This window comes from Butyrivibrio sp. NC2002, from assembly GCF_000702265.1.
Taxonomy (GTDB): Bacteria; Bacillota; Clostridia; order Lachnospirales; family Lachnospiraceae; genus Butyrivibrio.
In genome coordinates this window covers 115343-230685 of sequence record NZ_KL370880.1, presented here as the reverse complement: position 1 = coordinate 230685, position 115343 = coordinate 115343, and the positions used below count along the sequence as shown (strand labels likewise).

The window sequence follows — 115343 nt, the reverse complement described above, 5'->3', positions numbered from 1 at the left end:
ATCCACAGCAAATGTCTTCTGAAGGTCATATTGGCTCGTTGCTTCGCCTATTACCAGTATCTGTCCGTCATAGTATCTGTTTGCAATTTTGTGCATCTCATCAAGGAATCCAAAGGTTTCCTCGCCTTCCTGCGGAAGATTTAAATACACAAGCATTCTGCTATAATTTTCTCCCTGCAGCTGATTCTTGGCGATCGACATCTGCTCATAAGCATCATCAAGTGTTTCTTTCATATCACCTTCAAGTGTAACGTATCCTTCTTCTACCTCATCATGTAAAAACATGATCATATCTATAAGAGGAACGCCATAGGAAGATAGCCCGTTTATCAGCTTTGCATAGTTTTCATCATTTACCGCATAGGCCATATAAAGAAGCTGCGCCACTTCGTAGTCCAGTTCAAGTAGCTCTGAAAACTCTCTCGCAGTCAGCTTATCCGCAAGACAATAACCATCCATGGCCTCTATATTTGCAAGGCCCTGAACGCTTTTTACTTCGGAACATGACTCGTAGGTCTTTATCAGTTTTTTCTCAGTATCATATTGTCCCGAGGGAACTATGACAGCTACAAAATTGGAGTCGCCAAAGCTCTCCGTTATCATTTCATTTGCAATCTGATTTTCGTTTTGGATAGGAGTTTCTATTTTGGAATAACCATAAACAAAGGGGCACTTGTTCTGGATTATGAACGCAATTACAATGACTGCTACAAATACAGGCGGCACAATAAATCTTGAGTGATAATCGAGTTTGCCGACCCACGGAATCTTGGGAACGAAGCTCTTATGCTTTGTTTTATCCATAAGAGGTCCAAAGAGCATAAGAAGTCCGGGCATAAGAAGAAATACAGCAATAAGGCTAAGGAAAATAGCCTTTATCAGACATATCGCCATATCACGACCTATTCCGAACTGCATGAACATCATGGCTATAAGACCGCCTATTGTGGTAAGTGAACTTGAAGAAATCTCAGGGATTGCCTTACTAAGCGCAATTATATCTGCTTCCCTTATGTTTAGATGTTCATGCTCTTCCTTATATCTGTTACAAAAGATAACTGCATAGTCAATTGACAGCGCAAGCTGAAGAACTATGGTTACGGAATCAGATACAAAAGAAATTGTTCCGAGAATAAAATTAGTACCTGCAGACATGATAGCTGCAGCGCCAAACGTTATTAAAAGTACGGGAATTTCCGCATAAGTCTGGGAAGTAAGAAACAAAACAATAAGAACGATCACCACTACAAGAGCGCTGACAACCTTCATCTCGGATTCTATGGTTTCTGCAGATGCATTACCCATAGAAGTGGATACATAGATGTCATAGTCAGAGAGCATCTCCTCTATCTCGGAAAGCCCTGCAAGTGCCCTCTCATCGGTCTCTTCGTATTTGAAGGTAATATCAAACAGCGCAGAAAAATTATTGTAGTGATCCGATGTTTCATCGAATGAAAGCATTGCTACATCATCGCGTTTTCTTATATCCTCAGCAATTTTATCTGCGGCATCATAGACAATATTTGAGACCATGACTTTTGCTGATCCGTAGGTGGTGAATTCCTTCTCCATCAGATCCAGACCAACACTGGTTTCAAAAGAATCCGGAAGGTAAGCAGGAAGTGAATCCTCGACTTTGACCAGTCCGGAAGCAATAGCGCTGAAAATTGCCGCGATCGCAAACAACAGGAAAAACAGGTTCCTCTTGTCTACTATAAAAGTAGCCACTTTAAGCATGAAACCATTCTCATTTTCCTGCACATCAGTAACAGCCTTGTTTTCATGTACAGACATTATTCAGTTTCCCCCTCAAAAACAACATTAAAAATATAAACAAATTATATCACAAAAAAGCGTGTGGTTTTTTCTTCTTTAGCATATATTATTATTGAGGATTCTTGAATGGAAAATATAGCCATCACATCTATAATATGTGGTGGCTATATTGTTATTGGTATATTATAGTGATTTTTTTCATTGCTGCTTCTGCGCGCTCAGCTGCCTGTTTTGCATCTCTTCCTGTGGCGATGATATGTCCTATTCTGTCCCCGCTATTAGTAAGATGGCAGGCCTTATCACCCGGCTTTTTATATATGGAAACCTCTTCTACTCCGGGCATTTCGGCAGCTTGTTCCTGCCCTGAAATCGATTTAATAATACGGCTATTTTCTGAATCCTCCGAATCAAAAATGAATCGTATGGCAGATCCTTGATCAAGAGTCTTATCGACTGTGACATTATGACCTAAAGACAGTTCCATACACAGGTCTGTCAGGTCAACTCCTGTGGAAAGCGGAACAAGCCTGGATGTAATAAAGTCTCCCCCAAGTCTTGCCGCAATTTCGACAAGTTTTGCTCCACTTTTTGTTATTTTAATTTCTGTATGCGAAGGTCCGTTTTTTATACCGATAGCTTTTATAGCTTTGGTTGCGACATTCCTTATATCATCCTGCACGTCTTTAGGAAGGGATGATGGCTCTGTGTGTCCGGTTTCAACGAAAAACGGAACTTCTGTCACCATCTTATCCGTTATTGTAATAATATGCGTTTCTCCGTTTACTGTAATTGACTCAACGCTGACTTCAGATCCTGTCATGAACTCTTCTATAAGAACAGCGCCGCCTCTTGAATACTCTTTACTGTACTCGTAGATTTTCCCAAAGAATTCTTCGTCTGTCATATCAAGGTCTTTGCCGAAATCTCCGATTCCTTCCAGAACTTCCTTCTTATTTTCCGTATCCACCAGTACTACGCCTCTGCTTGCGGCGTTATCCGCAGGCTTACTGACGAACACTTTTCCCATTCCTTTGGCAATTTCTATGTACTGCTTTTTATCTTCAATTATATGAAACTCAGGAATCGGTACTCCGCACTCTTTCATGCGCATCCTCATGGATGCCTTATCTGTTGCACAGATTGCGTTTTCATAGGATATATCACAGTCTCTATGAAGCTGTTCGTTAACCCATGCGACCGTGCGAACCGGCATGTCACTTGTGGAAGTAATGATGTAATCAGGCTTGTATTTTTTGGCAGCCTCAAGTACTGCCTCTTTATCTATCGTACTTATGCACAGGAATTCATCCGCATATTGTATTCCTTCTGCATGCTCGTCATAGTCAAGAGCATACACGTAAAGGCCTTTTTCTTTTGCTTTTTTTATCGCAGGAATCTGGAGCATACTTGCTCCAAGTATGAATATACTTTTCACGTTACTACCTCTAAAAAAATTTTTATGTAATGCTTATGCATGTGCTTACATTTCTGTTAAAGCCGCAGCTATCCTCTCAGCACCCCTGCCATCTATTTCATTTTTCAGTTTTCCGGAGTGCTCAAGAATATCAGCAGAATCCATTTTGGCAAATTCCTTTAATGTGTTTAGGATGTTCTGGATGACCTGTCTGTCGTCTTCTCTGAAATCTCCTGCATAAGGAGCCAGTTTCTCCCGGTTAAAATACTCTGCATCGGGTTCCTGATTTTCCACAAAGACAAAGCTTATGCAAGGTATGCCAAGGCTGCACAGTTCAAAAAGCGTTGTTCCCGCAGGGGTTATTCCAACGTCGCACATTTCCATGATGTCAGCTACGTTATCCACATTCTGATGAAGGATTACATTCCCATCCTCTATATACTGCTGGATTCTCTCGTTTACTCTGAAAAATCTGCCTGCCAGAAGGTGTATCTTTTTTCCGCTTTCTCTAAATTTAAGCTCCGGATCTCTGAGTATGGCAGTTGCGATCAGATCTGATAATCCCATGCTGTCTGCTCCGCCTGTTGTCAGGAATATATTCTTTATCCCGTTTTTTTCATAGCCGAAGGTTCTGTGGGCGCCTTCTGAACAATTTATATTTTCCATTGCTATGATATCTATATTTTTGAGAGCCTCTCCATCAGTTCCAATTGCATTTACAAAACTTGTATCTGCTTTTTTTGAATTTCCTCTTCTTGTAAACTGTGCCCTTAAAGGTATGTATTTTGTGCCAAGCAAAAATCTTACATTCTCGCCCTCGTACATTTTCTCGTAATCAAGATACGGTGCTCCGGGACTGTAATTTAGTATTACGTCTGCAGGATATATTTCCTTTTGCATATCATCGATATACATGACCTTGATGCCGTTTTCTTTTAGTTTTTTGATATAATCCGCAGTCGCATAATAGGTATCAAGGAGGAGCCTGTCTACCCCGCTCTCGTGAAGAAGATCAATCAAAACGTTTACTTCCGCATCAAGCTCTCTCCAGTCTGATTCAAGTATCCTGTAGTTATAATTCTCTCCAATGTATGGAATTATATTATCATCAGCAGACACAAAAACGACAGAGCCTCCCATTTGCTCAAGACTATCAGCGATAGTCCTGCAGCGCATGACATGCCCCGTCGCTACTATTTCATTTGCATCCACACGAATAGCTATCTTATTCAATCATACTCCAATCCAGCGGAGTTCCTCTCTTGTAATCCGCCTTTGCAGTTTTTCCCATAACTTCTTCGTAGTGCTTTGGCTTCATTCCCTGTATGTTATATGAGCGTATACTGCGCACATTTTTATCATCAAACTTATCGCCCTTCTTCATGTCCTCTACAACAAACAATGAGCGTCTGTTTGTGTATTCGCCTGCCTCAGCTTCTGTGGGGCCGTAGAATATTTTTCCAAGGGCAAGTTCTGCATCATGGACACCCTTTACCATGTCGGCAAATTCAGCAGGTTCCATGGAGAATGCTGAGTCAGCGGAAGGTATCTGTCTGTCCAGGCAAAAATGCTTTTCTATAACAACCGCGCCAAGAGCTGCTGCCGCAATTGCTGCAGTTCCTCCCATGGAATGATCGGATAATCCGACAGGCACTTTGAATTTATCCCTCATATCAGGGATAGTCCTGAGGTTCAGGTCGGCAGAAACTGTCGGATATACGCTGCAGCACTTAAGAATGATTATGTTGTCATTCCCCTCTGATCGTATAGCATCTATTGCTTCTCTTATTTCCTCTTCGCTTCCCATACCGGTAGACATGATGATGGGCTTGCCTGTTCTTGCGATATATTTGATAAGCGGGATATCAACCAGTTCAAAAGATGCTATCTTATAGAATTCCTCGCCTATATTCTCCAGATAATCAACAGATGTTGTATCAAAAGGCGTGGACAAAAAATCTATTCCACACTCTTCACATTTTTTCTTGATAGTCTCCATCCATTCCCAGGGAGTGTATGCTTCTTTATACAGATCGTGGAGATTGTATCCGTCCCAAAGTCCTCCGTGGATCTTAAATGCCTCGGCATCGCAGTCTATTGTTATTGTATCTGCTGTATAGGTCTGTGTCTTAAGACAGTCAGCACCGGCTTTTGCAGCCGCCTCTACTATCTTAAGGGCATTCTCAAGCGATCCGCCGTGGTTGGCACTCATCTCGGCAATTATATATGCTCTGTTTTTTTCTAAACACTCATTTAAATGCATTAATTATCTATACTCCTGTCTGTTACAGAATTTCATCAAGCCTTTTTTCTATGGCCCGTCTTAATTCATCATGACTCTTTTCCATGCTAAGAAAACTATACTTCATCTCAGCAAATCTCCAGTCGGATTCGGTATCAATGTCCTGTGACTCCATCGGGTCGATTATGTACGGAATTGATCTTTCCATGGTTGTGTCCTTCTGGATCTTGAATGCATCATTTCTGAAAATATAGAACTGGCCACACTCATGGTACTGTTTCTGAAGATCCTGGCTTCTGGTAGTTGCATATTCAGGATGAAGCATCTTAACAAGCCCTTCTTCGTCTATAAACAGACCTCTCTGCGGAGGATAGGAGAACTCTTGCATCGGAACAATTGACTCCGCCCCGCTTTTTACAAGCTTATCCATCGCATCCTTTAGCTTTTCTGCTGTAATAAATGGCGCTGTAGGATAGATGCAGCATCCGTACTCATAAGTTTTCCCGCGCTTTTCATACTCATCGAGTACTTCCAGCAAAACGTCCGCTGTTGTGGCTGTATCGCTTGATGTCTCTTCAGATCTGAAAAAAGGGACATTGGCTCCGGCTTTTCTTGCTATCTGAGCTATCTCTTCGTCATCGGTTGATACCATGACTTCATCAAATATTCCGGACTCAAGTGCAGCCTCTATAGAGTAATTTATTATCGGCTTCCCGCAAAACTCTCTGATATTTTTTCTGGGGATCCTCTTGCTGCCTCCCCTTGCTGTAATTATTGCTATTGCACTCATATCATTTCCTAAACTGTCTTATTTTTTCTTATCATCATTTACGCAGAGCTCTGCATCATTATTTTCTGTAATATTCAACAATGCGCGTAACCGCTTCTATTACGTCATCTGCGTCGCTGTCACTCATTCCCGAATAGAGCGGGATAGTTATCATCTCATCATAAAGCTTTTCAGCATTTGGACATAATCCTTTTTTATATCCCATTTCCTGATAATAAGGGAAATAGTAAGTAGGAATATAGTGAACATTACATACGATGTTCTCTGCTCCGAGAGCTTCAAAGAATTCCTTCCTTCCAATCCTTAGCTTTTCAGGAACTATTCTTAAAATATAAAGGTGCCTTGTGGATTCGCAGCCTTTAGTCTCTTTTTGAACAAACAGCTCAGGCATTTTTGAAAAGGCTTCGTTGTACTTATCTCTTATCTTAGTTCTTCTCTCTGAAAACTCGGAGAGTCTGTCAAGCTGACTGCTGATAAGTGCTGCCTGCATATCGGTAATCCTGTAATTTGTTGAAAGAGCAACCTGCTCATAGTACCATGGTCCGTCAGGTGTGTTTTTCATCTTAGAAACATCCCTTGTTATTCCATGAGCTCTGTACAAAAGCAATTTGTCATATAACTCTTTGCTGTCAGTTACGATTGCTCCGCCTTCTCCTCCGGTAATGGTCTTTACCGCATGGAAACTGAAGGTAGTCATATCGGCAATTCTTCCGATATGCTCTCCGTTATATTTTGTTCCGATAGAATGCGCTGCATCTTCGATCATCACAAGACCGTGTCTGTCACAGATTTCTCTGATCCTTGCCAGATCTGGTGTCTGGCCTGTGTAATCGACAGGGATAACAGCCTTTGTTCTATCGGTTATTTTCTTTTCAATCTCATCCGGATCTATCTGATAGGTCTCGGGGTCTATATCTGCAAAAACAGGTCTTCCGCCACAATAAAGTGAGCAGTTCGCACTTGCAGCAAAGGTTATGGGAGTTGTAATTATCTCATCTCCTTTGCCAACACCTGCTGCCATACATGCAACGTGAAGAGCCGCAGTATCATTGCTTATAGCAACGGCATACTTTGCACCTGTAAGCTCGCAAAGCTTTCTCTCCATCTCAGTAATTGCAGGACCTGTTGTAAGGTAATCACTTTTAAGGACATCTACTACTGCCTGAATGTCCTTTTCATTTATACTTTGATGTGAATAATATAATTTTTTGCTTCTAACAGGAGAACCCCCGCAAATTGCAGGGATTCTCTTGTTGTCTTTGTTTAAATCGCTCATTTTCTCTCCAAAAATATCCGGCCAAAATCAATGATCTACAGCTTCATGAAGTCTGTTTCTGATGTCCTCAACACTCATCCATTCTGTGTTGTTGCCTGAGCTGTATGAGAATCCTTCAGGTACTTTCTTGCCCTTAGGATCCGGTACCTGACGATCGTTGAATGTAACCTGAGGATATACGATAAAATGCTTGTCAAATTCGTATGTAAAAGGTGCATCCTCTACTGTTACCATGATCTCATCAAGTTTTTCACCGGGACGGATACCTATTTCGCGTGTAGCAATTCCGGGACACATAGCCTCTGCAAGATCTGTTACCTTGAATGAAGGGATCTTACTTATGAAGGTTTCACCGCCCTTAGCCTCATTAAGAGCCTTAAGAACAAGCTCGACTCCCTCAGGAAGGCTTATCCAGAAGCGCGTCATTCTGTAATCGGTGATCGGAAGCTCCTTCTCACCTTTTTCAATAAGGTGCTTGAACAGCGGAATGATCGATCCGCGGCTTCCGGCAACATTACCGTATCTTACTATTGAGAAATTAATATCCTTATTGCCGGCATAAGCATTGGCTGCAATAAAGAGTTTGTCTGAAACCATCTTGGTAGCACCATAAAGATTTACAGGATTAACAGCCTTATCGGTAGAAAGGGCAACTACACGCTTTACCCCTGTGTTAAGTGCTGCATTTATTACATTCTGTGCACCGTTTACATTAGTCTTAATGGCTTCATCAGGGTTATACTCACAAGCCGGAACCTGCTTAAGTGCTGCAGCATGGATAACGTAATCAACGCCTTCCATGGCACGCTCCATACGTGCGCCGTCTCTTACATCACCGATGAAAAATCTCATCTGATCTGCATGTTCCTTGTATACCTTCTCATTAGCCATGGTGTACTGCTTATATTCATCACGAGAATATACGATGATCTTCTTTGGATTGTAATGCTCAAGAAGATACTCTGTGAAGCAGTGTCCGAATGAACCGGTTCCTCCCGTTACAAGTATGGTTTTATCATCTAATTTCATTTTTTACCTCTTTTCAAAGCATAATTCTAATAGATTATACTATATATAAGCATTTTCGACCAATTTTTTTGCAAACTAGTCCTTTTAAGCCTTTTTATCTAATATCATATACGCTTCTGAGTCTGAGTTTAGAAGGATCTCCCTCCAAAACTTCTACCGTAACTTCTCCGGCATTCATATCAAAATAGTTGTCGGAAAGGATGAGGTCTTCATTTTCATTTAAGATTTCAACGCCTCTTGCGTATGCATCAGCGCAGATAGTGATCTTGTTGCCGTTTACTTTGGCAGTAAGACTTGGATTTTCATACTTAAAGTATTTGGGTCTTGTAAATATCACCGTACCGGATGATACTACTTTTCCGTCAACCTCTGCACTAAAGCTTACATAATTGCTGAATCTGTCAGCATCATCAAATGTCACCTTATCTGTCCAAGCTGCTGACAGCGCAGGTACATCGAGTACTTCTTCGCCGCTCCTTATAACTTCTGCGTTAGCTTTTCTAAGCTCCCACTTAACTGTAGCTTTGATGTCTTTTAATGTTTCATTTGAGACATTGAACACAGCTTCCTGTTTGATCTCTCTGGGAAGCCAGTTGAGCTGCCTGTCACTTGTCATCTCTCCTTCTTCCTGGCAGGAAACCATGATCGGAGCAAAAAATCTCTTTTCAGCATAGTGAAGTGCCTTAAGTCTTCCGCAATAGTCTATACTTGACCATGATGCAACAGGCCAGCAGTCATTTAGCTGCCATACAACAGCACCCATGCATCTTCCCCTGTTTCTTCTGAAGTGTTCAACACCATATCTGATGGCATCTGCCTGCAGCATCTGTGAAGCATAGATAACAGTTGAAAAATCTGTGGGATAGAGATATGTCTGCTGCATGTAGTTAAGTATCTTACCGTTTGCAGCGCCGTTTCTCTGATGCTTTTCCATAATATATGAAAAGATATTCTTATCTGCAGGGTCATCTGTTATGGCGTCTATTGTCTTTTCAGCAGGGAAAGACTGGAAGCCAAACTCTGAGAGGAATCTGAAATAGTATTTTCTATACTCAGAAAAAGGCTTGTTCTCATGCCATACTTCCCAGTAATGAACATCACCTCTGTTTTCATCGTTTGGATTGTCAAAACATCCGCCTGATGAGGGTGAAGCCGGCCAGTAGGTAACATAAGGCGCGTATTCTTTCATCATATTAGGAAGTATGTACTCGTACATGATGGTGTAATCTCTTACCTCTGAAGGCTTGGACACCCATACTCTGTAGTTGACGAACATCTCCATTTCGTTGTTTCCGCACATAAGTCCAAGGGATGCATGGTGTCTTAATCTTATGATGTTGTCTACGAATTCAGCCTTGATATTTTTCTCAAACTCAGGTGTAAGGTCATAAACACCGCAGGCAAACATGAAGTCCTGCCATACAAGTATTCCGTATTCATCACAAATATCAAAGAACCAGTCGTCCGGGTAGTAACCACCTCCCCATACGCGGATCGAATTATGATTGGCAAAAACAGCCTTCTTTATAAGTTTTCTTGTTACATCGGGATTAACTCTTCCAAGGAGATGATCCTCCGGAATGTAGTCCGCGCCCATTGAAAAGATCTTTTTACCATTTATGACAAAGCAGAATTCATTGCCCCACTCGTCTTTTTCAGTACTAAGTTCGCATGTGCGAAGACCGATTTTTCTCTCCCATGTATCAAGAAGATCGCCATTTTCATCTTTAAGAGAAACCTTCACTGTATATAAAGGCTGGCTGCCGTATCCATTAGGCCACCAAAGCTTGGGATCCTCTATTTTTATCTGCGAATAATCCTTGGCAAGTTCTATATCTCTTTTGGTTTCAAAGAATCTGTTTCCACTGTAAATATCCATATTTTCAGTGCCGATTTCGGAAACGAGTGCCGTTTTTCCATCGGGAGCTATGATCTCGACATCTGCTGTAAGAGCACCTGCATTTGCTGCATCTGTTACAGAGGGCTTGATCTCCAGAAAAACTTCGGAGTTTTTCTCGTGCCTTTGGCGAACATCTACTGTTTCAAGTCTTGCTTTATCAAAGCAGATAAGAGATACAGGTCTGAAAATACCTGCATCAGGAAGATGAGCGCCCCAATCCCATCCAAACATGCAATGTGCCTTTCTAAGGTGAACAAATCCCGGCATTGCATCATCGGTTCCTTTTGTCGGAGCTTCTTCATAAGCCTTTTCTATGAATTTAGTGGGGGAATGGAAAAGAACCTTGAGTTCATTTTTCTCTTCAAGAAGTTTCTTCACATCAAACTCCCAGGTTCTGTGCATGTTATTAACTGAACCAAGCAGTGTTCCGTTCAATGTAACATCCGCAAGGGTATCAAGTCCGTCAAAATGAAGAAAAGCGTACTCATGACTCTTAGCTTCGCTTGGCATATCAAAGCTGCAAAGGTACTCATAGTCATAGTCCATGAGCTTTAATGCCTTGTCCTCATTGTCCTTAAAAAACGGATCCTCCATCTCCCCTTCTCTTAAGAGATCGGTGTATACCGTTCCGGGCACAACTGCATTAATGATCTTAGAACCTGATACTCTGTGCATCCTCCAGTTTTCATTTAGTTCTTTGTTATACATGGATATCTCCTTTACCTTAAACTAATTAATTTAACTTAATTTAAATGTGCATAATTGCCTTAATCACTTAAAATATATTGCATTGTTTAACGCAGTTCAAGTACTATTTTTGATTAATCATTATTTTTTTATTTCAGATAATTTGGGGTGATATTTTTAAGCGAAATATTTACGAAAGCGGTATCCAGAACGCCTCCTTATAGGTTAAAATATAGATAACTAATAATCGAAAAATTACAAAAAAGGAGGTACTTCAAGAGATGAAAAAAGTAGTTGTTGCAGGTGGTGGTGTCCTTGGAACACAGATTGGTCTTATGTGCGCATATACCGGTCACGACGTTACATTCTGGTTAAGAAGTGAATCTTCAATAGGAAGAACCACTCCAAAACTGGACCATTATAAAAAGGCTATGTTAAATGACCTTGAAGCAGCTAAAAATCTTATCGGCAATCCGGTTGGAAAGCTCATGTATCCTCGCGGTCTTATCAAATCATGGGATGGGATCACAGCTGAAGCAATAGATGATCTGATAAAAGCCGGTGAAAAGAGCATGACTGACAATATCCATATCGAGCTGGATATGAAAAAAGCGGTTGAAGGTGCAGATATTGTCATTGAATCCATGGCTGAGAATCCGGATGCAAAGATAGATGTCTATGAGAAAATGAGGAATCTTTTGGATGAGGATACAATCCTTGTTACCAACTCATCCACTCTTCTTCCCAGCACATTTGCAGAGCACACAGGAAGACCTGCGAAGTATCTTTCTCTTCACTTTGCAAACACTATTTGGAAGAATAACACAGCGGAGGTCATGGGACATCCCGGAACAGATCCTGAAATATATAAGAAGGTTGTGGCTTTTGCTTCTGAGATCAATATGGTTCCGCTTGAACTTCACAAGGAGCAGCCCGGTTATATTCTTAACTCTATGCTGGTGCCTTTCCTTTCGGCAGCGCAGGCTCTTTGGGCAAATGAAGTTGCTGATCCCAAAACAATAGACCTTACATGGCGCCTTGCAACCGGTGCCCCCAAGGGGCCCTTTGAAATTCTTGATATCGTGGGTCTTGAAACAGCCTATAATATCAATCAGATGAAGCCCGATGCACACGATGAGGGCTCCTTGAACAACAGGATTGGTAAGCTGTTAAAAGAAAAAATAGACAAGGGCGAAACCGGCATAAATACCGGCAAAGGATTCTACGATTATAAGTAAACGAATTCAGAGACTTCTCAAATGCGAGGAGTCTCTGTTTTTTATAAACGGATATTTACTTAAAATAAAGTAATTTAAGCTTATTTTCCCAAAGCCTTTAATGTCATCTCAACCACTTCTTCAAGGTTGTGGTTTTTTTCATCTATGGTAATGTCAGCATACCTTTCATAGAGAGTACTTCTCTCATTATAAAGTGATAAAAGAGTCTGACCCTCTCTCATTACCACTCCGCGCTGTTTCACATCAAAAAGGCGCTTGGTAAGTTCCTCCATTCCCACTTTAAGATAAACAATTGTGCCGATATTTTTGTAATGCTCCATCGCCTCTTTTCCGTAAACAACACTTCCTCCGGTAGCGATCACGCACCTTTCTTCTTCAATCTCAGAATTAATTCTGTTCTCGATTTCAATGAAATTTTCTATTCCCTGCTCTTCTATAATCTCAGAAAGCTTTCTTCCTTCACGTTTTTGAATAACAAGGTCTGCATCTAAAAAGCTATATCCGAGTATCTTTGCAAGAACTACACCCATCGTACTTTTTCCTGAAGCGGGCATTCCGATCAAAATAATATTATCTTTTTTCATATATTCCTCTGATTCCCTTTATTTTTCTAATTATCAAGTCCCTTCTGCCCCTTTCAATTTTATTGGGCGTTCAGCGACAATCTACTGTTTAGAATATCCAATCCTATTATCATTTTCACATCAAAGGTGCCACTAGTCTTAACATCATTTGTCCAAATCTAAGGAACCTGCCTCTTCCTGATCTATAGTATTCAGTGACTTCATTGGATACGGCAAACATTTCCTCAAAGTCGTGTTTTATTTCATCAACCACATGACTACCCGCAATAAAACAGCCATTCTCAAAATGATGATACAGGCTTCTATAATCGAGATTTATAGTCCCACAGGTTGCCACGACATCATCGCATACAGACATCTTGGCATGACAAAATCCCGGTGTATACTCAAAGATTCTGACTCCGTTTGATACAAGAACATTGTAATACGATCTGGTCACACTATATACAATCTTTTTATCCGGAATACCCGGTGTGATGATCCTTACGTCCACTCCTCTTCTGGCTGCAAGCGTGAGGGCACTTATCATTTCATCCGTGATAATTAGATATGGCGTTACATACCAGACATAGTCCCGTGCAGAATTGGCTATACTCATATATACGTCTTCTCCAACGTGAATCCTGTCCATTGGGCTATCGGCATAAGGAGCAACAAATCCACTTTCTGATGTCTTATAGTCATAAGGCTTTAAATATCTTTCAAAGCTTGTATCATCGATATCTTTTGCCTTAACGGCATTCCACATCTCCATAAAGGTTATTGTAAGGCTCTTTACAGCATCGCCCTCAATCTTAATCCCGGTATCTTTCCAAAAGCCAAAAGGCTCAGTTAAATGAAAATATTCATTAGCAAGGTTATATCCACCGGTAAATCCCACTTTGCCATCAATTACCGTTATCTTTCTATGATCCCTGTTATTTAAGAATAGATTTAGTCCCGGTGCAAATGGGTTGAAAACCCTGGCATTGATACCAACATTTTTAAGGCGCTTGACAAAGTCTGTATTAACAAAGCCGATACTGCCCATATCGTCATAGAAAACCCTTACCTCTACTCCTTCTTTTACCTTTTCTTCAAGGATTTCCTGTATGCCTTGCCAGCTTTCTGCATCTTCTATGGCATGATACTCCATAAAAATATAGTCTTTGGCTTTTCTTAACTCTTCCTTCTGAGCCTCAAGGCCCTTCATTCCGTCATCATAATACGTTATGTCAGAATTTTCATATACAGGATAGCCAGAATATGCCTTGATATAATGTGCTATATTAGCAGCGTATGGAAAAGTTCCCTTTAACTTTTGCTGCTCTTTTTCATTATCAGGCAAAAGTGGTAAAAGCTTTTTATCTATCTCTTCATACCTTTTTCTCATCTTCTTTGTGCCTTTGTTTTGTCCTACAAGAAGATAGAATGTGAGTCCTGCTACCGGAACAAGGAGTATTAAGAGTATCCAGGGCATTTTTATGGAGGCAGATTCTTTTTTTCCATACAAAGCAAGCACAATAGCAAGAGCAAGCAATGAAAAAGCTACAGAAAACCAAACCATATGCCTGTACATTCTGATTATTATAAGAATGATCAAAAATACTTCTATAGCTATCGACAACACGGCAAATATCATTCTGATAACACCGTTTTTAACATTTGCCATCGTTTCCTTAGTTTTTCCTGAACTCATCCACTTTCCCTCAAATTCTTAGCTCTAATAATCCTACTCAACTTATTATATCATTTCTATTCCAAGCCATAACCTCTATATAGTCTATTAAATAATAAAAACACCCAAATTATGCAAGCATAATTTGGGTGTTATAAATTTACATATTTAGTTCAAACAAGCGTTCAAATTATTCTACGATTGTAGCAACACGGCCTGAACCAACTGTTCTACCACCTTCACGGATAGCGAACTTAAGACCCTGCTCCATAGCGATGGGGTGGATAAGCTCGATGCTCATTGTTACGTGGTCACCAGGCATGCACATTTCTGTACCTTCAGGAAGGTTGCAAACACCTGTAACGTCAGTTGTTCTGAAGTAGAACTGAGGTCTGTAGTTGTTGAAGAAAGGAGTATGACGTCCACCTTCATCCTTTGTAAGAACGTAAACCTCAGCAGTGAACTTCTTGTGGCAAGTTACTGTGCCGGGCTTTGTGATACACTGACCTCTCTGGATACCATCACGGTCTACACCACGAAGAAGAAGACCTACGTTGTCACCAGCTTCGCAGTAATCCATTGTCTTACGAAACATCTCGATACCAGTACATACAGACTTAGCTGTCTCTTCCTTGATACCAACGATTTCGATTTCGTCGTTAAGGTTGAGGTGACCTCTCTCTACACGACCTGTAGCAACTGTTCCACGACCTGTGATTGTGAATACGTCCTCAACAGGCATAAGGAAAGGCTTATCTGTCTCACGAGTAGGTTCAGGGATGTATGAATCAACAGTATCCATAAGTTCCATAACCTTGTCGCCCCACTCAGACTTAGGATCTTCAAGAGCCTTAAGAGCTGAACCACGGATGATCGGAATATCATCTCCAGGGAACTCATACTCAGTAAGAAGGTCTCTGATCTCCATCTCAACGAGATCAAGAAGTTCAGGATCATCAACCATATCGCACTTGTTCATGAATACGATGATGTAAGGAACACCTACCTGACGAGCAAGAAGAACGTGCTCTCTTGTCTGAGCCATAACACCATCAGTAGCAGCAACAACGAGGATTGAACCATCCATCTGAGCTGCACCAGTGATCATGTTCTTTACATAGTCAGCGTGGCCAGGGCAGTCAACGTGTGCGTAGTGTCTTGAAGCTGTCTCATACTCGATGTGAGCAGAGTTGATTGTGATACCACGCTCTTTCTCTTCGGGTGCTTTATCGATCTGATCGAAAGCAACAGCAGGGCTGAAACCTCTGTCAGCAAGAACAGTTGTAATAGCTGCTGTAAGAGTTGTCTTACCATGGTCAACGTGTCCGATTGTACCAATGTTTACATGCGGTTTGCTTCTGTCAAACTTAGCTTTTGCCATTTTTAAATATCCTCCTTAAATAAAAATGTCACTCTAACATTTTTTTTCATAATAACCGACTATATCGATTATATTAGAATCCAGGCTTTAAATCAAGCCTTAAATAGTATAAACAGGGGCTTGTTGTCTTAATTATAATAAATACAGCATCAAGCCCCATTTATATTACATAATTTAATTATGCATTCTTGTTTGAAAGTACCTTCTCCTGAATGTTCTTCGGTACGGGCTCGTACTTTTCAAAGAACATTGAGTAGTTACCACGTCCCTGTGTTCTGGAACGAAGGTCTGTAGCATATCCAAACATCTCAGCAAGCGGAACGTATGCTCTAACGATCTTACCGCCACCAAGGTCATCCATACCTTCAACACGACCACGACGTGAGTTAATGTCACCGATAACATCACCCATGTACTCTTCAGGCATAGTTACTTCAACCTTCATGATAGGCTCAAGAAGTACAGGAGCACCCTTCTGCATAGCTTCTTTGAATGCCATTGATCCGGCAATGTGGAATGCCATTTCTGAAGAATCGACTTCATGATATGATCCGTCGTAAACTGTAGCATGTACACCTACAACAGGGAATCCACCAAGAGTACCGGCCTTCATAGCCTCTTCGATACCTTCACTTACAGGCTGAATGTATTCCTTAGGAATAGCACCACCTACAACTTCGTTATCAAACTGGTAAAGGTTCTCACCGTTTGCATCCATGGGCTCGAAGCGAACTTTACAGTGACCATACTGACCACGTCCACCGGACTGCTTAGCATACTTACTATCTACATCACAAGCCTTTGTAAGAGCTTCACGATATGCAACCTGAGGTGCACCAACGTTAGCTTCTACTTTATACTCTCTGAGCAATCTATCAACGATGATATCAAGGTGAAGCTCACCCATACCAGCGATGATTGTCTGACCAGTTTCTGTATTAGTATGTGCACGGAATGTAGGATCTTCTTCAGCAAGCTTCATAAGAGCTTCATCAAGCTTCTGCTGACCAGCCTTAGTCTTAGGCTCGATAGCAAGCTCGATAACAGGATCCGGGAATTCCATTGACTCGAGGATTACAGGGTTCTTCTCATCACAGAGAGTATCACCTGTAGTTGTATTCTTAAGACCTACTGCTGCAGCGATATCACCTGAATAAACCTTATCAAGGTCAGAACGCTTATCAGCATGCATCTGAAGGATACGTCCAAGTCTTTCCTTATTATCTTTTGTACTGTTAAGTACATATGAACCTGCATTTGCTGTTCCACGATATACACGGAAGAATGCAAGCTTTCCTACGAAAGGATCACTGATGATCTTGAATGCAAGTGCTGCGAACGGGCCATCATCTGTTGACTCGATCTCAACTTCGTTACCATCCATATCAGTTCCGTTTGCAGCAGGGATATCAAGGGGTGAAGGCATGAAGTCTACGATAGCGTCGATAAGCTTCTGGATACCTCTGTTTCTATGTGCAGAACCACAAAGAACAGGGAAAGCCTTACACTCACATGTTGCCTTACGAAGAGCTGCTCTAAGAGCATCCTCTGAAGGCTCGTTACCATCAAGGTATTCCATCATAAGCTCATCATCAAGATCACAGATCTTCTCAACAAGCTCACTATGGTAAAGTTCAGCATCATCCTTAAGATCATCCGGGATATCTGTAACATTGATATCTTCACCCTTATCATCATTGTAGATGTATGCTTTCATCTCAAACAAATCGATTACGCCCTGGAAGTTATCTTCTGCACCGATCGGGATCTCGATCATGATTGCATTCTTCTTAAGACGATTTCTAATCTGCTCAACAGCATTGAAATAATCAGCACCGATGATATCCATCTTGTTGATGAATGCCATACGAGGTACATTAAATCCATCAGCCTGACGCCATACGTTCTCAGACTGAGGCTCAACACCTTCCTTCGCTGAGAAGACACCAACTGCGCCATCAAGTACACGAAGAGATCTCTCTACCTCTACGGTAAAGTCAACGTGTCCAGGAGTGTCGATAATGTTGATACGATGCTCCTGAGCGCCAGCCTTAGTCTTAGCGAACTTCTGAGGTGTCCAATGGCATGTTGTTGCTGCAGATGTGATAGTGATACCACGCTCCTGCTCCTGAGCCATGTAGTCCATGGTAGCAGTACCTTCGTAGGTCTCACCAATCTTGTAGTTAACACCGGTATAGAAAAGTATACGCTCTGTCAATGTGGTCTTACCAGCATCGATGTGAGCCATGATACCAATGTTTCTGGTTCTCTCCAATGGGTATTGTCTTTCAGCCAAAGGTTTATCCTCCTAATAATAATAGATCAGTCTTCCACAAAATTCCGAAATTAGAATCTGTAATGTGAAAATGCCTTGTTTGCTTCTGCCATCTTGTGCATATCTTCTTTTCTCTTTACAGATGCACCTGTGTTGTTGTATGCATCCATAATCTCTGATGCAAGTCTGTCAACCATGGTCTTCTCGCCTCTGCTACGAGAAAATGTTACAAGCCAGCGAAGAGCAAGAGCTTGACGTCTATCCGGACGAACCTCGATCGGTACCTGATATGTAGCACCACCGATACGTCTAGCCTTTACTTCGAGAGCAGGCATGATGTTGTTCATAGCACCCTCGAATACTTCAAGAGCAGGCTTACCTGCTTTCTCTTCTACCTGTGCGAATGCACCATACACGATTTTCTGTGCAACACCCTTCTTACCATCAAGCATTACTGTGTTGATAAGCTTTGTTACAACCTTATTATCGTATAAAGGATCCGCTAATACGTCACGTTTTACAATATGTCCTTTACGCGGCACGGTTCTTCCCTCCTTTAGAATCACAGATGAGTGTCAGTCTTCATCCGTTTACTATAGATCATAGGTACTCACTAATTTTAGTGTACGTGCGGTTTTCTTACTAAATTATCTATATTAGTCTGAATACTGTTTTATTCCGACTATCGTATATATAAGAAATACCAACACTTCTTAAAAATTAGATCTTATTAATAGTTACTTGAATTATTTTGCAGCCTTAGGTCTCTTAGCACCATACTTGGAGCGAGCCTGCTTACGGTCTGCAACACCTGCTGTATCAAGTGTACCACGGATAATGTGATATCTTGTACCAGGCAGGTCCTTAACTCTTCCGCCACGGATAAGAACAACGCTGTGCTCCTGAAGGTTGTGGCCTTCACCGGGAATATAGCTTGTTACTTCGATACCGTTTGAAAGACGTACTCTGGCGATTTTTCTCAGAGCAGAGTTAGGCTTTTTAGGTGTAGCTGTCTTAACAGCTGTGCACACGCCTCTCTTCTGCGGTGATGCAGTATCAATTGCCTTCTTATGAAGAGAATTGAATCCTTTCTGAAGAGCCGGAGCTGTAGACTTCTTCTCAGAAGTCTGACGACCTTTACGAACTAACTGGTTAAATGTTGGCATTCCTTATTCCTCCTATTTTGATATAAAAACATGCATCAAGCGAAAGGGGCTGACATCCCCTCTCGCTTGTCACACACAGTTTAAAAGTATAAATATTAAATTTTCGGTTGTCAAGCATATTTTAGTCTATCACAAGCTTATTTATTAACTTTTAATAAATAGACTAATTATTCTTCATCATCAGCAACTACAAGCTCATCTGCTGTATCATCTGCATCGATGAATTCATCGTCATCATCATATGCTCTCTTCTTAAGGATGAGTTTCTCAGGATCCTTGAAGTTAGCATCTGTATTAAGAGCGGTGTTACGATATCTCTTCATACCTGTACCTGCAGGAATGAGCTTACCGATAATAACATTTTCCTTAAGACCGATAAGAGGATCAACCTTACCCTTAATAGCTGCATCTGTAAGAACCTTTGTTGTTTCCTGGAAGGAAGCAGCTGAAAGGAATGAGTTAGTAGCAAGTGCTGCCTTGGTGATACCAAGGATTACCTGTTTACCTTCAGCAGGTTTCTTACCTTCATTTATAAGTCTTTCATTATCATCCTCAAAATCAAGAACATCTACAAGAGTTCCGGGAAGGAATGATGTGTCACCACTCTCTTCAATACGAACCTTCTTGAGCATCTGACGAACAATAACTTCAATATGCTTATCACAAATATCAACACCCTGAAGTCTGTAAACTCTCTGTACTTCACGGAGAAGGTAATCCTGAACCGCTTTGATACCCTTGATCTTTAACAGATCGTGAGGATTTACACTACCTTCTGTAAGCTCATCACCGGCCTCAATTGTCTCATTATCCTGAACCTTGATTCTTGATCCATAAGGAATAAGGTATGCCTTTGATTCACCTGTCTCATCGTTTGTGACAATAACTTCACGCTTTTTCTTTGTATCTCTGATCTCAACTGTTCCGTCAAGCTCTGAAATGATTGCAAGTCCCTTAGGTTTTCTTGCCTCAAAAAGCTCCTCGACACGGGGAAGACCCTGTGTGATATCGCCACCGGCAACACCACCTGTGTGGAATGTTCTCATTGTAAGCTGTGTACCGGGCTCACCGATAGACTGAGCAGCGATAATACCAACTGTTTCACCTACCTGAACAGGCTCACCTGTTGCCATGTTAGCACCGTAACACTTAGCACAGATACCGATATGTGAACGGCAAGTAAGGATTGTACGAATCTTAACTGCTGTTATAGGCTCGCCCTTACTGTTAATTCCGTCGCTGAGGATTCTCTTTGCACGGCTGGGTGTAATGATATGATTTCTCTTAACGATTACATTTCCATCCTTATCCTTGATATCCTCACATGTATATCTTCCTGTGATACGATCCTCAAGAGGCTCGATCATAGCTTTACCATCTTTGAATTCCTTAACTGTAATTCCGGGAATTGTTGCCTTGCCTTCACTACAGTCAATCTCTCTGATGATAAGTTCCTGCGAAACGTCAACCATTCGACGTGTAAGGTAACCTGAGTCAGCAGTACGAAGAGCAGTATCTGACAGACCCTTACGAGCACCATGAGCTGACATGAAATACTCTAGTACGTCAAGACCTTCACGGAAGTTTGACTTGATAGGAAGTTCGATTGTACGACCTGTTGTATCAGCCATAAGTCCACGCATACCTGCCAGCTGTTTGATCTGCTGGTTACTACCACGGGCACCGGAATCAGCCATCATGTGGATATTATTGTATTTATCAAGACCCTTCAACAGTACATCAGTAAGCTGTTTATCTGTCTCCATCCAAGTTTCAACAACTGAACGATAACGCTCTTCGTCAGTCATAAGACCACGTCTGTAGTTTGCTGCGATCTTATCAACAATAGCCTGAGCTTCATCAAGCATCTGCTGCTTCTGCGGAGGCACTGTCATATCAGCGATAGATACTGTCATCGCTGCTCTGGTTGAATAATGATAACCTGTTGCTTTAATCTTATCCAATACTTCAGCAGCTGCAAATGTACCATGTGTGTTGATCATGTTTGTAACTATCTTCTTAAGCTGTTTCTTACCAACCATAAAGTCGATCTCAAGAAGAAGCTTATTCTCAGGTACAGAACGATCAACAAAACCAAGGTCCTGAGGAATAAACTCATTGAACAGGAATCTACCAAGTGTAGATTCAACTATTCCGGTTATGTCCTCACCATTCTCGTCCTTACGTGTAATACGTATCTTTATACGTGACTGAAGTGTAATGTAATCATTCTCATAAGCAAGGATAGCTTCATCAATGCTCTTAAAGAACTTACCTTCACCCTTAGCACCTTCACGCTCCTGAGTAAGATAGTAAATACCAAGTACCATATCCTGTGTAGGAACGTTTACAGGGCCACCATCTGAAGGCTTAAGCAGGTTGTTAGGAGCAAGCATAAGGAATCTGCTCTCTGCCTGTGCTTCAACTGACAGAGGAAGGTGTACAGCCATCTGGTCACCATCGAAGTCAGCATTGAAAGGTGTACATACAAGCGGGTGAAGCTTGATTGCCTTACCTTCAACAAGGATAGGCTCAAATGCCTGAATACCAAGTCTGTGAAGTGTGGGAGCACGGTTAAGCATTACAGGATGCTCTTTGATTACATCCTCAAGTACGTCCCATACCTGCTCATCAAGTCTCTCAACAAGCTTTTTGGCATTCTTTATATTCTGTGAAATTCCTCTGGAAACGAGCTCTTTCATAACGAAAGGTTTGAAAAGCTCTATAGCCATTTCCTTAGGAAGTCCACACTGATAAATCTTAAGCTCAGGACCAACTACGATAACTGAACGTCCTGAATAGTCAACACGCTTACCAAGAAGATTCTGACGGAAACGACCGCCCTTACCTTTAAGCATGTCTGAAAGTGATTTAAGTGCACGGTTTCCGGGACCTGTAACAGGTCTTCCACGTCTGCCGTTATCAATAAGAGCATCTACTGCTTCCTGGAGCATACGCTTTTCGTTACGAACAATAATGTCCGGAGCGCCAAGATCAAGCAGTCTCTTAAGACGGTTGTTTCTGTTGATGATACGACGGTAGAGATCATTAAGATCTGATGTAGCGAAACGTCCACCGTCAAGCTGTACCATAGGACGAAGATCCGGAGGTATTACCGGTATGCAATCAAGTATCATCCATGAAGGATCATTTCCTGACTCACGGAAAGACTCAACCACTTCTAGTCTCTTGATTATACGCTGCTTCTTCTGTCCACTTGAAGTATCAAGACCTTCCTTAAGTTCCTGATATTCTTCTTCAAGATTAATGCTCATAAGAAGCTCTTTAATAGCTTCTGCACCAATTCCGGCGCGGAATCTTCCGCCCCACTCTTCACGAGCATCCTGGTACTCTTTCTCAGATAAAACCTGCTTGTACTCAAGGTTTGTTTCACCGGGATCAAGTACTATATATGATGCAAAGTAAAGGACCTTCTCCAAAACTCTGGGAGAAAGATCAAGGATAAGACCCATTCTGCTGGGAATTCCTTTGAAATACCAAATGTGTGATACAGGTGCTGCAAGCTCTATGTGACCCATACGTTCACGACGAACACTTGACTTTGTAACTTCAACACCGCATCTGTCACAAATAACGCCTCTGTAACGAATCTTCTTATATTTTCCGCAATGACACTCCCAGTCCTTTGTAGGTCCGAAAATCTTTTCGCAGAAAAGACCATCTCTCTCGGGCTTAAGAGTACGATAATTTATAGTCTCAGGCTTTAATACCTCTCCGTGTGACCATTCTCTGATCTTTTCAGGAGAAGCAAGTCCGATCTTAATAGCATCAAATGTCATCGGCTGATATGCCGGTGCAGCAGTTGTTCTTCCATTGGAAGCATCGTTAATTGCTTTGTTCATTGTAGAATCAGACATTCATAACCTCTTTTCTGTTGTTTACATGGTTTCAGTAGCTATAATCAGTTCTCATCCAAACCATCAGCAGCATCGAATTCTTCTTCGTCAAATACTGCATCTTCATCTTCTGTTACAAGCTCTCCATCCTCATCGAATGACTGAGTCTGATAACCATTCTCTGCAAATGATTCTCTGTCATAATCACGATTTACTTCGCCTTCAAGCTCATAACCATAATCGGAATCACTATATTCAACTGACTCCATGATCTCAACTTCGGTATTATCTTCACGAAGTACTCTTACATCGAGTCCAAGTGACTGAAGCTCTTTCAAAAGAACCTTGAATGATTCAGGCACTCCGGGATCAGGTATGTTATCACCCTTAATAATTGCTTCGTAAGTCTTAACACGTCCAACTACGTCATCGGACTTAACTGTAAGGATTTCCTGCAGTGTATATGCAGCACCATACGCCTCGAGGGCCCAAACTTCCATTTCTCCAAAACGCTGTCCACCGAACTGTGCCTTACCACCTAAAGGCTGCTGTGTAACTAGTGAGTAAGGACCTGTTGAACGAGCGTGGATCTTATCGTCAACAAGGTGGTGCAGCTTAAGGTAATGCATGTGTCCGATAGTTGTCGGTGAATCAAACGGTATACCTGTTCTACCATCTCTAAGCTGAACTTTACCGTCTGTTTGGATCGGAACGCCCTTCCAAAGCTCTCTGTGATCTCTGTTATCATACAGATATTTCATGATTTCAGGATCAACTGCATCTTTATATTTCTCTTCAAACTCTTCCCATGTGCTATTTACATAGTCATTAGCCATAGAAAGTGTAGCCTGGATATCTTTCTCGTTAGCACCGTCGAAAATAGGTGTTGCAATGTTAAATCCAAGAGCCTTTGCAGCAAGTGAAAGGTGGATTTCAAGGACCTGTCCTATATTCATACGAGAAGGCACGCCCAAAGGATTAAGTACAATATCCAGCGGACGACCGTTAGGAAGATAAGGCATATCTTCTATAGGAAGTACACGGGAAACGACACCCTTGTTACCATGACGTCCGGCCATCTTATCACCAACAGAAATCTTACGCTTCTGTGCAATGTAAATTCTAACAGCCTGATTTACGCCGGGGCTAAGTTCATCACCATTTTCTCTTGTAAATACCTTTGCATCTACAACGATACCATATTCTCCGTGAGGTACCTTAAGTGAAGTATCACGAACCTCACGAGCCTTCTCACCGAAGATTGCTCTAAGAAGTCTCTCTTCAGCTGTAAGCTCTGTTTCTCCCTTAGGTGTAACCTTACCAACAAGGATATCACCTGCACGTACCTCAGCACCGATACGGATAATTCCGCGATCATCAAGATCCTTAAGTGCTTCGTCGCCGACACCGGGAACATCTCTTGTTATTTCCTCAGGTCCGAGCTTTGTTTCACGTGCCTCTGCTTCATATTCTTCGATATGAATAGAAGTAAATACATCATCACGAACAAGTCTTTCACTAAGAAGAACAGCATCCTCGTAGTTATAACCTTCCCATGTCATGAATCCGATAAGAGGGTTCTTACCAAGACCAAGTTCGCCCATATATGTTGAAGGGCCATCGGCAATAACATCACCGGCTTTTACATGGTCACCCTTAAATACGATAGGTCTCTGATTGTAGCAGTTACTCTGGTTACTTCTCTGGAACTTAATGAGGTGATATTCTTCCTTCTCACCGTCATCATAAGTCATCTGAATGAGCTTACTGTCTACAAAATCAATCACACCATCTTTCTTAGCAACAACGCAGACACCTGAGTCAACAGCAGCCTTGCGTTCCATGCCTGTTCCAACAGCAGGAGCGTCTGTAGTAAGAAGCGGCACTGCCTGACGCTGCATGTTTGATCCCATCAGCGCACGGTTAGCATCGTCGTTCTCAAGGAAAGGAATAAGTGCTGTAGCAACTGAGAATACCATTCTGGGAGATACGTCCATATACTCGAACATAGTCTTGGGGTATTCTGATGTCTCCTCTCTGTAACGACCAGAAGCATTGTTCTTCTTAAAGTAGCCGTTCTCATCAAGAGGTGTGTTAGCCTGAGCTACATGGTAATTATCTTCTTCATCAGCTGTAAGGTACTCAACCTCATCTGTAACTCTGGGGTTCTGAGGATCAGTACGATCAACCTTACGATAAGGAGCCTCAATAAAGCCGTACTGGTTTACTCTTGCATAGCTTGCAAGTGAGTTAATAAGACCGATGTTAGGACCTTCGGGTGTCTCAATAGGACACATACGACCATAGTGAGTATAGTGTACGTCTCGAACCTCGAATCCGGCTCTGTCTCGAGAAAGACCACCAGGACCAAGTGCTGAAAGACGACGCTTATGTGTAAGCTCACCAAGAGGGTTATTCTGATCCATGAACTGTGACAGCTGTGATGAACCAAAGAATTCCTTAACTGCAGCCTGTACAGGTTTAATATTGATCAAACTCTGAGCTGAAATCTCATCAGCATCATGAGTTGTCATTCTCTCACGAACTACACGCTCAAGTCTTGAAAGACCGATACGATACTGGTTCTGTAAAAGTTCTCCCACACAACGGATACGACGGTTTCCGAGGTGGTCGATATCATCATCATTACCGATTCCTGCTTCAAGATGCATATTGTAGTTAATAGATGCAAGAATATCTTCCTTAGTTATGTGCTTAGGGATAAGCTCATTAACATTCTTGCGGATTGTATCAGCAAGACTCTCAGGATCATTCTTCTCAGCAAACTCAGCAAGGATGTCTCTAAGTGCAGGATAGTATACGTTCTCAGTAATTCCAAGTTCCTCAGGGTTGCAGTCAATAAAGCTTGTAATATCTACCATCATATTAGAAAGAACTTTAATATTACGTTCTTCACCCTGAATGATAACGTAAGGGATAGCAGCGTTCTGAATCTCTGTAGCAAGTTCACGATCTACCTTTGTACCTGCTGCAGCTATCATTTCGCCGGTATTTTCATCAATTACGTCCTCTGCAAGAACATGTCCTGTAATTCTGTTCTTGAGATGAAGCTTCTTATTAAACTTATAACGTCCAACTTTAGCAAGGTCATAACGTCTTGCATCAAAGAACATAGCATTAATAAGACTCTCAGCGCTCTCTACACTAAGAGGTTCACCAGGACGGATCTTTTTATATAATTCAAGAAGACCACTCTGGTAATCAGTTGAAGGATCCTTTGTAAAGCTGGCTTGGATCTTAGGCTCATCACCAAACAGGTCAATAATTTCTTCGTTTGAACCGATTCCGAGTGCACGAATAAGAACAGTAACGGGTACCTTTCTCGTTCTGTCTACTCTTACATAAAACACATCATATGAATCGGTTTCATACTCAAGCCATGCACCACGGTTAGGAATTACGGTACATGCGATAAGCTTCTTACCTATCTTATCTCGAGTTATATCATAGTAAATGCCGGGGGAACGTACTAACTGACTGACGATTACTCGCTCTGCGCCATTAATTACAAACGTTCCGGTTGCTGTCATGAGGGGAAGATCACCCATGAATATTTCATGCTCTGCGATTTCTCCACTCTCTTTATTATTCAGGCGAACCATAACCTTAAGTGGTGCAGCGAAAGTTGCATCTCTCTCTTTACATTTCTCAATTGTATTCTTGTTTTTGTCTATTTCATCCTCACAGAGTTTGAAATCAACAAACTCAAGACTCAGCTTACCGCTGTAATCCTCAATAGGAGAGATATCATCAAAGACCTCTTTAAGGCCCTCGTCAAGAAACCATTGATATGAGTTCTTCTGAACTTCAATAAGGTTCGGCATCTCCAGGACTTCCTTTTGGCGCTGGAAACTCATACGTACATTTTTTCCATTACCACTAGGATGCAATCTGTATTTTTCCATTGACATTCACCCCGTTCTTATTTTTATTTTAGTAGTTTTCATTTCGTACACGAAAAAAGTGCGCAAAATGCCCACCACTCCACAATAGTGCATCATCCATTCTACAACAAGCTAATTTTTTAGTCAAGTATTATTTCCAAAAAAGAATTTCGACCAGAAATAGCCTGACACAACTATAAATGTAATGCAAAAGAGCCGTGCACTTTTGTGCACGGCTCATAATTAGCAACATCGTTCAGATTATTCTTATTTAAGAGTAACCTTAGCGCCTTCAGCCTCAACCTTAGCCTTGATGTCATCAGCCTCTTCCTTAGAAGCGCCTTCCTTGATCATCTTAGGAGCATTGTCTACGAGATCCTTTGCTTCCTTAAGACCAAGACCTGTGATCTCACGAACAACCTTGATAACCTTAACCTTGTTAGGGCCAACTTCTGTAAGCTCTACGTTGAACTCACTCTTCTCTTCCTCAGCGCCTGCTGCTGCGCCGCCTGCTGCTGCAACAACAACACCAGCTGCTGCTGATACACCGAACTCCTCTTCGCAAGCCTTTACAAGATCGTTCAACTCAAGAACGGATAACTCTTTGATAGCATCAATAATCTCTGCTGTAGATAACTTTGCCATTATTATTTACCTCCATAAATATGTTTTGTTTGTTTTCAAATTTAATAAATTACTCTGCTGCAGGTGCTGCGGCCTCTTCAGCCGGTGCCTCTACAGGTGCTTCTGCAGTCTCAGCTGCAGGTGCTGCTTCTCCACCTTCAGCCTTCTTCTCAGCGATCTGTTTGATAACACGAGCGAAGTTAGTAATAGGTGACTGCATAGAACCAAGCAACTTGGAAAGCAACTGATCCTTGGGAAGGATGTTAGCAATCTCTTTAAGTGCTTCTGCATCATAAAGCTTGCCTTCGATAACACCACCCTTGATTTCAAGTGCCTTAGCCTTCTTGGCGAAATCGCAAAGAACACGAGCAGGAGCTGCAGGATCTGTCTCAGAAATAGCAAGTGCGCTAGGTCCGTTAAGAAGATCTGAAAGCTGCTCAAAGTCTGTTCCCTTGAAAGCGAAGTTCATCATGGTGTTCTTGTAAACCTTGTAGCTGACATTCTCCTCACGAAGCTTTTTTCTGAGTTCTGTATCCTCAGCAACAGTCAAACCGCGGTGATCTACAAGTACGAGTGCCTGTGCGTCCTTGATCTTTTCAGAAATCTCATTTACTACAGGCTGCTTTAATTCAACCTTTGCCATTTTTTTACCTCCTTATAGAATTTACCGCCGAAAAAAACCTCCCAAAGACGGGAGGCATAAAAGTCTAATCTAACTTTTCCTCGGTAGGCGATACGCTTACGTCCTCTCGGACACCTACTGTCTTCGGCTGGTCGTAACGACCTTGAATAAGATATCACAATTAGTGATCAATGTCAACACATTTTTTGATATATACAGATGTGCTGATATATCATAATATGTTTTCTGTCATAAAGCTGCATTTATTTAATAGTTACTTCGATGTTATAGTGCCATCATCTCCTATATTTACTGATTGCGATATAGCTCTCATATGGCCTATTATCGCAAGCCTATCCTCGCCCGTCGCTTCGTTAACAGTGCATCCGCTCTGAAGAGCAGGAACAAATTTCAGACTTACACTTTTATCAGCATAGATGTTTGCACAAATAAGCCCGGTTTCAAGTGTTTTGGAATTAAACAAATAATTGCCCAAACTATATACAACAGGAACACCGTTTATGTAATCTATTTTTTGAAGAATATGCGGATGACCTCCAATTATCAGATCTGCTCCGGCATTTACTATTTCAGGTCCCTGCTTTTCCTGCCACCAGTCAATATTTTCTTCATTCTCTGTGCCCCAGTGTATGCAGACTATTACGAAGTATCCTTCTGCTTTTGCTTTTTCTATTTCCTGAAGAAGCCGCGATATATCAAGGCATCTGAAAACACCCGTTGCGGTATCAGTGGCACCTTTAGTATCTGGATTGTCCAGCCTCTCGATCTGGGTTGTCGATATTATCGCGATTTTTATACCGGACTGAGATGTATAAAAAATTGGATGAGACGCCTCTTCAATATTATTGCCTGCACCAATATGTGCTACACCTACATTATCAAGGGTAGTTAGTGTATCTACGAGTGCATCCGCGCCATAATCATAGGCATGATTATTCGCGAGGGTGGCTACATCAACTCCCATATCATTCAAAAGTGCCGCAGATGAGGGATCAGCCCTAAAAGTGAATGTCTTTCCTTCAGTCGGAATTCCCCTTGTTGAATATGGAAATTCATTATTGACCACCATAATATCAGCATTATTCATTACAGAAAGAAGGCTCTGACCTATAACGCCGCTTATCGCACCGCCATTCTGTCTTATCCTGTTCATGATTGCATAGCCCGGATCGAATAATATGTCTCCCGCAAAAGCCAGACTTACACAGTCTTCACTTGCCGCGTTTATCGTTCGATGCCAGTAATCCTCTGATAAAGGTGCTTCATTTACATCTTCAGTATCTATAGCAGATCCATCCGTATCTTCTGTTATCTCTTCGCTATTATTTTCAAGTGTCTCATCGCCCGGAACTGAATCAGATCTGGGAATATCAGCATAATTTACTTCTCCCTCCGGAAGCTTGGTGAACAATGATTTTTCTATTGTAGATTCTTCGTATGCTGCATCGCTGTTATGAGAGCGCACAGCAAAGAGAGCTATAAAGCCTACTGTAAGAGTAATGAGTAATGTAGTTGTAAAAGCAATAATAACAGGAAAATATTTATTTTTAACCTTTTTCGGTCTTTCAATTATCCTATTAAAATCCTGTTTTTTTCGTTTAAAATCTTTTTTCATACATATAAAACACTCTATTTTTGCTACCTTCATAAATAATAGCACATAAAAGAGCAATTACAAATTTAACTTAAAAAGGAGCGAAGACTAAATGTCTTCGCTCCATAAGTATCACATAAATTAATACTTGTTTGATACAACCTTTACGCCAGGTCCCATTGTTGTTGCAAGAGTGATGCTCTTGAGGTACTGACCCTTAACTGTTGCAGGCTTAGCCTTTGCAATAGCATCCATAAGTGCTGTAAAGTTCTGCTCAAGCTGCTCTTCTGTGAAAGAAGCCTTTCCAACAGGGCAGTGAATGATATTAGCCTTGTCAAGACGATACTCAATCTTACCAGCTTTGATATCATTGATAGCCTTTGTAACATCCATTGTTACTGTGCCAGCCTTCGGGTTAGGCATAAGTCCCTTAGGTCCGAGAACCTTACCAAGACGTCCTACAACACCCATCATGTCAGGTGTAGCAACTACAACGTCGAAATCAAGCCATCCTTCGTTCTGGATCTTAGGAATAAGCTCCTCGCCACCAACGAAGTCAGCGCCAGCTGCCTGTGCTTCATCAAGCTTTGTACCCTTAGCGAATACAAGAACCTTAACAGTCTTACCTGTTCCGTGAGGAAGTACTACAGCGCCACGGATCTGCTGATCAGCATGACGTCCGTCACAACCTGTACGAATGTGTACTTCAACTGTCTCATCAAATTTTGCAGTAGCAGACTTCTTTACTAAAGAGATTGCTTCTGCAGTTTCATACTGCTGTGCTCTGTTGATAAGCTTAGCAGCCTCTACATACTTCTTACCGTGTTTCATCTCTTAGCCCTCCGTCAGTCTTCTACTACGATACCCATACTACGTGCAGTACCAGCGATCATGCTCATAGCACCTTCGATATCAACTGCATTTAAGTCAGGCATCTTTGTCTCAGCGATTTCTCTGATCTTATCTTTAGAAATTGTTGCAACCTTGTTCTTGTTCGGAACACCAGAAGCCTTCTGAAGATTGCAAGCCTTCTTAAGAAGAACTGCTGCAGGCGGAGTCTTTGTGATGAATGTGAAACTTCTGTCTGCGTAAACTGTGATTACAACGGGGATGATAACATCACCCTTGTCAGCTGTCTTAGCATTGAACTGCTTTGTGAACTCAACGATGTTAACACCGTGCTGACCAAGAGCCGGACCTACCGGCGGTGCTGGTGTTGCTTTACCAGCCTGGATCTGTAACTTAATGTATCCTTCGACTTTCTTTGCCATAATGGCACCTCCTAGAAATAATGTGGTCAGGCGCATCCAAAGAATGCTCCCACTCCAGTTCCATTGAATTGGAATATCCTAATTCCAACTCAGTTATCGGAAAAAACATCCGACCTAAAGCTCAAAGAGCTTACAATATATAAAGTGACAAAGTCACTGTATATCAAATCTATCAGCTATCAACTCTGCGTACTTCTGCAAAACTAATTTCTACAGGAGTCTCACGACCAAACAGGTCGACATTGATTGTAGCACTCTGCTTGCCAAAATCCATACGCTGAACTATTCCGACTGTTCCGTTCCAAACTCCGGCAACAACTGCTATCTCGTCGCCAACGCCGAAATCAACAGACATATTCTCTGTCTTGATTCCCAAAGGCTTGATCTCAGCATCTGAAAGCGGAACCGGCTTACTTCCCGGTCCGACAAATCCTGTAACACCCCTGGTATTACGAACAACGTACCATGTATCATCGTTCATATCCATGTTAACAAGAACATATCCCGGAAACATCTTACGGCTAACAGTTTTGCGTGTACCATTCTTCATTTCAACTACGTCCTGAAGCGGTACTCTGACTTCAAATATCTGATTCTCAAGATGTCTATTCTCTATAGTCTTCTCGAGATTAGCTTTAACCTTCATCTCATAGCCCGAATAAGTATGAACAACATACCAATGAGCATTGGCATGTGCTGAAGTTCCTTCGCTTTCGAGATTCTCTGAAGCCTCAGCGCCTTCACCAACAACCTCAGCCACTTCCTGGTTCTCAGGATCAGCAGCCTGTGTCAGATCAAGTTCTCTTTCATTCTGCATCTCTTCTGCCATAACACTCCTTTATCAAATACTGGTGACAAGGTTAATAAGATACCCAAATGCATAATCAAAAACAGCAATCAATGCTCCGACTATTACGGAAATAACTACTACTGCTGTTGTCTGCTTGATAATATCATCCTTGGTAGGCCACATAATCTTGCCAAACTCAGCCTTTACACCAGCAAAAAATGCGGATAATCCATTTTTACCTGAATTACTTACAGCTTTATTTTCGCTCATAATAGGTTTACTCCTTTTTTCAACCTGAAACAAATCCTAAAGATTATTTTGTTTCCTTGTGTGGTGTATGCTTCTTGCAGAAAGGACAATACTTCTTGATCTCCATTCTGTCAGGATGTGTCTTCTTATCCTTAGTTGTGTCATAGTTACGATTTTTGCACTCTGTGCAAGCAAGTGTGATTCTTGTACGCATTGTTCATTCCTCCGTGCGTTAATTTCTATACTAGCTTCTATGCCTATTTTTTGGCATAAAAAAAAGACCTAAATTTTCTGTCGCTTGTATAATATATCATAGCCTTTCTTCTACGTCAATCTATTTTTGAAAATTGTTCTAACTGCGGGTTTTACACATTTTCTTCGATCTCTTCTATTTTGTTTCTTCTATATTATATTATCATTTTTACATGGTCTTATTTCAAAAATGAAAAAATATATTATTAACAAGAAGTTTATACTTATTTTATTGACGAACTTGACTAGTAAATGGTAATGTTAGTGTAATAAAACATGTCTTTGTATGCCCTCGTGCAGGATGCCAAAGGATTGGCAGGAGTTATCGCACAACATCAAGGAAGAAAGGAGGGGCATCATGGCTCGTATTAGTATTAATGAAGCTTATAATCATTTCGCCACTACTTATGTCGCAAAAGAAAACGCTAATGTTGACAAGCATAAGAAGAGCGAACTTCAAAATGTCTATAAATCGATTGCGAAGATCAATAAAAATTCCCCTCTTCATGTTTTACAGCAGGATGACAATGCCCAGGCTGAGGCTGTGGGTATCAAAGAGCATGCCCGCTTCCTGAAAAGTCAGCTTGAATCGCTGGGAAGTTCCGAAAGCGCAGGACTCGATAAAAGATCTGCAGTTTCTTCAGATCCCGAAAAAGTATCTGTTGAATATGTAGGTTCCGGTCAAAGTGCATCTCCCGAATTTACACTTTCAGTAGATCGCCTTGCTACAAACCAGATAAACGCAGGACATTTTCTTGCCGATGAAGAAGTAAGTCTTACACCCGGCGCTTATTCTTTTAATATTGCAGTCGGTAAACACGATTACGAATTCCAGTATAGCATAAAAGACGGAGACACCAATAAAGATATCCAGTCAAAACTCTCACGTCTTATAAATAAAGCCGGAATAGGACTTGTAGCAGGTCTTCAGGAAGATTCCGAAGGAAGGTCTACTTTAATAATAGGTTCAACTGATACAGGTCTTAAGCCCGGTTCCACTCTTAGATTTGAAATTACAGAATCTTCCGGAGCAAGTACCGGCAGTGTTGCTTATTTTGGACTTAACCTGATAGCACAGGAGCCTTCAAATGCTCACTTTTATATTAACGGAAACGAACATTACTCGTCATCAAACAGATTTACTGTAGGAAACGCATATGATATCACCTTAAAAGCCGGAACAGCTCCCGATGCACCTGTAACAATAGGTGTCAAAAACAAGAGTGATACCTTAGTCGAAAATGTTACGACCCTGGTTGACGGTTACAACAATTTTATCGACAGTTTGAACGATGTTCAGAGCGCAGGGTACAAGAGTCATAAGCTTACAGGCGAAACAATCGCGATAGCAAGAAGCAACCTGAAAGCTACCTCTGAATTCGGCATTTCCCTGACAGAGGATGGACATATAAGTTACGACTCGCAGCTCATGAAAGATAAATTTCTTTCCGGAACAGGACAGGAAGTGCTCGATCCGCTGATGCACCTTGCAAAAGACCTGATAGCAAAGGCTGACGAAATATCTATAGACCCCATGAAGTATGTTGAGCGACCCGTTTTCAACTATAAGGATCCTAATGGAACAGATAATCCATCGCCCTATATTACCAGTGAGTACAGCGGAATGATGTTTAATAATTATTGCTAAAATGCCACCCGAAGAAAAATCATGTTTCTCTTCAAGTGGCATTTTATCAGTTTTCTTCTGATGCCATTTCAAGTGCAGCAGCAATAACCTGATCCATATTGTAATACTTATACTGACCAAGGCGGCCGCCAAATAATACATTTCCAAAGTCACCGGCGAGCTTTTTGTATTGTGCAAAGAGCTCGTTATTTTTGTCATCATTCATCGGGTAATAGGGCTCATCGCCTCTCTTCCAATCGGCAGGATACTCTCTGGTAACAATGGTTCCTTCTCCTGTTCCGAACTCAAAATGCTTATGCTCAATGATCCTTGTGTAAGGAATGTCACGCTCTGTATAGTTTACAACTGCATTTCCCTGATAGTTATCCACATCGGGAAGGTCTTTGGTTTCGAATCTCAACGATCTGTATTCGAGATTGCCGAGTTTGTAGCCAAAGAACTCATCTATCATTCCGGTGTAAAGAATTTTATCAAAGCTGTCTCCGTCAACTGAAGCAAACGGCTTAGCAGGCACATCACCTTCCATCTTTACAAAGTTCTTAAACTCTGTTTCTGTTTTTACAGTGATGCTTCCACTCAAATTGTTCTCAGAAGCACTTTCAGAAGTTTCAAGCAGAAGGAGCTTACTTATAACAGCTGTATAGCCGCCCATCGGAATACCCTGATAGCGATCGTTAAAGTAATTGTTATCATAGATAAACCTGAAGGGAAGTCGTCTGATGATAAATGCTGGAAGTTCCTTGCAGTCCTTGCCCCACTGTTTCTCGGTATAACCTTTTACAAGCTTCTCGAAAACGTCACGTCCCGCAAGTGAAAGTCCCTGTTCCTCAAGGTTTCTTGCAACAAACCCTGTCCTGATATCCTCTCCGGTAGCTGCAACTTCGTCGAGTCTGTTAGCTGCATCTTCCTCACCGTTTGCTGCACGCTCCTTCAAAATGCGCTTAACTTCTTTTTTGGCCTGCTCATCAATGATAGCCCTTGCTTCTGAAGGTGTGCGAACTCCCCAGAGCTTACTAAAGGTGTTCATATTAAACGGAAGGTTGTAAAGTTCATCATGATACACAGCAACAGGTGAGTTTATGTACTGATTAAACTCGCAGAATCTGTTAATGTACTCCCAGACATTCTTATCTGAAGTATGGAAAATATGTGCACCGTACATATGAACATTAATGCCCATCCTATTCTCAGTGTAAATATTTCCACCAATATGTGATCTCTTATCTATAACAAGGACGTTTTTTCCCTTTCGCGCCATTTCATGCGCAAAAACGCTTCCAAAAAGTCCCGCGCCAACAATCAAATAATCGTATTTCATTTTTTCCTCCAAATTTAACAAACTAGAGCCATTTTATCATCTGAGTTTTTCATCCACAACACTTATGTGTCTTTTGAGATCCTGCTGCCGTTCAAAACAGCCTCTACCAGATCTCCTTTCACATCATAGGATAGTTTTAATGAAAAGAAGTCCTTGCACTCATCAAGCTTCTTTAAAAAGATCCTGTCTCCTTCCCACAGGTTAAGTGAGTATATTTCGCTCTTTTTAACCCACACAAGTTCACCCTCATCACAATCAATCGGCTCATGCCCCGGAGCTTTTGCCGTAAAAAGATTCATCAGCTCGTAATCGCCGTTTTCTGTAACAAAAGTCACAACCGCTCTGTACTTAAGTTCAGTCAGAGGTATATCATAGCCGGTTTCCTCACGGATTTCCCTTTGAATGCACTCCTCGGGACTTTCGTCATTCTCAAGATGACCTCCCACGCCTATCCATTTGTCCTTATTTATATCTTTTTCCTTTTTCACCCTGTGGAGCATCAGATATGAATCTCCTCTTTCGAGGTAACACAGAGTGGTTATATTTTCTCTGATCATTATTAACCTTCTAATTCATAACCGGATATCGAACTGTCTACCTTACCATTAACCAAATTACCTGCAAGTAAGCTACTAGCAGTTGCCTGTATAAACATAGTTAAGCCTCTCTCTTGCCACATCTGCAAGGCGATATATCAGCTCTACATCCGTTGCCTCTTTGTCCATGGTCTTAAACCTTGGAAAGAATCTCGAAATGTGAAGTGGTATATCAGAACCTATACATCTTCCGTCAGCACCCTTAAGAAGAGAAACCCATTTAGAGAGCTCTCTCATCTCATCCTCGGAGTCATTTTCACCGGGAACAATGAGGGTCGTAAGTTCAACATGGCAATGCTTTACGGCTTCCGTGATAAAATCCATAACCATCTGCCTGTTTCCTTTTAAAAAGTCCGCATAATATCTGTCAGTAAAGCCCTTTAGATCAATATTCATGGCATCGATATAGGGAATTATCTCATTCAAAACTTCAAGGCTCGCCATACCATTTGAAACAAGGACATTTACCATCCCCTTCTCATGGACAAGCCTCGCACAGTCCCTCACATACTCGTATCCAATGAGCGGTTCATTATAAGTAAAAGCTAAGCCAACATTTCCCTTATCTTTATATTCAAGTGCAAGGTCCGATAACTCTTCGGGCGAAAGATACTCAGCCTCATTCTCAAATCTGTAAGCTAATTCCGACCAGGATATCTGATAGTTCTGGCAAAAAGGACAACGCAGATTACACCCATAGCTTCCAACTGAGATGACCTTACTTCCGGGCATAAATTTTGACAGCGGTTTTTTCTCAATGGGATCAAGAGCTATGCTTGTGATCCTTCCATAACTTACCGGCTCTATCCTGCCGCCTCTGTTTGTTCTTACCCCGCAAAAGCCGCGTCCATTCTCCTCTATTTCACATTTCCTATAGCAGACATTACACTTAGCCATATTTTTGCCCCAAGCATCTTTGATCAGCTTATCACTTTACGCTTCTATTACCTGCCAGTACTTCTCTATAGTCCTCAAGATTTTTCCTCAAAAGGTCAGGGATCTGCAATTCATACGGACACTTCGAAAGACATGCGCCGCACCTTACACAATCTTCTATCTTGTTCATCTCGCCCTGCCAGTACTCTGACAGCCAGCTATCACTGGGAGCGCGGCGAAGCATTAGCGACATCCTGTTGCACTGGTTTATCTGAATGCCAACCGTGCACGGCATGCAATATCCACAGCCTCTGCAAAAATCTCCCATAAGTTCTTTTCTCTCACTGTCGATAAATGCCTTTATCTCGTCATTCATCACAGGAGTCTCATCCATATATGAAAGCCACTCATCAAGCTCTGACTCCCTCTGGATACCCCAGATCGGGACAGTTCCTTCAAACTGATTCACAAAGGCCATAGCAGCTTTTGAATTGGTGATAAGTCCGCCTGCAAGCCCCTTCATGCAGATGACACCGACATTATTTTTATTGCACATACGGATAAGCTCGATTTCCTGATCTGTAGCAAGATAGCTTATCGGATACTGAACAGTTTCATAGAGCCCTGACTGTGCAAGTTCTTTTGCAACACCAATCTTATGCGCAGTTCCGCCTATGTGTCTTATCTTGCCCTGTTTTTTTGCTTCAAGCATACACTCATACATGCCGGATCCATCTCCGGGCTTCCAGCACTGTCCCATAAGATGAAACTGGTAAATATCAATATAAGATGTCTTAAGCTTTTCAAGAGATGTCTCAAGATGTTGCCAGAATTCTTCCGGCGTCTTGGCACCTGTCTTGGTTGCAATGATTATATCTTCTCTTTTTACGTAGCCATCTCCAAAAGCAGCTCCGACCTTCTCTTCGCTATCGCTGTAAGCTCTTGCAGTATCAAAAAACCTCATGCCGCCGTCATAAGCTTTGCGTAAAAGCTTTACTGCTTCTTCGAGAGATACTCTCTGAACCGGAAGTGCCCCAAAACCATTCTGCGGCACCGATATACCTGTTTTGCCCAATATTACATTTTTCATATAAAATCACCCACCTACCTAAAAGTACAGCCATTTGTTCTAAGTTCAATTATATGCTTTAGAGGATTTCTTGTCATTGTAAAAAAGCATAAGAAAAGAATGGCGCTCGCGACATTCTCGCGCCGAGCGCGGTTGCAGAATGCAACATATTCCTTTCGCGCGAGTGCGCATCCTCGCGGAGCGTTTTTATTACATAGGAAAGCAATTTCCTATGTAATAAAAACTCCCTCACCATTGTAGTGAGGGAGTCCAAAAAATCTTACTTAATATGCGCCTTCTGATTTAAACACAACAGGTATTGTTTTGAAAATTAGTTTAATGTCAGTTGCAATGCTCATATCCTGAATATACTTAAGATCAAGCTCAACCCATTCAGCCCATTTAATATTGGCTCTTCCACCGACCTGCCAGTAGCAGGTAAGACCGGGTTTTACGATAAGTCTTTGCTTTTCATAAGCATTGCATTCTTCCATCTGATTAAGAAGGATTGGTCTTGGTCCGACTATGCTCATATCGCCTTTAATGATGTTAATAAGCTGCGGCAATTCATCTATGGAATACTTGCGGATAAATTTACCGACATGAGTTATTCTGGGATCATCCTTGATCTTAAAAGCATGTCCGGTCTGCTCATTTTGTGCCTGCATTCTCTGGAACTGAGCCTCAGCATTTTTGTACATGCTCCTGAACTTGTAGATCTTAAAAGGCTTCATGTCTTTTCCGGCTCTCTGCTGTGTAAAGAATACGGGGCCTCCGTCTTCAAGCAGGATCGCAAGTGCCGTGAGCAAAAACACAGGTGACAAAACAACCAGTGCAAAGCTTGATGCCACAACATCAAACAACCTCTTAAGGCCCTTATAAATATTTGCTTTGTGATCATATACTTCCTGATATATCAGAGCTATGATTTTATTTCCGGCATCTTCGATTACTAGTTCTTCTCTTTTCGCTACTGCCATATCATTCATAGGATTTCCTCCCCTCATAATCGGTGCTTATCGCACCAAGGAAACCTTATTACCAATTTTTCATTGGTACTTTAGTCTCAGAGTCTGTAAAAACAAACCCTTTACCCGATTGCCTGTTAGTTCATCTTAATAAATGCAAGTGTTCCTGCTTTTCTGATCCTTACAACGATGTGATCTTTTCTGATCTCATCTACAGGTATCTCTTCCCATGTGCCGTTTGCACCAAGAATGTATACCCTGTAAATATCAGTTGCGTTAACGCCCGGTGTGTAGAAGTTAACCTGAGCTTCGCTGAATCTGACTCCGGGAGCCTGGCTGTTAACAACATTTTTAACTGTACCGCCAAGTGAAGCTGCAAGAACCTTGGCTGAACTTACTGATCCGCTTGTTGTCTCAAAAAGTGACAATACTGCTTTAGTTTTGCAGCCATTGATTATAAGCTTTCCGCCTTGTCCGACTGTCTGAACGCAGTCAAGTCCGGGTGCTGCAGAAACAGTATTATTTCCGTTACCCTTAACTGTTACACCACCTGAGCTGCCGCCTCCGCCTTTTATTGTAACCTTCGGCACCTTGGCACTTCCGTTACCCTTTACTGTAATTCTGATATTATAGTTATTTGTAACGCTGTTATCGGTATTGTAATTATTATACGTGTTGTACGTATAGTAATTATAGGTATTTGCCTCAGGTGAAACCGCAGCTTTTGCAGGAATCACCAGAGTAAATGTCATTGCCCCAACCATAACAAGCGAAACTATCTTTTTCATAACCTGTACCCCTTTCTGTGCCCTAAGCACATCTCATAAGAAAATTCTAATTATATTTTATCAAAAATCCGTTATAAGGATTATTAATAATTCATAAAATAAGCATTAAAATGGCATTTTCAAAAACAATTTTCCGTAAACACGCCTATCTGTCTATCGTCCCGGCCGCATCACCTATCATGCAGCCAACTACTACCCATTGTTTATCCGGATGATCCTTATCCACAGTAGTAAGAGTTACCAGGAAATTGTCGGCTGTCACTCCCTGCTCCCATCCGGATCTGAAATTAGTATTGGTAGTCCAGTCTTTTTTCATATCCTGCAAAAAGCTCTCGCAGCCATCGTTTTCTGAAAAATCATATTCCCTTATGAGTGAAGTATTGTCTCTCTGGTACGCAGTCCAAATCTCATAAGTGAGCATATTATCAGGTGTAAATATCACAAACTGGCTGTTTTCCTCGAAAAACTTTTCATCAGCAAAGTTCCAAAGTTCGGAAAACATATCGTTATCGGAGGTGGTTTTCCCGTGGATAACCGTGTTAAAATCACACATATCCATCATATTTCCGGCTTCGATATATATGCCGCCTTTATCGTTTTGTGTAAATCCATTGCATTCATGAGACTCATAATATGTATCATCACCATCTATATTCTGACAGATCGGATAATCGATATTTGTACCGGGAACATAAAGCCACCCGATCACGTCCGGATTAGTTGCCGCAATCGCATTTACATCAACCGTTCCGTCTGTCGCAGTCTCATTCATAGTGCCGCTCTCGCCGGCATTATTAGTAGTATTTTGATTCCCACATGCCATAAGAACTACTGACATGCCCATACCTAAAATAAACCCCCAACTTTTGCGCATATTCTGCGCTATCCAACTACTATTTCGGATCATTTCTCAAAAACCTTTACCCATTCACATCAACTTTTTCATAAAAAATATCAAGAACCATATCATACATAGCTTCTTCATCAGGGTAGAACTCTTCATATTTCTCACCCATCATCGTTTTTCCTTTTAGCAGATACACACTATCCTGATCAAAGGAAAAAGAAGAAACGCTTGACGCAATGTATGACAACTCATCCAAGGTCACATCCGTCGTCATCTGCTTGGATATTTCCTTGTATATCTTGGCCGCAAGTGCCGGTCCGTTATCAGCCTGCGACAAAATCTGATTGGTAAACGCAGTCAGATATATCTTTTGTCTCTCCAGCCTCTTGTCAGCAGATCCTATCTGGTTAACATCCCTGCCCTTTAAAAAATCAAAGGCTGCTTCACCATCGAGGTGTACTTCTTCGCCTTCATGAAATTCATAATTTTTGGTTGAAAAATCACTCTTTGGCACAACGGTAACTCCGCCAATAGCATCATTTATCGTTGCAATCGCACTCATATTGATTGCAGCATATCCATGTATGGGAAGCTGGTAAAACAGATTGCTGACTGCTTTTTTCTGAAGCTCACATGAACCTTCAACCCCGTCCCCAAAACCATGCTGGATCGCGATCTGAGCCTTGCTCGTTGTTATGTAATTATTGTACTCATCATAGAAATCCACATCTGTCATGGTATTTCTATTTATTCCTATTATCTTGGTTGTCTTGTCGTGAGGATTAAATACCAAAAGGAAAAGCGCATCTGCCTGCCCTCCGTTTATTTCTCCGTAAACTTCGGTCACTTCCTCGTCAAGCTTATCAATTCCCATCACAAGAAAAGTAAGTATATCCTCATTGTAGTCATATATCTGGCCATTATGTTTAACCCAGTCAGACTGCCATTCCATGGCATTTTCCTCGGCAGTAAGAACTTCTGTGCTCGTAGCCTGAGGTGCCTGTACGTTATTTTTTGCAAACAAATTAGACTTGCCGACTACTCTTACGACTTCAAACACCGCAACAACTATAAGGATCACAGTGACAATTATTGCCCATATAAGCAGGATTTTGTTAGTTTTGTTCCTCACCGCTCTTACCCTCTGTGCTTGTTTCTGTTTCTTGTCCTTCACCAGACTGTCCGTCTACCACTTCGCCTTCTTCAGATTCCATAATGAATCCTTCGGGAAGCATCATATTTTCATCAATAGCATTTTCCTGTTCATCAAAGCTGCCCAGATCAGCAGGAAAAACGCGCGACTGCTTTGTAACATTTCCTGACAGATCACTTACGGCATAATATACAACGGCAGACGAACTCTCCTCGTTGATTATGGTTTTTTCAACCACTATCCTGTCTGTAATATCGCCGTCTTTACCATCATATGCCATAACACCATTAAGCAGATCTTTCTCCTGGGTATCGGCATCATAAGTCAGATCCATCGCCACAAAACGCATTTCCGGAGCTGTTCTGTCGGATAAATTGTAGAACCATATAATGAGCACCGCCATCGCAATGCTTCCCACCGTAAAAAAGAATGCTAAAATATTACTTTTCAAATTCAAGCTCCTTAGTCTTTTCTCACAACGCCTTCTACATAGTCAAGTTCATCAAGATCAGCCGTTCCTCTTCTTGGTCCCCTGTTTTCTGCAGGTCTTCTGGGAGGTCCTACCCTCTCGGGCTCCACTGCACCCATACCGGAACTATCATTATCTCGCCCATAATATTTGCCGTAGTATTTGCCATAATACTTGCCGTAATATTTTCCGTAATGCCCGTAAACACCACCACTCATATCAACCTTGTTAAGAACAGCTCCTATAACCTTGGCTCCGGCCTTATCAAGCTGTCCCTTTACTCTTTGGGCAAATCTGTAGCTTATCGCATTATCCTCAATGACCATAATTGTTCCATCGCACTGCTTTGCTATAACAGCCGCATCAATTACACTTCCGAGAGGAGGCGTATCAACAATTATGTAATCAAAAACATTTTTCATGTTATCAAGTATCTTTTTAAAGATCTCTCCGCCAAGAAGCTCACTGGGATTTGGCGGTATCGGTCCGGAAAAGATAACGTAAAGATTAGGAATATCCGTCTCGCAAATAACGTTGGAAAGCTTTTCTCTTCCCACAAGGCAATGCGTAAGCCCAAGCCTTACAGATCCCGTCTTGTATCTACCAACCATTACTGATTTTCTCATATCAGCATCTACAAGAACCGTCTTTTTCCCGGCTTCTGCAAAAGCTCTGGCAAGCGCCATGGAAACACTGGATTTTCCTTCGCCCGGAGTACAGCTTGTAACAGAGATAGCCCTTACATCCTGACCACTGAATTCCACATTACTTCGAAGAGTCTTGTAGGACTCCTTCATCTGATAATTGTTTTCGGCTTCACTAAAATGCAATGTTGTCTGCTGCATATAACATCATCCTCTTTTGTTATCTTGATCCCGGCTTTTTCTTCTTTTTACCTGCAGGTTCATCTGAAATTGCAGGAATCATCGCAAGAGTGCTAAGTCCAAGATAGTTTTCCACATCATCACTGGTTTTTATAGTGTCATCCATCAGATAATTCAAAATAATGATCGCAGATACAGCCACTACCGCACCAATGCCTCCAATAAGTCCCCATCTTTTTACATTGGGGCTGTACTTTTCAGTAGGCATATTTGCCAGCTCTGCAATATTGATAGCATCGATATCCATAACGTTTTGAATATGTTTTGATGCAACTTCCCGTACGCAGTTAGCCTCTTTCATAGCCATCATAGGATCAGAGTCCCTGACAGTTATCGATACGATACGGGTATCATCAGGCGTACTGATCGAAACCAGATTATAGAATTCATCGTATTCCATATCCAGATGAAGTGTCTGGATCACCTCTTCAAGCACGTATCTACTCTTTATCAGCTGAGCATAGTCCTGCGTCAGCTGTGTGGATATCTGCACATCGGAATACGTTACCGTAGCGCCTTCTTCTTTATTCAAAATATATATTTTTGTTGTGGATGAATACAAAGGAGTAATGACAAATCTACTCAAAAACAGACACAAAAGGGCAAAGAATATCCCTGAACTGATTATTAGCCATGCCTTACCAATAAGCACCATGAAAATCTCGGCAAGATTAATTTCAATTACATCATCTCTTCCCATACGCCCCTCTTATCGTGCAGAATAAAGATCTTTCCTTACACTAGTTTTTTATATTATTTCGTCTCGTAATATTTTCATTGCATTATCATGAAAAATCCGGATCGCGTAGTCCTCACCGTATCTACTCTCTACAAAGTCCCTGCAGGACAAAAGATGCGGAGCACGTCCCTTATTGTCATGAGCATCCGTGGCAATAAAATGAACCATTTTTTCTTTTAAAAGCTCTCTTGTAAAATGCCTTATCCCAAGTCCGTATTTTCCCATGACACTGTTTGCATTAACCTGGATATATACACCCATATCGATTAGCTCATCCACATATTTTATGTGCTTTGCAATATCCGCATATCTCTCAACATGAGCAAGTACAGGCATGTATCCTGTTGACGCAACTGCATATAAAGCATTATGAATGCTCTTGTACATATCGGTCGGATGAAACTCTACAAGCATATACCTTGAGTCTGCAAGCGAAGAAATCCTCCCCTGCTCAATTTCTCTCACGGTATTGTCGCAATAATAAATCTCATTTCCGGGAAAAAGCTGCACCTTCATTCCTTTTTCATGCGCTCTTTCCATGAGCTCTTCCGTATATTCTATGTTGTGTTCGGGACTTACGTTATGATGCATCGGTTTATGATGCGGTGTGAGAATCATGCCTTTAGTACCTTCAGACAGGGCAGTCTTTAACATTTCAAGACTCGTCTCCATATCAGGAGAACCGTCGTCGACCCCCGGCATTATATGGCAATGAATATCAATTGATGGTATCACCTAAAAACTCCCCAACATACAACAAATTGTACTACCTCACATTCAGTATACATCATGTTGTTTTGCCTTGCAATTACTATATTTTCCGCATCTTTCAGGTCAAATAAGCCTAAAATAACGGCAAAGGGACGGCTCTTTTTGGAACCGTCCCTTTTATCATGTAAAACTGTTTTTTGAAGAATCGTACTTGTAGCCGATGCCTTCGAGTTTTTTTACTATCTCTTCAAGGTCAGAGTGACTAATATCAAGTCCTTCTGCCAAAGCATCAAGGTCTTTATAATTATCCCTTAACTGAGTATTAATATAGCTCAAAAGCATTACCGGATCCTTGGGTATCATGTATATTTCCTCCGTATCATGGCTCATTCTTCTTTGCATGTGCTACAAGGTCATTTCCTTCCACATCAAATACTATTGTATCATGTGGGCTGACCTTATCTTCAAGGATGAGCTTTGCAGAAAGTGTTTCTACATACTTCTGGATAAATCTCTTTATTGGCCTTGCGCCATAGTTTGCATCATAAGCATTGTCTGCCACATACTGCTTAGCAGCAGGTGTAAGGCTGATGCTTATCTCTCTGTCTGCAAGTCTCTTATTGAGGTCGTCAACAATAAGTTCAACAATTCCGCTTATATTGTCCTTGGTAAGAGGCTTAAACAGGATCATCTCATCAAGTCTGTTAAGAAACTCAGGTCTGAAATGAGCATGAAGCTCATTCATTGTCATCTCTTCTGCTTCTTTACTTATTGAGCCGTCCTCCTGAATTCCATCAAGAAGGTATGGTGCACCGATATTGGAAGTCATGATAAGGATAGTATTCTTAAAGTCCACTGTTCTGCCCTGAGAATCAGTAACTCTTCCGTCATCAAGAATCTGCAGCAAAACATTGAACACATCAGGATGAGCCTTCTCAACTTCATCAAAAAGAACAACAGCATAAGGTTTTCTGCGAACAGCCTCTGTAAGCTGACCACCTTCCTCATAGCCTACATATCCGGGCGGTGCTCCAATAAGCCTTGAGACGCTGTATTTCTCCATGTACTCACTCATGTCGATCCTGACAATATTATTCTCATCATCAAAAAGTGATGCTGCAAGACTCTTTGCAAGCTCTGTTTTACCTACACCTGTAGGTCCAAGGAACATAAATGAACCAATCGGCTTTCCCGGATCCTTTATTCCGGCCTTAGATCTCATAATAGCTTCAGCGACCTTAGTCACCGCCTCATCCTGGCCAACTACTCTCTTATGAAGCTCATCAGCAAGGTGCAGAGTCTTATTCCTTTCACTCTCAGTCAGTTTGGAAACTGGAATACCCGTCCATCTGGATATTATCCTTGCAATCTCCTCATCCGATACCTTTTCATGCACAAGAGAGAGTTCTTTGGAATTTGTCTTTGCCTCTTCCTGTTCGAGCTCTTTTCTCAGCTCCGGAATCTTACCATACTGGAGTTCTCCGGCCTTTTCAAAATCACCGTTTCTTTGTGCGATCTGCAGCTCAGTATTAGCTTCTTCTATGCTTTCTCTTATCTTTGCAAGCTTATCAACAGCATCTTTTTCGTTCTGCCACTGAGCCTTTCTGGTATCAAAATCAGATTTAAGCTCCGCCAGTTCTTTCTGCAGCGCGGCAAGTCGCTCCTTACTAAGTGAATCATCTTCTTTTGAAAGTGCGACCTCCTCCATCTGAAGCTGCATGATCTTCCTGTTCATGTCATCGAGCTCTGCGGGCATTGAATCCATCTCGGTCTTAATAAGTGCGCACGCCTCATCAACAAGGTCAATCGCTTTATCCGGAAGGAATCTGTCGGAAATATATCTGTTACTTAAGGTTGCAGCACTTACAAGGGCTGAATCCATTATCTTAACTTTATGATAGTTCTCATATCTTTCCTTCAAGCCTCTAAGGATACTTATCGTATCTTCAACCGTAGGTTCAGAGACCATTACAGGCTGGAATCTTCTCTCAAGAGCAGCGTCCTTTTCTATATAGAGTCTGTACTCATTGAGGGTAGTTGCGCCTATGCAATGAAGCTCTCCTCTTGCAAGCATCGGTTTCAGCATGTTGCTGGCATCCAGTGCGCCATCGGTCTTGCCTGCACCAACTATAGTATGGAGCTCATCAATAAACAATATGATCTCTCCGTCGGATTCCTTGACATCCTGAAGAACAGCTTTTAATCTCTCCTCAAATTCGCCTCTGTACTTGGCACCTGCAACAAGTGAACCCATATCAAGTGAGAAAATCTTTTTATCCTTCAGATTCTCAGGAACTTCTCCATCTGCAATTCTTTGCGCAAGAGCTTCAACTACCGCAGTTTTACCAACTCCGGGCTCACCGATAAGAACAGGATTATTCTTAGTCTTTCTTGATAAGATGCGGATTGTATTCCTTATCTCTGCATCTCTGCCTATTACAGGCTCAAGCTTCTGCTCTTTGGCACGCTCAACCAGTTCAATACCGTATTTTTCAAGGGTATCGTATGTTGCTTCCGGATTGTCGGATACAACTTTCTGATTACCTCTTACCTCTGACAGTGCCTGTAAAAACCTGTTCCTGTCTATTCCGCAGGTTTCAAACAGCCCTTTAACACCGCGATTGGGATTTCTCAAAATAGCAAGAAAGATATGCTCAACGGAAACATACTCATCTCCCAGAGCCTTCATCTCATCTTCACTCTTTAAAAGTGCCTTATTAAGGTCTGCGCCAACATAAGAATTGCCGCCTTGAACCTTAGGTCTCTTCTTTATAAGACCTTCTATCTGAGCTTTGAATACCTCTGGCTCAATGCCCATTTTTTCTATCAGTCTGGGAATAATGCTGTCTTCTATCGTCATCAAGCTGTACAGTAAGTGTTCCTGTTCTATTTCCTGATTACCGAAATCAACAGCAACCTTCTCCATGTTCTGAACCGCTTCTATTGATTTTTGTGTAAACTTCTGTATATTCATAACCCTACCTCTTTTATGAATGTATCATTTGTTCTATATCATGTATAACACACTTATTTTTCCATGTCAACCTGATAAATATACATTTAAGCAAAGTAATAGGCTACGCATCGCCTTTAATGGTGCATAGCCTATCGTATAATTTAGTGTCTGTTAAAAAAAGCGATTATAATTCCTTACTTTCAACATCAATTACTTCTTTTCCATTTTCCTTATCAACCTTATGGATCCGTGAAACAATCCACAGATTGGAGATACCATTGTAGATCAGAGCTCCGCCTATAAGCTGAACCACGTAGGAAAGTGCGATAACAGGTCTGAATAATAAGAATGCTCCAACAAGAATAGTTAAAACAGCAAGGATAAGTGCTACCCACCAGTTAGAATATTTGCTTCTACTTAAACTTATTGCCTCTCCGAGGTTCATAAGACCGCTAAAGAGAATGATAACTCCCGCGATTATCGGAATTATAGATTCAAAAAAGTGAGGATTTATAAGGATCCACAATCCTACAACAGATACAATAAGTCCCATTCCAAGTGAACTGTTTCTGGTAAGCATGTTCTGCTCTTTTTTGATTATCCCGCTCGCAACAGATGCTATTCCGGCAACCAGTATCAGTACGCCTATTGCCTTAGTCAAAATAGTAAGTGTTGTTCCCGGCAAGAATACAAGGATCAGTCCTACTACAACCAAAATTATGGCATCGATAAAAAAATTAGTTTTTAATCTGAAAAAGAAGTTCATTCTTCACCTCCACACTCTTCAAGCAGCTTATCCATAACCTCATATATTTCATCCCTTCCATCCTTGCTAAGAGAAGAATAAGGAAGGATCAGCTCCTCATCAGTCATACCAAGCGTCTCTCTTATCATATTCATGTGTTTTTCAAACTGACTTTTCTTTATCTTGTCAGATTTTGTTGCAATGATTATAGGCCTTGCACCTGATGATACTATCCAATCATACATCATCTTATCATTAGCTGACGGCTCATGTCTGATGTCTATAAGCAAAAACACCTGCTTTAACATAATGGATTTATTAAGATAATTCTCGATCATCTTTCCCCATTTTTTCTTAACAGAGTCCGGCACCTTTGCAAATCCATAGCCCGGAAGATCTACCAGATAAAATTCATTATTTACATTGTAATAATTTATTGTCTGAGTTTTTCCCGGTTCCTGGCTTACTCTTGCAAGATGTTTCCTGTTCATAAGTCCGTTTATAAGCGATGACTTACCAACATTACTCTTTCCGGCAAAAGCAAACTCCGGTTTATCATTCTGGGGCAGTTTGCTCGTAACACCAATTACCGTCTCTAGATTTACATTTTTTATAACCATCTGATTCTCCATCGTGCATAAAAAGGCAGGGACACTTAGATCTCTGCCTTTTGCATTAGTTTATTTATTCGTATATCCGCAAAATTATTTTGCAGGTTTAAGCCTCTTAGCTTCATCCTTATAAACAATCAGCGGTGAAGAATCTCCTGTAACAGATTCTTCCGTTACCACGCACTCTGTAATTGATTCATCAGAAGGAATCTCATACATTACATCCATCATAGCCTTTTCCATAATGGATCTGAGTCCACGTGCGCCGGTCTTTCTCTCATGAGCAAGAGATGCAATCTTAGCAATAGCATCATCTTCGAATGAAAGACTTACATTGTCAAATTCAAAGAGCTTCTGATACTGCTTAACAAGCGCATTTTTGGGCTCAGTAAGGATTCTGACAAGAGCTTCCTGACCAAGACCTTCAAGTGTAACGCAGATCGGAACACGGCCTACAAATTCAGGAATAAGTCCGAACTTAGTAAGATCCTGAGGTGTTACTTCCTTAAGAACCTCACCTATCTCACGCTCACTCTTATCAGCGATCTCTGCATTAAATCCGATTGAATTGCGGTCAAGACGTGCCTCAACAATCTTATCGAGTCCATCAAATGCACCACCACAGATGAACAGGATATTTGATGTATCGATCTGGATAAGTTCCTGATGAGGATGCTTACGTCCACCCTGCGGAGGAACGCTGGCAGTAGTACCTTCAATTATCTTAAGAAGTGCCTGCTGAACGCCTTCACCTGAAACATCTCTTGTTATTGAAACATTTTCACTCTTTTTAGTGATCTTATCAATTTCATCGATATAGACAATACCGTATTCTGCACGCTCTACATCATAATCTGCAGCCTGGATAAGTTTCAAAAGGATGTTCTCAACATCTTCACCGACATATCCGGCCTCAGTAAGGGTAGTTGCATCTGCAATTGCAAAAGGAACATTTATGATCTTAGCAAGTGTCTGTGCAAGATATGTCTTACCGGAACCTGTAGGTCCTACCATTATGATATTGCTCTTTTGAAGTTCTACATCATCCTCTGAACCACGTGTCTTGGGAGCCATAACTCTCTTATAATGGTTGTAGACTGCAACGGATAAAACTTTCTTAGCCTCATCCTGACCGATTACATATTCATCAAGGAAATTCTTGATCTCAACAGGCTTAAGGAGATTGATGTCAGTATCATCATGAGATACCGGCTCATCCTCAAATTCCTCTTCAATGATGTCTGCGCAGATATCAACACATTCATCACAAATATATACCCCTGCGGGTCCGGCTATTAACTTTTTAACCTGATTCTGTGTCTTGTTACAAAAAGAGCAGCGGATTTCTCCGGTGTTTTTAACTGCCATATTAGTTTCTTTCCTTTTTTAAAAAATGAAATTATTTGTCTTCTTTATCATCCTTGGGTCTGGACTCTACTATAGAATCGATAAGACCATACTCAAGAGCTTCCTGTGCTGACATCCAGTTATCTCTCTCTGTATCAGCAGCGATCTGCTCATAAGGTTTTCCTGTGTTCTCAGCAAGAAGTGTATTCAGTTTTTCTTTTGTGCGGATAATATGCTTAGCTGCAATTTCGATTTCAGTAGCCTGACCCTGAGTTCCTCCAAGAGGCTGATGGATCATTATCTCAGCATTGGGAAGAGCCATACGCTTCCCCTTAGCACCACCTGCAAGAAGGAATGCGCCCATGCTTGCAGCCATACCGATACATATTGTACTTACATCGCACTTGATGTAGTGCATTGTATCATAAATAGCCATACCGGATGTAATCTCACCACCGGGGCTGTTGATATACATATGAATATCTTTGCTGGGATCTTCTGCCTCAAGGAAAAGGAGCTGGGCAACTACTACACTTGCAGATACCGAATTAACTTCTTCACCAAGAAAAACTATACGTTCCTTTAATAATCTTGAATAAATATCATATGAGCGCTCACCACGGCTCGTTTGTTCTATGACGTAAGGTATTAAACTCATTATCGTGCTTCCTCTCTGTATTTTTTATAGTAATACTAGATTATTATAACCATTCAAATGATTTTACGCAACCTATAGCCCGAACTGCAACTACAACTAACGCCCCGAAAGAATTCAGATGCATGATCCGGATCCCTTCGGGGCGTATAATTTTATCTCATGTCAAGAAGCAGAGAATTATTCCTCTTCTGTCTTCTTAGTTGTCTTACGAGTGCGCTTAGGCTTCTCTTCGCCAGCTTCCTCTGTCTTCTTTGCAGCTGTCTTTCTTGTGCGCTTAGGCTTCTCTTCTGTAGCATCAGCCTCTGCCTTTTCTGCCTTCTTAGCAGCTGTCTTTCTTGTCTTCTTTGCAGCGCCTTCCTTAACGTTCTCTACAACGAACTTAGCTGCCTTCTGAACAGCGAGGTCATCCTTAAGAGTCTTGAGCTCACGCTCGCCCATAAGCTCCTTAACCTTATCAAGTTCCATCTTGTACTGCTCAGCCATCTTCTTGAGTTCTTCCTCAACTTCTTCCTCAGAAGCTTCAAGCTTCTCAGCTGCTGCAATTGCCTCAAGAACAAGTCTTGACTGGATGCGCTCGATAGCCTGAGGCTTAACCTGCTCCATAAGCTGCTCAACAGTGTTGCCTGTGTACTGCATGTACTGCTTCATGTTCATGCCCTGATACTGAAGTCTCTGAGCAAAATCATTTACGATCTGACGCTGCTGTGTCTCAATCATCTTCTCAGGAAGTTCCATCTCAGAATCCTCGATGATAGCCTTAACAGCTGCATCCTCTCTCTTAGCCTTAGCTTCAGCTTCCTTGCGCTCAGCAAGCTTCTTCTTTACATCTTCCTTATACTCAGCAACTGTCTCGAACTCAGAAACATCGCTTGCGAACTCATCATTGAGCTCAGGAAGTTCCTTAGCCTTGATAGCCTTAACTGTGCACTTGAATGTAGCATCCTTACCTGCAAGCTCTTCTGCCTGATATTCCTTAGGGAATGTAACATTTACATCGCCCTCTTTGCCAATCTCAAATCCGATAAGCTGCTCTTCAAATCCGGGAATGAAAGCACCTGAACCGATTGTAAGAGGATAATCTGTACCCTTACCGCCTTCAAAAGGTGTTCCGTCTACAAATCCTTCGAAATCAAGAGTTACGATATCGCCGTTCTCAACCTTACGATCTGTAACTTCGATAGTTCTTGCATTTCTGTTTCTCTCCTGATCGATCTCAGCATTAACTTCCTCGTCAGTTACGTCAAGGTCCATCTTTTCTACCTCAACGCCCTTATATTTTCCAAGCTTAACTTCAGGCTTAAGTGCAACCTCAGCTGTGAAGATAAAAGGCTTACCTGCTTCAATCTGAACTACATCGATATCAGGATTTGATACGATATCCTCGCCGCACTCTTCTGCTGCCTTGGGATATTCTGCATTGATAACTTCATTTGCAGCATCCTCAAAGAAGATTTCCTTACCGTACATACGCTCTACCATTTTGCGGGGAGCCTTACCCTTACGGAATCCGGGAATCTGGATCTTGTTCTTCTGCTTGTTATAAACTGTCTCGATAGCCTTCTCAAAAACATCTGCATCAACTTCGATTGTAAGCTTAGCCATGCCCTTCTCGAGCTTTTCTACTGATACGCTCATTGAAATTTCTTCCTCCTATACTACGTATAAAATAAATGTTTACACAACTATTTTTGTGCTGTTTATCTATATATAAAGTGACCTGTGTTAAATCATCAGGCACAGTTGCCTAAAGATTATAGCACAGGTCTTTAATAATTTCTACTCTATTTTTCTGTATTACCTGTCAGGCAAAATTTCTTTACTCATTTGAGCATTACTGTATCTGACATCCCCCGTGACATCTTCAAGAAACCATTCTGCAGGTCTGTATTTTTCGGCATAATCCTCATCAGGAAATTCAACTTCTGCAATGACCCTTCCGTCAAAAGGAGCACCAAACACATCCAGTTCGATCTTCATTTGAGATATTTTTTCCTCAAAATCAGGATGACCTTTGGCAAAATCGCTGTCATAAGCATCAGGATTAAGCGGTATGATATATCTTTTCTTTCTTATCACATTGCCGTCTGCCTTTTTGGCAAGATGCTCATAGGAATCCTTATCAAGAGGCATATTGTACTCGGTTTTCCCGATTCCTCCCTCTATATCTTCCTGCTCCTGACTTTCTATGGCATTAACCTTGCAGAACTCTTTTCCTGCCTTGTAGGTCATATAGTAGTGATCGTCCTCTCTCCTTACTCTAATAGCAGGAATCACACTCAAATACCCCTGCTCGATAACGCGTACAGGATAATCCTCCAGTTTATTTGGCATATTCTTTACTGTAAATTTTCTTTCGATTTCAAGTCCCATAATTAACCTCATAAGGGCTTTTTTGTAATCAGATCCCGATTATCAAAAAAGCCCTCTTCATATCTCATATTCCTGCTGCCATTTACTGTCTGTATACTATCTTGTTTCCAAGTTCTGTAGCAGCTTCTTTTCCGCAAAATCTCTCGACAATTGCAAGTCCGAAAGGAATCGCCGTGCCCATCCCCCTGCTTGTAAGGATGTGACCATCAACTGTCGTCTCACTCATCTGCACATCTGCGCCCTTAAGCTCACCTTCAAGTCCGGGGAATACACATGCCTTTTTCCCCTGCAGGATGCCTGCTCTTCCGAATATTCCGGGTGCTGCGCAGATTGCACTGATATATCTTCCGGCAGCATTAAAAGCTCTGACCTGTCTCATGAGATCTTCTGTTTTTTCAAGATTGATCGTTCCCGGCATTCCACCCGGCAAAACGAGCATATCCGTGTTGTCAAAATCAACGTCTTCCATGGTTTTATCAGCGCTCACAACTATACCATGAGATCCTTTTACAGTAAAATCATCGGTTACAGATACCATATCTATATTAAGACCTGCTCTTCTGCATAGATCAACTACCGTAAGTGCCTCAATCTCTTCGAACCCCTCTGCCAAAAACAATGCTATATTTGCCATTTTATGCCTCCCTGATCTCTTTAATAAAACTCTTATTTTCCGATCTTTAGTTCGCCGCTGTCGTAATATCCGGCTCTCTCATTTAATATCTCTTCCAGCCCCATACCCTTCAAAATACCATAAGAAACTTCAAATTCCCTGTCAAAATCATTCACAGGGCAGCTTATAAGATTATACATTTCTCTTACCAGGGATTGCTCTATGGCTGTCTGATATCTTGCCTCAGATTCCAGAATAACACTTGTCGACGGAAAAGTGTACTGATTGGTAAGACATACATCATACAAATTCTCAAACCAGTCATAACTTTCCCATTTGCAATTTTCAGCCCAAATCGAAACCTGGGCTCTTTTGTTTGTCATAAACGGAAACTGACCATTAACAATGCAGTAATCGTCAGGGTGTCCGGGATATCCCTCTGCATTAAGTTCATCAATAGATCTTGCAAGCGGCGCTCCGCCCTCAGTCTCTTCATACCCCGGTGCATAATTGATCTTTATTGCATTATCAGGGTCGGCAAGCCAGTTCAGATACTTCATTATGGCAGGAAGCTTTTCCTTACTCTTTGAAGGAACCATTATATACATGCCATAAAGAGGTTCTGTTACATTTATGTACTCTCCGGATTTAGTATCAAAGCAAAGTAAAGGAACGAGCTCAGCATCCTTTACATTCTTCTTCAAAGTTTCTATATAGCTAAATGGATTGAGCGCATCATCTACAAAAAATCCGACCTTGCCACTCTCTATATCATCTACAAATTTGGAGTCATCTGTATCTGCGGCAAAATCAAGAGATATGATCCCGTCATTGTATAACTTATTCATCTCTCTTATTCCGTCCATTGCCCCTTTTGCAAAAACAATGAAGCGCTCGGAATATATAAATGAATCTCTCTCAGAAAGATCATCCACATAGGAGCATACAAAGCTGTGATAAAACTTTTCAGAGTTTGTATTTCCTCCCATTCCCCACGGAATCACTCCGTCAACATTTCCGGGGTTCTTCTCTTTTACCGCATATAAATATTCAAAAAGTTCTTCCTTATTCTTGGGGACATCCATTCCAAGTGCATCACACCAGTCTTTTCTTATATAGGCAAGGTGTCTTGGCTGCCTGAAGCCTCTTCTTTTCATGACAGCAATGCGCTTGTCGTTATACTCGCCCATGTACTGGATATCGCCAATATACTCCTGTATGTTGGTGCAGTACTCATCATATTCCTTACCTATTTCCGTGACTTTCCCCTGCTTTGTCATATATCCGAAAACAGATGGCGAATAGGTAAAGAAAATATCAGGAATTGTTCCATCTTCCATCATTTTTTCGATTTCTTCGTCAGAATGATCTCTGGGAACATCCACAAAATGGACTTCTATTCCAAGTTCCTTTTTTACATTTTCTCTTATGTAAATCGCAAGACCGTTGTCATCTCCGTTTTTTCCTTCAGGAAATGTACCTCTGTCCCACACCATACATGTAATGCTGTTTGCATCATCATTTGAATTATAAGCCGTTTCAATATTCGCTTCAGCACATCCGGCCGATCCGGTAAGCATAAGAATCGCTGTACCTGCTATAATTAGTCTTTTAAATAAAAAACCTTTCATTAGCTAGTCCTCATAACGTTTAATAGTTGATTCCCCTATACTTAGTTCCCCCGGAAATATAATATGTCTGTGGCTACTTCTTGATTCTATCAGATCAAAAAGAAGCTTTACAGTTTCTCTTGAAATCTGGTCAAGCGGCTGCTTTATTGTAGTAAGCCTGGGGTTATAAAATCTGCCGATCTCCATTCCGTCAAATCCGCACACGCTGATATCTTCGGGAATCCTTAGCCCCGCATCGGCAATTGCCCTCATCGCCCCTATCGCAAGTAGATCTGTAACGCAAAAAATCGCGGTTACTTTCTTGTTTGATGACAATATTCTCTGTGTGGTACGATATCCATTTTCCGTTGAAAAATGTTCCATATTTTGATCTACATAAAATATCAGGTCTTCATCTACAGGAATATTTCTCTCTGCAAACGCATCTCTGTATCCCTCAAGTCTCAGATGTCCAACAGACCTCCTCAGCATTGCCTCTGTAATTATCGCTATGTCCTTATGCCCCAGGTTCATCAGATACTGGGTAAGATGTTTTGCTTCAAGTCTGTCATCAACAGAAACTGTTGAAAACTCTTTAACCTCTTCTTCATTTATTACAGAAGAGCTTATTGTAGAAAAGATAACAGGCACCTTCAGGTTCTTTAATTTTCCCGATGACTGCTCCGCGCCACCCCCAAGGAATATTATTCCCCTTAAGCGCTTTTCATTTTCAAGCTCCAGTGCTACATCAGCCTCATCTTCGTCAGCTCCTACATGCCTTAATACAAGTGCATATTTTTGCCTGTCTATTTCCTTTTCGATTATGTCTATCATCGGAGAAAAGAAGGGATTGGTTATTCCCTTGATAAGCACTCCGATACATTTGGCATCCGTTCTCTTAAGATTTCTTGCACTGTCATTGGGAACATATCCTGTCTCCTTGATAGCAGCCATTATACGTTCCCTGGTCTTTGCACCGACATCAGGATGTCCGTTTAAGACCCTTGATACGGTGCTGACCCCGACACCACACATATTCGCAATATCAACGATAGTTATTTTTGACATGCTTTAGCTCTTCCATAAATCTTAGCCATTTCAAGCATCTTTTCACACAGCTCTTTGGTAATGGCATCTTTTTTCATTCTCCATACCCAGTTTCCGCCAAGTGTTGAAGGAGTATTGATCCTTGCCTCGTTTCCGAGTTCAAGATAATCCTGCATGGGGATTATTGCAATATCAGAAACGCTCATAAGACAGGCTCTGATAAATTCCCATGTCACATTTTTGCTGCTCTTTATTCCAAGATATTTCTTGGCAAAATTCCTGTCACTTCTCGGAATGTCCTTATACCAGCCGCAGGTTGTCTCATTGTCGTGAGTTCCCGTATAAACGATGCTATTGGGAATATAATTGTGCGGAAGGTAGTCGCTCTCTTCCCTTGTATCAAAGGCAAACTGAAGTATCTTCATTCCGGGGAATCCGGTCTTCTTAACAAGTTTGATTACAGAAGGAGTAAGATATCCCAGATCCTCAGCAATGATCCTAAGATCACCGAGTTCCTTCTTCACCGTTGCAAACAGATCGTATCCGGGTCCCTGTTCCCATTTGCCGTTTTCCGCAGTAGGATCACCGAACGGAATTGCGTAGTATTCATCAAATCCTCTGAAGTGGTCGATCCTTATCACATCATAGAGTTTATAGCATTGTTCAATTCTCTGTATCCACCACTTAAATCCGGTCTTCTTGTGATAATCCCACTTGTAAAGAGGGTTACCCCACAGCTGACCTGTTGCACTGAATGCATCCGGAGGGCATCCTGCTACAGCAGTAGGACGATTCTTCTTATCCAGCTTAAAAAGCTCCGGATGTGACCATGTATCTGCAGAATCAAAAGCAACATATATCGGAATATCTCCGATTATATCTATGTTTTTATCATTTGCATATTTCTTTAGTGCAAACCACTGCTTCATAAACATAAACTGGATGAACTTATAAAGGCCCGCTTTGTCGGCATATTCTTTTCTGGCTTTTTCAAGAGCATCTTTTTTTCTAAGTCTTATATCTTCAGGCCACTCTATCCAACTAAGCCCGTCATATCTGTTTTTAAGAGCCATATAAAGCGCATAATCATCAAGCCACCAGGAGTTTTCTTTTGTGAAGGCATCATATTCCTTCTTAAATCCGGGCTCCGGAGCTTTTGTACTGCTAAGTGACAATCCACTGTTTACGTATGCCTTGTTCAAAACATCAAATCGTGTTTTAAAAAGCTTTGCATAATCAATTTTTTCCTCATTTGTGCCAAAGTCCACTGTTTTCAAGTCTTTTTCTGTCAGAAAACCTTTTCCGAGAAGATCGTCAAAATCGACGAAATAAGGGTTTCCGGCATAAGTGGAAAAAGACTGATACGGAGAGTCACCGTAGCTGGTAGGACCAAGCGGCAGGATCTGCCAGTAGCTCTGACCTGTTCTTTCCAGAAAGTCCACAAAATCATAGGCTTCCTTTGAAAAAGAACCTATACCATATTTCGAGGGCAAACTAAATACAGGCATAAGAATGCCGCATTTCCTCTTACTTTTTACCTTTTTTGCCATTTCTAAGCCATCCTTTTTTCATTCATATTTAATTATTTATAATTCAGTCCGACGGATCAGATCATAATCCGTCGGGACGAATTCCCCATATAAGGTTGCGCCACTGCTCCATCTGCTCAACCGTCATGAAGCCGTTGGAGGTTCCCATATATCCAATCTTATAGGATGAGAACAAAAGTGCATTCTTAATTGCATTTACTGAGTCTCCCGTTTCCTGATAGTAGTGAAGGAAACAAGCAAACAGAGCATTACCTGCTCCAACAGTATTGACAATTTCATTCGTCTTAACTGTCTTATAGTCTGCAATAAACCCTTTATGTTTGTCAAACAAAATTACACCTTTTGCTCCACGTCCCATGATGATTATGTCTGTACCATATGTCTTGCTGATACCTCTGATAAAGTCATACGGGTCTTCTTCGAGCTGGTCGTCGGAGAAATACAATATGGAAGCAGCATCAAGGAAATCTCTGTTATACTTCTCTTTTTCCCTGCAGAAATTACGGATATTGACCGCTACTTTTTTATCGTGTTCTGCCGCTGCGACTGCAAAAGGTCTGCAGAAATTAGCATTGGCAAGAACTACCATATCAGCCCAGCCTGCAAGAGGAGCAAACATAGACATATCGTAGACTTTGTCGCGAAGATCTTTGATGTCCTCAAAAATCTGCTTTTCTCTGTCCTTGTCATACAGAATAACACAGTTCGGTGTCTCTTCCATCATCTGAACAACATAATTGGTAGATAAAGTGATCTTGCTTCCCGGAGGGTTCAGATCATCCGGAGTATGATCTCGTCCGATGATCGACATGAACTCAACTTCATCGCCAAGCCATCTTAGGGCCAGTGACTCATTATACGCATCTCCGCCAAGACCTGTATAGATCGAATTTATCTGCGTAGTAAGCGGCTGATAAGTTATCGGCACCTTATCCACTCTGACAATAGTTTCTACCTGCGTAATACCTGCAACTACAAATTTTCCCATGTTTTCTCTCCTTTGCTTCAATCAAGGTTTCTGAATCATGTAAAATCAATCGTACGACAATTCGCGCATCATTTCCATATATCGTATGCTCTCTTCGTAATAAGCCTCAGGTTGAAATACCCCCTCCTGAAACATACGCTCAAGTAACCCTTTTCTTGTCATATCTATCACGTTGCCCATAAGCTCATAATTGGCACCGGGTTTAAATCTTGTTATATCGCTTCTTTCAAGCACGCCCTCCATGATTCTTTCATAGCTCTCCCTGGAAGGAAGAATAGCCGATGCTGCTTCCGGAACATCCTCAACTGCCGCGCCGTACAAAAAAAGCTGAATGTACGGATACTGCTGCATGCACAGCGAAACAGCTCTCTCTATCTGTTCTCTTAAGGTGAAAAAATCAGTGACATCCTTGGATACCCCCGTTGTCATCTCAAGAAGAATCACACGGGTACTGTAATCATAGATAAATTGGTATAATCCCAATTTAGTATCAAAATAATGAAAGATCAGTCCTTTACTAATACCTGCCATTTTGACTATATCGTCCGTACTCGCATGCATATAACCCCCAAGCGCAAAAGCCTTGAGAGATGCATTGATGATTCGATCCTGTTTTTCTTTCTTTAAGTCAAAAAACTTCTCGTTCATATGAAAAAATCATCTCCTGTAATTGACCGGACTAGTCCATTTCAATATACCATTTTAAGCGAATTAATTCAACGATTTAGCTTTAAATGCTTTTCTTATCTGACGATTTGTATTAAAATCATCTTTGTACTATGAATTTCTCTTACGAGGAGGCTAATATGGCAAAACATTTTGGAAAAATTGTTCTCTTTGCTGCAGCCGCAGGTGCTGCCGCTGCCGGAGTATACTATTATTTAACTCAGAAGGATACTGAATTAGATGATGACTTCGATGATTTCGAAGATGCTGACGATTTCGAGGATGACCTTGAAGAAACTACTTCATCTTTCAAAAGACGTTATGTAAATCTTGGTTCAGAATCAGAAGATGCTTCAGATGACGCAGAAGATACACCTGAGAAAACAGAAGAATTCTTTGATGACGAAGAAGACGAAGACATAAATGATCTTAAGAAAATGGATGGTGCTCTTTAAAAAAATGGATTGTACTCTTTAAAAAAATGACTGTAGAAAGCATTTGCTCTCTACAGTCTTATTTTTTGCTCTTTATTTGGCAGCTTTTGTCTTTTCCATTTCTTCCTTGATCTTGTCTTTTAGATCTTTAGCCTTATCCTTTAGTCTGGAATTAGCAGTCCTTGAAGTAATTATCGAACCTACCATTTTGTTGGCAACATCAAAATCACCGGTTTCAAGTCCAAGTGCTCCCATAAGATAATCAAGTGTAAGTTCATCCATTCCGGCAATCGGAGGAGTCTCGCTCTGTCTTGCGATCACAAATCCATCAAGAGCCTTTTTGAGCAGTTCTTTTTCCTGCTCATCATTGGACTTCTTCTTCTCTTCATATCCCTCTGCATTAGGATCAAGTCTTTGTGTCTCTCCTCTTAAAAGCCATGCCATCTTCAGGCAAAGATAAGCTTTTTCAGAATTCTTAGCCTTCTTTACCATGGCAGTTGCTATGGCAAGCTCATATCTCATATGGGCTTCTTCGTAGCTATAGGTTGTTCCGGAGAATTTCTGTTCCTTATAGTTCGCACTTATCTTGCTTCTTATCTCATCACACTGAAACTTTGTGAGGTTTCCGTAATATCTTGCAAGAGCAGAATATCCACACTTCGGGCAGGTTATAATGTCATACTTGATCTGATCGATCTCATCATAATCAGGTCTTAAGTCAATATCAACGCCCTTGGTTCTAACCTTGCCGGATCTGACTGTCTTTGATTCAAACTGTTTGTCGCAAATAGGACAGGTATACTTCTTATCAAACAGAAGCGTCTCCTCATTTAAAGGAACAACCTCTTTTTTTACCTCTTCCTTTTTGACCTGCGCCTTCTTGGGCTCTTCATACAAGTCCTCTTCTTCAATGTTTCCAAGACCAAATTTCTTTAAACCGTCTAAAAATCCCATAATCCCACCTCATAATATGAAAAAACTTATGCCTTCGGTAAAACAAATGAACTCTTTAGCGACACGATTCTGTTAAATACCGGCTTACCGGGTGTTGAATCCTTATAATCCACGCAGAAATAACCATTTCTGACAAACTGGAACTTCTCATAAGCCTCGCTCTTTGCAAGCTCAGGCTCAAGCTTGGCATTCTTTATCACAGTAATTGAATTAGGGTTAAGGTTAAGTGAACCGTCTTCGTTGTATACGCCCTTTTCCTCATCTATGATATTTTCATACAGACGAACCTCTGCATCAATGCACTCAGTAGCACTTACCCAGTGGATAGTTCCTTTCACCTTCCTTCCGTCAGCACTGTCTCCGCCTCTGGTTTCAGGATCATAAGTACAATGGATCTCAGTAACTACGCCGTTCTCATCCTTTACACATCCTGTACATGTTACAAAATATGCATTCATGAGTCTTACTTCATTACCGGGGAACAATCTGAAGTACTTCTTCGGAGGCTCTTCCATGAAGTCTTCTCTCTCAACATACAGTTCTCTTCCAAAAGGAATCTTTCTGCTTCCGAGCTCCGGAGCCTCTTTATTATTCTCAATATCGAGCTCTTCGATCTGTCCTTCCGGATAGTTGTCGATTATAAGCTTAACCGGATCGAGGATAGCAAGCATTCTCTTTGCCTTGGGCTTTAAGTCCTCTCTTATGCAGTACTCAAGCATTGCATAATCAGCTGTTGAATTAGCTTTACTTACTCCGCAAAGCTCTACAAACTTCTGAATAGATTCAGGAGTAAAACCTCTTCTTCTAAGAGCTGCAATCGAAACAAGTCTGGGATCATCCCAGCCGTCAACGATCTTATCCTCTACAAGCTTCTTGATATATCTCTTTCCTGTTACAACATTCTTAAGATAAAGCTTTGCAAACTCAATCTGACGCGGGGGATTCTCATAACCGCACTCTATCTTAACCCAGTCATATAAAGGTCTGTGGTCTTCGAACTCAAGTGTACAGATAGAATGTGTGATTCCTTCAACCGCATCTTCAATAGGATGTGCAAAATCATACATCGGATAAATGCACCATTTATCGCCTGTACGTGCATGTGTCATATGTGCAACTCTGTAAATGATCGGGTCACGCATATTGATGTTAGGAGATGCCATATCGATCTTTGCTCTAAGAGTCATGGCTCCATCTTCGACCTTGCCACTCTTCATCTCCTCGAATAATCTTAAGTTTTCTTCAATGCTTCTGTCTCTGTTAGGGTCATTTTTTCCGGGCTCTGTAAGAGTTCCTCTGTACTCTCTCATCTCATCGGCAGTAAGCTCTGAGACATAAGCCTTACCCTTTTTGATAAGCTTTATTGCATTCTCATACATCTCATCAAAATAATCGGATGCATGATACAATCTATCTTCGTAATCAGCGCCAAGCCACTTAACATCCTCGATTATGGCATCCATAAATTCGGACTTCTCTTTAGTGGGGTTGGTATCGTCAAATCTCATATTGAATTTGCCGTTGTATTCTTTGGCAAGACCGTAGTTTAAGAGTATGCTCTTAGCATGTCCAATATGCAAAAAGCCATTAGGCTCCGGAGGAAATCTCGTTACAACGTGGTCATAGACTCCTTCCTTTAAGTCCTTGTCGATTTCCTGCTCAATAAAGTTTCTTGATTCTTCTGACATGTTTCGTAATTCCAATCTAATTAGTTTTTCTATAATTCTACCACAAAAAACCGGCGATTTGCATCTATCGCAAAATACGGCATTATGCGGTTTATTTTATATATTTCTTTTCAAATTCCTCTGCCGGTACGGGAATGCTGTAATATGTTCCCTGAACATAAGGGACTTTAAGCTTTTTAAGGATATCAAGCTGTGATTTCTTCTCGATACCTTCTACGCATATCTTTGCGCCCAAAGCACCCGACAGATCAACAAGTGATACAATAAGAGACTTTGCATAGGTCTCTGTTTCAAGTTCTGATGTTATGCTCTTATCAACCTTGATCGAAGCAAAATTGAGCGCTCTAAGGCCATTTATCGAGCTGTATCCGGTACCAAAATCATCAAGTGAGAATCTGACTCCCATCTCTTTGATCTTATTTATGGCGCCGCCTGTTCTCTCTGTATTATTCATGGTCAGCGCTTCAGTAACATCAAGCACAAGCTGCTCGGGCTTTATCTTTGCATCATCAACAGCTTCTTTTAGCTTCACAGATAAATCCGGCTGCATAAGCTGTACAACGGACATATTAACAAATACGCTGAGCTCTTTTCCGAGCTTCTTGCTCCACTCGCCGCACTTCTTAGTCGCCTCTCTGAATACATATTCGCCTATAGGATTTATCAGTCCCAGATACTCCGCAAGCGAAATAAACTCGGCCGGGCTTATATAACCGAGCATTCTGCTGTTCCATCTTACAAATGCTTCTACAGCAACGATCTCATCCTTTTTGCCGTCTATGCTCATTACAGGCTGATAATAAACTTCAAACTCTCTGCAATCATCCTCAACTGCCTTGTGCATAGCCTTTTCCATATCAAGTCTTCTTATGGATGATGCGTCTATGCTGTCAGAGTACTGAGAAATCCTGTTTTTACCTGACTTCTTAGCTTCATACATCGCAATATCGGATTTACGGATAAGCTCCTCAACAGTATCACCGCCGGAAGGGAATTCAACCATACCCATACTCATGGTGCAGTAATAATCTCCATCCTTCAGATACCAGGGTGTTGCGAACGCTCTCTTTATCTCCTCGAGAATGCTGCCTAATTTATTATAGCTTTCAGGCGGAACAATAATTACAAATTCATCTCCGCCCATTCTGTAGCAGGAGTTCTGAACTCCGTCGATCGACTTTATCGCAGATGATATATCCTGCAAAAGGACATCACCATACTGATGTCCAAGTCCGTCATTTATCTTCTTAAAGTCATCAAGGTCAAGGTACATGAGCATGCCCTTAGTACCTGTTTTCTTGGCTTTCTCAACATATTCGACAAGGTCTCTTTCGCAGCACAATCTGTTATACAGGCCTGTTAAGAAATCTGTATAAGCCTGCTGCTCTATTCTCTTTTGGTATATCTTTTTCTCGGTTATCTCATACAAAGCACACAGTGATACCAGTCTTCCGTCAACCCACCTGATCCTTGTATAGTACAGGTCGTACCATCTGTCCTTTGCTTCGTAATATATCTCATAATTTCCGCTGTGACTTCTGGGCGGAATATTAGCTTCAAAGAGATCTTTTAATTCATTTTTCTGAAGTTCTCTTGCGAAATACTTGCGAAGACTTCTGTTTGCAAAAAGCATTTCATCAGTTTTCATGCACCTTACATATATAGAACTTCCCACATTATCAAGAACTGCTTCAAGTGAATGGAAAGAGCTTGCAATAGAGTTCCTCTGGATTCTCTTTGTAATGATGTTCTGCAGGATCTTGATTGAGTCATTTATGAACTTGATGTCATTAACAACCCACTCTCTGTTCTCTCTGGTCTCTGCAAAACATGCATAGAACGGAATCTGATCTACTATGACGATAGGTATTGAGACCACCGCATAGATTCCAAGATCCTCGAGTTGTTCCTTTTCTCCTGCATTCATTGAAGTACTTGCGGAAACAGCGGTAAGCTGTGTGCTTCCAAGGAACCAGCATCTATCAAGATCCGTATCTTCCTCAAAAACTTTGTATTGTCCGTCGAGCATCCACTCAACAACAATATCCATGAGCTTATCTTCAGTATGTATCCTGCAGATAAAAGCATTGCTTATGTTCAGATACTCACAGATTTTCCTTAGTATCTTCTGCATTACAACTTCGATCTCATCATCGCTGTCAAGCATTGATACGATCTCTGTCATGATCTCCGCTCTGCGGAATGAAAGCTTATAATCTTCAGTTTTCTTAAATGTCACAGCAGAAGTAGCTGCTGCATCATTCTGGGATTTATAGGCTCTGGCGAGTGCTAAAGATGTAACCCGCAAAAAGTCCAGTGAATTGTAGAATTTCTTTTCGGTCGTAGTAAGAGAGATATTTTCTGCAGGATCGTTCTCATAGAGTTCCTTTTCATATTCGGCATCGCTCAAAACAGCGCATGCTATCCAGACAAAGGAGATAAGTCCTTTGACCTTGATTGCAACTGCTCCCATCCTGATATTCGGAACAAGGGTTCTCTCAACAGCCTGATCTTCCAGGTCGCTTTCTGTAACCCTCTGGAAAATATTCATGATGTGAACATCGGGAACTGCTTTCTTGATCTCTGCAACATCCAGCGGATTACCTGCAAAATCGATTATCTTTTCTCCGCCAGGGCCAAGGCAGCACAAGAAAACTCCAGCCATGGCACTATAACTTTCCTGCCATCTGCGAAGTTCCTTGTCATTAATTTTCATGGAATTAAAAGGGCTTAAATTGCCTTCCTTTTCCAAAAATCCGCCTCCTGATTCCTTATAAATTATTCGTCTACGCTATAGTTAGGCGCTTCCTTTGTGATATGTATATCATGAGGATGACTCTCTTTAAGAGCAGCACTTGTCATCTTGATGAACCGGCCGTTCTCATTAAGCTTCTCAATGGTCTCGCATCCGCAATAACCCATACCTGCTCTGAGACCGCCGATAAGCTGGAATACTGTATCTTCAACTGTTCCCTTATAAGCAACACGTCCTTCAACGCCCTCGGGAACAAGCTTCTTTGCGCCTTCCTGGAAGTAGCGATCCTTAGAACCGTTCTCCATAGCAGCGATAGATCCCATTCCACGATATACCTTGTATTTTCTACCCTGGAAGAGTTCGAAGTCGCCGGGAGCTTCATCACAGCCTGCAAACATAGATCCCATCATAACAAGGCTTCCGCCTGCAGCAATAGCTTTAGTAATATCACCTGAGTACTTGATACCACCATCAGCGATGATCGGGATACCATACTCCTTAGCAACAGAGTAGCAGTTCATGATAGCTGTAACCTGAGGAACACCGATACCTGCAACTACACGGGTAGTACAGATAGAACCGGGTCCTATACCTACTTTAACGGCATCTGCGCCTGATTCGATAAGTGCCTTTGTAGCTTCTGCTGTAGCAACGTTACCTGCGATAACCTGAAGGTCCGGGAATTTCTCCTTGATCATTCTAAGGCACTTTAATACATTTTCGGAATGACCGTGTGCAGAATCAAGTACTACACAGTCAACTTTTGCATCAACAAGTGCACTTACTCTGTCGAGTACATTTGCACTGATACCAACTCCTGCGCCGCAGAGAAGTCTTCCCTGGTCATCCTTAGCAGCAAGAGGATATTTGATGGTTTTCTCAATATCTTTAATTGTAATAAGACCTACAAGATTGTAATCGTCATCAACAAGAGGAAGTTTTTCCTTCTTGGATTTAGCAAGGATCATCTTTGCTTCTTCAAGAGTGATCCCGGCCTTAGCTGTAACAAGATTCTCGGAAGTCATTACGTCTCTGATCTTCTGATCAAAATTCTTTTCGAACTTAAGATCACGGTTTGTAATAATTCCGACAAGCTTCTTGCCTTCAGTAATCGGCACACCGGAAATACGGAATTTTGCCATAAGTGCATCTGCATCAGCAAGAGTGTGCTCAGGTGAAAGTGAGAAAGGATCTGTGATAACACCATTCTCAGATCTCTTAACCTTATCAACCTCATCTGCCTGAGCTTCGATCGACATGTTCTTGTGAATGATACCGATACCGCCCTGACGAGCCATAGCGATTGCCATACGGTGCTCTGTAACAGTATCCATACCTGCACTCATCATAGGAATGTTGAGTTTCAATTTCTTGGTTAAATGTGTGCTGACATCTATCTGATTTGGTATAACCTGTGAATATGCAGGTACCAAAAGTACATCATCAAAAGTAATTCCTTCGCCAATTATCTGTCCCATTTCTTATCTCCTGTTATCTGTTAATCTGTGAAAACTTTTCGAGGTGCTACATTCTTAATTGCATCAACAAATTCTTTGTTGGGTTCGAAAATAACCTTTTCTCTACCGTCGTAGTACATTGTGTAGGTTGTGTCAGGCTGATTTTCTATTCCCGAAGAAAAATCGAGCTTTCTGTAACTGTCTTTGTTACGATACTCATCCAGATGATAGGACTTTGAAGGAGCAAATGCTTCCATACGCTCCACTTCAAAAGTGGCAACCTTTTTTCTTCTGCTTTTATTAAGAATTTTGTCCACTGTGATTTCTCGTTCGCAATACTGATATTCATACTCAATAGATGCGTTAAGAGATACAAAATACACGCCCACCGCAAATGCGATGAAAATGATGATGAAGATTATATTCCCCAAGAACCCCAAAAGAAAAGAAAATGCTGCCAGTACTATTAGCAGATACTTTAAACAAAGCATCAGCGGTGAAACTTTTCTGGCAACCAAAAGCTCCACGTAACTGTTGTCACTCATCATTTAACCTTTTTTTCCTTCCTATTCATTTTTTAAAGGATATGATATATTAACTAGATAAAACTTGCAAGAATTATTATATCACATTTAGGAGTCTAAAAAATGAATATCAATGAAGAAAAAAGAAGTCAATGGCAAGCCCTAAAGGGAATGGGCTTTAAAGCATATTGGGATTACTTCTGGGATTACTACAAAATTCACGTGATCGTGGGCGTCTGCCTGATAGTTTTCTTCAGTATGCTTATAAGAGATATCACAAACAATAAGCCTTATGCTTTAAATGCAGTATTTATCAATGCTAACACCATGAATGACATGGAAGATATGGAGAATGCCTTTGCAGAAAAAGAAGGCATAGATACAAGTGAAACTCAGGTTTTCATAGATGCGGCAACCACAATTTCTTTAACAGGAACAGATCAGTATTCAATTCCTTCAATGGAAAAAATATATGCACAGGTCGCTGCAAATGAGCTGGATGTAATGCTCGCAGACAAAGCGGTTTTCGATAATTACGCAAATAACGGAATGTATGATGACCTCGGAAAATTCTTTAGTAAAGAAGAGCTTGATGCCCTCGGTGACAGAGTTATCTACGCAACACCCGAAGGATTTGATGAAGAAATACCTGTAGGAATAGTCATGGAAGATAATTCACTTCTTGCATCCAGCGAATGTTATGCCCTTGAAACTCCCATTGCAGGAGTCGTAATAAGCAGTAACCATCAGGATACTGCGGCAGATTTTATACGATATCTTCTTGAAGGTTAAAATGAGGACTTATAAAAAATGACAGTAGCACTTTTGCCACTGTCATTTTTTATTTCCTTTTAATAATTTATGACTTCTTGCGGGCGGTTCCCGTTTTTGAAAAAAGCAGGAATTTATAACTGAGTTACTACGAAAATATCGTAGATTGCTTTTATTGCCTTCTCAAAGTCACGGTTTTCAACACCGATGATTATGTTAAGCTCCGATGAACCCTGATCGATCATTCGGCAATTTACATTGACATGAGCAAGTGCTGAGAAGATTCTTGCAGCAGTTCCTCTTTGTCTCTTCATGCCGCGGCCAACTACCGCTATAAGAGCCAGATCGGATTCGATTTCAAGAAGATCGGGCTTTGCAAGTCTGTGGATCTCTGATACAACAGCCTGCTCTTTATCGATGAATTCATCCTGTGCAACAAATACTGTCATGGTATCTATTCCTGAAGGAACATGCTCGATTGAAATATCCTGATCTTCAAATGCCTGAAGGACTTTTCTTACAAAACCAACTTCAGAGTTCATCATGTCCTTTAGAATATTCACACAGCAAAATCCCTTTTTGCCGGCAATACCTGTGATAGTATAGCTTGATTTCTTAGCTGTGGATTCTACAATCCATGTGCCGCTGTCATCAGGTCTGTTTGTATTTCTTATATTTATCGGAATACCTTCCTTGCGGACAGGGAAGATAGCATCCTCATGAAGTACGGAAGCGCCCATGTAAGCAAGCTCTCGAAGTTCTGTATATGTGATAGTCTCAATGGGCTGAGGTCTGTCGATGATCCTGGGATCTGCAACAAGGAATCCTGAAACGTCAGTCCAGTTCTCGTATACATCTGCATGTATTGCTCTTGCTACGATTGATCCTGTTATATCAGAACCGCCTCTTGAGAAGGTTTTGATCTTGCCGTTTTCATAAGCTCCGTAGAATCCGGAAATAACCGCATTCTTCATCCCTGCGAGCCTTTTGGCAACTCTTCTGTTTGTTATCTCTGCGTCAAAAGTTCCGTCATCATCAAAAAGAACAACTTCAGCAGGATCAATAAATTCAAATCCAAGGTAAGCAGACATTACAATACCGTTTAAGTATTCGCCTCTTGATGCTGCGTAGTCGCTTCCTGCCTTAGCTTTGAAATTCTTCTCGATCTTTTCAAATTCTTCCTTAAGTGAAAGCTTAAGCTTAAGACCTTTTATGATCTCATTATATCTTGCCTCAATAGCTGCGAGCTCTTTGCCAAAATCCTTTCCCTCTTCAGCAAGGGCATAAGTGGAATAGAGCATATCAGTTACTTTTGTATCAGAACCTGATCTCTTTCCCGGTGCAGATACAACCACAAAGTGCCTCTCCTCATCGGCCCTTATGATATCTCCTACCTTCTGAAACTGCTTTGCATCAGCAAGTGAACTTCCTCCGAATTTAACTACCTTACTCATTTTTTCATAATCCTCACATATCTAAAAAATTATCAAAGCATTCTGATATAACTCTTTGCACCGGTCAGTTCTTTGTACTTAGCCTCAAATTCCTTCTCTGTGATCTCAGAAGTGATAAATGCAAACTCACCTTTTACGCTATCACATGAAACCTCGCTAAGTCCCTCAAACAGCTCTTTAGCCTTATCTTTTGCTGCCTCATCAGCTCTTACAAAAAAGCTTCTTACATCATCATCCTTGGATGCTACAGTTGCTTCTACGTTCTTAAGGTTCCAGTCGATATGTTTTCCCTTATGCTTTACGATATCGATAACATCGGCAACTACTGCAGAAGCTGTAGCTTCCTTTCCTGCGCCTTTTCCGTAATACATAACATCACCGAGCATATTGCCGTGAACATCGATTGCATTAAATACTCCGTTTACGGTTGCAAGTGAGTTATCAAAAGGAATCATGAAAGGAGCAACCATCGCGAAGAACTTACCGTTTTCTCTCTTGCAGCTTCCAAGAAGCTTGATCGCCATCTTAAGGCTTCTTGCATAAGCAAAATCTTCTCCGGATATCTTTGTGATACCCTCTGTATAAATATCCTCGTACTTAACAAACTGTCCGCTCATTATGGAAGCAAGAATCGCTGTCTTTCTGCAGGCATCGTGTCCTTCGATGTCAGCCTCGGGATTTCTCTCAGCATATCCCTTTTCCTGAGCTATCTTAAGCACGCTGTCAAAATCTGCGCCTTCCTGATCCATCTTGGTCAGGATATAGTTTGTTGTTCCGTTAAGAATTCCTGTTATGGAATCTACCTTCTCATGTCTTATTGAATCATTCATTGAACGAAGAACCGGGATTCCGCCGCCAACACTTGCTTCAAAGAGGTAGCTTACATTGTTCTGTGCAGCCAGCTCAACAAGTTCAGGTCCGTGTGCTGCAACCAGCTCCTTATTTGAAGTACATACGCTCTTTCCGCTCATGAGAGCTTTTTTCTCAAAAGTAAATGCAGGCTCGATTCCTCCCATGGTCTCGCATATAACTTCAACCTCAGGATCGTTTAAAATGATATCAAAGTCATGAACCACTTTATCTTCATGCTTATCTCCGGGAAAATCACGAAGATCCAGTATGTATTTAATCTCTATCTTGTCCCCACAACTGTCTTCAATCTGGGCACCATTTTCGTCAAAGCATAAGGCAACTCCGCTCCCCACCGTGCCATAGCCAAGTACTGCAATCTTTGTCATTTCCACGTTCCTCCTGATTTAGATATTTTTTTCATAATAGCCTGTATTATAATTCAGCGCTTCGTCCAACAATCTGAACCTTGTGGACACCTGCTGCCATCTCGAGCTTCTCAAGAAGCTCTGTTATGTCGCTGGTCGTAGGCAAAACCTGAATACCTACGGACAATGCAGCAACACCGTTATATGGAATAGCCTGATGAATAGTAAGAATATTGGCGCCACATTCTGCGATAATCTTAAGTACATCAGACAAAAGTCCGAGTTCATCATCCATTTGGAGATTTAGTGTAAGTGTTGTGCCCTGAAGAGAATCGTGGAACTCATAGATGTCATCCTTGTATTTGTAGAATGAGCTTCTGCTGATCCCTATCTTTTCAGCCGCTTCATTGACCGTCTTACACTTTCCGGAGTCAATAAGCTTCTTAGCATCCAGCACCTTAAGTAGAACCTCCGGTACCGCCTGCTTCTTAAGCACATAGTAGCTTGTTTCTTCTTTCATTGCATTTCCTCTTTGGAAAAAATGGAATATGGTCCATAAGACCAATGCTGTGATACAAAAACTTTCTTTATGAGTGTTTTTGTGTCGCGGACACTTGTGCGCCCATGAATGACATTGTATCACAGCACTGCGTGAAAGTAAAGAATTTTTATATATCGCCTTCAAATACTGTTGTTGCGGGACCTGTCATAAATACTGTGTTCTGCTCTCTGTCCCACTCACAGATGATATCTCCTCCAAGTACGTGTACAGTAATCCTGTCCGCAGTATGTCCGTTAAGAACACAGGCCACAGCGGTAGCACAGCACCCTGTTCCGCAGGCAAGAGTTTCGCCTGTTCCTCTTTCCCACACACGCATGTGTACATTTTCCCTATCATCTATTGTCACAAACTCTGTATTTACGCAGTTAGGGAAAAAGGGATGGTGCTCGAATCTTGGTCCTATCTTTTCAAGATCAAGGCTACCAAGGTCTTCTCCTCTGTTTAAGAAAACCACAGCATGTGGATTACCCATAGATACGCAGGTCATCGTATACTCGCGGTCCATAACGGTGATCGGATAATTAACGACGCTCTCCCTGCTCATTGCTTTCTCATCCGGAAGCGCCACAGGAATGCTCGCAGGAGTAAGTATAGGAGCTCCCATATTTACTCTTACGCTCGTTACCATATCATCCTCAGTCTTAAGATCCAGAATGCGAACCCGTCCGCCGCTTACGATCTTGAGCTTTTTCTTATCTGTAAGTCCCTTGTCATAGACATATTTGGCAACGCATCGTATTCCGTTTCCGCACATCTCAGAATATGAGCCGTCTGCGTTATACATTTCCATCTCAAAATCAGCCAGATCACCATCCATCGTATTGATGAATATCACTCCGTCTCCGCCAATCCCGAAATGTCTGTCGCTAAGGAGCCTTATAAGCTCCGGCTTGTCTTCCTTTGAAACATGTTCTTTACTGCTGTCTATATATATATAGTCATTTCCGCAGCCATGCATTTTTGTAAAGTGCATATCGTATCTCCAATCTGTAAAAATATATTACTGATGTGCCTTCCCCTGCTCTCTTGCAAGCACGTATATCCTCTCGCTCTCATCAGATGGCTCATCATGTGTATCAGCATCAATTGCTGTTATAAACTCCATTCCGGAAGCTTTGATAAAGCTTTTCATTTCATCAAGGGTATATCCCCTTTGAAGGTGCGTCTCCATGCTACGCCTGAAAACAGATGACTCCTTACCGCCTTCCTTTATGAAAACAGTCAGATCATACTCGTTAATATGACTGTCATCATCAAAATAGTTTTCCCATATAAAGCTGCAGTCATCCCTGTTTTCAGCGATCGTAACATCACCTATAACGTCCCTGTATTTGTGGAGAGTATTAAAATCAAACACAAAGAGTCCGCCGGGATAAAGATAGTTATTTACCAGTTCAAAAGTCTTTAATATCTGCTCGTCTTCTATAAGATAATTTATGCTATCGCATACGCTGACTACGCATCCTGCGGTGCAGAACAGATCAAGCTCTGTCATATCCTGCTCAAGATACATGATATCGAGACCTGATTCCTCAAGCTTTTTCCTTGCTATTCCAAGCATATCCGAGGAATTGTCTATTCCGACCATGTCATATCCAAGCCTTGCCATCTCCTCGGTAAACCTGCCTGTGCCGCATCCAAGCTCAACTACAAGATTCCTCTCCTGGCTTAGCTTTTCATCCTCAGAGAGTTCTTCTGCATCTTTATCCTTCTTATTTTCCCCGTAAGGCAAAGAAATCCCATATCCCGATATAAGCTGCGATATATACGCAGCCCACTCGTGATATGGGGTTTCATCCATAAATTCATCATATACTTTTGCAAAATCAGTATAGGCTTCCATTCAAATCTCCTGCGAAATAGTACGGTATTGCCTATCAGCCTGCGATACCTAAGATCGCACTCACTGACAAAAAGCTTACTATTCCCATGATGGTTCCTGCCAGCGCAACTCCGCCTATTACAGCAAGAACACTCTTTTTAAAATCCATATCCAGAATACTTGCAGCCAGTGTACCTGTCCAGGCACCTGTTCCGGGAACCGGTATTCCTACAAAAAGAAGGAGTGCAAAATAAAGACCGCCTCCGGCTTTTTCCTGAAGCTTCTTACCACCCTTTTCACCCTTTTCAAGGCAGAAGGTAAAGAACTTGCCGATAAAGCGCTTATCCTTTCCCCATTCAAGAACCTTCCTTGCAAAAAAGAAAATAAAAGGCATTGGTATCATATTTCCGATAGCGATGATCACATAGCTGAGGGGAAGATTAAATCCCGTTGCAGTCTCCGCAAAACCATGTGCAAAAGGTATCGCACCTCTGAGCTCTACAAGCGGTACCATCGATAAAATAAATACAAAAATATACTGTCCGATAAGTGACTCTTTAAAAAAACTAAGCATTACTAGTCTGCCTTTCTGAAAAAATCTTATTAAAAACACTACAAGCATTGATTTTATCAGACAAAAGGCTATTACACAAGATTTTTAGTAATCTCCGAAAGAGCATCAATAAGCTTATCCATCTCCTCATCGGTTCCTATCGTAATGCGCAGATAGTCCGATATTCTATCCTTATTCCAGTGTCTTACGTATATGTGCCTCTCTTTTAGGGCATTAAATATAGCTTCCCCCGGAATACTTTTGTGCTTTGCAAAAACAAAATTGGTCATAGAATCAGGGAATACAAAATCAAGCTCAGATAGCTTTTCTTTGACCATCTCTCTGGTTCTGATTATCTTTTTGCACGTATCCTTAAAATAGTCAGTATCACGAAGAGCCGCCGCTCCAAGCTCTATTGATGGTCTGTTCATTGTATATGAGTTAAAGGAGAACTTCACATCCTTCATATACTTAATAAGCTTTTTAGAGCCAAAGGCAAATCCTATGCGCATACCCGCCATAGCCCTTGATTTGGAAAATGTCTGCACCACAAGAACATTGTCATATTTATCTGTAAGGGAAATCGCAGACTCTCCGCCAAAATCAATATAGGCTTCATCTATAATAACTACAGAATCTCTGTTGTGCTTTACAATCTCCTCTATGCGGGATACGGGCTCGTACAATCCGACAGGAGCATTGGGATTGGCTATAATAACTCCGCCGTTTGGCCTGTTTTCCGAATAATAGTCCTCTATCCTTATCCTGAAATCATCATCAAGAGGGATCTGCTCATAGGGAATCCTGTAGAGTTCTGCCCACACATCATAAAAAGAGTATGTGATATCCGGAAATAGAATGGGCTTATCCGAATTAAAAAATGTAAGATATGCCATTGCAAGGACATCATCTGAACCAACGCCTACAAATATCCTATCTGATGGCATTTTATAAAAATCAGATAACTCATCTAAAAGATCCTGCGCCTCGGGATCGGGATAAAGCCTCATATCCTCATACCTTGTTTTACTAAGGATTTCCTTTACACCGGGTGCAGGGGGATACGGACATTCATTTGTATTTAACTTGATAATGCTTCTATCCTTTGGCTGTTCTCCGGGAACATAAGGCACTACTTTTCTCACATACTCCTCATAGCTCATTTTGTGTACTCCCTTTTACTTTATCACTCTACCACGCTAAATTGCATTTAACTAGAATTATACCAAAGAATTCACAAAGGTAAATACTTTCCTTGGGCAATTCATCCTCAAATTTCCCAGAACATAAATACAACAAGAGATCCCACAAGGCATGCTGCCATGGCTGTGACAAGTAATAGTCTTATAAAGCGCCAAAAGCCCTTGTTCATTTTTCTTACTGCAATAATAAAGCCCAATGATGTAAACACAAGTCCTGCCGTCATATATCTGAAGTCACTGCTGCAGGTATATGGATATTTAAATACGAACAAGCTAAAGCTTATCAGCATAAATATGTAAGTTAAAAGAAGAAATACTGTTCTCTCAAGATGATTTACCACAGTATCTGTCTTATATACACCCTTTGCGAGCTCTTCGTCTGTAGGATGAGGAAGTGAATACTTTATTTTGCCCGCCTCTCTTATCATCCTGCTTGCATAATCATATATAAATACGACAGTTGTAATGATAGCCGCAATTATAGATGAAACGTATGCAATCTGGGCAACGGATACAAGGCTGTCACCCATTCCTGCGGGATATGCCTCTGCAAACAACCCTGTCTGGAACATGATAGCCCACGTATTGTGCATCGCCTCAGCGCTTATCGGATGGAAAGGGAACTCTATGTGGAGATCTGCGATAGATGGTATTCCTATAATTGACCACACCGAATATGTCCCTGTATACATCACGGATTCATTTGGAATAAGTGCAGGTGAAGGGATTCCGGGCTTTTCACTAAACAGCACCAGATTCCTTACTATATAGGAAAGACCTATCGGAATGCAGATAACCCCAAATACAACATACTGAAGCAGTATATTTCTTCTTAAAAGAAGATTGCCATTTTTGAAGGCACGGATAAGAGCCATCAAAAATACTACAGCTATAGAAAATGCACAGATTGCCGTATTAAGCTTGGTTATCATTCCGCATCCAAGTGAAAGCGCTATAAGGATAATATTTTTGTAGGTCTTACTCCTTATCCATACAAGAACTCTCCAGATTGTTGTAAGAAGAAGCAAAAGAGCAAGTATATCATTGTTGACTGAGCCTGCAAGCACCATCATTCTGGGATGATATGCAAAAAGGATCATTCCAAGAGGGATATACTTTTTCTCTGCCCCTGCTTCCTCTAATATCTTGAGCATTACTACCATGCAAAGTCCCGAGTAAATAAGTGTGGGAATCTGCAGATTTTCAAACGCAAGATCTTCATATACATGCAAAAATCTCTGCACACTGACCCAGATAGCTTCGATGATATGGTGAAGCGGCGGATGATAATAGCCAAAGTATTCATAAGGATCCATGCTCGGAAGATGATGGAATTTATAGATATATTCGATATATCCGATATGACCGTTATTTATGTCAGGTGTCCCGTATCCTGTATAGAAACCGCCATCATTCTGAAGTGTCTTTATATCATAAAAAAGAACATAGAAAATCCTCATGAGCATTCCGCTCCATACGATCCACAGAACACTCTTTTCCGTGTCCATCTTCTTATTCTTAATGCAAAATGCCAGATACACTATAGAAAAAAGTCCTATAAGAAAAAGTATTGTGATCTGTGGCTGCTTCGGAATTCCGGATACTACCGCGGTAAATCTGTTTCCCTGCAAAATGGCCGTAACAAGTGCCATTACAAGTATCATTATCACAGCTTTTTTCGCTGTTTTATCACTGTATCCCATGTCCTTTGTATTCATGATAAATCTCCTTGCTATATCTTTAATAAACCGGTACGACGTCCTGTATATCGCCGTTTTCATCAATCGCATATTCCCATATAGAATGCCCGGGAAGTCTGTGCTCTGTCAGGTAAAATCTGTCTTCTACCTTAAACATATTATAGGGCGTTCCCCCGCCTATAAAGTACTTCGAATAGATTTCCTCATAATTTCCATCCTTTAAGCCCTTAAGGTCAGATGTTCTTATCATTGTCGCAGTATCCTGACTTCCTGCAGAATCAGTTGAAACGGTAATGAAATAGTACCCGTTTTCATATATCATATCTGCCATCCCGGCAAGTTCATCGGGAACGGCATATCTTTCCTTGACTTCAAGCGTTTTCTTATCGCACCTGATCACACCTGAGGATGTGCCCTGCGGCGTTATTCCTGACACAAAATATATATCATCTCCATCTATATAAAAAGATCTGATATAGGTTCCCGAAAGCTCAGCTATACTCCTTATTTCCGTAAGATAAACCGTGCTCTCATCCTCATGTCTTCTGAAAACATACAGTTCTCCCGATGTTGAACTCCACACATAAAAAGCCTTGTCGTTCTCATCATAGACCGTGTAGTGAGGTCTTTGCCCTACATCTTCAAAAAGCTGCGTATTTACATATACGCCTTCCTTTTTCTCAAAAATCAGAACCCTGTTATTCTCAGTATCATCCACAAGTATAACCCTTCCATCACTTGCCATAGTATGCGGAAATGATACATCACTTGTAAGTACCTTAAACTTATCCAGTGAATCATCCAGGTTATCATTGTAAATTATCCTGTTGTGGTAGCAATCAACTATAAACCAGTTATCATCTATTTTATCTATGAATGTAGGTACGCTAAGTGAATAATCCGGGTTGATCTCAGGTTCAGTTATGTTTGCCTGTGTTTTGATCGATTCCCTTAAAAAACTACCGTTTGTTTCCCATTCGCCATTTATCTCATCGCTGCTCTTTTTAGTGCTATTACATCCCGTAATAGCAAGCCCCTGCACGCATAGTGCAATGGCGGATAAAAAAAGAGCCGCCCTTATCCGCATAATGCCGCTTTTACTCATTATCCCCACCTTTGTTCAAAAGTAAAACCAAGACATATTTTTATTGAAAGTATAACAGAAAAAAGTGTGTATTGTTTATTCTTTTTTAGTCTTTTTTCCTTTAAAGACTAGACTTTTTTAATATTTTGCTGTTTTGCCGATGATATAATTAATTGTCGGATTAACGTTTCTTCGAGGCTTTGCATATTATGTGGAAAAAGGCGCAGGAACAATTTAAGACACGTAGTCTCGTAGCAACTATTGTAATGATGGTAGTCATTGTAATAGCTTCTATTATCTATGTAATAAGCGTGCGCTCTTATATGCGGACCCAAAGCTACTCTGAGCTAAAAATTGCTTCCACCGAGGCTATAGAGGCTATAGAGGGTCAGTTCAGAACAGAGCGGAATATGCTAAGAATGATAGCAAATATCATCTCGTCCTCCAACGATTCACTTCACTCACTTGAGGTAAATACATATCTTAATATCTACGATATGAACTCGCAGATATCTGATGTTGCCATACTCAATTCCAACAACAAGGTAATACGTATAAACGGCCTGGATCTCGATTCCACAGGTGTCCTTGATTTCGAGGATGTAAAACTTAAGGGTGAGCATATATCCTCGCTCCTTGAGGATCTGGAAAAAGAAAATGTCTACGACCTTAGAAACTTTGTCCCTATAAGAAGGAATGAAGAAACCGTCGCCTTCCTGTACGGAACAACTACTCCCGAGGACATTGTACGTGCCTGGATCCCCGACATCTACGACGGGCATGCGATAGTTTCAGTTATAGAACGCGATACAGGACTTTTCCTTATAGACAGTTCAAACAGAACAGGCACAACTCTCGAAAATGCAGGAATCCGCGTGTCGGATATCAGTGTCTCCGATACTTTTGAAAACGCGATCCTTTCAGGAAGAAGCGGCTATGCAATAGGACATGACACCGTTTCGGATAAAGTCATGTACTTCTGTTTTCTTCCCATGAATATCGCAAATTGGGAAATGGTAGTCAGCGTTCCCGAGGAATATGTTTACGCAGAAGTTCAGCCCATTCAGGTAAGCCTGTTTGGTTTCCTTACATTTGGCGCGATTGCCCTTATCATTTATTTCCTTTATGTGCTGCGCATAACAACAGGTTCACTTATAGGTATAGAGAGACGTGCCAACATGGATGCCCTCACAGGTCTTCAGAATCGCAACCGCTACGAATACTTCTGCCAGCACCTGCAACAGGGAACTGACGGTCTTGCATGCATATACTTTGACGTCAATGGTCTTCACGATATAAACAACTCGCAGGGTCACCTTGCAGGTGACAATATGCTCAAAACCATTGCTACGATAATTTCCGAAGAGTATGGAGAGAGCAACACCTACAGGATTGGCGGCGATGAGTTTGTGGCATTCCGCTACGACCGCGATGAAAACACGGTAAGACATGACCTTGATACCGTCTCGGAAAAGGTCATAGCTGCCGGATATCACGTAGCAGTTGGTCTTGCCATGGCCACACCTGATAAGAAGCTTTTGACAGTCATAAAAGAAGCAGAAGCAGAAATGTATGAAGACAAACGCAAATACTACGAATCTATCGGGAAGGAGATGCGCGGATGAAGAACAAACGTAATATTTTTTTCGTTCCTTTACTCATTGTATCTCTTGCCGTTTGTGGTTGCAGCAGGCTTCCCGATCTGGAAAACCACATAATAGGGGATTATCTGAGTCCTGATGCCACAACTTTCAGAACTCTCTACTCATCAGAAGTTTCCGAGCTAAATTACCTTAAGACAATTTCAACGATCGACACCGCAATATGTTCAAACACCATAGAAGCCCTTGTCGATTACGATCAATACGGAAATATCATCCCAGGTCTGGCTGAGAGCTGGGAGTCCAACGAAGATATGACAGAATGGACATTCCACTTAAGAGACGATGCCAAGTGGGTTGACTATGAAGGCAATTTCTATGCCTACGTTACTGCTGATGATTTTGTATGTGCCAGTCAGTACGTCAATAACTATGCCAACAATTCAGACAGTCAATACATGTATTCCACCGGATCAGTAGTAAAAAACGCGCAGGAGTACTATGACTACACCACATATCTTCTATCTCCCGAATCGTTCGATGCCCCGGTTCCCGAGGTAAAGCCGGAAGACATCGGCGTAAAAGCACCTGATAAAAGAACGGTTGTATACGAGCTTGATAAACCCTGCCCATTTTTCCCAAGTGTCTTATCCTACACTTCATATCTGCCCATCTGCCGTAAATATCTGGACGAAGTAGGTACAATGTTTGCCAAGGATAATACAAACATCCTCTACAACGGAGCTTACATACTTTATTATTTTAAACCTTTGGAAAAACAGGTTCTTGTTAAAAATCCAACCTACTATGATGCAGACAATGTCCACATCGAGCGTATAGAGAACAGATATGACAAAGATGCAAACTCTGTAAGCATCGAAAGATATATGGAAGGAGCGATCGACAAAGCCACGGTAAGCCCGCAAAAACTTACAGAATACTTAAAAGATGAAACCTACGCAAATGAGATCCATCCTTCAAGGCCGGATCTGTCCTTCTCATATTTTTATGCGTTCAATTTCTATCCGCAGTTCGACGAGGAATATGAGCCCGAAAACTGGGAGAAGGCAGTTGTAAATGAGAATTTCAGAAAGGCTATAATTTCATCCATCAACAAGACAAAGATTGCATCTATCTATGAGCCATTCAATCCGGATTCACTCATAAATAATGTCTTTACTCCAAAGGGAGCTATTTCTCTTGATGGAAAGGACTATACAACTTTTGGTGCACTCGACAAATTCAATTATGAGGATTCTTACAGTACCATTACAGCACAAAAATACGCGGATACAGCACGAAAAGAGCTTGAACAGGCAGGTGTGACTTTCCCCATCAAGATTTTCATGCCATATAATCCTCTGATCGATGGATGGACAAAGGAAGCTCTCCTCCTCGAAGAAATGATAGAGAATTGTCTTGGCAAAGATTTTGTTGACGTATTCCCCGTTGTAGGTGGCGACACAGGATATCTGTTACCCGCAAGGCGAAGCGGAAAATATGCTCTTATGAAATGCAGATGGGGAGCTGATTATGAAGATCCTCACACCTGGACCGAGCCATTCATGGATGACGGCGAGTACATGTTCTGGCACCTGTGCAAGGATAGTTCTGTATTGTCCGTTCGGGATGAGTGGGCCAGTACAGTTAATATAGCTTCTAATATCACTGACGATCTGGAAAAGCGCTTTGAATGTTATGCCAACGCTGAAGCCCTGCTCCTTGAACATAGCATAATCCTTCCCATATCGATAATGCCGGGTGAAGGTTACGTCATGTCAAAGCTTAATGAATTTGAGGGCGAATATGCTTCCTATGGTATGGCTACCCAGCGTTACAAGCACTGTAAGATCCATGATGATTCCATGAACATAGAAGAATTCAAAAAAGAATATACGAAGTGGATAAACCACTAAATGAGCATTTTGATAGTTTGACACTGTTACGGTTTTTAGGTAACATAAATATGTAATATTAGCGATTAATTCACCATAAATGAGGGGTATGGCTATGGTTACAGTAAGTCTATGTATGATAGTAAAAAACGAGGAGGATAAGCTAAAAACCTGCCTTGACTGTCTCAAAGATCTGGTTGATGAGATGATCATCGTTGATACAGGCTCTACCGATAAAACTGTGGAGATAGCAAAATCCTTTGGCGCAAAGGTATTTGAGTATGAATGGACCGGCAATTTTTCTGATGCCAGGAATTTCTCATTTCAGCAGGCAACCTGCGACTTCATCTACGCAGCAGATGCTGATGAAACTATCGACGAGGAAAATCAGAAAAGGTTCAAGCAACTGAAAATTGATATCGATGAACTCGATATCGATGTTGTTCAAATGTACTACTGTAATCAGCTAAGTCACAACACAGTATACAACTACGACAGAGAGCTTCGTCCCAAGCTCTTTAGAAGAGTCCGCAGCTTTGTCTGGGAAGATCCTATACATGAAACTGTAAGGCTTGATCCAACCGTATGTAACAGTGACGTTGAGATAATCCACAATCCTACAGAGGAACATGGAGAACGTGATCTGACAGCATTCAGATGCTCTATTACACGCGGTGAATATATATCCAAGAGGCTTCATAATCTCTATGCAAGAGAATTGTACCTTGTTGGCAGTGATGAAGATTTCATGCTCGCAAAAAAATTCTTCGAGGAGTCTATAGTCGATACCGGAAGAACTCTCGATGAGATAAAGGAAGCTAGCTGCGTTCTGGCTCATATAGCCGTCATTGAGAGAAATACTGAGGCACTTCTTAAATATTCCTTAAAGGACCTCACTACTATTCCCTCAAGCGAAATGTGCTATGAGCTCGGAAATTACTACCGCAACATAGGCGATCTGGATGAAGCTATCGTCTGGTACTACAACGCAGTATATGAATCATCTCCCATCCTTAATATCCACATCGGAGGGGATGTAACCCTTATGAAACTCTCTGAATGTTACAGAGAACTCGGTAATCTCGAACAGGCCGAGGACTACGAAAAAGAAGCCCGCAACTGGCACGTTCCCTACTGATTATGCGATAATCAACCCCCGGAAGTTTCGATAGCCACTTCCGGGGGTTGATCGTTTGTCGGTTATATATTAAAAATTTAAGTTTATATCTTATTCCTCTTCGGTATCGCCTACAGGTTTTCCGCCTGTTGCGAGCCACTTAAGATATGCATTGATGAAAGGATCAAGATCACCGTCAAGAACAGCGTCAGCATTGGAGCTCTTCTCACCTGTTCTTGTGTCATTGACCATTGTGTAGGGCTGAAGGACATAAGAACGGATCTGGTTACCCCAGGCGATATCCTTAACCTCACCTCTGATACCGTCTATCTTTGCCTGCTGCTCTTCAAGCTTTAACATGTAGAGCTTTGCCTTCAGCATCTGCATCGCCTTGTCCTTATTCTGGAACTGAGATCTCTCGTTCTGACAGGTAACTACAATATTTGTAGGAAGGTGAGTAATACGGATAGCGGAGGAAGTCTTGTTGATGTGCTGTCCACCGGCACCACTTGAACGATATGTATCAATTCTGAGGTCTTCAGGATTGATCTCAACATCGAGATCCTCTTCTATATCAGGCATAACATCAAGTGAAACGAATGATGTCTGTCTCTTACCCTGAGCATTGAAAGGACTGATCCTGACAAGTCTGTGTACACCCTTCTCAGATTTGAGAAGACCGTAAGCATTTGTACCATCGATCTGGAACTGTACATACTTAAGACCTGCTTCATCACCGTCAAGGATATCGAGAACTTCGATCTTGAAGCCTTTTCTCTCAGCCCATCTGGTATACATACGATACAGCATGTTACACCAGTCGCAAGCCTCTGTTCCGCCTGCGCCTGCAGCAAGTCTGAGGATTGCATTGCAGCTGTCATATTCTCCGCTAAGAAGATTGTTGATCCTGATCTCCTCAAGAAGATTTTCAAAGCTATCAAGCTCTTCTCTGATCTCGGCAGCCATGTCGTCATCATCCACACCCTCTGCGTTCTGCAGATCAATGAGATCCATAATATCATCATACTGCTTGTGAAGACCCTCAACCTGAGCTACAAGATCCTGCATGTTCTTTAAGTTTCTGGTCTTTTTGTTAGCCTTCTCAGCATCATCCCAGAAGTTGGGTTCTTCCATCTCTCGGGACAACTCTTCAATCATCTTTTTTTTGGAATCAAGGTCAAGTGAACCAGTTACTTCGTCAAGTGTTCCACGAAGATTACTCAGTTCAACCTTCATCTGATCAAGTATTACCATTTTTCAACCTTTCTACATCTCTCAAAGAATGCAGAGCATATCTGCTCTGCATCCCCATCAATAATTACATAAACATTTTTTACTGCATTCTTCCGTGGCAGTTCTTGTACTTCTTACCACTTCCGCACGGGCAGGGATCGTTGGGATAAACCTTGGATTCCATACGCTTTACGGGTTCTTTTGCAACAGAATCATCCTTGTTGGTACCTGTTACCTTGGCAACCTGCTCACGCTCTACCTTCTCCTCGATATGAACATGGAAAAGAAGTCTTACTGTCTCTTCCTTGATGTTGCGTGTCATTTCATCGAACATCTCATATCCTGCAAGCTTGTACTCAATCTTAGGATCTCTTTGTGCAAATGCCTGAAGGCCGATACCCTGGCGGAGCTGATCCATATCATCGATATGATCCATCCACTTTCTGTCGATAACCTTAAGAAGGATAACTCGCTCTATCTCACGGATAGTCTCGGGTTCAGGGAACTCAGCTTCCTTCTCTTCATAGAGCTTAACAGCCTCTTCCTTGAGCTGCTGAACAAGTCCGTTCTTAGTAAGCTTGGTTATACGTCCGCGGTTGATCTTCTTAAGCGGAATAGTAGGAAGAAGAAGCTCATTGAGCTCATTTAAGTTCCACTCATCAGAATCAGTAACTTCACCAACAACTGTCTCAACTGATTCCTCAACAATATCTGTGATCATCTTGTATACTGTATCGCGCATGCTGTCTCCGTTAAGAACACGTCTACGCTCATCATAGATGATCTCTCTCTGCTCGTTATTAACCTGGTCATATTCAAGAAGGTTCTTACGGATACCATAGTTGTTATCCTCGATCTTCTTCTGAGCTGATTCAATAGCTTTTGATAATGCCTTATGCTCAATTTCCTGCCCTTCCGGAATACCAAGTGAATTGAACATTGAGATAAGTCTCTCTGATCCAAACAGTCTAAGAAGGTTGTCCTCAAGTGAAAGATAGAACTTGGATTCACCGGGATCTCCCTGACGACCTGCACGACCACGCAGCTGGTTATCAATACGTCTACTCTCGTGACGTTCTGTACCTATGATCTTAAGTCCGCCTGCCTGAAGAGCCTCATCATCAAGCTTGATATCGGTACCACGACCTGCCATGTTTGTAGCGATCGTAACGGCGCCGTGTTTACCTGCCTCAGCGACTATCTGTGCTTCCATCTCATGGAACTTGGCATTAAGTACGTTGTGAGGGATACCTCTCTTCTTAAGGAGCTTACTTACTTCCTCTGAAGACTCGATAGTGATAGTACCTACAAGTACAGGTTGTCCCTTCTCATGTGCCTTCTGAACTGCATCGGCAACTGCGTTTAACTTTTCCTTTTTAGTCTTGTAAACCGCATCCTGATGATCTATACGGATAACCGGTTTATTTGTAGGAATCTCTATAACGTCCATTCCGTAGATATCACGGAATTCTCTTTCCTCTGTAAGAGCAGTACCTGTCATACCGCACTTCTTCTCGAACTTGTTGAAGAAGTTCTGGAAGGTAATGGTAGCAAGGGTCTTGGATTCTCTCTTAACCTTTACATGCTCTTTTGCTTCTATAGCCTGATGAAGACCGTCTGAATAACGTCTTCCGGGCATTACACGTCCGGTAAACTCATCAACGATAAGAACTTCATCGTCTTTTACGATATAATCATGATCCTTCTGCATAAGGTTGTTTGCACGGAGTGCAAGGATGATATTATGCTGGATCTCAAGATTTTCAGGATCTGCAAGGTTATCGATACGGAAGAAGTTCTCAACCTTGGAAACACCCTGTGCTGTAAGGTTTACGATTTTGTCCTTCTCGTTTACGATAAAGTCTCCTGTTTCTTCCTGCTCAATACCCATGATGGCATCCATCTTGGTATATTCATCGAGGTCTTCACCTCTTGTCATCTGCTTTGCAAGAATGTCGCATGCTTCATAGAGCTTAGTTGACTTGTCACTCTGACCTGAAATAATAAGCGGTGTTCTTGCTTCATCAATGAGGATGGAGTCAATCTCATCGATGATGGCATAATTAAGACCACGCAGTACACACTGCTCCTTGTAGATAGCCATGTTGTCACGAAGATAGTCAAATCCGAGCTCGTTATTTGTAACATAAGTGATGTCACAAGCGTAAGCTTCTTTTCTCTCCTCGCTTGTCATACTGTTAAGTACGACACCAACGGTAAGTCCCAAAAATTCATGAACCTTACCCATCCACTCAGCATCACGCTTAGCAAGGTAATCGTTTACAGTAACGACGTGAACACCCTTGCCTGCAAGTGCATCAAGATAAGAAGGAAGGGTTGCAACAAGTGTCTTACCTTCACCGGTACGCATCTCTGCAATTCTTCCCTGGTGAAGAATAACACCACCGATCAGCTGAACTCTGAAGTGCTCCATGCCAAGTACTCTGCAAGCCGCTTCTCTTACAGTTGCATAAGCCTCAGGAAGGATATCATCGAGTGTCTCTCCACTCTCAAGTCTCTTCTTAAATTCCTCAGTCTTACCCTTTAATTCATCATCGGTAAGCTTTTTCATTTCAGGCTGAAGACTCTCAATCTTGTCTACTGTACCCTGAATTCTCTTGAGTTCGCGCTCACTGTGCGTACCAATAATCTTATCAATAATTCCCATTTGATATTACTCCATCCGTTTTTATTTCATTGCACAAACTGTGCATAAAAAAGGGAGCATTTCGCCCCCTGATACTCAATTAAAGACAAAACCACAAATGACATTTTAGCAAATTACCCGCATATTATCAACTACCCTATTTTTTCACCAGCTCTTCCATTGAAACAGGTTCGTTTATATAGTAATCTTTTCCGTCAACTATTATCTTGTCCACTTCTGAAATAGAACTATACATTTTTTCATCAACATAGTTGTACTTATCAGGTGTCTCTCCGCGCTCGAGCATCTCGATAAGTGCCTTTACCCTTGGTCCGTGAAGGGGGTTACACTCTGCAATGCAGGATATTTTCCCTTCTTTTGCATATTCGATGGACTTTTCATTTACTCCATCAAAAGAAACCACCATGATCTCGCCCTTTTGAATATTGCTTCCGACCTTGCCTCCGGAACTTTCTATTGCGTCGATCGCACCTATGGCCTCATTGTCGTTTTCGCAATACACTACATTGATATTGTTAAATCTCTTAAGAAGAGCTGCCATAACTTCTCTTCCCTTATTCTCCGTAAATTCTCCGGAAACCTCTGCCATAAGATCCCAGCCGTTTTCTCTTGCAGCATTGGCAAGTGCTCTGGTTCTTCCTATCTGGGCCGTTGACCCAAGTGTTCCCTGGATATTTACTATATGGAGATCAGCAGGATCTATGTTTTTGCTCTCAGTGTACTCCTTGATCCAGGCAGCCATCTTCCTGCCTTCCAGCTCAAAATCGGAGCCAACCCAGCTTGCAAATAAGGTCTTGTCGGAAGAGTCAACCCGCCTGTCAACCAATATGACAGGTATCCCTGCTTCCTTTACTTCACCAAGAACTGTATCCCAGCCGCTCTCCGTAACAGGAGCAAGAACAATATAATCAACTCCCTGTTGGATAAAAGTCCTTATAGCTGTGATCTGATTGGTCTGCTTCTGCTGGCCGTTCTTATAAATCAAGTTATATCCCTTTTCGGCAGTAAAAGCTTCCTGCATTGATATCGTATTGGTATTTCTCCAGTCAGATTCTGCACCAAGCTGCGAAAACCCAACATTTATGAGGTCTTCCGATACCACCTCTTCATCTTCTGTTTTTTCTTCTTTAAACCGACTGCTCCCGCAACCGGCCACAAGGACCAAGAGCAGGAGCAGTATAGTCGCCTTTTTGGCGTAATTATTCATGTTGTCACCCTGATCAGTTCTTTAATGCCTTCTTTTTCTGTGCCATGACCACGCTCTGAATAAGAAGGAAAATACAGAGCATTGCTGCAATTGTTATACCTGTCCACCAAGCCTGATCCAGACCTGCGGATGAAACAATATTCTGTATTGTGCTTAGTGAAAGCACCCCAAAGAATGTTCCTATAATATTTCCTACACCGCCTGTAAGCATTGTACCACCAATGATGGATGAAGCGATAGCATTCATTTCCATTCCCATGGCATGACTTGCAGAACCGGATCCAACATGAAGGAAATATACATATCCTCCGATGCCTGCAAGAGTACTGCAGATCATATGTGAGTAGAACTTTGTCCTCTTAACATTTATGCCAAGCATAAGAGCACTCTGTTTATTACCGCCTACTGCGTAGAAGTTTCTACCTACCTTTGTCCAGCGAAGCACAACGAACAAAAGTATAACTATAAGAAGTGCTACTATAACTCCAATCTCAACGTATGCAGGAACGTAGATACCTTTTTTGTTGGTAGTTCCCATTCCCGGCACATAGATCCTTGTAAGCTTAAGGGCATTGAACTGCTCGTTTGCCACATTAAAAGGTGCGGTATTAACGATAGTTGTCATACCTCTTGCAAAGAACATTCCGGCAAGGGATACGATAAAGGGCTGGATATCAAGATATGCTACCAAAAAGCCCTGAATTAGTCCGTAGAGGATACCAATTCCTATTGCTATAAAAACAGAACCTATTATGCTTCCGTTGTGCTTATCAAGATATACAGCGCAGCACATAGAAACCAGTGCCACAACACCGCCGACTGAAATATCGATCCCGCCGGTTATCATTACAACGCTCATTCCGCAGGCTGTAATTATCAGCGCTGCATTTGAGTTTAGTATGTTGAAAAACATCTGAGGCTTGGTAAATCCGCCTCCCTGAAAAATAACAGCTCCCAGATACATAAGGAAGAATATTACTATCGTAATTGTAAGGAGGAGATTAGTATCATTCATCTTGTCAAAGATACCTTTTTTGTCACGGCTCATTTATGCCACCTCCTTTTTTGAATTTGTAAACTTCTTGGACAGCTGTGCCATGTAATCTCTTACTGTGGGTGCAGAGAAAACAACAAGAAGTATAACTACAACTGCCTTATAAGCTGCAAGTGCATCTGATGATACATTGAATTTATAAAGAGTTGTTGTAAGGAACTGAATTACGTAAGCTCCAAGGATTGATGCCCACATGTTGAATTTACCGCCTGAAAGAGCATTTCCTCCAAGTGCAACCGCAAGGATGGCATCCATCTCAATATCTTTTGCAATGACAGAGTAGTTGATGGTAGAGAGGCGGCTTACCTTGATAAGTGCTGCAACCGCTACGCAAATACCAAGTATTACAAAAGAAAGGAACTTGATAAATGTCGGATTGATACCGTTTAGTCTTGATGAGTTTTCATTGATACCAACTGCCTGTGTGTAAAGCCCCAGGTTTGTGAACTTAAGCACAACAGCAATTACTATTACGCAGGCAATAACTATGAAAACCGTTGTGGGAATCGGGATTCCCGGTATAAAGCTTCCAAAATATGCAAACTTTGGATCAGGAACTATAGGAAGTTCGTTGTTGTTGATCCATGCTGCAATCGAACGGCCCGCTGTAAAAAGAATAAGTGTCGCGATCATGGGCTGTATCTTAAAGATTGCAACCAGCATTCCGTTAAAAGCTCCGCAAAGCATACCTACAACACATGCAACAAGGAATGCAACTATTATAGGTGCCTGGATTTCTGTAGGTCTTGAATTTCCTCCGCAGAGAACTCTCAGCATTGCAGATCCCGCAATCGCTATCGTTGCACCTACCGAAATATCCTGTCCGCCTGAAGCAGCCGTTACAAGTGTCATACCGATGGCCAGAATACCAAGCTCTGAGCCATAATCAAGTATCGTTATTAGGTATCCTGACAAAACAGGATTACCTGCATTATTTGTTCCCAGAGTTATCTTGAAAAATCCGGGATCGTTTATCAGATTTATTACCGCCAGCAAGAGAAGTGCCATGATCGGTATAAAAAGCTGATTACTGACGAGCTTTTTTACAAAACTCATTTCATTTTTATCTGTCTTACTCATGACTTACTCTCCCCTGCAATCGTACTCATTATCTTATTCTGTGTAAGATCCTCGCCTGAGAGCTCTCCTACTACCTTCCTGTCTCTCATAACGACAAGTCTTGAACATGTTCTAAGCATCTCGTCTGTCTCAGAAGATATGAAGGTTACGCTCATTCCTTCCTTGGCAAGCTCCAAAACAAGCTTCTGGATATCCACCTTGGTTCCTACGTCGATACCTCTTGTAGGCTCGTCGAGGATCAGATATTCAGGATGCATAAGAAGCCATCTGGCAAGAATTACCTTCTGCTGATTACCGCCTGATAGTGACTTTATAGGTGTGTCAGCAGATGCTGTCTTAATGTTTAGTTTCTTAATATATTCATCTGCAAAGGCATACTGCTGCGCCTTGGAGAAGGGCTTAAAGAAGCCGGTAAGAACCTGAAGCGCCATAACAATATTTTCTCTTACTGACAGATCCTGGATGATTCCATCCTTTTTTCTGTCCTCGGGAAGATATGCAATGCCGTTCTTCATAGCATCGAGAGGCTTGTTTATCTTTACGCTCTTTCCATGCATTTTAACGGTTCCGTTTATTACTCTGTCTGCTCCAAAGATTGCTCTTACGCACTCGCTTCGTCCGGAACCGAGAAGTCCTGTAAATCCATTGACTTCTCCCTTTTTGATATAGAAATCAAAGGGCTTTATTCCTGCGTTACTCTGAAGGTCTTTTGCTTCAAATATCTTTTCATCTTTGTCTTTTCCTTCATAGGTTCCGCCTTCGCCCTTGATATCTGAGAGGTCATCAAGTTCCTTACCAAGCATCTTGGCAACGAGCTGGACTCTGGGGAGGTCTTTTATCTCATACTCTCCAACAAGTCCGCCATCTCTCAAAACCGTTATCTTGTCGCAAACCTCGTATACCTGATCAAGGAAATGAGTTACGAATATTATTCCGACACCACGTTTTTTAAGGTCTCGCATTAGTCCGAAGAGCTTCTCAACTTCCTGTTCATCCAAAGAAGAAGTAGGCTCATCAAGTATCAGAACTTTACAATCCATATCAACTGCCCTGGCGATCGCAACCATCTGCTGAACTGCTATAGAGCAGTTAGAGAGCTGCTGCGTTGCCGTAGCAGGAATTTCCAATGATTTAAGAAGCTTATCAGCTGCTTCATTTATTTTTTTCCAATTTGTAAGTGCTCCCTCTGTTCTGCCTATGTACATATTTTCTGCAACAGTCAGATTAGGACAAAGGGTTATTTCCTGATACACAGTACTGATTCCCAGTTTCTGTGCATCCTGCGGAGAATGTATCTGTACTTCTCCCTTGCCTTTTAAAGTTATCGTCCCTGCATCTTTGGTGTAAACACCTGTAAGGACTTTAATAAGTGTAGATTTTCCTGCTCCGTTTTCCCCCATAAGTGCATGAATTTCTCCTTCGCAAAGAGAAAAATCAACATTACGAAGAGCACGAACATTTGGAAAAGTCTTATCTATGCCTTTCATTTCAAGCACTTTTTTCTCATCCAACGGTTATACCTCTTTCTTCCTTAAAAACTTGAAGCGCGATGCGGATTTCGCCGCACCGCGCTCCATAATAACTTATTAAAGTGTACTTGGGTTTTAGTTATGCGGATATTTCCGCCCGATCACGTTTATCAGATTCCGTAGTTGTCAACGTCTTCCTGTGTGATTGTCTCAGCATCAAAGCCCTTCTCATCCATGATGATAGTCTTCTCTGAAAGTGTGCCACCGCTCTCAAGAGTCTTGATGATCTCATCGATGTAGCTTGACTGGAAAGGATTGCACTGTCCATCATAGTTCCAGTTCTGAGCAAGGAGCTCTTCAAGTGCCCACTTGTTGCAGTCAAAGCCCATTACGATAACGTCTTTGCCAACACCGTGTGAGATACCTGCTGCGTCAAGTGCTGCTACAGCACCCTTAGCCATATCGTCGTTCTCAGCATAGATTACGTTGAAAGGTGTTCCGGCATCGATTACAGACTGTACGATCTGCTGTGCTTTCTCTGCGTTCCACTCAGCTGTCTGCTGGGTAACAATGTTCCAGTTGTCTTCTGCAGCAACCTTGTCATCAAGTGCTCCGGAACGTCCCTGCTGAGCTGCACTACCCATAACACCCTGGATATGGATCACGTTGTACTCATCAAGTCCCTGACCTGCAAGCCAATCAACTGCTGTCTGACCTTCTTTTGCCATATCAGATACGATAGAAGCTTCATAGAGGCTCTCATCTGCATCGATTGTACGGTCAAAGAGGATAACCTTTACGCCTGCTGCCTGAGCATCCTGAAGAACTGAATCCCAGCCTGCTGTATCAGCTGCTGAAAGAAGAAGGTAATCAACTTCATCCTGGATGAATGTCTGAGCTGCTGCGATCTGCTCATCATTCTTTAAGCTGTATGCAAATGAAGCATCATATCCGTTCTCTTCTGTAAACATTGCCTTTAAGTCGTTATCGTTAGCTGTACGATAGCCGGACTCGTTAGGATCGTTATTGATAATGCCAACCTTGATAAGCTCGCCTGAAGCTGCTGTATCATCTGTTGTTTCTTCTGTTGTTTCTTCTGTTGTTTCTTCTGCAGCTTCTTCTGTTGTCTCTTCTGCTGCAGGCTCTTCTGTTGTTGTTTCTTCCTCTGCTGCGGGAGTCTCTGTAGCTGTATCAGCTGCTCCGCCGCCACATGCTGCAAGGCTAAACACCATTACAGATGCCATAAGTACTGACAATACTTTCTTTCTCATAACTTTTTCCCTCCGATTGAAAAGTTGTTGTATCAGAAGACCATTCCTCTGATAATCTAAATTTTAATTTCATTAAGAGGAAAAAAACATGGAATAAAAAATTAATAAAGTTCACTTTTTTATTATTTTTTTATTTTGGTTCATTTTTTTACGATTTCGGTTAAGATTTTCGGGAGCTTTATATTTACCGCAGTATATTCACCATACATACTCTCTATGGAAAGTCCGTATTCATCACCAAATTCGAGCTTTATTCTCTCATTGACATTGTACAGACCATAGACCTGCCCATCTGTCAGGTTATCTTTTTCGAGACTGTCCCGTATCTCGGCAAGTCGCTTTTCTTCTATGCCTATACCGTTATCCTTTACGGAAATATAGATGTAATTTCCAAGGTCACGACCTGTCACCAGGATCTTGCCGCCGCCGCGCTTATTCTTTATGCCATGGTAGAGCGCATTCTCCACAATTGGCTGGATCGTTATCTTGGGGATCACATATCCAAAGATATCCTCAGCCACATCGATGTCATAGCTTAGAATATCCATATATCTTATCTGCTGGATCTCAAGGTAGCTCCTTACATGCTGAAGCTCCTCCTTTATCGTGACGATCTCTTTTCCCTTATTAAGGGATGTCCTGAAAAAGTCAGATAATGAGCCGACCATCTTTACTACCTGTTTCTGGTTTCCTGCCTCTGCCGACCACACGATAGCATCAAGGGTATTATATAAAAAGTGAGGATTTATCTGTGCCTGCAGAACTTCAAATTCCGCCTTCCTCAGCTTTTTCTGCTCCCTCTCGACCCTCTCTTCTATAGGCTTTGTGATCCACATGGGACCTACATAGGAGACAATTATGATACTTAATATTATAAGGACGAAGATAGCCGTTGATATCTCAAGTATATCCAGGAAAAAGTCCCTGTTTTCCTTAAGCGCAGTCTGAAGCTGCCTGTTTTCATAATATATGTATTCGTTGATCGTCTCCTGAACAAGCGAAGTGACTATCTGGACATCATTTTCCCAGATCTCAATATTGTCTTCATACCTGTCCTCGTATTTCAGATTATCTGCTATTCGCGAAATATAAACTTCCAGATTGGATAGATACTGCTCAGCGCTATCGAGACGCTTTTTATTCTCCCCTTCATCAGTGTAGTCCTTAAGACTCTCTACTACACTTTTTGCCTCGGTGAGCATGCTCATAAGCTTGGAATCGCCGGGGGATACGTTTCCGACTATGAGAAGATATGTCTCATAGTCGAAATCTTCTTTGAAATCAAGGCTGAACTCACTTGCGGTCACAACTGAGTTCAGCATCTCGTTATATCTTGCATTGATTGTCCACAGATTGTGGAACGCATAAGCCATGAAAATGATATTTGGTAACAAAAGAAACAGATATGTCAAACGAATCTGATTGGCAAGGTGGTTTCTGGCACCTTCTCTATTTTTCCCTATCATAAGGACGCCTCCGAAGTCTCACCATTTCTGTACTGGGTTGGTGTCATACCCTGAGTCTTCTTAAACAGATACGAAAAATAGTGCGGATCCTTGTATCCAACCATGAATCCAATCTCATTACTTTTTTTCGAGGTCGTGCTAAGAAGCTCCTTGGCCATATTCATGCGGTAATCCGTAAGATATTTGATAAACGGCTGCCCTGTCTGCTGCTTGAACACAGCACTCAAATGATTGGGCGAAAAATTAACGTGAGCTGCGAGGCTGTTCAGAGACAGATCATCTTCTGTATACCTCTCTTCGATGTATGCCTTCACCTCGTTTACCACATCGCGGTAGTGTCCTCTTGCACCTTCATTTCTTAGTGCTACAGCACTGCTGATTATCCTTACAAGGTACTCCATAGTACTGTTTTCGCTTCCAAGTATCTCCGGAGTTGGCGTCTCGACAGTAGCCTCTCTGCTCTCTCTTTCAATTCCGAGCTCGTTTTCAGCAAAATCAGCCACGCAAAAATAAATATCCATGGCGATATACTGTCTCATCATGGTCGAACGGATTGCTCCTTTTCCCATGCCGTTTAAGAATTCGTCCACGAAAAATCCCGTCTCCGATTCCTCGCCTCTTCTCAGGAATTCCTTTATCAGCTTCCTATCTATGTGTCTGGGATCGATCTCTGATAAAATAACATCCTCATTTTCAGGATTAAGACCTTCCTCAGTGCCATATAAAAATCCGTTTTCCGAAGTCAGATACATGTGCGCAAAAGCACGGCTTGCCCACTCAAAGCTCTTTGGTATCTCTGTTATCCTGTGGGCAGTCTGTCCTATGCCTCCGAAATATCTTATATGGTGATATCTATCAAAAACAGACTTCATCTCGTCTATGCATTTTTCAATTTTGGAATATAAAGATTCTTCATCGCCTAATCTAAAAAGCAGGGCAATACCTTCGACATTCAGGTCAAAATATATTGCTCCTGCTTTTTCAGCAACTTCTTTTATGCTTTTTTCAATCTCGACTACACTGTTCGAATATTCATAAGCATCATGCCTGGTGGACCAGACCTTTAAAAGAACAATATTGTATTCCATTGCCGTTATGTCGATAGAAAGCTTCCTCGCCTGATCTACAAGCTCCGAGAATCCTTTTCCTCCGGTTATAAGATCACCGAAAAACTCTCTCTTTTCAAGTTCAAGACGTTCCTCCATCTCCTGCTCGTAACGTCTTGCCTGCTCTCTTTCCTGTCTTTTCTCCTCAATCCTTAAAGCGATCCTGTCCACCTCTTTTATGAGGTTTTCACCGCTTATAGGCTTTGAGAGGTAACAGGATACTCCGATCTTGATTGCCTCTTTGGCAAATTCAAAATCCTCATATCCCGTTAGCAGGATGATCTCGATCCACGGAAACTCTGCCTTAAGCATACGGCTTAAGGTCAGACCATCCATGAACGGCATCTTAATATCGGTTATCACAATATCCGGCTTCGTTTTTTGTATCATGGAGTAAGCAATTTCCCCATCTCCTGCTTCTCCGCAAAATTCGTAGCCGTGTGACTCCCAATCAATATTATTCTTTATTCCCTCTCTGACGACGAACTCGTCCTCCACCAAAAACACTTTCATACTTTTTTCTATACCGGGCCTTATATCTGTTACCTTCTGACAGCTTTGTTTATTGTATCCTGGATAAGGCACATACTTACAATGCTAAGACCTATAAAGCTAAGAATAAGGTAAAGCACTCCTCTTCCGCCATTTGGATCATTCATGATGATATCGCATCTCGATCCCATCTTATAAAGCCAGTAGAGTGAATAAATACCGCATGTAAGAATAGAGAAAAGGATTACCAAAATACCGTTTGTTCCATCCTGTTCCCCTGATAAGGTATTTACTTCCTCATTCACCTTATAAATCCAATAAAGCGAATAAATTCCGCAGGTTACAAATGACAGAATAATGGCAAGAACTATGTTTCTCTCTGTTATAGGAGCAACATATCCTGAATAAGGAGCGCTCTGATAACCACTGTTCTGATAGGTTCCCTGATTATTCTGATATGCTCCCTGGTTATACTGATAGCCCTGATTAGCATACGGATTCGGCGCAGCATTATTCCCGGGATTAAAGCCTATAGGCTGATCCTGCGGATTAGTGTTTGCACCTGCTTCATTATTCTCAACTGCAGCCCCGCACGCAGGACAGAACCTTATTCCGGGTTCTAGCTGTGTTCCACAATTTTTACAAAACATTTTCCAAACTCCTCATTATATAGTTCTTGTTGAACCGTATTACTCGTACTTCTTAGCCTCTTCTTCGCCATTTAATACGCGAAGTGCACCCTGTGCAAGTGCAAGAAGCTCATCCTCACCGGGATATACTGTTACAGGAGCGATGAAGCCTACTCTCTCTGTGATCGCATCTGTGATAACCTTACCATGAGCAATACCACCTGTAAGGATGATGGTATCAACCTGTCCCTTAAGGACTGTTGCACATGCACCAATGTTCTTACAGATCTGATAAATGAATGCATCACGTACGAGCTGAGCCTTTTTGTCTCCCTCATCGCACATCTTGTTAACGGTTCTCATATCGTTGGTTCCAAGATAAGCGTTGAATCCACCGCCGCCAACGATCTTCTTCTTCATTTCTTCGTATGTATATTTTCCTGAGAAGCACATATCTACAAGTGCAAGTGCAGGAACACCATTTGTTCTCTCAGGTGAAAATGCTCCGTCACCGTTAAGTGCAGCAAATACATCGATCATCTTGCCGTTCTTGTGAACACCGCAGGATGTGCCGCCGCCCATGTGTACAACGATAACATTTACATCCTCATACTTCTTACCGTGCTCTTTTGCATATCTTCTTGCAACTGCCTTCTGGTTAAGAGGGTGGTCGATAGATACACGCTCGATTTCAGGAATACCTGAAATCCTTGCAACGGGCTCAAGCTCATCAACAACAACAGGGTCAACGATGAATGATCTAACACCGATCTCATCACCGATCTCTCTTGCAAGGATACCGCCCAGGTTACTTGCATGCTGTCCCTGAACACCCTTCTGAAGATCTGCAATAAGAGCATCAGTACACTCATAAGTGCCGCCCGGAATAGGCTTTAACAGTCCACCTCTTCCTACGATAACATCAAATGATTTGATGTCGATGTTTTCGTTCTTTAAAAAATCAAGGATAATATTTTTTCTGAAGTCTTTCTGATCAGTGATTGATGCATACTGACTGATTTCTTCTGTGCTATGTCTTAAAGTCTCTTCCTTTATGAGGTTTTCATCCTCAAAAATACCAAGCTTTGTAGATGTAGAACCGGGATTGATAATCAAACTCTTAATCATGACTCATTCTCCTTTTATTCTTTATTTTATTGCTTTTAAATGGCGCAAAGCGATTGCATAATTATCTTTACAGGATACCCTTTTTCTGATCCTCTGCCACTACTGCTGCAAGAGCGATTGAGTTGAGCTTAACTTCTACAGAATCTGAACGTGATGTAAGGATTACGGGTGCCTTTGTACCTGTAAGGATGTTACCGTTCTTAACTGTTGCAAGACGAACGATTGTCTTGTATGTAAGGTTTCCTGCGTGGATATCAGGGAAAAGAAGAATATCTGCATCGCCGACGATCTTACGATCCTTAGCACCTGCCTTGTGCTCTGCAGCACTGGGATCTATTGCAAGGTCCATTGAAAGAGGTCCGTCAACTATGCAGTTCTTGATCTCACCCTCTTCACAAAGTCTTGTAAGCTCTGCTGCCTCAACAGTTACAGGCATCTTGTCGTTAACAACTTCAACAGCTGCAAGAGGAGCAACCTTAGGGCACTCTACACCGCAAGCTCTTGCTACGTTAACTGTATATTCAATGATAACCTTCTTATCTTCAAGAGTCGGATAGGGCATGAAAGCAACGTCTGTAAGGAATAAAAGACGATCAATGCCGGGAATCTCAAATACGCATACATGAGAAAGCGGACGTCCTGTACGAAGACCAACCTCCTTATTAAGAACTGACTTGAGGAATGTCTTGGAATCAAGCTGTCCCTTCATATAGATATCTGCCTTGCCGTCGTGTACAAGTGAAACAGCCTTGGTTGCAGCTTCTACTGTATCCTTCTCGTCAATGATCTCGTACTGAGAAAGATCCATATTCATCTCGCCGGCGATCCTCTCGATTTCATCCTTATCACCAACAAGGATAGCATCAGCGATACCTCGCTCCTTTGCTGCCTTTACTGCTTCAAGCACAGGCTCATCCTGCGCACATGCTACAGCAAGCTTCTTAGTGCTCGCAGTCTTTAATTTTGCAAGGATTTCATCGAAACTCTTACTCATTCGTAATACCTCCTGAAAATAGATGTTATTTTTTCTAAGTTGCTTATCTTTATATATGTAAAGTTTCCTTTTTGAAAAAGGTGTTTTTTGCAAATAAAAAAAGTAAGCGCACCGCTTAAACTATATCACGAAGTGCCTTACTTTTCAATTTTAGATGAAGTTCTGAAGCCTCAAAAAGCATCAATCGAGAATCTCAAAAAATTCACGGATTACAAGAAGACTCGTTTCCGAATTCATAACATAGTCTACATCCGAATCGATCATTTCAAGGAGAACATCAGCGATAACAGGATCAAACTGCGTTCCCTTGCCCTTCTCGATCTCAGTTCTTACATATTGCTGTCCCATGACGCTTGAGTAATTTCTCTGAGAACTCATAGCATCATAGGCATCAGCAATTGCAATTATCCTTGCTTCCTCAGGGATATCCTCGCCTGCTAAAGCATCAGGATATCCCTGCCCATCATATCTTTCATGATGCCATCTTGCACCCACTGCAAGTCCCGGAAGCTCATTGATGTTCTGAAGGATCTTAGCTCCTATCATGGGGTGTCTCTTCATCATGTCATACTCTTTGTCTGCCAGATTGTCCGCTTTGCCGGTAATCGTGTCGGGAACTCCGATTTTTCCTATATCATGGAGAAGTCCCATCTGATATATCTCGTATTGTTCTGCGCGACTCTTACCAAGCCTTCTTGCAATCTCCATAGAGTAAAGCGCCACCCTCTCAGAGTGGTCCTTGGTATAATTACCACACTCGTCCGCAACCTTTGCAAGAGCATGCATCAGCTGATCAGTTAATCTTTTCTGCTTATGGTATTTTTCTTCGTAGTCATCCATAGTGCTCACTTTTTCTCGTCTTTTCCGGTTAGTAGTTTAGAGCCACAAATAACTTAAAAGCCCTCTCTTCTTCTCTGTTTCCTAAGCTCTATTCTCTTCTCAGCTCCCTGCCATTCTGCCCTCTCATTTTCAGTTCTTACATTTAATCCGTAAGGAACAACCGTAGGTCTTCCGTCCTCATCAACACATACTTCTGTAAGATATGCTCTGTTTACCACATGTCTCATACCTGTGCGCAGGTCCTCAACATAGGTATCAACCCTTACTTCCATGGATGTCCTTCCAACATGTGTGATTCTTCCGATAAGTACCACGATGTCATTTAAATTGATAGCCTGTTTGAACTGCATGTTGTCGATTGCCGCGGTGGTCACAGGTGTTCCCGCATGCCTTAGAGCAACGGTGCCCGCAACCTGGTCAATCCAGCTCATGAGCTCTCCCCCGAACAATCTGTCGTATCCATTGATATCGACATACTTTACTACCTTGGTCCACTCTGTAACAGAGTCCTCAACATTCTTAGTCGAAATCTGGTGATCAACATGAAAAACTCTATTATTCATAGCCTATCCTCCGCCACATTGTATTTACTACAATTATAGCGATTTCACTGCTTCTTTACAATTTCATTTTCGATAATGTTGCTTTTCTTATTATCTCTGTTCACTATGATCTTTTGATTAATTACGATGTTCTGCTCCTTCATAATTTTGTTTACATTAGTCTTGTTGACCTTAGATTTTTTCGGCTCGTCAATAATGATCTCGTTACCATCGTTTTCCATCAGAGGCTCAGCCTTTACATTATCAATATCGATCTTATTAATATTAATATTGATTTCCTTCTTCTTATTGTTATTATTTGCCGGCGCATCATACAGCTGCATAGGCTGAATCTCGTTATATAGAGCTGCAATCTTCACTTTGTGGTTAATGGCATCCTTAACATGCGGCGGAATATTCATCTTGTACTCAAGGTTAGTATTGTACAATGGCTTAAATGTGACCTTCTTATTCTCATCTATTACTGCGACCTTGGGCAAAACAGATGTATCACCTGTAACCGCTGCATATTCGGCAAGTCTCTCATTAACATCTTTATAGATTCCAAGCATATGAGCATACCTGTCATTACCAAAGTCGCTGCTTCTTCCGCCTTCACGCTTCTTAAGATATACTTCAAGTTTGCTCTGGTAGTTAACGAGCGCATCCTTTACAGGATACAGCTTAAGAGTCTCCAGGATTGGTTCCGGTATTTCATTATAATGTTCAGGCACATTGTAATCATGATCAATCGCAAATTGCTGTGCTCTTTTAAGTATTTCTTCCCTATATGCTTTTAGCTTATTTTTTATTTCAGTTCTCTCTCGTTCATCAGGAATAGTATTATGAAAAGCTTGAGGATATTTTCTCTCCTGAGTCTCCAGGTCTCTGAGCCTCATGGCATAAGTTACTGCATTATCCAGCTTTTCGCCAGCATCCCTTACATTAGTATATTTCTTGGTGTCGCCGCCAAAGAACCAATGTGCAAAGTACTCCTTAGACCTATCCTTATCCATAACAATGACTTTTCCGGTGATCCTGAGGCACTTATCCATAAAGCGCTGCTGTTCCGCCTTATAGAATCTTTTGTTCATTTCTTCAACTCCGGCAGGTACGAAGCCTGCAACATCATGCCGAGCAATATCCTGAGGACTTACATTAGTGCCAAAGTCCTTTGAATCAGTAAGAGCCCACTTTGCCTTCCACTTGTCAATGAGTGCTTCATTGCAAGCCTCCGGAAGATCTGCCATAGCATCAAAAATATTCTTGTTTGTTTTATCTGCAACATTGTTCTTGCCAATTGCCAGATCGTCTATATGGAGGTTCTTAAAGTCTTCTCTCTTGAGAACCCTTATCTTTCCACGTTCTGTTGTAAGGCTTGCATATAACTTACCGTCATGCACAGGATCTTTCTGAGCAAAATTATAGTTTTCAGAGTTCTTTATAACCGTAGCAAGAGTGCGGACTCTAGTTCTAAAACTTTCAAAGCTCGCCTGAGGAAGCAGATCAAACTGCTCCTTTTCTTCGGGAGTAAACTCAGGTTCATCTTTAGCCCAACGAAGAACCTTTTCCTTCATTTCCTCAGTCATTACAAGCATATCTTCAGGCTGTATAAGTCTCTTTTCCTCAAGAGGGGTCAGCATCCTGAAGGGAGCATCCTTAGTATTTGCGCCTGTTATACTTGATACCTCTAGATTGCCGCTTTCATCTGTCTTAAATCCAATCCTCAGATCATCCACACCTATTTTCTTTATTCCGGAAAGATAGTGCATAACCTGTAGATCAGCCATGTTAGCCAAATTTTCAGCGTTATCAAAAACATCTATTGAGATAAGCTTATTAGTAAACTTCTTCTGAGATCCCTCATTATTATCAGAAAGTTTCCCCATCTTATCTTTGACAAGCTGCTTTATTTCTTCTTCGGACTTACCCTGTGCCTCCGCTAAAATATCCGCAGGATTTTCCTCCATACCCATGAAGGCAACAAAGTCACTTCTTCGGAAGTCTTTTGTAGTGGTATAGAATTCTTCAGAAACTGTTTCTCCATCTTTTGGAAGCTTGGATGTAGCATTGTAATTCTTATCGACAGCTCCGACAACAATATCAACATATTGATTCTGCTTAGCCTGTCCACCACTCATAGGCATATTGGCATCACTAAGTAGACTCACTTTTGCTGTATTATTGACACCAAATACGTTTGTAGCTACCGCCTTTGCTTTTCCAAGGTTATAGCCAGTTGGTATACTAGGATCTTCTGAAAGACGTCTTCGTGCGGTAGCATTGAAGCCGGCATTAATAAGATTGGCATTTAATTCCTGAACATGATCCCTTAGCATGCTATAACCAGCATCAAGTTCTTGCTGTGAAAATGCATTCAGGAATCCGCCTTCGTCATATTTATCAAAGTTTGCGCAAATACCCTCAATAGGAGCTTGCAGTTCTTCTCCATCAAAGCCTTGGAAAGTAGATATTGAGTGATAATAATCACGTATCCTCTGCACAACATCTTTGCCAAGATAGTCCGGGAAGTTTTCAAGAGACTTGTTCAAAACCTCTTCAAATCCTGCTCTGTCATTTTTAGTAGCATACTGGACAATCTGACCTTCTTCGCCAGCCTGCAGGTTACGAATCTTATACTCTTCAAGATTTGAGAGATTCTTGGTTCCGGCTTCACTCCACGGTACCGTAAGAATAGACCTTGCGCGTTCTTCAAAGGCATCTCTGTTTTGTTTTGCAAATTGCAAAGATACAATGGCGTTTGCTCTATCTGACAACGGATCTTCAAACAAGAACTGTGGGAACATCTGTCCCTTATTCATAAGCTCACGACAAGTGCCCACATAATTAAAGAACTGGATCTGGCTATCCGGAACTTTCTTAAGAGTCTCCTTTCTGGATACAGCATCATTAAACATATCCATGTCTCTCTTAAGTTCAGTGTCGGCATTGTCAGGATTTAGCAGATACTCAAGTAAAAGATATTTCTGGGACAACTGAGCATACACAGGAGCGAGTTTTTCATAAAGTTCTCTTTCCTGAGGCTTAATTTTTTCCTCCTTAAGTTTCTTTTCCAAGTCTTTGATCACAGGAAACATTTTTAAAGAAGCATCCTGAAAATCCTTGATATTGTTAGCAATATCCTCTTTTGTAACCAGTTTAAGGACAGTTTCTTTATCCTGAACGAGCATATTAGGTATTGTCTGTGTCTTTAGCTTATTCAGAGCATTTTTCATCTCAGTAAGCTGTTCGATCTGCTCTGATACAGCCTTGTTCTTTCTCTCTTTTTCTGAAAAAGAGCTTACTAATACATCGCCCGCTGCTGTTATAGTTTCTATCTTGCTAAACAGATTATTCCCGAACTCAGGATTAGTCTGTCCATCTATTTCATACATAGAGAAGGGTCTGATAGTGTCTTTTTCTTCTTTATTTGCATTAAGTTCAATATAGCCAATTACTCTATCCACACTTGAATAAGTCTTCCTAAATGATTGATCAAGCTCATCAAGCTTGTTCCTTACAGACTCTGTATTTAGCTCATTGTTCTCTGCAAGTTTTTTATTAAAAGCCTCTACTCCATCTATGCAGTCTCTATAGATCTGGCCAAGATCAGTCAGCTCTTTATAGTTAAGATAATGTGTAGATTGTTTACCCGTCTCAGGATCTGTATCCTTCACATAATGGGCTATCGTAGTGGTTGTAGCCAGCATCATCTTTTCTTTTAAATCTACAAGGTCTTTCCTAAGATTTTCGGGAACATCGTCCTCTTTAATTCCAAGGACGTCAAGAATCTTCTGGGTATGCGGAAATCTATCAAAACGTTCCTTATCCAGATTCATCATTACCATATAGAAGAACTGATCATCTGTTGTAAGACCATGCTTCTCCATGAGTTCCTTCTTGCCAAGATACATCATAGTATCTTCTTTTATCTGTAGCTCTTTCTTATAACCTTCCCATTGTTTCCAGTCATTATATCTTTTGATCTGAATGAGCGCATTCATATCTTTGGTCACAGTATCATTAATATTTGTGATATAACGTCCGAGAGCCGCACCTAGTTCGTGATCATTTTTTTCAATCTCAGAAAGATAGGTCTGATTCTCGGTTAAGAGTCTGTTTACTGCATTTGTCAGATCCTGGAGTTTTTCCTCGCTGTCCATAGCATATCTTCTCTCTATTGAAAAGAGATTGTTCTGATAAAACTCCATGATTTCGCGTGTTGCTTCTACAAGGTTTCTCTTTATTAACATGTGCATCTCAGAATGCTTATCCAGACCTATAGTACTCATGTACTGTGCCTGAGAATGAATTACTCTCATAACAGTGTAAGGATCGTCTTCAAGCTGTTCCTCCGAATGCTTTTTATCAGCTTCTTTACCTATTTTTTCAATAGCAAGCAGGTTCTTATCAATTGCTTCATAATATGGCGCAAACTTTTTGTTTAGTTCCGCTTCTGCGTTTTGTTTCATCACATCATTTACAGCACCATGATAACCGTCGCGTAAATTTACATATGCTTCGATAGTTTCGTTCTGATCAACTAACGCACCCTTGAATGCTACACTAAATTCCGTCATGGGCGCTTCCAATTTGAGATACAGATCTTTATCAGTGGTATTGATCGTTTTTACTCGTGCATCCTTTGTTCCCATCTCTTTTTCAGCTAAAGTCAGCATCTCATAGAGCTTCCCATAAGCAGCATCCATTTCTTCTTCATCATACTTGCTTGTATTCTGATCTAAATATTTGATAAGCTCATGACTTCTCTTTATAAAGCCCATAAATGTATTTGTATAATTGTTTTCTTTTTCTTTATAGCTCTTTGCAACATTGCTGATATATGTTTCCAAAATTTTTTTGTTTGTCTTAGGCATAACTATCTCCCTTCAATAAAAAAACAAATAACCGAAAGATTCATGCTAGTAAATCACATAGCTGCAAAAAGCGTTGTTTTTATGCAAAAAACCATCTTTACTTCCTTCATGAAAAAAGCAAATTCTCACGAAGTTCCTCACCATAGGTAATTATATCAGCATGAAAACCGCGTTTGTTCAATTCCTGCGATTCTTAACAGAGAAATCAGAAGGAGTTAAGATGGTTTTTCTTAATAATATTCTTTTTTAATATTTACAATATGTATTTATTCTTTGATCATAAATCAAAGCACTATTTTATTTGTACAGTTCTTCCATTTCCGTAAGTGCCTCTCCAAATACCTCAATTGCCTCGTCTATGGGCTGTGATGTTGTAAGGTCAACTCCGGCAATCTTAAGAAGGCTTACAGGATCCTTGGTACAGCCACTCTTAAGGAAATTCTTATACTGCTCTACTGCGGGTGCACCCTCTTTGAGGATACGACTTGCGATCGCAACAGATGCTGCAAAGCTTGTTGCATACTGATAAACGTAGAAATTGTAATAGAAGTGAGGGATTCTGCACCACTCCCATCCAATCTCCTTATCAGAGATCATATCTTCTCCAAAGTATTCCTTATTGAGGTTGTAGTATACATCATACAAAGACTCAGCAGTAAGAGGGATTCCCTCCTCTGCCATAGTGTTGGTTTTTCTCTCAAACTCCTCGAACATAGTCTGGCGGTACATTGTTGACTTGAAACTTTCAAGGAAGTGATTGATGATATAAGCCTTCTCTTCCTTGGTCTTGGCGTGATTCTTGAGGTAATGGTACAAAAGAACCTCATTGGTTGTAGATGCTACTTCTGCCACGAATATCTTGTACTCAGAATCAAAAATTGACTGCTCATGATCTGAATACCAGGTGTGCATGGAATGTCCCATCTCATGGACAAGAGTAAATACATCCTCAAGTGTATTGTTGTAATTAAGGAGCATATAAGGGTGAACTCCGTATGCACCGCTTGAATATGCGCCGCTCCTTTTTCCCTCGTTCTCAACAACGTCGATCCAGCGGTTGTCATAAGCCTGTTTTACTATCTCAAGGTAGTCCTCGCCAAGAGGCGCAAGTGCCTTAAGGGATATCTCTTTTGCCTCCTCGTATGAAACCTCCATATCAAAATCTTTGATCATGGAAACATATACATCATACATATGAAGCTCATCTACTCCGAGGAGCTTTTTTCTAAGTGCAACGTAGCGGTGCATCTTATCAAAGCCCTTGTGAATAGAATCGATAAGTCTGTCGCAAACAGCAGGATCTACATTATTTTCATCAACCGCTGCCTCAAAGTTGGAGTTATATTTTCTTGCCTTGGCGTTAAAAATTCTGGCCTTAACCTCTCCGTCATAGAGTGTTGCCCATGTATTCTTAAATTCCTCATATCTGCCATAAAAAGCTTCGAAAGCTCTCTTTCTAAGCTCCCTGTCCTTGGACATCTCGGTGGGAACGAATCTGCCGTTAGAAAGAGTAACCTCTTTTCCTTCTGAGTCCTTGACACTTGGGAATTTGAGGTCTGCATTTGAAAGCATAGAAAAGCCGTTTGCTGCTGTCTGCTGCATCTCGCCTGCAGAAGCAATAAGCTGTTCCATTTCCTTTGATAAAATGTGGTCTTTTAATCTTCTGATTTCCTTTATCTTAAGTTCAAAGTGCTTAAGCTCAGGCTCCTCCTTATAGAAACTGTCAAGCTTATCATCAGATATCTGGAGGATCTCGGGCTCAACAAAAGAAGTCTTTTCACCAAATGAAACCATGGCTGATACTGACTTCTGATCCATTCCCTGATACTTGGAGTTGGAGGTATCCTCGTCGTGACGCATGTGAGCATAGCCTCTGAATCTTGACATCAAAAGAGCTGCTCTCTCATAGAGCTTTAGTGCTTCAAGAAGGGTCTTTGCACTCTCTGAGAGTTTGCCCTCAAGCTTTCTTATCTCATCTGCGATTGAAAGAGTTTCTTCGAGTTCCTTGTCGAAATCAGCCTCATTCTCATATATATCTTCAAGTCTCCAGGTAAGCTCATTTGCAACCTCAGATCTTTTCGGTAATCTATCCTGCATAACTGTCTGTCTCCTTTTCTTTTTTAGATTTTGCACAATGAATATTCTAACATACTGCGCGACTTTTTTAACAAAAAAATGCCAAATTTAGTATTTTTATAGTAAAATTAGGTGCACTCCGAATTTCACGGAGTAAACCCAAACAGTTATATGAGAAAGGACATTATATGTGGTTATTTTTTACACTGGCAACGACCTTTATCTGGGGTCTTGCTGAATTATTCTACAAAAAAGGTGCAAGACCTGATGAGAAATACGCTCATTTAAAGATTTCCGTTGCAGTCGGTTTTGTCATGGGAATACATGCCATCTTTACTCTACTTACAGGACAAATAGGATATGATTTCAAGAATCTCCTTATCTATTTTCCTGTATCACTTTGCTATATCGCATCGATGGCATTTTCATTCTTCGGAATGCGTTTCATAGAAGAGTCAATATCCGACCCTATCGAGAATACATCAGGTGCTATCTGCTCTGTCATGACAGTTATATTCCTTGGTGAGACGATCGGGCATTTATCAATATTTGCCATCGTCCTTATAGTTATCGGTATTCTGGGAATTGGATTCCTTGAAAACACAGGCTCAACAGACCGCAAGAAGATACTAGGGAAAAAGATGGCAGCTATAGCTTTTGCCATGCCATTTTGCTATGCAACAATTGATGCCCTCGGAAGCTTCCTCGACATCTACTATCTCGATGATGTAGCTACAAGCCCTCTTATAAACGTAACTGAAGAGACAATTGAGAATGTAGCTAATACATCATACGAGCTCACATTTTTTGTAATAGCGATCGTATTCCTTATCTTCATGAAGATAAAGGGTGTAAAATATGAACTTCCAAAGCAACGGGATAAGATCATTGCAGCTCTCTGCGAGACGACAGGACAATTCACCTATGTATTTGCCATGAGTGACAATGGCGCTATTGCAGCTCCTATCATCTCATCCGTATGCGTAGTTTCCCTGCTTCTGTCCAGAATATTCCTTAAAGAGAAGCTCACATGGAAACAGTACTTTTTCCTGTTCCTTGTTATCTCCGGAATTCTGATACTGGCAATTATTGAAGGCTGATGAAAGGATAAAAAATGAGAGCAGTTGTAACAAGGGTGCTGTCTGCATCCGTCACAATAGATGGAAAAGAAGTAGCAAGTATAGACAAGGGTTTTCTGGTTCTTTTGGGAGTACATACAGATGATACCAAAGAGCATGCTCTTAAAATAGCTGATAAAATATGCGGTCTTCGTATATTTGAGGATGAAGACGGCAAAATGAATGTAAATCCCGCAGATGCAGGAGCAAAGCTACTTATTGTAAGTCAGTTCACACTCTATGCGGACTGCAGATCAAGAAGACCCGGGTTTACCGATGCTGCAAGGCCCGAAATATCAGAACCTTTATACGAGCTTGTCGTTTCCGAGTGCAGAAACAAAGGCTTCGAAGTAGGAACCGGCGTATTCGGAGCTGACATGAAGGTCTCCTCCGTAAACGATGGTCCTGTCACGATCATCTTAGATACCGACGACCTGATGTCGAAGGGAAAGTAATCAATTTAAGCTTTAACAGGAATCTAGCAGATTCCTGTTTTTTTCTTCAGGAAAACGGGAATCCATGACTTCTTTTTTCGATTTTGTCACAAGAAGAATTTGTTCTGTCACCGCATCTTCGAATTCCTCAAAAGCAACAAGTACCCTTGTTTTCGTGGCTACTTGGGGCTTTTTCCACTCCGAGACGATGTGGCAAAAAGTTGAAAAGCAACAAGTATCCCTGATTTCAAGGCAACTTGTGGTTTTTTCCGCTCCGCGACGCTGTGGCAGAAAGTTGAAAAGCAACAAGTCTGTCAATTTTTCTATGTACTTGGGGCTTTTCGTCCTTCTCACAAGAGGAATTCATTCTGTCATCGCATCTCCGAATTCTCTAAAAGCAACAAGTACCCCTGATTTCATGGCAACTTGTGGCTTTTTCCGCTCCGCGACGCTGTGGCAGAAAGTTGAAAAGCAACAAGTCTATCAATTTTTCTATGTACTTGGGGCTTTTCGTCCTTCACAAGAAGAATTCGTTCTGTCATCGCTTCTCCGAATTCCTCAAAAGCAACAAGTACCCGTGTTTTCGTGGCGACTTGGGGCTTTTGTCGTCTCGTAACATTTGCGCAGAAAGCGCAAAAGCAACAAGTCTATCATTTTTTCTATGTACTTGGGGCTTTTCGTCCTTCTCACAAGAAGAATTCGTTCTGTCATCGCATCTCCGAATTCATCAAAAGCAACAAGTACCCGTGATTTCATGGCGACTTGGGGCTTTTGCCGCTCCGCGACGCTGTGGCAGAAAGTTGAAAAGCAACAAGTCTATCATTTTTTCTATGTACTTGGGGCTTTTCACTTATGCCAGAAGAAGAATTCGTTCTGGCATCGCATCTCCGAATTCCTCAAAAGCAACAAGTACCCTTGATTTCGTGGCTACTTGGGGCTTTTGCCACTCCGAGACGCTGTGGCAAAAAGCGCAAAAGCAACAAGTCTATCATTTTTTCTATGTACTTGGGGCTTTTCGCTCTTGCCGCAAGATGCATTAATTATTTTGAGCGGTGATCTGCAAAAAGCATTTCACCGCTCTATTTTTTTCATTATGATGTATCAGTACGAAAACTCTTTCCGACATAGTCGGCGGAGGTTGTTCATGTCAATCTAAGGAATAAACCAAGAAGAGCGAGATGTGCCGGATAATACCAGTAAAAGAATTTGCCAAGCCACTTTATCTTCCCGCGCTCTCCGTTGTAGAGACCAAGAAGCGGAACCACAAACCAGCTTGCAAGATGAACGATTCCGTATACCTCATTATTGAAGATAAAGAATTCCACTGCATATATCGATACTACAAACATGAGTCCCAGCATCTGCTTATAGAAATTACCTCTGCATCTTCCAACTACGAGGATGGCAAGAGGTGCCGCAAAGCTCCAATCCGAGCTAAATGTCACTACGCATCCGACCAAGGTTATAAGGATTTTTAGCCACAATCCCCATTTTTCCATATCCCAGGTTTTAAGGAATATAAGCCCCCACATTAAAGGCCAAGCAATACTTGTGGCATTAAATATCAGATTTTCAAGTGGATTGAAGCCATACTCCGCATAATAGCAAAATGCGAAATGACTAACTACCGCAAGTAGCGCCATCCTGCCCAAGTATTTTCGGAAGTTGTGGGTGTAATGGTAGCCTTCTGCCACAAAGAAAAACATGATCGGAGCTGTGAGGCGTCCTATCGAGTGCAGGAAAATCTGCGATGGCGTAACCGCCTCTGCATACGATACGAAATTCATCCATGCAATATGGTCTATTGTCATCGCAATGATCGCTATTACTTTAAGCGCATTTCCGCTTAATCCAAATTTTTTATTAGTTGTTGTGTCCATATCTATCTCCCCCTAAGATATCTTTTTTTAATATAACACAAATACGGTTTTACGTACAAAGATAGTTAACCTTTTTTTGGCTTCCATTCTTTCATGGCTGCTTTTCCTTCAGGTGTTACGGGCTTTATCCATTTGCCCCTGAACAGATGAACCTGCATGAGTACATATCTTATAGGCTCATCCACATAGCAGCATGCAAACACAAGGAGTGTAGGAAGCTTTAATATCATACCGCCTGTCCACACCAAAGGAATAAGCATTATCCACATAAATGCGATTTCAAGTATCGTTCCATAAGCCGCATCGCCTGCTGCTCTGAAGGTATCGTTCTGTGTCCAGTTGCCCATTCTGATAAAAGCAGCAACTGCATAGATGCACAGAAATCCGAATGCAATCCTGAAGCTTTCGCCGCTCATGCCCATCACAGTAAGAATAGGTGTATGGAAGATCACTAGAATAAGCACAACCATGCCGATCACGCCCTGGCAGAGATATACAAGTCTCCAGGCTCTTCTATAAGCTGTATCTATGTTGCCGGAGCCGACTTCTTTTCCAACAAGTACGGATGCAGCATTGGAAAATCCCGCAAAGAATCCTATAACAAGTCCCTCAAGTGTCCTGAAAACCGCAACTGCCGCAATAGCTTCCTCGGGCTGTCTTCCAAGCACTATGTTTATTACCATGTTTCCAAGGCCTATCAGTACTTCGTTTAAGATTATCGGCATGCACTTTTTAATATATGAACCCGCAAATTTCCTGCTTATCTTGAAATGGTCCTTTATTGCAAGAAGATATGGATGTCCGTTTTTTACTCCGAGAAATGTTATAATGGCAACGCTCACAAACTGCGCAATGACCGTTGCAATAGCAGCGCCGCGAACTCCAAGCGGCTTAAAACCAAGATGTCCAAATATCAGTACCCAGTTAAGGAAAATGTTGGTAACAACTGCTGCCACAGATCCGTAAAGCGGGATCCTAACCCTCTCGGTACACCTAAGGAGCGCAGCCATAGCCATCGACAAAACCATGAGAGGATATCCAAATCCCACGATTTTTAGATAGGAAATGCCTATCTGTCTTATAGATTCCTTATCTGTATACAGGCTCATCACAAGATTGGGGAAACATGTCGCCATCACAGCAAAAAACAGCGCAACAGCCATCATACAAGACAAAGTAAGTCCGTATGCTCTGTTAATTCCCTTATCGTCTCTTGCTCCCCAATACTGTGATATGAAGAGCATTCCTCCTCCGACAAATCCCCAATAACCGCTGAACATCAGTGATGAAAATTGCGCGCAAAGTCCAACCGCACCTACTTCAGTCTGTCCTATAGATGCGATCATCATGGTATCCACCATGGAACCTGTTGTTGTAAGAAGGTTCTGAAGTGCCACAGGCACTGCGATTATCGCCACCTTCCTTAAAAAATCTGCCCAGTCAAATCTTTTTGTTGCCATAACCCCTACCTAATTTATGAATAAGTCAGTAAATAAAGATTCCTGTTTTTCTGAGGAAAAAACAAAAAACAAAAGCCTAAACAATATCCGCTACCTGTATGCGAGCCACCTCGATAAGATCAGAAGGACTAAGCTCTATCTGGAATCCTACCTTGCCTGCACTCACATATATTTTGTCGAAATCCATTGCTGTCTCATGTATAAATGTCGGAAACTGCTTCTTCATTCCAATGGGAGAGCATCCCCCGTGAACATAGCCCGTAAGTGGAAGGAGCTCCTTTTGCTTTATCATACTAACCGCCTTTTCGCCTGCTGCCTTTGCAGCTTTCTTAAGATCAAGCTCTTCCTTAACAGGAACCACGAATACATAGTACGCACCGCTCTTAGCCTGCGTAACCAGTGTCTTAAATACCTTGTCAGGATTCTCCGAGAGCGCCTCGGCTATCTCCTCTCCGGACATAGTTGCATCCTGAGTATACGCGTGGCTCTCATAACTTATCTTTTTGCCATCAAGCACACGCATTACATTTGTCTTTTCTTCTTTTTTCATAATAAATCCTCAAATATTCTGAATTGGCAGACCAGATTCCTCGCCATGCTAGACCTGGTCCCGCACGGTTTCTTTTTTTCTTAGAAAAAGCAAAAACCTATGCTTTCTCTATCTTAGCACAAGTTTCCGAAAGTTTTGAGTATATATGAGATAGAATTTGAGGTTAGGAATTTTGAGTTTTCGGCGCCAACGTTGCGGAGCGGCAAAAGCCACAAGTTGCCACGAAATCACAGGGACTTGGGGCTTTTGAGGAATTCGCAGATGCGGTGACTGAACGAATTCTCCTAGTAGCAAGGTCGAAAAGCCACAAGTACATAGGAAAATGAACAGACTTGTTGCTTTTGCGCTTTCCGCACAAACGTCCTGGAGAGCGAAAAGCCACAAGTTGCCACTAAATCACGGGGACTTGGGGCTTTTGAGGAATTCGCAGATGCGATGACTGAACGAATTCTCCTAGTAGCAAGGTCGAAAAGCCACAAGTATATAGAAAAACAGCTATACTTGTTGCTTTTGCGCTTTCGGCGCAAACGTCCTGGAGGGCGAAAAGCCACAAGTTGCCACTAAATCACGGGGACTTGGGGCTTTTGAGAAATTCGGAGATGCGGTGACTGAACGAATTCTTCCTCTGACAAGGGTGAAAAGCCCCAAGTATATAGGAAAATGGACAGACTTGTTGCTTTTGCGCTTTCGGCACAAACGTCCTAGAGAGAGAAAAGCCACAAGTTGCCACTAAATCACGGGGACTTGGGGCTTTTGAGAAATTCGGAGATGCGATGACTGACCGAATTCTGAATTAAGGGGAGTTTAAATCATTATTCCTTCCTGATGAGCTGTCTTATCTTGTCCCAGTCAGGTGTTCTGGTATAGTTGCCGTTTGGGAACTCGGCGTTCTTATTCCAAGGGCGATCGAATACCATAACTTTAAGGTCCGGCATATGATCAAAGTACTTGAAGGCAAGGGGCGAGTCCTCTATTGCATAGTCAAACTTCATTTTGTAGTAATCTTCAAGTTCTAAGCTAAACTCGCTGTCTTTAAGGAAAAAGTCCCTGCCATACTTGTTAAGGCAGTAGAGCTGCGCTCTATCAAGGCCATGCTCATCAAGCCATTTTCGTGATGCTCCGTAAGCTACGGCAGGTCTTCCGGTTATTACGAATACTTCGTGACCTTCATCAATAAATTCATTTAAAACTCTGGATGCTCCCGGGGTTTCGTCATAGGACAAAAGCACTTCATCCGTGTGTCCTTCTGCCATGAGCTTTTGGTACTCATCATCTGTAAGCCCAAAAGACTCCTGCAAATTAAAGGAATGCATCTCCTCATAAGGAACATCCTTCTGAAAAAATCTCGCTGCTATCTTAGTAAATGCTTTCGCTGTTTCGCACAGGCAATCATCGAAATCCACATATATTTTCATACTAAAATCTGACCTCATTAATCAATTAAAAAACTGTATCTTCTCTGTGATTATAGGTCATTTTCGAAAATATTGACAGTATAAAAGGAAAAGATTTCACCATCCTCTTCATAGTACACAGTTCCATAACTGACATCTTCGCCATCAAGCTCAGGTGATTCCACTTCTTTATACGGAAGTGAGGATATTATCTGCAACAATTCTTCAGGATTTTTTACAATTCCTGTCTGCATCGTTTGATCTCCAAAGGCACTGTCAAGCCTGTATACCATCAGAAACTCATCATCTTTATTTACAAGAAAATTCACGTTTTCCGAAGCATATCCTTTGTATGCGTGATATGCTACAAAGTTGTCAATTGTCAGGCTATCCGGAAGATGATCGGACCAAGAAGTCTTCGAATCCAGTTCCTTTTTGATTTTCCATATAGGGGTAGTTTCATCTTCCATGTATTCAATATCAACTGAGCTTATATCCACTTTTATTTCCTCACTAGTATTTTTTTCTTTTGATTCTTCCAAAGAAGATTCACTGTTTTCTTCATCTGATTCCGTAAAATCTGTATCGCTTTCTTCATCTGATACTACGGAATCTGTATTGTTTTCTCCATCTGATAATCCGGCGTCATTCGCTGAAAGTTCTCCGTCTTCCGCAGATGTTACCTGCTCTGATATTTCCTGCTGCCTTCTTTGCTCCTTATCTTTAGGCAAAGATGCGCATCCTGATATAAGTGCTGCAAATATACTTAATGCAATTATTCCCTTTGTAAATTTTTTAATAATCATATTCTATTACCATATACGTTTCATTATCGTCCATTTCAGACATTTCAAGATAGTATTCCCTTCCCCATGAAGAAACTATGATCTTGCCATCATCAGTCACACCGGTAACCATCATACAATGAGCACCAATCGGACCATATTCTGAGCCATCCATATTATAAAGCATTTCTTCATCTGTGCCGTTAGGTCCATCAGGGTGCGCTCCTATCAAAACGTACTTTCCATTCCTTGTATACTTCTCAATATCTTCCGGTGTCATTTTAACATTTTGTGTCGAAGTCGCTGTTATATTCTTATCTTTTAAATAGTTATTGAGAATATCCATTCTTGATTCCGGACCAGTCCCTTGCGGATATCCATCTTTCCCTATATTTATACCATCTCTGTACGCAGTAGTATACATTTCGATGAATAATCTTTCATGATTAACGTTTCCGTTTTCATCATAGTAAGGAAAACCAAAAATCTTCTCAAACTCATCTTCTTTTCCGGCAAATTCCTGAAAGATCGAATTACACATTGCAACATATCCGCATCCTTTTTGTGTTGCATAATCAAGCATAGCTTTTGCTTCTTCTTCAGTCAATCCAGGGTATATTTTCTTGATCCATTCATAAGCTTCTTTAAATTCAGCATCGTTCCCGGCTATTTCCCTGACTCTTCCCTGATCTCCACCATACTCTCCATCCTCTCTGAATACATCTGATTCAACCATAGAGGTGTTTCTTTCCTTTAAAAGACGGCTGATCTCTTTAGCATATTTGGATTGTTTTGTTGTATTACCTGTTAAGCGCGCCTCTGTTTCAAGATATGTATTAGCTATAAGTTCGAGATCTATCCCATATCTATTTACGAGATTCGCCTCTTTATGCAAAGCTCTTGCAAGTATATCAAGCACCAACTTCACCTGAAAGATATACAGACAATTGGAGAGACTAAGATGCATGTCATT

Annotated in this window: 96 protein-coding genes and 1 other annotated feature (2 of these 97 running past the window's edge); of the genes, 10 read left to right on the top strand and 86 right to left on the bottom strand. The window is 41.5% G+C overall.

The window, feature by feature from the left end; genetic code table 11:
- The 8 genes from T543_RS08200 to T543_RS08165 all read right to left on the bottom strand — a co-directional run.
- A protein-coding gene (locus tag T543_RS08200; protein ID WP_035767530.1) for an MMPL family transporter crosses the window boundary here: on the bottom strand, window positions 1-1794 show its 5' portion. Its footprint begins 672 nt before the window's first position; 1794 of the gene's 2466 nt are visible here — the first part of the coding sequence; the start codon lies at window positions 1792-1794; its stop codon lies off the left edge, out of view.
- A gap of 154 nt (window positions 1795-1948) precedes the next feature.
- Window positions 1949-3211, bottom strand: a complete 1263-nt coding sequence (locus tag T543_RS08195) for an ATP-grasp domain-containing protein (RefSeq protein WP_051638632.1) — start codon at window positions 3209-3211, stop codon at window positions 1949-1951.
- Between the two features lie 45 nt (window positions 3212-3256).
- On the bottom strand, window positions 3257-4423 hold the full coding sequence (locus T543_RS08190; RefSeq protein ID WP_035767529.1) for a PseG/SpsG family protein: 1167 nt from the start codon (window positions 4421-4423) through the stop codon (window positions 3257-3259).
- On the bottom strand, window positions 4416-5453 hold the full coding sequence (gene pseI, locus T543_RS08185) for a pseudaminic acid synthase (RefSeq protein WP_035767528.1): 1038 nt from the start codon (window positions 5451-5453) through the stop codon (window positions 4416-4418). The genes T543_RS08190 and pseI overlap by 8 nt, the downstream gene beginning before the upstream one ends.
- Window positions 5454-5475: 22 nt before the next feature.
- Window positions 5476-6222, bottom strand: coding sequence for a pseudaminic acid cytidylyltransferase (gene pseF, locus T543_RS08180; protein ID WP_035767526.1), 747 nt, complete (start codon window positions 6220-6222; stop codon window positions 5476-5478).
- A gap of 58 nt (window positions 6223-6280) precedes the next feature.
- The gene (gene pseC / locus T543_RS08175; protein WP_035767524.1) at window positions 6281-7498 is read right to left on the bottom strand and encodes a UDP-4-amino-4,6-dideoxy-N-acetyl-beta-L-altrosamine transaminase; all 1218 of its coding nucleotides are present in this window, start codon (window positions 7496-7498) and stop codon (window positions 6281-6283) included.
- A 27-nt stretch (window positions 7499-7525) separates the two neighbouring features.
- Window positions 7526-8527 carry a UDP-N-acetylglucosamine 4,6-dehydratase (inverting) gene (gene pseB, locus T543_RS08170; RefSeq protein ID WP_035767522.1) on the bottom strand — a complete coding sequence of 334 codons (1002 nt, stop codon included), beginning with the start codon at window positions 8525-8527 and terminating at the stop codon, window positions 7526-7528.
- 94 nt (window positions 8528-8621) lie between these two features.
- Complete coding sequence (locus T543_RS08165) at window positions 8622-11135, bottom strand: beta-mannosidase (protein WP_035767520.1); 2514 nt, start codon at window positions 11133-11135, stop codon at window positions 8622-8624.
- A gap of 260 nt (window positions 11136-11395) precedes the next feature.
- Between T543_RS08165 and T543_RS08160 the strand changes: the two genes are divergently transcribed.
- Window positions 11396-12352 (top strand): 3-hydroxyacyl-CoA dehydrogenase, encoded by a 957-nt coding sequence (locus tag T543_RS08160; RefSeq protein WP_035767518.1) that lies wholly within the window; start codon window positions 11396-11398, stop codon window positions 12350-12352.
- Between the two features lie 80 nt (window positions 12353-12432).
- On the opposite strand, the gene T543_RS08155 is transcribed toward T543_RS08160, so the two are convergent.
- From T543_RS08155 to rpmG, 16 genes are all read right to left on the bottom strand, one after another.
- Window positions 12433-12936, bottom strand: a complete 504-nt coding sequence (locus tag T543_RS08155; protein WP_035767516.1) for a shikimate kinase — start codon at window positions 12934-12936, stop codon at window positions 12433-12435.
- 115 nt (window positions 12937-13051) lie between these two features.
- The gene (cls, locus tag T543_RS08150) at window positions 13052-14614 is read right to left on the bottom strand and encodes a cardiolipin synthase (RefSeq protein WP_051638631.1); all 1563 of its coding nucleotides are present in this window, start codon (window positions 14612-14614) and stop codon (window positions 13052-13054) included.
- A 169-nt stretch (window positions 14615-14783) separates the two neighbouring features.
- Window positions 14784-15974 carry an elongation factor Tu gene (gene tuf, locus T543_RS08145; RefSeq protein WP_035767514.1) on the bottom strand — a complete coding sequence of 397 codons (1191 nt, stop codon included), beginning with the start codon at window positions 15972-15974 and terminating at the stop codon, window positions 14784-14786.
- A 178-nt stretch (window positions 15975-16152) separates the two neighbouring features.
- A complete protein-coding gene (gene fusA, locus T543_RS08140) occupies window positions 16153-18270 on the bottom strand; it encodes an elongation factor G (protein WP_035767512.1) in 2118 nt (705 codons plus the stop codon).
- Window positions 18271-18320: 50 nt separating this feature from the next.
- Window positions 18321-18791 carry a 30S ribosomal protein S7 gene (rpsG, locus tag T543_RS08135; protein ID WP_035767510.1) on the bottom strand — a complete coding sequence of 157 codons (471 nt, stop codon included), beginning with the start codon at window positions 18789-18791 and terminating at the stop codon, window positions 18321-18323.
- 204 nt (window positions 18792-18995) lie between these two features.
- Entirely contained in the window at window positions 18996-19415 is a 420-nt protein-coding gene (gene rpsL / locus T543_RS08130) for a 30S ribosomal protein S12 (RefSeq protein WP_026493590.1), read from the bottom strand.
- Window positions 19416-19582: 167 nt separating this feature from the next.
- Window positions 19583-23278, bottom strand: a complete 3696-nt coding sequence (gene rpoC / locus T543_RS08125; RefSeq protein ID WP_035768245.1) for a DNA-directed RNA polymerase subunit beta' — start codon at window positions 23276-23278, stop codon at window positions 19583-19585.
- 59 nt (window positions 23279-23337) lie between these two features.
- On the bottom strand, window positions 23338-27198 hold the full coding sequence (gene rpoB / locus T543_RS08120) for a DNA-directed RNA polymerase subunit beta (protein ID WP_035767508.1): 3861 nt from the start codon (window positions 27196-27198) through the stop codon (window positions 23338-23340).
- A 246-nt stretch (window positions 27199-27444) separates the two neighbouring features.
- Window positions 27445-27822, bottom strand: a complete 378-nt coding sequence (rplL, locus tag T543_RS08115; protein ID WP_022760814.1) for a 50S ribosomal protein L7/L12 — start codon at window positions 27820-27822, stop codon at window positions 27445-27447.
- 49 nt (window positions 27823-27871) lie between these two features.
- Complete coding sequence (gene rplJ / locus T543_RS08110; protein WP_035767506.1) at window positions 27872-28444, bottom strand: 50S ribosomal protein L10; 573 nt, start codon at window positions 28442-28444, stop codon at window positions 27872-27874.
- Between the two features lie 20 nt (window positions 28445-28464).
- Window positions 28465-28589, bottom strand: a sequence feature (ribosomal protein L10 leader region).
- A 108-nt stretch (window positions 28590-28697) separates the two neighbouring features.
- On the bottom strand, window positions 28698-30059 hold the full coding sequence (locus T543_RS08105; RefSeq protein ID WP_051638630.1) for a CapA family protein: 1362 nt from the start codon (window positions 30057-30059) through the stop codon (window positions 28698-28700).
- A gap of 120 nt (window positions 30060-30179) precedes the next feature.
- Window positions 30180-30869 (bottom strand): 50S ribosomal protein L1, encoded by a 690-nt coding sequence (rplA, locus tag T543_RS08100; protein WP_035767505.1) that lies wholly within the window; start codon window positions 30867-30869, stop codon window positions 30180-30182.
- A 14-nt stretch (window positions 30870-30883) separates the two neighbouring features.
- Entirely contained in the window at window positions 30884-31309 is a 426-nt protein-coding gene (gene rplK / locus T543_RS08095) for a 50S ribosomal protein L11 (protein ID WP_026511780.1), read from the bottom strand.
- A gap of 172 nt (window positions 31310-31481) precedes the next feature.
- Window positions 31482-32069, bottom strand: a complete 588-nt coding sequence (gene nusG, locus T543_RS08090) for a transcription termination/antitermination protein NusG (RefSeq protein WP_442856092.1) — start codon at window positions 32067-32069, stop codon at window positions 31482-31484.
- Window positions 32070-32150: 81 nt separating this feature from the next.
- On the bottom strand, window positions 32151-32369 hold the full coding sequence (gene secE, locus T543_RS08085) for a preprotein translocase subunit SecE (RefSeq protein WP_035767502.1): 219 nt from the start codon (window positions 32367-32369) through the stop codon (window positions 32151-32153).
- 43 nt (window positions 32370-32412) lie between these two features.
- Complete coding sequence (gene rpmG, locus T543_RS08080) at window positions 32413-32562, bottom strand: 50S ribosomal protein L33 (RefSeq protein WP_022760828.1); 150 nt, start codon at window positions 32560-32562, stop codon at window positions 32413-32415.
- Between the two features lie 396 nt (window positions 32563-32958).
- Here rpmG and fliD point away from each other — a divergent pair, with 396 nt between their 5' ends.
- Window positions 32959-34248, top strand: coding sequence for a flagellar filament capping protein FliD (gene fliD / locus T543_RS08075; RefSeq protein WP_035767501.1), 1290 nt, complete (start codon window positions 32959-32961; stop codon window positions 34246-34248).
- 46 nt (window positions 34249-34294) lie between these two features.
- Here the strand turns inward: fliD and T543_RS08070 are convergent, their stop codons facing one another.
- From T543_RS08070 to T543_RS15200, 26 genes are all read right to left on the bottom strand, one after another.
- Window positions 34295-35566: a UDP-galactopyranose/dTDP-fucopyranose mutase family protein gene (locus T543_RS08070; protein ID WP_035767500.1), complete on the bottom strand. Its 1272-nt coding sequence runs from the start codon at window positions 35564-35566 to the stop codon at window positions 34295-34297.
- A 62-nt stretch (window positions 35567-35628) separates the two neighbouring features.
- Window positions 35629-36123, bottom strand: a complete 495-nt coding sequence (locus tag T543_RS08065; RefSeq protein WP_035767499.1) for an NUDIX hydrolase — start codon at window positions 36121-36123, stop codon at window positions 35629-35631.
- A 75-nt stretch (window positions 36124-36198) separates the two neighbouring features.
- On the bottom strand, window positions 36199-37059 hold the full coding sequence (gene amrS / locus T543_RS08060; RefSeq protein WP_035767497.1) for an AmmeMemoRadiSam system radical SAM enzyme: 861 nt from the start codon (window positions 37057-37059) through the stop codon (window positions 36199-36201).
- 31 nt (window positions 37060-37090) lie between these two features.
- The gene (locus T543_RS08055; protein WP_035767496.1) at window positions 37091-38128 is read right to left on the bottom strand and encodes an aldo/keto reductase; all 1038 of its coding nucleotides are present in this window, start codon (window positions 38126-38128) and stop codon (window positions 37091-37093) included.
- Window positions 38129-38391: 263 nt separating this feature from the next.
- The gene (locus T543_RS08050; protein ID WP_197023948.1) at window positions 38392-39096 is read right to left on the bottom strand and encodes a sugar transferase; all 705 of its coding nucleotides are present in this window, start codon (window positions 39094-39096) and stop codon (window positions 38392-38394) included.
- A gap of 116 nt (window positions 39097-39212) precedes the next feature.
- On the bottom strand, window positions 39213-39863 hold the full coding sequence (locus T543_RS08045) for a hypothetical protein (RefSeq protein ID WP_035767493.1): 651 nt from the start codon (window positions 39861-39863) through the stop codon (window positions 39213-39215).
- A gap of 145 nt (window positions 39864-40008) precedes the next feature.
- On the bottom strand, window positions 40009-40707 hold the full coding sequence (locus T543_RS15205; protein ID WP_051638629.1) for a class B sortase: 699 nt from the start codon (window positions 40705-40707) through the stop codon (window positions 40009-40011).
- A gap of 76 nt (window positions 40708-40783) precedes the next feature.
- Window positions 40784-41842 (bottom strand): LCP family protein, encoded by a 1059-nt coding sequence (locus tag T543_RS08035; RefSeq protein ID WP_035767491.1) that lies wholly within the window; start codon window positions 41840-41842, stop codon window positions 40784-40786.
- Window positions 41826-42314 carry a hypothetical protein gene (locus T543_RS08030; RefSeq protein WP_155843215.1) on the bottom strand — a complete coding sequence of 163 codons (489 nt, stop codon included), beginning with the start codon at window positions 42312-42314 and terminating at the stop codon, window positions 41826-41828. The genes T543_RS08035 and T543_RS08030 overlap by 17 nt, the downstream gene beginning before the upstream one ends.
- A gap of 11 nt (window positions 42315-42325) precedes the next feature.
- Window positions 42326-43177 (bottom strand): polysaccharide biosynthesis tyrosine autokinase, encoded by an 852-nt coding sequence (locus T543_RS08025; RefSeq protein WP_035767486.1) that lies wholly within the window; start codon window positions 43175-43177, stop codon window positions 42326-42328.
- Between the two features lie 19 nt (window positions 43178-43196).
- Complete coding sequence (locus T543_RS08020; RefSeq protein WP_035767484.1) at window positions 43197-43916, bottom strand: YveK family protein; 720 nt, start codon at window positions 43914-43916, stop codon at window positions 43197-43199.
- A 48-nt stretch (window positions 43917-43964) separates the two neighbouring features.
- The gene (locus T543_RS08015) at window positions 43965-44690 is read right to left on the bottom strand and encodes a CpsB/CapC family capsule biosynthesis tyrosine phosphatase (RefSeq protein ID WP_155843213.1); all 726 of its coding nucleotides are present in this window, start codon (window positions 44688-44690) and stop codon (window positions 43965-43967) included.
- Window positions 44691-44846: 156 nt separating this feature from the next.
- Window positions 44847-45029: a DUF4250 domain-containing protein gene (locus T543_RS08010; RefSeq protein WP_035767481.1), complete on the bottom strand. Its 183-nt coding sequence runs from the start codon at window positions 45027-45029 to the stop codon at window positions 44847-44849.
- A 16-nt stretch (window positions 45030-45045) separates the two neighbouring features.
- A complete protein-coding gene (clpB, locus tag T543_RS08005) occupies window positions 45046-47640 on the bottom strand; it encodes an ATP-dependent chaperone ClpB (protein ID WP_035767473.1) in 2595 nt (864 codons plus the stop codon).
- Window positions 47641-47806: 166 nt separating this feature from the next.
- Complete coding sequence (locus tag T543_RS08000) at window positions 47807-48388, bottom strand: HdeD family acid-resistance protein (RefSeq protein WP_035767471.1); 582 nt, start codon at window positions 48386-48388, stop codon at window positions 47807-47809.
- The gene (yihA, locus tag T543_RS07995) at window positions 48385-48987 is read right to left on the bottom strand and encodes a ribosome biogenesis GTP-binding protein YihA/YsxC (RefSeq protein ID WP_035767469.1); all 603 of its coding nucleotides are present in this window, start codon (window positions 48985-48987) and stop codon (window positions 48385-48387) included. Before yihA ends, T543_RS08000 begins: the two co-directional genes overlap by 4 nt.
- A gap of 84 nt (window positions 48988-49071) precedes the next feature.
- Window positions 49072-50346 (bottom strand): ATP-dependent Clp protease ATP-binding subunit ClpX, encoded by a 1275-nt coding sequence (gene clpX, locus T543_RS07990; protein WP_035767467.1) that lies wholly within the window; start codon window positions 50344-50346, stop codon window positions 49072-49074.
- A 31-nt stretch (window positions 50347-50377) separates the two neighbouring features.
- Entirely contained in the window at window positions 50378-50983 is a 606-nt protein-coding gene (gene clpP / locus T543_RS07985; RefSeq protein ID WP_035767459.1) for an ATP-dependent Clp endopeptidase proteolytic subunit ClpP, read from the bottom strand.
- Between the two features lie 177 nt (window positions 50984-51160).
- A complete protein-coding gene (gene tig, locus T543_RS07980) occupies window positions 51161-52618 on the bottom strand; it encodes a trigger factor (RefSeq protein ID WP_035767457.1) in 1458 nt (485 codons plus the stop codon).
- 159 nt (window positions 52619-52777) lie between these two features.
- Complete coding sequence (locus T543_RS07975; RefSeq protein ID WP_035767454.1) at window positions 52778-53353, bottom strand: CYTH domain-containing protein; 576 nt, start codon at window positions 53351-53353, stop codon at window positions 52778-52780.
- Between the two features lie 82 nt (window positions 53354-53435).
- Window positions 53436-53987, bottom strand: coding sequence for a DJ-1 family glyoxalase III (locus tag T543_RS07970; RefSeq protein WP_035767452.1), 552 nt, complete (start codon window positions 53985-53987; stop codon window positions 53436-53438).
- Window positions 53988-54019: 32 nt separating this feature from the next.
- Window positions 54020-55597, bottom strand: a complete 1578-nt coding sequence (locus T543_RS07965) for an extracellular solute-binding protein (protein ID WP_035767449.1) — start codon at window positions 55595-55597, stop codon at window positions 54020-54022.
- Window positions 55598-55600: 3 nt separating this feature from the next.
- Window positions 55601-56644: a LacI family DNA-binding transcriptional regulator gene (locus tag T543_RS07960; protein WP_035767446.1), complete on the bottom strand. Its 1044-nt coding sequence runs from the start codon at window positions 56642-56644 to the stop codon at window positions 55601-55603.
- Window positions 56632-58173: a 4-alpha-glucanotransferase gene (gene malQ, locus T543_RS07955; RefSeq protein ID WP_035767445.1), complete on the bottom strand. Its 1542-nt coding sequence runs from the start codon at window positions 58171-58173 to the stop codon at window positions 56632-56634. Before malQ ends, T543_RS07960 begins: the two co-directional genes overlap by 13 nt.
- 61 nt (window positions 58174-58234) lie before the next feature.
- On the bottom strand, window positions 58235-59161 hold the full coding sequence (locus T543_RS07950) for a carbohydrate kinase family protein (RefSeq protein ID WP_035767443.1): 927 nt from the start codon (window positions 59159-59161) through the stop codon (window positions 58235-58237).
- Between the two features lie 45 nt (window positions 59162-59206).
- Window positions 59207-59809, bottom strand: coding sequence for a TetR/AcrR family transcriptional regulator (locus T543_RS15200; RefSeq protein WP_051638628.1), 603 nt, complete (start codon window positions 59807-59809; stop codon window positions 59207-59209).
- Window positions 59810-59967: 158 nt separating this feature from the next.
- Between T543_RS15200 and T543_RS07940 the strand changes: the two genes are divergently transcribed.
- On the top strand, window positions 59968-60282 hold the full coding sequence (locus tag T543_RS07940) for a hypothetical protein (RefSeq protein WP_051638627.1): 315 nt from the start codon (window positions 59968-59970) through the stop codon (window positions 60280-60282).
- Between the two features lie 72 nt (window positions 60283-60354).
- On the opposite strand, the gene T543_RS07935 is transcribed toward T543_RS07940, so the two are convergent.
- The 5 genes from T543_RS07935 to T543_RS07915 form a co-directional block, all read right to left on the bottom strand.
- The gene (locus T543_RS07935; RefSeq protein ID WP_035767442.1) at window positions 60355-61215 is read right to left on the bottom strand and encodes a DUF2225 domain-containing protein; all 861 of its coding nucleotides are present in this window, start codon (window positions 61213-61215) and stop codon (window positions 60355-60357) included.
- 26 nt (window positions 61216-61241) lie between these two features.
- The gene (locus T543_RS07930; protein WP_035767441.1) at window positions 61242-62903 is read right to left on the bottom strand and encodes a glutamine--tRNA ligase/YqeY domain fusion protein; all 1662 of its coding nucleotides are present in this window, start codon (window positions 62901-62903) and stop codon (window positions 61242-61244) included.
- Window positions 62904-62994: 91 nt separating this feature from the next.
- Window positions 62995-65655 carry a sensor domain-containing phosphodiesterase gene (locus tag T543_RS07925; protein ID WP_051638626.1) on the bottom strand — a complete coding sequence of 887 codons (2661 nt, stop codon included), beginning with the start codon at window positions 65653-65655 and terminating at the stop codon, window positions 62995-62997.
- A 26-nt stretch (window positions 65656-65681) separates the two neighbouring features.
- Window positions 65682-67136, bottom strand: coding sequence for an IMP dehydrogenase (guaB, locus tag T543_RS07920; RefSeq protein WP_035767439.1), 1455 nt, complete (start codon window positions 67134-67136; stop codon window positions 65682-65684).
- A gap of 20 nt (window positions 67137-67156) precedes the next feature.
- Entirely contained in the window at window positions 67157-67660 is a 504-nt protein-coding gene (locus T543_RS07915; RefSeq protein ID WP_035768235.1) for a DUF6106 family protein, read from the bottom strand.
- A 102-nt stretch (window positions 67661-67762) separates the two neighbouring features.
- Here T543_RS07915 and T543_RS07910 point away from each other — a divergent pair, with 102 nt between their 5' ends.
- Complete coding sequence (locus T543_RS07910; RefSeq protein WP_035767438.1) at window positions 67763-68431, top strand: hypothetical protein; 669 nt, start codon at window positions 67763-67765, stop codon at window positions 68429-68431.
- A gap of 113 nt (window positions 68432-68544) precedes the next feature.
- On the opposite strand, the gene T543_RS07905 is transcribed toward T543_RS07910, so the two are convergent.
- The 9 genes from T543_RS07905 to T543_RS07865 form a co-directional block, all read right to left on the bottom strand.
- A complete protein-coding gene (locus T543_RS07905) occupies window positions 68545-69864 on the bottom strand; it encodes an aspartate kinase (RefSeq protein WP_035767437.1) in 1320 nt (439 codons plus the stop codon).
- Window positions 69865-69896: 32 nt separating this feature from the next.
- Window positions 69897-71102 (bottom strand): homoserine dehydrogenase, encoded by a 1206-nt coding sequence (locus tag T543_RS07900; protein ID WP_035767436.1) that lies wholly within the window; start codon window positions 71100-71102, stop codon window positions 69897-69899.
- A gap of 46 nt (window positions 71103-71148) precedes the next feature.
- Window positions 71149-71601 (bottom strand): ACT domain-containing protein, encoded by a 453-nt coding sequence (locus tag T543_RS07895; RefSeq protein ID WP_035767434.1) that lies wholly within the window; start codon window positions 71599-71601, stop codon window positions 71149-71151.
- A 148-nt stretch (window positions 71602-71749) separates the two neighbouring features.
- Window positions 71750-72616, bottom strand: coding sequence for a diaminopimelate epimerase (gene dapF, locus T543_RS07890; RefSeq protein ID WP_035767432.1), 867 nt, complete (start codon window positions 72614-72616; stop codon window positions 71750-71752).
- Window positions 72617-72643: 27 nt separating this feature from the next.
- Window positions 72644-73486 (bottom strand): class I SAM-dependent DNA methyltransferase, encoded by an 843-nt coding sequence (locus T543_RS07885; protein WP_035767429.1) that lies wholly within the window; start codon window positions 73484-73486, stop codon window positions 72644-72646.
- Between the two features lie 34 nt (window positions 73487-73520).
- Window positions 73521-74039: a COG2426 family protein gene (locus T543_RS07880; protein WP_035768234.1), complete on the bottom strand. Its 519-nt coding sequence runs from the start codon at window positions 74037-74039 to the stop codon at window positions 73521-73523.
- Between the two features lie 71 nt (window positions 74040-74110).
- Complete coding sequence (gene hisC, locus T543_RS07875) at window positions 74111-75181, bottom strand: histidinol-phosphate transaminase (protein ID WP_035767427.1); 1071 nt, start codon at window positions 75179-75181, stop codon at window positions 74111-74113.
- Window positions 75182-75288: 107 nt separating this feature from the next.
- Complete coding sequence (locus tag T543_RS07870) at window positions 75289-76938, bottom strand: hypothetical protein (protein WP_035767424.1); 1650 nt, start codon at window positions 76936-76938, stop codon at window positions 75289-75291.
- A 22-nt stretch (window positions 76939-76960) separates the two neighbouring features.
- Window positions 76961-78025 (bottom strand): NHL repeat-containing protein, encoded by a 1065-nt coding sequence (locus tag T543_RS07865; RefSeq protein WP_051638625.1) that lies wholly within the window; start codon window positions 78023-78025, stop codon window positions 76961-76963.
- A 188-nt stretch (window positions 78026-78213) separates the two neighbouring features.
- Here T543_RS07865 and T543_RS15195 point away from each other — a divergent pair, with 188 nt between their 5' ends.
- The 3 genes from T543_RS15195 (at window position 78214) to T543_RS07850 (ending at window position 82638) form a co-directional block, all read left to right on the top strand.
- Entirely contained in the window at window positions 78214-79629 is a 1416-nt protein-coding gene (locus tag T543_RS15195; RefSeq protein ID WP_051638624.1) for a GGDEF domain-containing protein, read from the top strand.
- Window positions 79626-81521: a peptide ABC transporter substrate-binding protein gene (locus tag T543_RS07855; protein WP_051638623.1), complete on the top strand. Its 1896-nt coding sequence runs from the start codon at window positions 79626-79628 to the stop codon at window positions 81519-81521. The genes T543_RS15195 and T543_RS07855 overlap by 4 nt, the downstream gene beginning before the upstream one ends.
- 94 nt (window positions 81522-81615) lie before the next feature.
- A complete protein-coding gene (locus tag T543_RS07850) occupies window positions 81616-82638 on the top strand; it encodes a glycosyltransferase (protein ID WP_035767421.1) in 1023 nt (340 codons plus the stop codon).
- Window positions 82639-82728: 90 nt separating this feature from the next.
- Here the strand turns inward: T543_RS07850 and prfB are convergent, their stop codons facing one another.
- The 16 genes from prfB to pepF form a co-directional block, all read right to left on the bottom strand.
- Window positions 82729-83871, bottom strand: a complete 1143-nt coding sequence (gene prfB / locus T543_RS07845; RefSeq protein ID WP_035767419.1) for a peptide chain release factor 2 — start codon at window positions 83869-83871, stop codon at window positions 82729-82731.
- A gap of 79 nt (window positions 83872-83950) precedes the next feature.
- Entirely contained in the window at window positions 83951-86518 is a 2568-nt protein-coding gene (secA, locus tag T543_RS07840) for a preprotein translocase subunit SecA (protein ID WP_035767418.1), read from the bottom strand.
- Window positions 86519-86654: 136 nt separating this feature from the next.
- Window positions 86655-87725: an ABC transporter substrate-binding protein gene (locus T543_RS07835; RefSeq protein WP_035767417.1), complete on the bottom strand. Its 1071-nt coding sequence runs from the start codon at window positions 87723-87725 to the stop codon at window positions 86655-86657.
- A 13-nt stretch (window positions 87726-87738) separates the two neighbouring features.
- Window positions 87739-88773: an ABC transporter permease subunit gene (locus T543_RS07830; RefSeq protein ID WP_035767416.1), complete on the bottom strand. Its 1035-nt coding sequence runs from the start codon at window positions 88771-88773 to the stop codon at window positions 87739-87741.
- Window positions 88774-89859 (bottom strand): ABC transporter permease, encoded by a 1086-nt coding sequence (locus tag T543_RS07825; protein WP_051638622.1) that lies wholly within the window; start codon window positions 89857-89859, stop codon window positions 88774-88776.
- Window positions 89856-91370 carry a sugar ABC transporter ATP-binding protein gene (locus T543_RS07820; RefSeq protein ID WP_035767414.1) on the bottom strand — a complete coding sequence of 505 codons (1515 nt, stop codon included), beginning with the start codon at window positions 91368-91370 and terminating at the stop codon, window positions 89856-89858. Before T543_RS07820 ends, T543_RS07825 begins: the two co-directional genes overlap by 4 nt.
- 128 nt (window positions 91371-91498) lie before the next feature.
- The gene (locus T543_RS07815; protein ID WP_035767412.1) at window positions 91499-92599 is read right to left on the bottom strand and encodes an ABC transporter substrate-binding protein; all 1101 of its coding nucleotides are present in this window, start codon (window positions 92597-92599) and stop codon (window positions 91499-91501) included.
- A gap of 140 nt (window positions 92600-92739) precedes the next feature.
- Window positions 92740-94065 carry a sensor histidine kinase gene (locus T543_RS07810; protein WP_051638621.1) on the bottom strand — a complete coding sequence of 442 codons (1326 nt, stop codon included), beginning with the start codon at window positions 94063-94065 and terminating at the stop codon, window positions 92740-92742.
- On the bottom strand, window positions 94062-95684 hold the full coding sequence (locus T543_RS07805) for a response regulator (protein ID WP_035767410.1): 1623 nt from the start codon (window positions 95682-95684) through the stop codon (window positions 94062-94064). The genes T543_RS07810 and T543_RS07805 overlap by 4 nt, the downstream gene beginning before the upstream one ends.
- 29 nt (window positions 95685-95713) lie before the next feature.
- Window positions 95714-96313, bottom strand: coding sequence for a DUF4234 domain-containing protein (locus T543_RS15620; RefSeq protein ID WP_081829988.1), 600 nt, complete (start codon window positions 96311-96313; stop codon window positions 95714-95716).
- Between the two features lie 39 nt (window positions 96314-96352).
- On the bottom strand, window positions 96353-97420 hold the full coding sequence (gene buk / locus T543_RS07795; RefSeq protein ID WP_035767409.1) for a butyrate kinase: 1068 nt from the start codon (window positions 97418-97420) through the stop codon (window positions 96353-96355).
- 67 nt (window positions 97421-97487) lie between these two features.
- Window positions 97488-98414 carry a phosphate butyryltransferase gene (gene ptb, locus T543_RS07790; RefSeq protein ID WP_035767408.1) on the bottom strand — a complete coding sequence of 309 codons (927 nt, stop codon included), beginning with the start codon at window positions 98412-98414 and terminating at the stop codon, window positions 97488-97490.
- 180 nt (window positions 98415-98594) lie between these two features.
- The gene (locus T543_RS07785) at window positions 98595-99254 is read right to left on the bottom strand and encodes an HD-GYP domain-containing protein (RefSeq protein WP_051638620.1); all 660 of its coding nucleotides are present in this window, start codon (window positions 99252-99254) and stop codon (window positions 98595-98597) included.
- A 53-nt stretch (window positions 99255-99307) separates the two neighbouring features.
- Window positions 99308-99817, bottom strand: a complete 510-nt coding sequence (locus T543_RS07780) for an acyl-CoA thioesterase (RefSeq protein WP_035767407.1) — start codon at window positions 99815-99817, stop codon at window positions 99308-99310.
- Between the two features lie 44 nt (window positions 99818-99861).
- Window positions 99862-104673: a hypothetical protein gene (locus tag T543_RS07775; protein ID WP_035767406.1), complete on the bottom strand. Its 4812-nt coding sequence runs from the start codon at window positions 104671-104673 to the stop codon at window positions 99862-99864.
- A gap of 297 nt (window positions 104674-104970) precedes the next feature.
- Window positions 104971-106770 (bottom strand): oligoendopeptidase F, encoded by a 1800-nt coding sequence (pepF, locus tag T543_RS07770; protein ID WP_035767405.1) that lies wholly within the window; start codon window positions 106768-106770, stop codon window positions 104971-104973.
- A 167-nt stretch (window positions 106771-106937) separates the two neighbouring features.
- On the opposite strand from pepF, the gene T543_RS07765 reads away from it, so the two are divergent.
- The 3 genes from T543_RS07765 to T543_RS07755 all read left to right on the top strand — a co-directional run bounded on the left by T543_RS07765 (window position 106938) and on the right by T543_RS07755 (window position 108917).
- The gene (locus T543_RS07765; protein WP_035767404.1) at window positions 106938-107849 is read left to right on the top strand and encodes a DMT family transporter; all 912 of its coding nucleotides are present in this window, start codon (window positions 106938-106940) and stop codon (window positions 107847-107849) included.
- A 14-nt stretch (window positions 107850-107863) separates the two neighbouring features.
- Window positions 107864-108322: a D-aminoacyl-tRNA deacylase gene (gene dtd, locus T543_RS07760; RefSeq protein WP_035767403.1), complete on the top strand. Its 459-nt coding sequence runs from the start codon at window positions 107864-107866 to the stop codon at window positions 108320-108322.
- Between the two features lie 64 nt (window positions 108323-108386).
- Window positions 108387-108917 (top strand): hypothetical protein, encoded by a 531-nt coding sequence (locus T543_RS07755; RefSeq protein ID WP_035767402.1) that lies wholly within the window; start codon window positions 108387-108389, stop codon window positions 108915-108917.
- Window positions 108918-109443: 526 nt separating this feature from the next.
- Here the strand turns inward: T543_RS07755 and T543_RS07745 are convergent.
- The 6 genes from T543_RS07745 to T543_RS07720 form a co-directional block, all read right to left on the bottom strand.
- Complete coding sequence (locus T543_RS07745; protein ID WP_035767400.1) at window positions 109444-110181, bottom strand: TraX family protein; 738 nt, start codon at window positions 110179-110181, stop codon at window positions 109444-109446.
- A 65-nt stretch (window positions 110182-110246) separates the two neighbouring features.
- Window positions 110247-111641 carry an MATE family efflux transporter gene (locus T543_RS07740; RefSeq protein ID WP_035767399.1) on the bottom strand — a complete coding sequence of 465 codons (1395 nt, stop codon included), beginning with the start codon at window positions 111639-111641 and terminating at the stop codon, window positions 110247-110249.
- Window positions 111642-111717: 76 nt separating this feature from the next.
- Window positions 111718-112191, bottom strand: a complete 474-nt coding sequence (ybaK, locus tag T543_RS07735) for a Cys-tRNA(Pro) deacylase (RefSeq protein ID WP_197023947.1) — start codon at window positions 112189-112191, stop codon at window positions 111718-111720.
- Between the two features lie 812 nt (window positions 112192-113003).
- A complete protein-coding gene (locus T543_RS07730; protein ID WP_035767396.1) occupies window positions 113004-113606 on the bottom strand; it encodes a 5' nucleotidase, NT5C type in 603 nt (200 codons plus the stop codon).
- A gap of 50 nt (window positions 113607-113656) precedes the next feature.
- Entirely contained in the window at window positions 113657-114316 is a 660-nt protein-coding gene (locus T543_RS07725; protein WP_155843209.1) for a hypothetical protein, read from the bottom strand.
- Between the two features lie 64 nt (window positions 114317-114380).
- Window positions 114381-115343: the 3' portion of a hypothetical protein gene (locus T543_RS07720; protein WP_035767393.1), read on the bottom strand. 111 nt of this gene lie beyond the right edge of the window; only the last 963 of its 1074 coding nucleotides appear in the window; its start codon lies off the right edge, out of view; it ends in the stop codon at window positions 114381-114383.

What these genes read in the sequence shown, in the direction of transcription:
- pseI (WP_035767528.1), bottom strand. Translation starts at nt 5,453, where the DNA reads ATGCATTTAAATGAGTGTTTAGAAAAAAACAGAGCATATATAATTGCC.
- pseF (WP_035767526.1), bottom strand. Translation starts at nt 6,222, where the DNA reads ATGAGTGCAATAGCAATAATTACAGCAAGGGGAGGCAGCAAGAGGATC.
- pseC (WP_035767524.1), bottom strand. Translation starts at nt 7,498, where the DNA reads ATGAGCGATTTAAACAAAGACAACAAGAGAATCCCTGCAATTTGCGGG.
- pseB (WP_035767522.1), bottom strand. Translation starts at nt 8,527, where the DNA reads ATGAAATTAGATGATAAAACCATACTTGTAACGGGAGGAACCGGTTCA.
- T543_RS08165 (WP_035767520.1), bottom strand. Translation starts at nt 11,135, where the DNA reads ATGTATAACAAAGAACTAAATGAAAACTGGAGGATGCACAGAGTATCA.
- T543_RS08160 (WP_035767518.1), top strand. Translation starts at nt 11,396, where the DNA reads ATGAAAAAAGTAGTTGTTGCAGGTGGTGGTGTCCTTGGAACACAGATT.
- T543_RS08155 (WP_035767516.1), bottom strand. Translation starts at nt 12,936, where the DNA reads ATGAAAAAAGATAATATTATTTTGATCGGAATGCCCGCTTCAGGAAAA.
- cls (WP_051638631.1), bottom strand. Translation starts at nt 14,614, where the DNA reads ATGAGTTCAGGAAAAACTAAGGAAACGATGGCAAATGTTAAAAACGGT.
- tuf (WP_035767514.1), bottom strand. Translation starts at nt 15,974, where the DNA reads ATGGCAAAAGCTAAGTTTGACAGAAGCAAACCGCATGTAAACATTGGT.
- rpsL (WP_026493590.1), bottom strand. Translation starts at nt 19,415, where the DNA reads ATGCCAACATTTAACCAGTTAGTTCGTAAAGGTCGTCAGACTTCTGAG.
- rpoC (WP_035768245.1), bottom strand. Translation starts at nt 23,278, where the DNA reads ATGAACAAAGCAATTAACGATGCTTCCAATGGAAGAACAACTGCTGCA.
- rpoB (WP_035767508.1), bottom strand. Translation starts at nt 27,198, where the DNA reads ATGGAAAAATACAGATTGCATCCTAGTGGTAATGGAAAAAATGTACGT.
- rplL (WP_022760814.1), bottom strand. Translation starts at nt 27,822, where the DNA reads ATGGCAAAGTTATCTACAGCAGAGATTATTGATGCTATCAAAGAGTTA.
- rplJ (WP_035767506.1), bottom strand. Translation starts at nt 28,444, where the DNA reads ATGGCAAAGGTTGAATTAAAGCAGCCTGTAGTAAATGAGATTTCTGAA.
- T543_RS08105 (WP_051638630.1), bottom strand. Translation starts at nt 30,059, where the DNA reads ATGAAAAAAGATTTTAAACGAAAAAAACAGGATTTTAATAGGATAATT.
- rplA (WP_035767505.1), bottom strand. Translation starts at nt 30,869, where the DNA reads ATGAAACACGGTAAGAAGTATGTAGAGGCTGCTAAGCTTATCAACAGA.
- rplK (WP_026511780.1), bottom strand. Translation starts at nt 31,309, where the DNA reads ATGGCAAAGAAAGTCGAAGGATACATTAAGTTACAGATCCAGGCTGGT.
- secE (WP_035767502.1), bottom strand. Translation starts at nt 32,369, where the DNA reads ATGAGCGAAAATAAAGCTGTAAGTAATTCAGGTAAAAATGGATTATCC.
- rpmG (WP_022760828.1), bottom strand. Translation starts at nt 32,562, where the DNA reads ATGCGTACAAGAATCACACTTGCTTGCACAGAGTGCAAAAATCGTAAC.
- fliD (WP_035767501.1), top strand. Translation starts at nt 32,959, where the DNA reads ATGGCTCGTATTAGTATTAATGAAGCTTATAATCATTTCGCCACTACT.
- T543_RS08070 (WP_035767500.1), bottom strand. Translation starts at nt 35,566, where the DNA reads ATGAAATACGATTATTTGATTGTTGGCGCGGGACTTTTTGGAAGCGTT.
- T543_RS08065 (WP_035767499.1), bottom strand. Translation starts at nt 36,123, where the DNA reads ATGATCAGAGAAAATATAACCACTCTGTGTTACCTCGAAAGAGGAGAT.
- amrS (WP_035767497.1), bottom strand. Translation starts at nt 37,059, where the DNA reads ATGGCTAAGTGTAATGTCTGCTATAGGAAATGTGAAATAGAGGAGAAT.
- T543_RS08055 (WP_035767496.1), bottom strand. Translation starts at nt 38,128, where the DNA reads ATGAAAAATGTAATATTGGGCAAAACAGGTATATCGGTGCCGCAGAAT.
- T543_RS08050 (WP_197023948.1), bottom strand. Translation starts at nt 39,096, where the DNA reads ATGAATGATATGGCAGTAGCGAAAAGAGAAGAACTAGTAATCGAAGAT.
- T543_RS08045 (WP_035767493.1), bottom strand. Translation starts at nt 39,863, where the DNA reads ATGAAAAAGATAGTTTCGCTTGTTATGGTTGGGGCAATGACATTTACT.
- T543_RS15205 (WP_051638629.1), bottom strand. Translation starts at nt 40,707, where the DNA reads ATGGGCATGTCAGTAGTTCTTATGGCATGTGGGAATCAAAATACTACT.
- T543_RS08025 (WP_035767486.1), bottom strand. Translation starts at nt 43,177, where the DNA reads ATGCAGCAGACAACATTGCATTTTAGTGAAGCCGAAAACAATTATCAG.
- T543_RS08020 (WP_035767484.1), bottom strand. Translation starts at nt 43,916, where the DNA reads ATGGGAAGAGATGATGTAATTGAAATTAATCTTGCCGAGATTTTCATG.
- T543_RS08010 (WP_035767481.1), bottom strand. Translation starts at nt 45,029, where the DNA reads ATGATACCCAAGGATCCGGTAATGCTTTTGAGCTATATTAATACTCAG.
- clpB (WP_035767473.1), bottom strand. Translation starts at nt 47,640, where the DNA reads ATGAATATACAGAAGTTTACACAAAAATCAATAGAAGCGGTTCAGAAC.
- T543_RS08000 (WP_035767471.1), bottom strand. Translation starts at nt 48,388, where the DNA reads ATGAACTTCTTTTTCAGATTAAAAACTAATTTTTTTATCGATGCCATA.
- yihA (WP_035767469.1), bottom strand. Translation starts at nt 48,987, where the DNA reads ATGGTTATAAAAAATGTAAATCTAGAGACGGTAATTGGTGTTACGAGC.
- clpX (WP_035767467.1), bottom strand. Translation starts at nt 50,346, where the DNA reads ATGGCAGTTAAAAACACCGGAGAAATCCGCTGCTCTTTTTGTAACAAG.
- clpP (WP_035767459.1), bottom strand. Translation starts at nt 50,983, where the DNA reads ATGAGTTTAATACCTTACGTCATAGAACAAACGAGCCGTGGTGAGCGC.
- tig (WP_035767457.1), bottom strand. Translation starts at nt 52,618, where the DNA reads ATGAGCGTATCAGTAGAAAAGCTCGAGAAGGGCATGGCTAAGCTTACA.
- T543_RS07975 (WP_035767454.1), bottom strand. Translation starts at nt 53,353, where the DNA reads ATGGGACTTGAAATCGAAAGAAAATTTACAGTAAAGAATATGCCAAAT.
- T543_RS07970 (WP_035767452.1), bottom strand. Translation starts at nt 53,987, where the DNA reads ATGGCAAATATAGCATTGTTTTTGGCAGAGGGGTTCGAAGAGATTGAG.
- T543_RS07965 (WP_035767449.1), bottom strand. Translation starts at nt 55,597, where the DNA reads ATGAAAGGTTTTTTATTTAAAAGACTAATTATAGCAGGTACAGCGATT.
- T543_RS07960 (WP_035767446.1), bottom strand. Translation starts at nt 56,644, where the DNA reads ATGTCAAAAATAACTATCGTTGATATTGCGAATATGTGTGGTGTCGGG.
- malQ (WP_035767445.1), bottom strand. Translation starts at nt 58,173, where the DNA reads ATGGCAAAAAAGGTAAAAAGTAAGAGGAAATGCGGCATTCTTATGCCT.
- T543_RS07950 (WP_035767443.1), bottom strand. Translation starts at nt 59,161, where the DNA reads ATGGGAAAATTTGTAGTTGCAGGTATTACGCAGGTAGAAACTATTGTC.
- T543_RS15200 (WP_051638628.1), bottom strand. Translation starts at nt 59,809, where the DNA reads ATGAACGAGAAGTTTTTTGACTTAAAGAAAGAAAAACAGGATCGAATC.
- T543_RS07940 (WP_051638627.1), top strand. Translation starts at nt 59,968, where the DNA reads ATGGCAAAACATTTTGGAAAAATTGTTCTCTTTGCTGCAGCCGCAGGT.
- T543_RS07935 (WP_035767442.1), bottom strand. Translation starts at nt 61,215, where the DNA reads ATGGGATTTTTAGACGGTTTAAAGAAATTTGGTCTTGGAAACATTGAA.
- T543_RS07930 (WP_035767441.1), bottom strand. Translation starts at nt 62,903, where the DNA reads ATGTCAGAAGAATCAAGAAACTTTATTGAGCAGGAAATCGACAAGGAC.
- guaB (WP_035767439.1), bottom strand. Translation starts at nt 67,136, where the DNA reads ATGGGACAGATAATTGGCGAAGGAATTACTTTTGATGATGTACTTTTG.
- T543_RS07915 (WP_035768235.1), bottom strand. Translation starts at nt 67,660, where the DNA reads ATGAGTGACAACAGTTACGTGGAGCTTTTGGTTGCCAGAAAAGTTTCA.
- T543_RS07910 (WP_035767438.1), top strand. Translation starts at nt 67,763, where the DNA reads ATGAATATCAATGAAGAAAAAAGAAGTCAATGGCAAGCCCTAAAGGGA.
- T543_RS07905 (WP_035767437.1), bottom strand. Translation starts at nt 69,864, where the DNA reads ATGAGTAAGGTAGTTAAATTCGGAGGAAGTTCACTTGCTGATGCAAAG.
- T543_RS07900 (WP_035767436.1), bottom strand. Translation starts at nt 71,102, where the DNA reads ATGACAAAGATTGCAGTACTTGGCTATGGCACGGTGGGGAGCGGAGTT.
- T543_RS07895 (WP_035767434.1), bottom strand. Translation starts at nt 71,601, where the DNA reads ATGAAAGAAGAAACAAGCTACTATGTGCTTAAGAAGCAGGCGGTACCG.
- dapF (WP_035767432.1), bottom strand. Translation starts at nt 72,616, where the DNA reads ATGCACTTTACAAAAATGCATGGCTGCGGAAATGACTATATATATATA.
- T543_RS07885 (WP_035767429.1), bottom strand. Translation starts at nt 73,486, where the DNA reads ATGGAAGCCTATACTGATTTTGCAAAAGTATATGATGAATTTATGGAT.
- T543_RS07880 (WP_035768234.1), bottom strand. Translation starts at nt 74,039, where the DNA reads ATGCTTAGTTTTTTTAAAGAGTCACTTATCGGACAGTATATTTTTGTA.
- hisC (WP_035767427.1), bottom strand. Translation starts at nt 75,181, where the DNA reads ATGAGCTATGAGGAGTATGTGAGAAAAGTAGTGCCTTATGTTCCCGGA.
- T543_RS07870 (WP_035767424.1), bottom strand. Translation starts at nt 76,938, where the DNA reads ATGAATACAAAGGACATGGGATACAGTGATAAAACAGCGAAAAAAGCT.
- T543_RS07865 (WP_051638625.1), bottom strand. Translation starts at nt 78,025, where the DNA reads ATGAGTAAAAGCGGCATTATGCGGATAAGGGCGGCTCTTTTTTTATCC.
- T543_RS15195 (WP_051638624.1), top strand. Translation starts at nt 78,214, where the DNA reads ATGTGGAAAAAGGCGCAGGAACAATTTAAGACACGTAGTCTCGTAGCA.
- T543_RS07855 (WP_051638623.1), top strand. Translation starts at nt 79,626, where the DNA reads ATGAAGAACAAACGTAATATTTTTTTCGTTCCTTTACTCATTGTATCT.
- T543_RS07850 (WP_035767421.1), top strand. Translation starts at nt 81,616, where the DNA reads ATGGTTACAGTAAGTCTATGTATGATAGTAAAAAACGAGGAGGATAAG.
- prfB (WP_035767419.1), bottom strand. Translation starts at nt 83,871, where the DNA reads ATGGTAATACTTGATCAGATGAAGGTTGAACTGAGTAATCTTCGTGGA.
- secA (WP_035767418.1), bottom strand. Translation starts at nt 86,518, where the DNA reads ATGGGAATTATTGATAAGATTATTGGTACGCACAGTGAGCGCGAACTC.
- T543_RS07835 (WP_035767417.1), bottom strand. Translation starts at nt 87,725, where the DNA reads ATGAATAATTACGCCAAAAAGGCGACTATACTGCTCCTGCTCTTGGTC.
- T543_RS07830 (WP_035767416.1), bottom strand. Translation starts at nt 88,773, where the DNA reads ATGAGCCGTGACAAAAAAGGTATCTTTGACAAGATGAATGATACTAAT.
- T543_RS07825 (WP_051638622.1), bottom strand. Translation starts at nt 89,859, where the DNA reads ATGAGTAAGACAGATAAAAATGAAATGAGTTTTGTAAAAAAGCTCGTC.
- T543_RS07815 (WP_035767412.1), bottom strand. Translation starts at nt 92,599, where the DNA reads ATGAGAAAGAAAGTATTGTCAGTACTTATGGCATCTGTAATGGTGTTT.
- T543_RS07810 (WP_051638621.1), bottom strand. Translation starts at nt 94,065, where the DNA reads ATGATAGGGAAAAATAGAGAAGGTGCCAGAAACCACCTTGCCAATCAG.
- T543_RS07805 (WP_035767410.1), bottom strand. Translation starts at nt 95,684, where the DNA reads ATGAAAGTGTTTTTGGTGGAGGACGAGTTCGTCGTCAGAGAGGGAATA.
- T543_RS15620 (WP_081829988.1), bottom strand. Translation starts at nt 96,313, where the DNA reads ATGTTTTGTAAAAATTGTGGAACACAGCTAGAACCCGGAATAAGGTTC.
- buk (WP_035767409.1), bottom strand. Translation starts at nt 97,420, where the DNA reads ATGATTAAGAGTTTGATTATCAATCCCGGTTCTACATCTACAAAGCTT.
- ptb (WP_035767408.1), bottom strand. Translation starts at nt 98,414, where the DNA reads ATGAGTAAGAGTTTCGATGAAATCCTTGCAAAATTAAAGACTGCGAGC.
- T543_RS07785 (WP_051638620.1), bottom strand. Translation starts at nt 99,254, where the DNA reads ATGGATGACTACGAAGAAAAATACCATAAGCAGAAAAGATTAACTGAT.
- T543_RS07780 (WP_035767407.1), bottom strand. Translation starts at nt 99,817, where the DNA reads ATGAATAATAGAGTTTTTCATGTTGATCACCAGATTTCGACTAAGAAT.
- T543_RS07775 (WP_035767406.1), bottom strand. Translation starts at nt 104,673, where the DNA reads ATGCCTAAGACAAACAAAAAAATTTTGGAAACATATATCAGCAATGTT.
- pepF (WP_035767405.1), bottom strand. Translation starts at nt 106,770, where the DNA reads ATGCAGGATAGATTACCGAAAAGATCTGAGGTTGCAAATGAGCTTACC.
- T543_RS07765 (WP_035767404.1), top strand. Translation starts at nt 106,938, where the DNA reads ATGTGGTTATTTTTTACACTGGCAACGACCTTTATCTGGGGTCTTGCT.
- dtd (WP_035767403.1), top strand. Translation starts at nt 107,864, where the DNA reads ATGAGAGCAGTTGTAACAAGGGTGCTGTCTGCATCCGTCACAATAGAT.
- T543_RS07755 (WP_035767402.1), top strand. Translation starts at nt 108,387, where the DNA reads ATGACTTCTTTTTTCGATTTTGTCACAAGAAGAATTTGTTCTGTCACC.
- T543_RS07745 (WP_035767400.1), bottom strand. Translation starts at nt 110,181, where the DNA reads ATGGACACAACAACTAATAAAAAATTTGGATTAAGCGGAAATGCGCTT.
- T543_RS07740 (WP_035767399.1), bottom strand. Translation starts at nt 111,641, where the DNA reads ATGGCAACAAAAAGATTTGACTGGGCAGATTTTTTAAGGAAGGTGGCG.
- ybaK (WP_197023947.1), bottom strand. Translation starts at nt 112,191, where the DNA reads ATGAAAAAAGAAGAAAAGACAAATGTAATGCGTGTGCTTGATGGCAAA.
- T543_RS07730 (WP_035767396.1), bottom strand. Translation starts at nt 113,606, where the DNA reads ATGAAAATATATGTGGATTTCGATGATTGCCTGTGCGAAACAGCGAAA.